General features: G+C 71.5%; 103 protein-coding genes (2 of these 103 cut by a window edge). 56 read left to right on the forward strand and 47 right to left on the reverse strand.

Annotated features, from left to right (window positions below):
• Positions 1-233: the beginning of an ABC transporter substrate-binding protein gene (locus ACFQS7_RS10860; RefSeq protein WP_380067061.1), read on the reverse strand. It extends 985 nt beyond the left edge of the window; only the first 233 of its 1218 coding nucleotides appear in the window; the start codon lies at positions 231-233; its stop codon lies beyond the left edge, outside the window.
• Between the two features lie 197 nt (positions 234-430).
• Between ACFQS7_RS10860 and ACFQS7_RS10865 the strand changes: the two genes are divergently transcribed.
• The 4 genes from ACFQS7_RS10865 (at position 431) to ACFQS7_RS10880 (ending at position 4875) form a co-directional block, all read left to right on the forward strand.
• A complete protein-coding gene (locus tag ACFQS7_RS10865) occupies positions 431-1534 on the forward strand; it encodes a mandelate racemase/muconate lactonizing enzyme family protein (RefSeq protein ID WP_380067062.1) in 1104 nt (367 codons plus the stop codon).
• A 29-nt stretch (positions 1535-1563) separates the two neighbouring features.
• Positions 1564-2724, forward strand: coding sequence for a benzoate/H(+) symporter BenE family transporter (locus ACFQS7_RS10870; RefSeq protein ID WP_380067063.1), 1161 nt, complete (start codon positions 1564-1566; stop codon positions 2722-2724).
• 33 nt (positions 2725-2757) lie between these two features.
• Entirely contained in the window at positions 2758-3756 is a 999-nt protein-coding gene (locus tag ACFQS7_RS10875) for a Bug family tripartite tricarboxylate transporter substrate binding protein (RefSeq protein WP_380067064.1), read from the forward strand.
• Positions 3757-3876: 120 nt separating this feature from the next.
• Positions 3877-4875: a hypothetical protein gene (locus ACFQS7_RS10880; RefSeq protein ID WP_380067065.1), complete on the forward strand. Its 999-nt coding sequence runs from the start codon at positions 3877-3879 to the stop codon at positions 4873-4875.
• A gap of 39 nt (positions 4876-4914) precedes the next feature.
• On the opposite strand, the gene ACFQS7_RS10885 is transcribed toward ACFQS7_RS10880, so the two are convergent.
• The 3 genes from ACFQS7_RS10885 to ACFQS7_RS10895 form a co-directional block, all read right to left on the reverse strand.
• Entirely contained in the window at positions 4915-6243 is a 1329-nt protein-coding gene (locus ACFQS7_RS10885; RefSeq protein ID WP_380067066.1) for an MFS transporter, read from the reverse strand.
• A gap of 185 nt (positions 6244-6428) precedes the next feature.
• Positions 6429-7394: a Bug family tripartite tricarboxylate transporter substrate binding protein gene (locus ACFQS7_RS10890; protein WP_380067067.1), complete on the reverse strand. Its 966-nt coding sequence runs from the start codon at positions 7392-7394 to the stop codon at positions 6429-6431.
• A gap of 13 nt (positions 7395-7407) precedes the next feature.
• Positions 7408-8346 carry a Bug family tripartite tricarboxylate transporter substrate binding protein gene (locus tag ACFQS7_RS10895; RefSeq protein WP_380067068.1) on the reverse strand — a complete coding sequence of 313 codons (939 nt, stop codon included), beginning with the start codon at positions 8344-8346 and terminating at the stop codon, positions 7408-7410.
• A gap of 127 nt (positions 8347-8473) precedes the next feature.
• On the opposite strand from ACFQS7_RS10895, the gene ACFQS7_RS10900 reads away from it, so the two are divergent.
• From ACFQS7_RS10900 to ACFQS7_RS10945, 10 genes are all read left to right on the forward strand, one after another.
• Positions 8474-9028, forward strand: coding sequence for a chromate transporter (locus tag ACFQS7_RS10900; RefSeq protein WP_380067069.1), 555 nt, complete (start codon positions 8474-8476; stop codon positions 9026-9028).
• Positions 9021-9566 carry a chromate transporter gene (locus tag ACFQS7_RS10905; protein WP_380067070.1) on the forward strand — a complete coding sequence of 182 codons (546 nt, stop codon included), beginning with the start codon at positions 9021-9023 and terminating at the stop codon, positions 9564-9566. Before ACFQS7_RS10900 ends, ACFQS7_RS10905 begins: the two co-directional genes overlap by 8 nt.
• A 75-nt stretch (positions 9567-9641) precedes the next feature.
• Entirely contained in the window at positions 9642-11729 is a 2088-nt protein-coding gene (locus tag ACFQS7_RS10910; RefSeq protein ID WP_380067071.1) for a 3-hydroxyacyl-CoA dehydrogenase NAD-binding domain-containing protein, read from the forward strand.
• The gene (locus tag ACFQS7_RS10915; protein WP_380067072.1) at positions 11729-13393 is read left to right on the forward strand and encodes an AMP-binding protein; all 1665 of its coding nucleotides are present in this window, start codon (positions 11729-11731) and stop codon (positions 13391-13393) included. The genes ACFQS7_RS10910 and ACFQS7_RS10915 overlap by 1 nt, the downstream gene beginning before the upstream one ends.
• Before the next feature lie 22 nt (positions 13394-13415).
• The gene (locus ACFQS7_RS10920) at positions 13416-14618 is read left to right on the forward strand and encodes an acyl-CoA dehydrogenase family protein (RefSeq protein WP_380067073.1); all 1203 of its coding nucleotides are present in this window, start codon (positions 13416-13418) and stop codon (positions 14616-14618) included.
• Between the two features lie 6 nt (positions 14619-14624).
• A complete protein-coding gene (locus ACFQS7_RS10925) occupies positions 14625-15770 on the forward strand; it encodes an acyl-CoA dehydrogenase family protein (protein ID WP_380067074.1) in 1146 nt (381 codons plus the stop codon).
• 191 nt (positions 15771-15961) lie between these two features.
• Positions 15962-17197: an ABC transporter substrate-binding protein gene (locus ACFQS7_RS10930; RefSeq protein WP_380067075.1), complete on the forward strand. Its 1236-nt coding sequence runs from the start codon at positions 15962-15964 to the stop codon at positions 17195-17197.
• Between the two features lie 10 nt (positions 17198-17207).
• Positions 17208-19055, forward strand: coding sequence for an ABC transporter permease (locus tag ACFQS7_RS10935; protein ID WP_380067076.1), 1848 nt, complete (start codon positions 17208-17210; stop codon positions 19053-19055).
• On the forward strand, positions 19042-19800 hold the full coding sequence (locus tag ACFQS7_RS10940) for an ABC transporter ATP-binding protein (RefSeq protein WP_380067077.1): 759 nt from the start codon (positions 19042-19044) through the stop codon (positions 19798-19800). Before ACFQS7_RS10935 ends, ACFQS7_RS10940 begins: the two co-directional genes overlap by 14 nt.
• Complete coding sequence (locus tag ACFQS7_RS10945; protein WP_380067078.1) at positions 19800-20501, forward strand: ABC transporter ATP-binding protein; 702 nt, start codon at positions 19800-19802, stop codon at positions 20499-20501. Before ACFQS7_RS10940 ends, ACFQS7_RS10945 begins: the two co-directional genes overlap by 1 nt.
• A gap of 10 nt (positions 20502-20511) precedes the next feature.
• Here ACFQS7_RS10945 and ACFQS7_RS10950 read toward each other — a convergent pair whose 3' ends face one another.
• The 4 genes from ACFQS7_RS10950 to ACFQS7_RS10965 are packed head-to-tail and all read right to left on the reverse strand — an operon-like array spanning position 20512 to position 26370.
• Positions 20512-21351 (reverse strand): UPF0280 family protein, encoded by an 840-nt coding sequence (locus ACFQS7_RS10950; RefSeq protein WP_380067079.1) that lies wholly within the window; start codon positions 21349-21351, stop codon positions 20512-20514.
• On the reverse strand, positions 21348-22832 hold the full coding sequence (locus tag ACFQS7_RS10955) for a 6-hydroxynicotinate reductase (protein ID WP_380067080.1): 1485 nt from the start codon (positions 22830-22832) through the stop codon (positions 21348-21350). Before ACFQS7_RS10955 ends, ACFQS7_RS10950 begins: the two co-directional genes overlap by 4 nt.
• Complete coding sequence (locus tag ACFQS7_RS10960) at positions 22829-25510, reverse strand: molybdopterin-dependent oxidoreductase (protein WP_380067081.1); 2682 nt, start codon at positions 25508-25510, stop codon at positions 22829-22831. The genes ACFQS7_RS10955 and ACFQS7_RS10960 overlap by 4 nt, the downstream gene beginning before the upstream one ends.
• Positions 25507-26370, reverse strand: coding sequence for an FAD binding domain-containing protein (locus ACFQS7_RS10965; RefSeq protein ID WP_380067082.1), 864 nt, complete (start codon positions 26368-26370; stop codon positions 25507-25509). Before ACFQS7_RS10965 ends, ACFQS7_RS10960 begins: the two co-directional genes overlap by 4 nt.
• 137 nt (positions 26371-26507) lie before the next feature.
• Here ACFQS7_RS10965 and ACFQS7_RS10970 point away from each other — a divergent pair, with 137 nt between their 5' ends.
• From ACFQS7_RS10970 to ACFQS7_RS11020, 11 genes are all read left to right on the forward strand, one after another.
• Positions 26508-27707 carry an amidohydrolase family protein gene (locus ACFQS7_RS10970; protein ID WP_380067083.1) on the forward strand — a complete coding sequence of 400 codons (1200 nt, stop codon included), beginning with the start codon at positions 26508-26510 and terminating at the stop codon, positions 27705-27707.
• Between the two features lie 462 nt (positions 27708-28169).
• Positions 28170-28754 carry an amino acid synthesis family protein gene (locus tag ACFQS7_RS10975; RefSeq protein WP_380067084.1) on the forward strand — a complete coding sequence of 195 codons (585 nt, stop codon included), beginning with the start codon at positions 28170-28172 and terminating at the stop codon, positions 28752-28754.
• Positions 28755-28995: 241 nt separating this feature from the next.
• A complete protein-coding gene (locus tag ACFQS7_RS10980) occupies positions 28996-29778 on the forward strand; it encodes an ABC transporter ATP-binding protein (RefSeq protein ID WP_380067246.1) in 783 nt (260 codons plus the stop codon).
• Positions 29778-30518, forward strand: a complete 741-nt coding sequence (locus ACFQS7_RS10985) for an ABC transporter ATP-binding protein (RefSeq protein WP_380067085.1) — start codon at positions 29778-29780, stop codon at positions 30516-30518. Before ACFQS7_RS10980 ends, ACFQS7_RS10985 begins: the two co-directional genes overlap by 1 nt.
• 65 nt (positions 30519-30583) lie before the next feature.
• Positions 30584-31822: an ABC transporter substrate-binding protein gene (locus tag ACFQS7_RS10990; protein WP_380067086.1), complete on the forward strand. Its 1239-nt coding sequence runs from the start codon at positions 30584-30586 to the stop codon at positions 31820-31822.
• A 19-nt stretch (positions 31823-31841) separates the two neighbouring features.
• Complete coding sequence (locus ACFQS7_RS10995) at positions 31842-33071, forward strand: ABC transporter substrate-binding protein (RefSeq protein ID WP_380067087.1); 1230 nt, start codon at positions 31842-31844, stop codon at positions 33069-33071.
• 54 nt (positions 33072-33125) lie between these two features.
• On the forward strand, positions 33126-34355 hold the full coding sequence (locus tag ACFQS7_RS11000) for an ABC transporter substrate-binding protein (RefSeq protein ID WP_380067088.1): 1230 nt from the start codon (positions 33126-33128) through the stop codon (positions 34353-34355).
• Between the two features lie 58 nt (positions 34356-34413).
• Positions 34414-35643 carry an ABC transporter substrate-binding protein gene (locus tag ACFQS7_RS11005; RefSeq protein ID WP_380067089.1) on the forward strand — a complete coding sequence of 410 codons (1230 nt, stop codon included), beginning with the start codon at positions 34414-34416 and terminating at the stop codon, positions 35641-35643.
• A 21-nt stretch (positions 35644-35664) separates the two neighbouring features.
• Positions 35665-36885 (forward strand): ABC transporter substrate-binding protein, encoded by a 1221-nt coding sequence (locus ACFQS7_RS11010; protein WP_380067090.1) that lies wholly within the window; start codon positions 35665-35667, stop codon positions 36883-36885.
• Between the two features lie 30 nt (positions 36886-36915).
• Positions 36916-37800: a branched-chain amino acid ABC transporter permease gene (locus ACFQS7_RS11015; protein WP_380067091.1), complete on the forward strand. Its 885-nt coding sequence runs from the start codon at positions 36916-36918 to the stop codon at positions 37798-37800.
• A 2-nt stretch (positions 37801-37802) separates the two neighbouring features.
• A complete protein-coding gene (locus tag ACFQS7_RS11020) occupies positions 37803-38798 on the forward strand; it encodes a branched-chain amino acid ABC transporter permease (protein WP_380067092.1) in 996 nt (331 codons plus the stop codon).
• A 76-nt stretch (positions 38799-38874) separates the two neighbouring features.
• Here the strand turns inward: ACFQS7_RS11020 and ACFQS7_RS11025 are convergent, their stop codons facing one another.
• Together ACFQS7_RS11025 and ACFQS7_RS11030 are read right to left on the reverse strand one after the other, a co-directional pair.
• Positions 38875-40002, reverse strand: a complete 1128-nt coding sequence (locus ACFQS7_RS11025) for an alpha/beta fold hydrolase (protein ID WP_380067093.1) — start codon at positions 40000-40002, stop codon at positions 38875-38877.
• A gap of 60 nt (positions 40003-40062) precedes the next feature.
• Positions 40063-40650 carry a cysteine dioxygenase gene (locus ACFQS7_RS11030; RefSeq protein ID WP_380067094.1) on the reverse strand — a complete coding sequence of 196 codons (588 nt, stop codon included), beginning with the start codon at positions 40648-40650 and terminating at the stop codon, positions 40063-40065.
• Positions 40651-40720: 70 nt separating this feature from the next.
• On the opposite strand from ACFQS7_RS11030, the gene ACFQS7_RS11035 reads away from it, so the two are divergent.
• From ACFQS7_RS11035 to ACFQS7_RS11050, 4 genes are all read left to right on the forward strand, one after another.
• The gene (locus ACFQS7_RS11035; RefSeq protein WP_380067095.1) at positions 40721-41227 is read left to right on the forward strand and encodes a cupin domain-containing protein; all 507 of its coding nucleotides are present in this window, start codon (positions 40721-40723) and stop codon (positions 41225-41227) included.
• A 113-nt stretch (positions 41228-41340) separates the two neighbouring features.
• A complete protein-coding gene (locus ACFQS7_RS11040) occupies positions 41341-42114 on the forward strand; it encodes a DUF4239 domain-containing protein (RefSeq protein WP_380067096.1) in 774 nt (257 codons plus the stop codon).
• Positions 42115-42446: 332 nt separating this feature from the next.
• Positions 42447-42695: a hypothetical protein gene (locus ACFQS7_RS11045; RefSeq protein ID WP_380067097.1), complete on the forward strand. Its 249-nt coding sequence runs from the start codon at positions 42447-42449 to the stop codon at positions 42693-42695.
• Positions 42696-42830: 135 nt separating this feature from the next.
• Positions 42831-43466 carry a nitroreductase family protein gene (locus ACFQS7_RS11050; protein ID WP_380067098.1) on the forward strand — a complete coding sequence of 212 codons (636 nt, stop codon included), beginning with the start codon at positions 42831-42833 and terminating at the stop codon, positions 43464-43466.
• Positions 43467-43532: 66 nt separating this feature from the next.
• Here ACFQS7_RS11050 and ACFQS7_RS11055 read toward each other — a convergent pair whose 3' ends face one another.
• Positions 43533-44600, reverse strand: a complete 1068-nt coding sequence (locus ACFQS7_RS11055; protein ID WP_380067099.1) for an alcohol dehydrogenase — start codon at positions 44598-44600, stop codon at positions 43533-43535.
• 194 nt (positions 44601-44794) lie between these two features.
• Between ACFQS7_RS11055 and ACFQS7_RS11060 the strand changes: the two genes are divergently transcribed.
• Entirely contained in the window at positions 44795-45394 is a 600-nt protein-coding gene (locus tag ACFQS7_RS11060) for a YidB family protein (RefSeq protein WP_380067100.1), read from the forward strand.
• On the opposite strand, the gene ACFQS7_RS11065 is transcribed toward ACFQS7_RS11060, so the two are convergent.
• From ACFQS7_RS11065 to ACFQS7_RS11085, 5 genes are all read right to left on the reverse strand, one after another.
• Positions 45391-46338 carry a tripartite tricarboxylate transporter substrate-binding protein gene (locus ACFQS7_RS11065; protein ID WP_380067101.1) on the reverse strand — a complete coding sequence of 316 codons (948 nt, stop codon included), beginning with the start codon at positions 46336-46338 and terminating at the stop codon, positions 45391-45393. The genes ACFQS7_RS11060 and ACFQS7_RS11065 overlap by 4 nt on opposite strands.
• Before the next feature lie 58 nt (positions 46339-46396).
• The gene (locus ACFQS7_RS11070; protein ID WP_380067102.1) at positions 46397-47368 is read right to left on the reverse strand and encodes a Bug family tripartite tricarboxylate transporter substrate binding protein; all 972 of its coding nucleotides are present in this window, start codon (positions 47366-47368) and stop codon (positions 46397-46399) included.
• A gap of 70 nt (positions 47369-47438) precedes the next feature.
• A complete protein-coding gene (locus ACFQS7_RS11075; protein WP_380067103.1) occupies positions 47439-48572 on the reverse strand; it encodes a toxic anion resistance protein in 1134 nt (377 codons plus the stop codon).
• A complete protein-coding gene (locus tag ACFQS7_RS11080) occupies positions 48569-49318 on the reverse strand; it encodes a hypothetical protein (RefSeq protein ID WP_380067104.1) in 750 nt (249 codons plus the stop codon). Before ACFQS7_RS11080 ends, ACFQS7_RS11075 begins: the two co-directional genes overlap by 4 nt.
• Complete coding sequence (locus ACFQS7_RS11085; protein WP_380067105.1) at positions 49318-49473, reverse strand: hypothetical protein; 156 nt, start codon at positions 49471-49473, stop codon at positions 49318-49320. The genes ACFQS7_RS11080 and ACFQS7_RS11085 overlap by 1 nt, the downstream gene beginning before the upstream one ends.
• A gap of 78 nt (positions 49474-49551) precedes the next feature.
• Here ACFQS7_RS11085 and ACFQS7_RS11090 point away from each other — a divergent pair, with 78 nt between their 5' ends.
• The 3 genes from ACFQS7_RS11090 (at position 49552) to ACFQS7_RS11100 (ending at position 54353) form a co-directional block, all read left to right on the forward strand.
• Complete coding sequence (locus ACFQS7_RS11090) at positions 49552-50481, forward strand: 3-hydroxyacyl-CoA dehydrogenase (protein ID WP_380067106.1); 930 nt, start codon at positions 49552-49554, stop codon at positions 50479-50481.
• A 62-nt stretch (positions 50482-50543) separates the two neighbouring features.
• On the forward strand, positions 50544-51719 hold the full coding sequence (locus ACFQS7_RS11095; RefSeq protein ID WP_380067107.1) for a serine hydrolase domain-containing protein: 1176 nt from the start codon (positions 50544-50546) through the stop codon (positions 51717-51719).
• 441 nt (positions 51720-52160) lie between these two features.
• The gene (locus tag ACFQS7_RS11100; RefSeq protein WP_380067108.1) at positions 52161-54353 is read left to right on the forward strand and encodes an Ig-like domain-containing protein; all 2193 of its coding nucleotides are present in this window, start codon (positions 52161-52163) and stop codon (positions 54351-54353) included.
• Between the two features lie 138 nt (positions 54354-54491).
• On the opposite strand, the gene ACFQS7_RS11105 is transcribed toward ACFQS7_RS11100, so the two are convergent.
• The 8 genes from ACFQS7_RS11105 to ACFQS7_RS11140 all read right to left on the reverse strand — a co-directional run bounded on the left by ACFQS7_RS11105 (position 54492) and on the right by ACFQS7_RS11140 (position 62109).
• Complete coding sequence (locus tag ACFQS7_RS11105) at positions 54492-55367, reverse strand: ABC transporter permease (protein WP_380067109.1); 876 nt, start codon at positions 55365-55367, stop codon at positions 54492-54494.
• Positions 55364-56311, reverse strand: coding sequence for an ABC transporter permease (locus ACFQS7_RS11110; RefSeq protein ID WP_380067110.1), 948 nt, complete (start codon positions 56309-56311; stop codon positions 55364-55366). Before ACFQS7_RS11110 ends, ACFQS7_RS11105 begins: the two co-directional genes overlap by 4 nt.
• Before the next feature lies 1 nt (position 56312).
• The gene (locus ACFQS7_RS11115) at positions 56313-57818 is read right to left on the reverse strand and encodes an ABC transporter substrate-binding protein (protein ID WP_380067111.1); all 1506 of its coding nucleotides are present in this window, start codon (positions 57816-57818) and stop codon (positions 56313-56315) included.
• A complete protein-coding gene (locus tag ACFQS7_RS11120; protein ID WP_380067112.1) occupies positions 57815-58876 on the reverse strand; it encodes an ABC transporter ATP-binding protein in 1062 nt (353 codons plus the stop codon). Before ACFQS7_RS11120 ends, ACFQS7_RS11115 begins: the two co-directional genes overlap by 4 nt.
• Entirely contained in the window at positions 58873-59853 is a 981-nt protein-coding gene (locus ACFQS7_RS11125) for an ABC transporter ATP-binding protein (RefSeq protein WP_380067113.1), read from the reverse strand. The genes ACFQS7_RS11120 and ACFQS7_RS11125 overlap by 4 nt, the downstream gene beginning before the upstream one ends.
• Positions 59850-60551: a DUF1028 domain-containing protein gene (locus tag ACFQS7_RS11130; RefSeq protein ID WP_380067114.1), complete on the reverse strand. Its 702-nt coding sequence runs from the start codon at positions 60549-60551 to the stop codon at positions 59850-59852. Before ACFQS7_RS11130 ends, ACFQS7_RS11125 begins: the two co-directional genes overlap by 4 nt.
• Positions 60552-60630: 79 nt before the next feature.
• Positions 60631-61419 (reverse strand): CHAP domain-containing protein, encoded by a 789-nt coding sequence (locus ACFQS7_RS11135; protein ID WP_380067115.1) that lies wholly within the window; start codon positions 61417-61419, stop codon positions 60631-60633.
• Between the two features lie 339 nt (positions 61420-61758).
• Positions 61759-62109: a RidA family protein gene (locus tag ACFQS7_RS11140; RefSeq protein ID WP_380067116.1), complete on the reverse strand. Its 351-nt coding sequence runs from the start codon at positions 62107-62109 to the stop codon at positions 61759-61761.
• Between the two features lie 995 nt (positions 62110-63104).
• Between ACFQS7_RS11140 and ACFQS7_RS11145 the strand changes: the two genes are divergently transcribed.
• Positions 63105-63962, forward strand: a complete 858-nt coding sequence (locus tag ACFQS7_RS11145) for an ATP-grasp fold amidoligase family protein (RefSeq protein WP_380067117.1) — start codon at positions 63105-63107, stop codon at positions 63960-63962.
• 212 nt (positions 63963-64174) lie between these two features.
• Here ACFQS7_RS11145 and ACFQS7_RS11150 read toward each other — a convergent pair whose 3' ends face one another.
• Positions 64175-65155, reverse strand: a complete 981-nt coding sequence (locus ACFQS7_RS11150) for a Gfo/Idh/MocA family protein (protein WP_380067118.1) — start codon at positions 65153-65155, stop codon at positions 64175-64177.
• A gap of 129 nt (positions 65156-65284) precedes the next feature.
• Here ACFQS7_RS11150 and ACFQS7_RS11155 point away from each other — a divergent pair, with 129 nt between their 5' ends.
• Entirely contained in the window at positions 65285-66247 is a 963-nt protein-coding gene (locus ACFQS7_RS11155) for a Bug family tripartite tricarboxylate transporter substrate binding protein (protein WP_380067119.1), read from the forward strand.
• 27 nt (positions 66248-66274) lie between these two features.
• Here the strand turns inward: ACFQS7_RS11155 and ACFQS7_RS11160 are convergent, their stop codons facing one another.
• From ACFQS7_RS11160 to ACFQS7_RS11185, 6 genes are all read right to left on the reverse strand, one after another.
• Positions 66275-67330, reverse strand: a complete 1056-nt coding sequence (locus ACFQS7_RS11160) for a methyltransferase domain-containing protein (protein WP_380067120.1) — start codon at positions 67328-67330, stop codon at positions 66275-66277.
• Positions 67331-67414: 84 nt separating this feature from the next.
• A complete protein-coding gene (locus tag ACFQS7_RS11165; RefSeq protein ID WP_380067121.1) occupies positions 67415-68848 on the reverse strand; it encodes a hypothetical protein in 1434 nt (477 codons plus the stop codon).
• Between the two features lie 148 nt (positions 68849-68996).
• Positions 68997-70250, reverse strand: coding sequence for an MFS transporter (locus ACFQS7_RS11170; RefSeq protein ID WP_380067122.1), 1254 nt, complete (start codon positions 70248-70250; stop codon positions 68997-68999).
• 33 nt (positions 70251-70283) lie between these two features.
• Entirely contained in the window at positions 70284-70742 is a 459-nt protein-coding gene (locus ACFQS7_RS11175; protein ID WP_380067123.1) for a hypothetical protein, read from the reverse strand.
• A 10-nt stretch (positions 70743-70752) separates the two neighbouring features.
• Positions 70753-71262, reverse strand: a complete 510-nt coding sequence (locus ACFQS7_RS11180) for a hypothetical protein (protein WP_380067124.1) — start codon at positions 71260-71262, stop codon at positions 70753-70755.
• 65 nt (positions 71263-71327) lie between these two features.
• Positions 71328-71591: a hypothetical protein gene (locus tag ACFQS7_RS11185; RefSeq protein ID WP_380067125.1), complete on the reverse strand. Its 264-nt coding sequence runs from the start codon at positions 71589-71591 to the stop codon at positions 71328-71330.
• Between the two features lie 308 nt (positions 71592-71899).
• On the opposite strand from ACFQS7_RS11185, the gene ACFQS7_RS11190 reads away from it, so the two are divergent.
• Positions 71900-73195, forward strand: a complete 1296-nt coding sequence (locus ACFQS7_RS11190) for an amidase (RefSeq protein WP_380067126.1) — start codon at positions 71900-71902, stop codon at positions 73193-73195.
• A gap of 24 nt (positions 73196-73219) precedes the next feature.
• Here ACFQS7_RS11190 and ACFQS7_RS11195 read toward each other — a convergent pair whose 3' ends face one another.
• From ACFQS7_RS11195 to ACFQS7_RS11220, 6 genes are all read right to left on the reverse strand, one after another.
• Positions 73220-74869 (reverse strand): NTP transferase domain-containing protein, encoded by a 1650-nt coding sequence (locus tag ACFQS7_RS11195; RefSeq protein WP_380067127.1) that lies wholly within the window; start codon positions 74867-74869, stop codon positions 73220-73222.
• The gene (locus tag ACFQS7_RS11200; RefSeq protein WP_380067128.1) at positions 74866-75582 is read right to left on the reverse strand and encodes an XdhC family protein; all 717 of its coding nucleotides are present in this window, start codon (positions 75580-75582) and stop codon (positions 74866-74868) included. Before ACFQS7_RS11200 ends, ACFQS7_RS11195 begins: the two co-directional genes overlap by 4 nt.
• Entirely contained in the window at positions 75579-75899 is a 321-nt protein-coding gene (locus tag ACFQS7_RS11205) for an XdhC family protein (RefSeq protein WP_133286894.1), read from the reverse strand. Before ACFQS7_RS11205 ends, ACFQS7_RS11200 begins: the two co-directional genes overlap by 4 nt.
• Positions 75896-77128, reverse strand: a complete 1233-nt coding sequence (locus tag ACFQS7_RS11210; RefSeq protein WP_380067129.1) for a VWA domain-containing protein — start codon at positions 77126-77128, stop codon at positions 75896-75898. The genes ACFQS7_RS11205 and ACFQS7_RS11210 overlap by 4 nt, the downstream gene beginning before the upstream one ends.
• A gap of 118 nt (positions 77129-77246) precedes the next feature.
• A complete protein-coding gene (locus ACFQS7_RS11215) occupies positions 77247-78176 on the reverse strand; it encodes an AAA family ATPase (RefSeq protein WP_380067130.1) in 930 nt (309 codons plus the stop codon).
• A gap of 32 nt (positions 78177-78208) precedes the next feature.
• Positions 78209-78934, reverse strand: coding sequence for a CoxG family protein (locus tag ACFQS7_RS11220; protein ID WP_380067131.1), 726 nt, complete (start codon positions 78932-78934; stop codon positions 78209-78211).
• Positions 78935-79090: 156 nt separating this feature from the next.
• On the opposite strand from ACFQS7_RS11220, the gene ACFQS7_RS11225 reads away from it, so the two are divergent.
• From ACFQS7_RS11225 to ACFQS7_RS11235, 3 genes are all read left to right on the forward strand, one after another.
• A complete protein-coding gene (locus ACFQS7_RS11225; protein ID WP_380067132.1) occupies positions 79091-80503 on the forward strand; it encodes a sodium:proton antiporter in 1413 nt (470 codons plus the stop codon).
• A gap of 100 nt (positions 80504-80603) precedes the next feature.
• Entirely contained in the window at positions 80604-81527 is a 924-nt protein-coding gene (gene prpB / locus ACFQS7_RS11230) for a methylisocitrate lyase (RefSeq protein ID WP_380067133.1), read from the forward strand.
• A gap of 66 nt (positions 81528-81593) precedes the next feature.
• Positions 81594-81845, forward strand: coding sequence for a CDGSH iron-sulfur domain-containing protein (locus tag ACFQS7_RS11235; protein WP_380067134.1), 252 nt, complete (start codon positions 81594-81596; stop codon positions 81843-81845).
• A gap of 33 nt (positions 81846-81878) precedes the next feature.
• On the opposite strand, the gene ACFQS7_RS11240 is transcribed toward ACFQS7_RS11235, so the two are convergent.
• Both ACFQS7_RS11240 and ACFQS7_RS11245 read right to left on the reverse strand, forming a co-directional pair.
• Complete coding sequence (locus ACFQS7_RS11240; RefSeq protein WP_380067135.1) at positions 81879-82283, reverse strand: DUF3597 domain-containing protein; 405 nt, start codon at positions 82281-82283, stop codon at positions 81879-81881.
• Between the two features lie 75 nt (positions 82284-82358).
• Positions 82359-83015 carry a DUF1028 domain-containing protein gene (locus tag ACFQS7_RS11245; RefSeq protein WP_380067136.1) on the reverse strand — a complete coding sequence of 219 codons (657 nt, stop codon included), beginning with the start codon at positions 83013-83015 and terminating at the stop codon, positions 82359-82361.
• An 81-nt stretch (positions 83016-83096) separates the two neighbouring features.
• Here ACFQS7_RS11245 and ACFQS7_RS11250 point away from each other — a divergent pair, with 81 nt between their 5' ends.
• Both ACFQS7_RS11250 and ACFQS7_RS11255 read left to right on the forward strand, forming a co-directional pair.
• The gene (locus ACFQS7_RS11250; RefSeq protein ID WP_380067137.1) at positions 83097-84053 is read left to right on the forward strand and encodes a Bug family tripartite tricarboxylate transporter substrate binding protein; all 957 of its coding nucleotides are present in this window, start codon (positions 83097-83099) and stop codon (positions 84051-84053) included.
• A gap of 101 nt (positions 84054-84154) precedes the next feature.
• Positions 84155-84742, forward strand: a complete 588-nt coding sequence (locus tag ACFQS7_RS11255; RefSeq protein WP_380067138.1) for a hypothetical protein — start codon at positions 84155-84157, stop codon at positions 84740-84742.
• Positions 84743-84751: 9 nt separating this feature from the next.
• Here the strand turns inward: ACFQS7_RS11255 and ACFQS7_RS11260 are convergent, their stop codons facing one another.
• The gene (locus ACFQS7_RS11260; protein WP_380067139.1) at positions 84752-85495 is read right to left on the reverse strand and encodes an SDR family NAD(P)-dependent oxidoreductase; all 744 of its coding nucleotides are present in this window, start codon (positions 85493-85495) and stop codon (positions 84752-84754) included.
• A gap of 53 nt (positions 85496-85548) precedes the next feature.
• A complete protein-coding gene (locus ACFQS7_RS11265; RefSeq protein ID WP_380067140.1) occupies positions 85549-86526 on the reverse strand; it encodes a TRAP transporter substrate-binding protein in 978 nt (325 codons plus the stop codon).
• Positions 86527-86623: 97 nt separating this feature from the next.
• On the opposite strand from ACFQS7_RS11265, the gene ACFQS7_RS11270 reads away from it, so the two are divergent.
• The 9 genes from ACFQS7_RS11270 to ACFQS7_RS11310 all read left to right on the forward strand — a co-directional run bounded on the left by ACFQS7_RS11270 (position 86624) and on the right by ACFQS7_RS11310 (position 99196).
• Positions 86624-87400, forward strand: a complete 777-nt coding sequence (locus ACFQS7_RS11270) for an SDR family NAD(P)-dependent oxidoreductase (RefSeq protein ID WP_380067141.1) — start codon at positions 86624-86626, stop codon at positions 87398-87400.
• A gap of 75 nt (positions 87401-87475) precedes the next feature.
• Positions 87476-88789 carry a histidinol dehydrogenase gene (hisD, locus tag ACFQS7_RS11275; RefSeq protein ID WP_380067142.1) on the forward strand — a complete coding sequence of 438 codons (1314 nt, stop codon included), beginning with the start codon at positions 87476-87478 and terminating at the stop codon, positions 88787-88789.
• Positions 88789-90021 (forward strand): amidohydrolase family protein, encoded by a 1233-nt coding sequence (locus tag ACFQS7_RS11280; RefSeq protein WP_380067143.1) that lies wholly within the window; start codon positions 88789-88791, stop codon positions 90019-90021. Before hisD ends, ACFQS7_RS11280 begins: the two co-directional genes overlap by 1 nt.
• 14 nt (positions 90022-90035) lie before the next feature.
• Entirely contained in the window at positions 90036-91187 is a 1152-nt protein-coding gene (locus tag ACFQS7_RS11285; protein WP_380067144.1) for a Gfo/Idh/MocA family protein, read from the forward strand.
• Positions 91188-91190: 3 nt separating this feature from the next.
• Positions 91191-92063 carry an oxaloacetate decarboxylase gene (locus ACFQS7_RS11290; RefSeq protein ID WP_380067145.1) on the forward strand — a complete coding sequence of 291 codons (873 nt, stop codon included), beginning with the start codon at positions 91191-91193 and terminating at the stop codon, positions 92061-92063.
• A gap of 14 nt (positions 92064-92077) precedes the next feature.
• Positions 92078-93178, forward strand: a complete 1101-nt coding sequence (locus ACFQS7_RS11295) for an alpha-hydroxy acid oxidase (RefSeq protein WP_380067146.1) — start codon at positions 92078-92080, stop codon at positions 93176-93178.
• 68 nt (positions 93179-93246) lie between these two features.
• Positions 93247-95415 (forward strand): N,N-dimethylformamidase beta subunit family domain-containing protein, encoded by a 2169-nt coding sequence (locus ACFQS7_RS11300; RefSeq protein WP_380067147.1) that lies wholly within the window; start codon positions 93247-93249, stop codon positions 95413-95415.
• 4 nt (positions 95416-95419) lie between these two features.
• Positions 95420-98053 carry an aminopeptidase N gene (pepN, locus tag ACFQS7_RS11305; protein ID WP_380067148.1) on the forward strand — a complete coding sequence of 878 codons (2634 nt, stop codon included), beginning with the start codon at positions 95420-95422 and terminating at the stop codon, positions 98051-98053.
• Between the two features lie 81 nt (positions 98054-98134).
• Positions 98135-99196, forward strand: a complete 1062-nt coding sequence (locus ACFQS7_RS11310) for a hypothetical protein (RefSeq protein ID WP_380067149.1) — start codon at positions 98135-98137, stop codon at positions 99194-99196.
• Between the two features lie 4 nt (positions 99197-99200).
• Here the strand turns inward: ACFQS7_RS11310 and ACFQS7_RS11315 are convergent, their stop codons facing one another.
• Complete coding sequence (locus ACFQS7_RS11315) at positions 99201-100142, reverse strand: tripartite tricarboxylate transporter substrate binding protein (protein WP_380067150.1); 942 nt, start codon at positions 100140-100142, stop codon at positions 99201-99203.
• Between the two features lie 84 nt (positions 100143-100226).
• On the opposite strand from ACFQS7_RS11315, the gene ACFQS7_RS11320 reads away from it, so the two are divergent.
• From ACFQS7_RS11320 to ACFQS7_RS11330, 3 genes are all read left to right on the forward strand, one after another.
• Positions 100227-101066, forward strand: a complete 840-nt coding sequence (locus tag ACFQS7_RS11320) for an amidohydrolase family protein (RefSeq protein ID WP_380067151.1) — start codon at positions 100227-100229, stop codon at positions 101064-101066.
• Between the two features lie 96 nt (positions 101067-101162).
• Positions 101163-101879: a hypothetical protein gene (locus ACFQS7_RS11325; RefSeq protein WP_380067152.1), complete on the forward strand. Its 717-nt coding sequence runs from the start codon at positions 101163-101165 to the stop codon at positions 101877-101879.
• A gap of 141 nt (positions 101880-102020) precedes the next feature.
• Positions 102021-103025: a VOC family protein gene (locus ACFQS7_RS11330; protein WP_380067153.1), complete on the forward strand. Its 1005-nt coding sequence runs from the start codon at positions 102021-102023 to the stop codon at positions 103023-103025.
• Between the two features lie 21 nt (positions 103026-103046).
• Here ACFQS7_RS11330 and ACFQS7_RS11335 read toward each other — a convergent pair whose 3' ends face one another.
• From ACFQS7_RS11335 to ACFQS7_RS11345, 3 genes are all read right to left on the reverse strand, one after another.
• On the reverse strand, positions 103047-104030 hold the full coding sequence (locus ACFQS7_RS11335) for a Bug family tripartite tricarboxylate transporter substrate binding protein (protein WP_380067154.1): 984 nt from the start codon (positions 104028-104030) through the stop codon (positions 103047-103049).
• A 100-nt stretch (positions 104031-104130) separates the two neighbouring features.
• On the reverse strand, positions 104131-105105 hold the full coding sequence (locus tag ACFQS7_RS11340) for a Bug family tripartite tricarboxylate transporter substrate binding protein (protein ID WP_380067155.1): 975 nt from the start codon (positions 105103-105105) through the stop codon (positions 104131-104133).
• A 50-nt stretch (positions 105106-105155) separates the two neighbouring features.
• Positions 105156-106118 carry a Bug family tripartite tricarboxylate transporter substrate binding protein gene (locus tag ACFQS7_RS11345; protein ID WP_380067156.1) on the reverse strand — a complete coding sequence of 321 codons (963 nt, stop codon included), beginning with the start codon at positions 106116-106118 and terminating at the stop codon, positions 105156-105158.
• A 189-nt stretch (positions 106119-106307) separates the two neighbouring features.
• On the opposite strand from ACFQS7_RS11345, the gene ACFQS7_RS11350 reads away from it, so the two are divergent.
• Positions 106308-107279: a Bug family tripartite tricarboxylate transporter substrate binding protein gene (locus tag ACFQS7_RS11350; RefSeq protein WP_380067157.1), complete on the forward strand. Its 972-nt coding sequence runs from the start codon at positions 106308-106310 to the stop codon at positions 107277-107279.
• Positions 107276-108259 (forward strand): tripartite tricarboxylate transporter substrate-binding protein, encoded by a 984-nt coding sequence (locus ACFQS7_RS11355; RefSeq protein WP_380067158.1) that lies wholly within the window; start codon positions 107276-107278, stop codon positions 108257-108259. Before ACFQS7_RS11350 ends, ACFQS7_RS11355 begins: the two co-directional genes overlap by 4 nt.
• 266 nt (positions 108260-108525) lie before the next feature.
• Here the strand turns inward: ACFQS7_RS11355 and ACFQS7_RS11360 are convergent, their stop codons facing one another.
• Positions 108526-108825, reverse strand: a complete 300-nt coding sequence (locus tag ACFQS7_RS11360) for a DUF1488 family protein (protein WP_380067159.1) — start codon at positions 108823-108825, stop codon at positions 108526-108528.
• A 139-nt stretch (positions 108826-108964) separates the two neighbouring features.
• Positions 108965-110182, reverse strand: a complete 1218-nt coding sequence (locus tag ACFQS7_RS11365; RefSeq protein ID WP_380067160.1) for an MFS transporter — start codon at positions 110180-110182, stop codon at positions 108965-108967.
• Between the two features lie 109 nt (positions 110183-110291).
• On the opposite strand from ACFQS7_RS11365, the gene ACFQS7_RS11370 reads away from it, so the two are divergent.
• Positions 110292-110747: the 5' portion of an alpha/beta fold hydrolase gene (locus ACFQS7_RS11370; RefSeq protein WP_380067161.1), read on the forward strand. 387 nt of this gene lie beyond the right edge of the window; 456 of the gene's 843 nt are visible here — the first part of the coding sequence; its start codon is at positions 110292-110294; its stop codon lies off the right edge, out of view.

A 110747-nucleotide genomic window follows, 5' to 3' on the forward strand; every position in this document is an offset into this window, starting at 1 on the left:
TCGCCGGGGACGATCTCGATCGGCGCGCCGAGGATGCGGTTGCCGAAATCCTCGGCGGCCAGGCGGGCGGCGACCACCTCGCCCATGCCCTGCTGGTCGGCGAAGACGCCGGTCATGTCGTTCAGCACGCCGATCTTCACCACGCCGTCGGAGATCGCGCCCTGGGCGCGGCCCGGCAGGATGTGGAAGAGCGGCAGCGCGGCGGCGGCGCCGAGCAGGTGTCTGCGGTGCATGGACGGTTCTCCCCTTCGGGCCGGTCGGTGCCGGCCCGTTGCGGGAAGGGTAGGCGAATCGTGTTCGGAACGGCAACCGGCCGCGGCTCTCCCGCACGCACCCCGGCGGGGCGGATCACTTCGCCTCAATCATGCGGCACGGGCTTCCGCGACGCGTGCCGGGCTGCGAGTATCGGGCCGGGGGTAGGAATCCGTCCATGCGTATCACCGCGGTCACCGGCCATGTCCTGAGCAGCGCCTTCACCTATGGCAACCCGGCGGGCCCGCATGGCGGGAACCGCGGCGGCAACCTGCATCTCCGCAACATGGACACCCTGCTGGTGCGGGTGGAGACGGATGCCGGGATCACCGGCTGGGGCGAGGGCTTCGGCTTCAACCTAGTGCGCACCACGCAGCAGGCGCTGCGCGAGCTGATCGCGCCGGTCTGCATCGGTGAGGAACTCGGCGACACGCCCGCCTTGATGCGCAAACTGGAGCGGCGCTTCCACAATTTCGGCCGCAACGGCGCCGTCACCTTCGCGCTGTCGGGGATCGACATCGCGCTCTGGGACATCGCCGCCAAGGCGGCGGGCAAGCCGCTGCATGCGCTGCTGGGCGGCGCCAGGCGGGACCGCGTGCCGGCCTATGCCAGCCTGCTGCGCTACGGCGACCCGGCGCTGGTGGCGCGCAACACCGCGGATGCCGTCGCCCGCGGCTATCGCCGTATCAAGCTGCACGAGGTCGACCTCGACTGCATCCGCGCGGCGCGCGAGGCGGCGCCGCCGGAGGTGCCGCTGATGCTCGACATCAACTGCGCCTGGGACACGGTGGAGCAGGGCATCGCCTTCTGCCATGCCGTTGCCGGCATGAATGTCCGCTGGGTGGAGGAGCCGATCTGGCCGCCCGAGGATTTCGCCGGGATCGCCGCGGTGCGCCGGGAGGCGGGCCTCGGCATCGCCGCCGGCGAATGCCTGGGCAGCCCGGAGAGCCTCGGCGCCATGCTGGCCGCCGGTGCGGTCGACGTGGTGCAGCCGAGCATCACCAAGATGGGCGGCGTCACCGGCATGCTGGCGGTTCGCGACCTCGCCGCACGGCATGGCGCCGCGCTGGTGCCGCATTGCCCCTATTACGGGCCGGGCCTGCTGGCCAGCCTGCATGTCCTGGCCGCCGCCGCGGTGGAGGAGCCGCTGGAATACTACTTCGCCGACCTCGAGGCGCCGCCCTATCCGGGCCTGATCCCGCACGGGGGCTTCATCGCGGTGCCGCAGGCGCCGGGGCTGGGGCTGGAGATCGGCCCGGCGCTGCTCGCCACGGCGGTGTAGGGCGGCCGGCGGGCTGCTACACGCCCCGGATGATCGCCTCCCTCTCGGCCCCGGCGCTCGCCGCCGGGCTGCTGGCCGGCTTCGTCGGCTTCGCCTCCTCCTTCGCCGTGGTCCTGCAGGGCCTCACCGCCATGGGCGCCAGCCCGGCCCAGGCCGCTTCCGGCCTGATGGCGCTGTCGGTCGCCATGGGGCTCTGTGGCATCGCGCTCAGCCTCTGGCGGCGGATGCCGATCAGCATCGCCTGGTCGACGCCGGGGGCGGCGCTGCTGGCCGCCTCGGCCATGCCCGAAGGCGGCTTTCCGGTGGCGGTCGGCGCCTTCCTGGTCTCCGGCGGGCTGATCGTGCTGGCCGGGCTGTGGAAGCCGCTCGGCCGCGGCGTCGCCGCCATCCCCGGCCCGCTCGCCAGCGCCATGCTGGCCGGCGTCCTGCTCGGCCTCTGCCTGGCGCCGGTGAAGGCGGTGGCGCAGGCGCCGGCTGCGGGGCTTGCCATCGTGCTGGCCTGGGCGCTGGTGGGCCGCTTCAACCGGCTGATGGCGGTGCCGGCGGCGGTCCTGGTGACCGTGCTGACCATCGCGCTGACGGTGGATCTGCCGCCCGGCCTGCTGGCCGCGGCCGGCCCGGTGCCGGTGCTGGTCGCGCCGGAATTCTCGCTGGCCGCGATCATCGGCATCGCCTTGCCGCTGTTCCTGGTGACCATGGCCTCGCAGAACATCCCCGGCATGGCGGTGCTGACCGTCAACGGCTACCGGCCGCTGCCGGGGCCGCTGTTCACCGTGACCGGGCTCTTCACCCTCGCGGCGGCGCCGCTCGGCGGGCATGCGGTCAACCTCGCCGCCATCACCGCCGCGCTCTGCGCCAGCCCGGATGCCGAGCCCGACCCCGCCCGGCGCTGGCAGGCCGCGGTCGTCGCCGGCGCGGTCTACGTGCTGTTCGGCCTGCTGGCCGCCACCGCCACCGCCTTCGTCGGTGCCGCGCCACCCATCCTGATCCAGGCGGTCGCCGGCCTCGCCCTGCTGGGCGCCTTCGCCGGCGCCTTGCAGGCGGCGCTCGCGGTGCCGGAGCTGCGCGAGGCGGCGGTGATCACCTTCCTGGTCACCGCCTCAGGCCTGACGGTTATGGGCATCAGCGGCGCTTTCTGGGGGCTGCTGGCGGGCGGCGCCATGCTGGCGTTGCACCGCCGCCGGGGCTGAGCCAGCCTGCCTCCCAACCCAGGGGAGGAAACCATGCGGAACAACCGCGACAGGGTCTTGGCCGGGCGCCGCGCCTTGCTGGCGGCGCCGCTGCTGCTGCCGGGCCTCGCCCGCGCGCAGGCCTATCCCGACCGCCCGGTGCGCATCATCGTCCCCTTCGCGCCCGGCGGCGCCACCGACCTCGCCGCCCGCATCCTGCAGCCGCACCTGCAGGAAGCGTTCGGCCAGCCGATCGTCATCGAGAACCGCGCCGGCGCCGCCGGCAATGTCGGGATGGAGGCCGCCGCCCGCGCCGCGCCGGACGGTTATACCCTCTATCTCGGCAATGTCGGCACCCTGGCGGTGAATCCGAGCGTCTTCAGCCGCACCCTGAAGGTCCGCCCGACCGAGGATTTCGCCGCGGTCTCGCTGGTCTCCGACACGCCGGACGGGCTGGTGGCGCATCCCGCGGCGCCGTTCAACACGGTGGCGGAGCTGGCGGCCTATGCGAAGGCCAATCCGGGCAAGGTGAATTACGGCTCGCCCGGTGCCGGCAGCCTCAACCGGCTGGAGATGGAGTTGCTGCGCGAGCAGGCTGGCGGGCTCGACATGGTGCATGTCCCCTATCCCGGCGGCGCCGGCCCGGCGGTGACGGCGGCGGTCGCCGGCGACGTGCACTGCCTGTTCGTCACGCTCTCCTCCGCCGTCGGGCAGGTGCAGGGCGGCCGGTTGAAGGCGCTGGCGGTGACCACCGCGACCCGTGCCGCGGTGCTGCCGGCGGTGCCGACCATGGCCGAGAGCGGCTATCCGGACTTCATCGCCAGCTCCTGGCAGGGGATGTTGCTGCCGACGGGCGCGCCGGCCGCCATCCTCGCCCGTTGGCACGCCGTGCTTGGCCAGGTGCTGCAGCTGGCCGAGGTGAAGCGCCGCTTCGCCCAGGCGGCGACCGAGCCGGTGGCCAGCGCCAGCCCGGCCGGGTTCGCCGGCTTCATCGCCGGCGAGCAGGCCCGCTGGGGCGCCCTGGTGCAGCGCGCCGGCGCCACCGCCGAATAGAGTGGGATCGTCCGAGGTGGACCCACCGGAAGACGTGCATCACACGACAGCACCTGGCCGCCGGCTTGCGGCGGCGCGGCCTTCTGCTCTACCGAGGCCGCGCCCGAGGAGCCCCCTTTCATGTCCCGCAAGACCAGGCAGCAACCGCCGCGCCGCGCGCCGGAGGGCAAACCCGGCGGCACGCCCGCCGACCGCCTCCTCCGCGCCTGGCTCGACCAGGATGACGAGGCCTTCGTCGAGCAGGCGGAGGAGCTCATCGCCCGTGGCCGCGACGGCGTGCTCTCGACCGCGCTGCGCAAGCTGACCGAGCGCTACGAGGAGGATGCGGTCGAGGACTTCATCCGGGCGCTGGGCGAGATCGCCGAGGTGGCAGAGTCCGGGCCTGACTTCGACATGGCCCAGCTGCTGCTGCTGCCGGTCCTGGCGACCGGCACGTTGCCGGACCCGGCGCCGCTGGCCACCGGCCTCGCCGCCTCGGGCGCCTTCCCGGCGGAGGCGGAGATCGCCTTCCTCGCCGGCTGGCGCTCGGCCGAGGCGATCGGCGGCCTGCCCCCGGTCGCGCTCCGCCGCGTGCTGCTGGATGTCGTCGCGGGCCGCCCGCCCGAGGACCTGCCGCCGCCGGAGGCCGCGACGCTGGAGGAGGGGAGCATCGCGGTGCTGGTCGGCGCCGTCGTCTTCCGCGCGCCGGCACCGGCCGACGCCCCCGAGGTCGATCTGGAGTCGCTGGACGCGCTGGCCGAGGCCAAGTCCGCTGCCAGCTTCGAGGCCTTCGAGGACTGGCGCGCGGCGCTGACGCCGGAGCAGACCGGCAACGCGATGATCCTGGCGCTTTGCGCGCCGTCCGAACTGGCGGACGAGATCCGCAGCCTGATCGAGGAGCCGGGCGAGGCGGCGATCGAGGAGATCCTCGATTTCGTCGAGGCGGCGCGCCAGGAATCCGGCGGCGAGCCGATCGCCGCGCGGCTGGCGGCGCAGGATGGCGGCGTCGCGGTCACCGTGCTGACCGAGGCCGGGCGCGTGCTCGACAGCCGCGTCTTCGGCGACGGGGAGGAGGCGGCGCTCGACATCGAGGCGGTGCGCGACGCGCTCGACGGCGAGGTCGCGATCATCGAGGCCTGAGCGCCGCCGCCCCGGCCCGGCGGCCGGGGCGGCGCCCGTTCAGTGGGCCAGTGCCTCCTTGGGGGTCGCTGCGGTCTCCAGATGCGTGCTGACCCGCAGCGTCATCGCCACCAGCCCGCCGACCAGGGCGCAGCCGCCCAGCAGCAGCAGCCCGGCGGTGAAATCGCCGGTCGCGTCGCGCAGGTAGCCCATCATGTAGGGCCCGGCGAACCCCGAGAGGTTGCCGAGCGCATTGATCGCGGCGATGCCGGCCGCCGCCGAGGTACCGGTGAGGAAGGCGCTCGGGATGGGCCAGAGCAGCGGCGGCGTCGCGGAGACGCCGATCTGGCTGAGGCAGAGCAGGCCGAGCACCAGGTAGGGCGAGGAGACCAGCCCGGCGCCGGCGACGCCCACCGCCGCCAGGATCATGGCGAAGCAGACATGTTCCCGCCGCTTCAAGGTGCGGTCGGAATTCCGCCCCAGCAGCACCATCCCGACCGCGCCGAAGATGAAGGGCACGGCAGCCAGCAGCCCGGTCTGGAAGTTGCTGACGCCGAAGCCCTTGACGATGGTGGGCAGGAAGAAGGCGACGCCGTAGCTGGCGGCGTTCAGGCAGAAATAGACGAAGGCGCAGGCCAGCACGCGCGGATCGCTGAGCGCCTTGCCGATGCCGAAATGCTCCGCCGCCTGCTTCTGCCGGCTCTCGGCATCCAGCCGGCCCTGCAGCCAGGTCCGTTCCGGATCGGTGAGCCAGCGCGCCTGGGCCGGCCGGTCGGTCAGGTAGAAGACCACGCCGAAGGCCATCAGGATCGAGGGGATCGCCTCGATGATGAAGAGCCACTGCCAGCCGTCCAGCCCGCCGCCCGAAAGGTTCAGCAGCGCTCCCGAGACCGGCGCGCCGACGATCGAGGAAAACGGGATGGCGAGCATGAACAACGCCACCACGCGGGCGCGGTAGACCGAGGGGAACCACAAGGTGAGATAGAAGATGATGCCGGGGAAGAAGCCAGCCTCCGCCGCGCCGAGGATGAAGCGCAGGCTGTAGAAGACCCATTCGTTCGACAGGCCGGTCATCGCCGAGATCGGCCCGATGAAGGCGAACATCCCGGAGACAAGGCCCCAGCTGAACATGATGCGGGCGATCCAGAGCCGCGCGCCGAAACGGTCGAGCGCCAGGTTCGACGGTACCTCGAGCAAGAAGTAGGAGATGAAGAACAACCCGGCGCCGAGTCCGTAGGCGGCCTCGGACAGACCCAGCGCCGCGTTCATCTGCAGCTTGGCGAAGCCGACATTCACCCGGTCCAGGTAGGCGACGAAGTAGCAGACGAAGAGGAACGGCATCAGCCGCCACATCACCTTGCTGATCGTGGTCTTCTCGACGGCTTCCATGGCGCCTTGGCCTCCCGTGCTGAAATCGCCGGAAGCAAGCGCCGCCGGCCCGCGGCGGTTGCCGCAGGCCGGGGGTGCCGATCCGGGCGGGCCTTATAGGCGCCGCCGCCGGACAGGAAACCCGGAAGAGCACTGGGCATCGATGCCGATGGCGTCATCGATGTGTCGGATTGCTGGGCGGTGGATTACTCCGCCTTCACGCCGGCAGTCTGCACCACCTGCCGCCAGGTCTCCGATTGCTCGCGCACCAGCGCGGCGAAATCCGCCTGGGAGGTCCAGCTGGCCTCGGCGCCCTGCGCCGCCAGCCCGTCCCGGACCGCGGCGGCCTCGCTCGCCGCCTTCAACGCTTCCGCCAGGCGCTGCGTGACCCCGGCGGGCAAGCCGCGTGGGGCGACGGTGCAGTACCAATTCTCCGCCAGCAGCTTCGGGAAGCCGAACTCCGCCGTGGTCCGCAATGCGGGCAGCGAGGGACTGTGCTGGCGTGCCGCCAGCGCCAGCGGCACCAGCGCGCCGGCCTTGATATGCGGCAGGATCACCGGCAGGTCGGCGAACAGCAGTTGCACTTGCCCGGCGACCAGGTCGGTCACCGCGGGCGCCGCGCCGCGATAGGGCACGACTTCGACCTGCGCGCCGGTCTGCTGGCGGAAGAGATGCGCGGTCAGGTGGCTGATGCCCGCGGCGCCGGCGGTGGCGATGTTCAGCGTGCCGGGGCGCTGCCGCGCCAGGTCCAGCAATTCCGGCAGCGTCTTCACCCCGAGCCCGGGAAACGCCACCAGCGCCTCCGGCACCCGCGCCACGACGCTCAGCAGCGTGACGTCGTCGGGCACCCGGTAGGGCATGCTGGGCTGGGTATGCGGCGCGATCACCAGCGAGCCGCCGTCGATGGTGCCGAGCGTATAGCCGTCGGCCGGCGATTTCAGCACGTAGTCGGTGCCGATGACGCCGGATCCGCCGGCCCGGTTCTCGACCAGCACGGTCTGGCCGAGCGCCGCCGACAGCGCCGGGGCGTAGAGCCGGGCAATGATGTCGTTCGGCCCGCCGGGCGGGTAGGGAACGATGGTGCGGACCGCGCGGTTCGGCCAGGCGGCCTGGGCCAGGGCGCCGGTGGCGGGCAATGCCGCCAGGGCGCCGAGGAATTCGCGTCGTTGCATCGGGGGCTCCCGCTCAATCCAGCTTGATGTCGAGCCGCCGCAGCAGCGCCGGCCACTGCGCCTGGTCGTGCTCGAGCTGCGCGCGGAAGCCGGCGGCGCCGGTGCCCGCCCGCATTCCGGCGGCAGCGAGGCGTGCCGCGACCTCGGGCGCCGCCATCGCCTGCAGGATGGCGCCCTCCAGCGCCGCGCGGCGTTCGGCTGGGACGCCGGCCGGCGCCAGCACGCCATACCAGTTCTCCATCACCAGGGATGGCTGGCCCTGTTCCGGCGCGGTGGCCACGTCGGGCAGCAGCGCGGTGCGGGTACTGCCGAAGACGCCGAGCGCCCGCATCTTGCCCGCCGTCACCTGCGGCACCAGCACCGGCGTGTCGGCGATCATCAGGTCGATGTTGCCGGCGAGGAAATCGGCCACCGCCGGGCCGGCGCCGCGATAGGGGACATGGGTCATCGGCAGGCCGGTCGCCAGCCGCACCATCTCGCCGGCGATATGCATGGTCGTCCCTGGTCCCGCCGAGCCATAGGTCAGCGGCCGGCCCAGCCGGCGCTGCGCCGCGGCCAGCTCGCCCAGCGTCTCGGCGAGGGCCGGCTGCACCACCAGCAGGCTCGGCACCCGGCCGAACAGCGCCACCGGCTCGAAGTCGCGCGCCGGGTCGTAGGGCAGCTTCGGCTGGAGACTGGCGCCGAGCACCACGACGCCGAGCGAGCCCACCAGCAGCGTCTGCCCATCCGCTGCCGCCTTGGCGACGATCTCGCTCGCCAGCACGCCGCCGGCGCCGCCACGGTTGTCGACCACGACGGGCTGGCCCAGCGCCTGCGCCATGCCGGGCGCCACCAGCCGCGCCAACTGGTCCGCCGGCCCGCCGGCGGCGAAGGGGATCACCAGCCGGACGCCTTGGGCGGCTGCGGCACCGGCCGAAAGCCACAGGGCCAGTGCCGCCAGCAGGGCGCGCATGGCATTTCCTCCATCGTTGCTTGCCCGCATGATGGCCCGCCTGCACCCGCGCCGCCAAGGGCAGTGCCCTCGACAGCCCCGCCGCGGCGCGGGACCATCGGGCCACGCAGCAGCACGAGTCCCTTCGGTGCCGAACACCCAGCGGCAACGCGCAGGCCTGGCCGAGATTCTCCGCGTCTTCGCCGCGCTCGGCATGGCAAGCTTCGGCGGCGGCCTGTCCGGCTGGATGCACCGCGAGGTGGTGCAGAAGCGCGGCTGGATGTCGGAGGAGAGCTTCCTCGCCGGCCTGGCGCTGGGCCAGGTCCTGCCGGGGCCGAACAGCGTCAACCTCGCCCTCTATATCGGCCAGCAATTGCGCGGCTGGCCGGGCGCGGCGATGGCCTTCCTCGGCATCCTCGGCCCGCCCTTCCTGTTCATCCTCGGCCTGGCGCTGCTGTACGGCTGGGGCGGCGACCTGGCCGGCCTCGGCGTGGTGCTGGGCGGGGTCGCGGCGGCGGGGCTGGCGAATTCGCTGACCGTCGGCCTGCGCAGCGCGCGGCGGATGCGCGGGCTCTGGCCCTGGGCGATCGTCGGGGCGACCTTCATCGCGGTCGGGCTGCTGCGGCTGCCGATGATCCCGGTTGTGCTGGTGCTCGGCCCCGCCAGCATCGGCCTGGCCTGGTGGGAGGCGCGGCATGCCTGACCGGCTGCTGGCCCTGTTCCTGGTCTTCGCGCCACTCTCGCTGGTCTCGCTCGGCGGCGGCCCGTCGATCTTCGCCGAGATGCAGCGCCAGGCGGTCGAGGTGCACCATTGGATGACGCCGCAGGCCTTCACCGACCTGTTTGCCATTTCCCGCGCCGCGCCCGGGCCGGGTTCACTGATAAGTGCGCTGATCGGCTGGCAGGCGGCCGGCTTCGCCGGGGCGCTGGCCGCGGCGCTCGGCCTCTATGTGCCTTCTTCGCTGGTGCTGTTGGCGGTCGGCTACTGGTGGCGGCGGCGCGGCGACAGCCCGGCGCGGAAGATGATCGAGCGCGGGCTGGCGCCGCTCGCCGTCGGGTTGATCTTCGCTGGCGTGTTCACCCTGTTGCGGGCGGATGGCGCCGGCTGGCCGGAGGTGGCGACGCTGGCGGCCTGCACCGTCGCGCTGCTACGCGGAGCCAGCCCCTATCTCGTCATGCTGGTCGTGGCGGTGCTCTTTGCCGCGCTGCAGCAGGCAGGCCTGATCGGCGGCGGCGGTTGACGCAGGGGGGCCGCCGCCCGACACTGCGGCCCGACGCCAGCCCATAAAACAAGACCTTACCGGAGAGGATATCCCATGGCCGGAGAGCAGCCATTCGTTGAGCACGCGCGGGACGGCGATGTCCATGTGCTCCGCATCGCCAATGCCCCGGTGAACACGCTGCGGACCGAGGTGCGCGCCGGCCTGCTCGACGGTATCAAGGCGGCGGCGCGCGAGGGCGCCCGCGCCATCGTGCTGATCGGCTCGGGCCGCAACTTCTCCGCGGGCGCCGAGATGACCGAATTCGGCAAGCCGCGGAAGCCGCCGTCCTTGCCCGAGGTCTTCGACGCGATCGAGCAGTCGAAGATCCCGGTGGTCGCCGCGATCCACGGCAATGCGCTGGGCGGTGGGCTCGAGCTTGCGCTCGCCTGCCATGCCCGCGTCGCGGCGCCGGGCGCGCAGGTCGGCCTGCCCGAGGTGAAGCGCGGCTTCGTGCCGGGCGCCGGCGGCACCCAGCGGCTGCCGCGGCTGATCGGGATGGAGGCGCTGCGGCTCATCGTCTCGGGCGACCCTGTGCCGTCCGAGGAGGCGGCCAAGCTTGGCTTCGTCGATGCCGTGGTGCAGGGCGACCTGGAGCATGCGGCGATCGCCTGGGCGCGCCAGCATGCCGGCGACAAATTCGTCCTGGCGAAGCACCGCACCGACAGGATCGCGGGCTACGACGCGGCGAAATTCGACGAGGCGGCGAAGAAGCTGACCGCGCGCAGCCGTGGCCAGGACAGCCCCAAGGGCTGCGTCGAATCGGTCCGCGCCGCCTTCACCCAGTCCTTCGAGGATGGGCTGAACGTCGAGCGCGAGCAATTCACCCGGCTCGTGCAGGGCGAGCAGAGCCAGGCGCTGCGGCACATCTTCTTCGGCGAGCGCGAGGCGGTGCGCATCCCCGACCTGCCCGCCGATGCCAAGTCGGCCACGGTCAACAAGCTGGTCGTCATCGGCGGCGGCACCATGGGCGGCGGCATCGCCATGTCGGCGGCGAACAACGGCCTGCCGGTCACCATCGTCGAGACCTCCGAGGAGGCGCTGCAGAAGGGCCTGGCGCGCTGCGAGGCGAACTGGCAGCGCAGCGTCGGCTCCGGCCGGCTGACCCAGGCGGAGTACGAGAAGCGCCGCGCGCTGTTGACCGGCACCACCGACTTCGACAAGGCGGTGGGCGAGGCCGACCTGGTGATCGAGGCGGTCTACGAGAACATGGCGGTGAAGAAGGAGATCTTCGCCCGGCTCGACAAGGCGGCGCGGCCCGGCGTGGTGCTCGCGTCGAACACCTCGACTCTCTCGATCGACGAGATCGCCTCCGCCACTCAGCGGCCGGAACTGGTCGTCGGCATGCACTTCTTCAGCCCGGCCAACGTCATGCGGCTGCTGGAGAACGTGAAGGGCAGCAAGTCCAACCCGACCGCCATCGCCACCGCGACCGAGGTCGGCAAGCGGATCGGCAAGCTGCCGGTTCTGGTCGGCAATTGCGACGGCTTCGTCGGCAACCGCATGACCGGCAAGCGCGGCCCGCAGATCGAGAAGCTGCTGCTGGAAGGCTGCCTGCCGCAGGACATCGACCGGGTCATGGAAGCCTACGGCATGGCCATGGGTCCGCTTGCCACCGGCGACCTCGCGGGCCTCGATATCGGCGCCGCGGTGCGCAAGGCGCGCGGCACGGTGGCGCCGGTGGCGGATGCTGTGGTCGCGGCAGGCCGGCTCGGCCAGAAGACGTCGAAGGGCTATTACGACTACGACGAGAACCGCAAGCGTATGCCGTCCAAGGAGGTCGAGGCGATCATCCTCGACCTGGCCGAGAAGATGCAGGTGCGGCGGCGGAAGATCGACGACCAGGAGATCCTCGAGCGCGTGCTGCTGCCGATGGTGAACGAGGGCGCGCGGATTCTCGAGGAAGGGATCGCCTATCGCGCCGTCGACATCGACGTGATCTTCGCCAACGGCTTCGGCTGGCCGGCCTTCCGCGGCGGGCCGATGTTCTTCGCCGACCGGCTCGGCCTCAAGGCGGTGCGCGACAAGCTGGCGCACTACGCCGAGGCGACCGGCGACCGCAACCTGCAGCCGGCGGCGCTGATCGAGACGCTGGCGAAGGAGGGCGGCAGCTTCGCCGCCATGAAGGGTCCGGGCAAGGTGTGATGCCGGGGGGGCGTCCCTTCGCCTGGGAGGCCAGCTACCCGCCCGGCCTCGATTGGGCCGCGCCGATCGAGCGCGGCACGCTCGGCGGGCTGCTGGCGCGGAGCGCGGCCGAATACGGGCCGCGCGTGGCGCTGCGCTACCGCGACGCCGCCATCACCTATGCCGAAATGCAGGCGATGGCGCGGCGCGTCGCCGGCGCGCTGCTGGCCGTGCCGGCGGCGCGGGACGGGATCGCGCTGCTGCTGGGCAATACCGCCTTCCATCCTGCCATCGTCTTCGGCGCGGCGCTGGCCGGGCTTCGGGTGACGCAGCTCTCGCCGATCGACGCGCCGCGCACCATCGTCCACAAGCTGCGGGACAGTGGCGCGCGGGTGCTGGTGACCCTGGCGCATGAGGGACTGCTCAGGCTGGCCGGTGTCTTGCAGGCGCAGGGCTTGGTCGAGGCGCTGGTTGTCGGCGACGACGCGCATTGGGGCGCCGGCCCGGCCGCGCCGCCGGTGCCGCCGGGGGCGCCGCGGATTGAGGACTGGCTGGCCGCGCCCGAGCCGGAGGCGCTGCCCACGGTCTCGCCCGACGACATCATGCTGCTGCAATACACCGGCGGCACCACCGGCCTGCCGAAGGGCGCCATGCTGACCCATGGCAACCTGACCGCCGCCTGCGCGCAGTACCGGCTCTGGAACGGCGGGCGCGGGCCGGATGCGGCGCGGCGGGAGCGGCGGGTGATCGTCGTGCTGCCGCTGTTCCACATCTTCGCCTTCACCTGCGACCTGCTGGTGTCGCTGCAGCGCGGCGACGAGATGCTGCTGCATGCCCGCTTCGATGCCGATGCCGTGCTGCGCGACATCGAGCAGCGCCGCGCCACCGACATGTGCGGCGTGCCGACCATGTGGATCGCGCTGGCCAACCATCCGCGGATCGACCAGGCCGACCTCACCTCGCTGTCTTCGGCCGCCTCGGGCGGCGCGGCCCTGCCGCCGGAGGTCGCGGCGCGGTTCGAGCGGATCACCGGCAAGCGGATTGGCGCCGGCTGGGGCATGACGGAGACCTGCCCGGCCGGGACCAGCCAGCCGAACTGGCCCGGGGCGCCGCTTCTGCCCGGCAGCGTCGGCCTGCCGCTGCCGGGGATCGAGATGCGGATCGTCTCGCTCGACGATCCGGCGCGGGCGCTGCCGCCGGGCGAGACCGGCGAGATCGCCATCCGCGGGCCGAATGTCTTCGAGGGCTACTGGCAGCGCCCGGAGGAGGGCGCGAATGCCCGCGTTGACGGCTTCTTCCTGACCGGCGATATCGGCCGGATGGCGCCGGACGGCTTTTTCTTCCTGACCGACCGGAAGAAGGACATGATCCTTTCAGGTGGCTTCAACGTCTATCCACGGGTGATCGAGGACGCGCTGCACGAGCACCCGGACGTGCTGGACTGCGCCGTAATCGGCGTGCCGGACGACTACCGCGGCCAGGCGGCCAAGGCCTTCGTCACCCTGCGGCCCGACGCCATGCCCTTCACGCTGGAGGGCTTGCGGCTTTTCCTGGCCGACCGACTTGGGAAGCACGAGATGCCGGCCGCGCTTGAATTCCGCGACGCCTTGCCGCGCACGCCGGTCGGCAAGCTTGCGAAGCTGGACTTGATCGAGGAGGAGCGGGGCCGCAGCGCCGCCGCCTGAAACGAACGACGGGGAGAGACCCATGGAACTGCGCTTCAACGAGGCCGAGATCGCCTTCCGCAAGGAAGTGCGGGAATTCATCGCCAGGGAACTGCCGAAGGAGACGCATGAGCGCATGCTCTCCGGCAAGTCGCCGACCAAGCAGATGGTCATCGACTGGCAGCGCAAGCTGAACGCCAAGGGCTGGGCCGTGCCGGAATGGCCGGAGGAATGGGGCGGCCCGGGCTGGACGCTCGGCCAGCGCTACATCTTCCGCGAGGAACTGCAGCAGGCGCCGGCGCCGCAGCCGCTGGCCTTCAATACCAACATGTGCGGCCCGGTGATCGCCGAATTCGGCACCGAGGAGCAGAAGAAGCGCTTCCTGCCGCGCATGGCCAACCTCGACGACTGGTGGTGCCAGGGCTTCTCCGAGCCCGGCGCCGGCTCCGACCTCGCCGGGCTGAAGACCCGTGCGGTGCGGGAGGGCGACCACTACGTCGTCAATGGCCAGAAGACCTGGACCACCCTGGCCCAGCATGCCGACTGGATCTTCCTGCTGGTGCGTACCGACCCGGCGGCGAAGAAGCAGGAGGGCATCTCCTTCCTGCTGTGCGACATGAAGACGCCCGGCATCACCGTCCGCCCGATCATCACCATCGAGGGCGGGCACGAGGTCAACGAGGTCTTCCTCGATGACGTGAAGGTCCCGGTGGAGAACCTGGTCGGCGAGGAGAACCGCGGCTGGGACTGCGCCAAGTTCCTGCTGGGCAACGAGCGCTTCGGCCAGGCCCGGGTCGGCGCCAGCCGCGAGCGCATCCGCCGGCTCAAGGCGATCGCCTCGACCGAGAGCATGGATGGCGGGCAGCCGCTGATGCAGGACCCCGACTTCGCCCGCAAGGTGACCGAGATCGAGGTCGAGCTGAAGGCGCTGGAGATGACGGTGATGCGCGTCATCGCCACCGAGTCGAAGCGCAAGGACAAGAAGCCCGATCCGGCGACCAGCGTGCTGAAGATCAAGGGCACCGAGATCCAGCAGATGTGCTCCGAGCTGCTGATGAAGGCGGCCGGTCCTTATGCCTGGATCGACGGCGATCCGGAGGCTGAGGGTAGCAACGACATCGACGTGGCGCCCGACTGGGCCTTCGGCCTTGCCGGCGTCTATTTCAACTGGCGCAAGCAGTCGATCTACGGTGGGTCCAACGAGATCCAGCGGAACATCATGGCCAAAGCGTTTCTGGGGCTCTGAGCGAACATGGACTTCGATCTGACGGAAGAGCAGCGCCTCCTCCAGGATAGCGTGGCGCGCCTGTTCGGCGACAAGTACGGCTTCGAGCAGCGCAAGGGCTTCATGAAGTCGCCCGATGGCTGGAGCCGCGACGTCTGGGCGCAGTATGCCGAGCTCGGCCTGCTCGGCCTGCCCTTCGCCGAGGATGAGGGCGGCTTCGGCGGCGGCCATGTGGAGACCATGCTGGTCGCCGAGCAGCTCGGCAAGGCGCTTGCGCTCGAGCCCTGGCTCCCCACCGTCGTCATCGGCGGCGGCTTCCTTCGCGCCGGCGCCAGCGCCGAGTTGCGGGCCGACCTCGTGCCGCAGATCGCCGCCGGTGAGCTGATGCTGGCCTTCGCCCAGACCGAACGGCAGTCGCGCTACGACCTGCACGACGTGGCGACCACGGCGAAGCGGGACGGCAGCAGCTGGGTGATCAGTGGCCGCAAGGGCATGGTCATCCATGGCGACAGCGCCGGCAAGCTGGTGGTCACCGCGCGCAGCGCCGGCGGCCAGCGCGACCACAAGGGCATCGGCGTCTTCCTGGTCGATGCCAAGGACCCTGGCGTTACCCGCCGCGGCTACCGCACCGTGGACGGCCAGCGCGCGGCGGAGGTCGAATTCGCCAATGCGCGGGCCGAGGCGGTGCTCGGCAATCCCGAGGACGGGCTGCCGCTGGTCGACCAGGTGGTGGACGAGACCATCGTGGCGCTGGCTGCCGAGGCGGTGGGCTGCATGCAGGTCGCGCATGACATGACCATCGACTACATGAAGACCCGCAAGCAGTTCGACCGCCCGATCGGCAGCTTCCAGGCGCTGCAGCACCGCGCCGCCGACATGCTGGTGCAGCTGGAACAGGCCCGCAGCATGTCCTACTTCGCCGCCATGGGCGCCGAGGAGCGCGACCCGGCCGAGCGGCGGAAGAACATGGCCTCGGTCAAGGCGCAGATCGGCCGGTCGGCGCGCTTCGTCGGGCAGCAGTCGATCCAGCTGCATGGCGGCATCGCCATGACGATGGAATATGCCTGCGGCCACTACTTCAAGCGGCTGACGGTGAACGACGCCATGTTCGGCGATGCCGATCACTGGGTACGGTTCCTGGCGAACACCGGCGGCCTGGTCGCCGCCGCCTGAACAGCACGTTCCCGGCCGGGCGGCAAGCCCGGCCGGGGCAGCCATGGACGCATCGCGGCTGGGCAGGCCGCGGTGCTGTTTGCCCGGCCCATGGGCCGAACAGGGCTACCCCGCTTCATGGTGAGGCATGTAGCGGCTTTCCGCCCTTGCGCCGGTCCGGGCCTTGCGGTTGCATGTCTGCATCGCAGCAAATGACGCGACCGGGGTGGACCATGACGGGTTGGGTGATCGGGCGCCGCCAGATCCTGGCAGGCGCCGGCGCAGCATTGGCGACACCCAACCTCGGGCGTGCGCAATCCACCGCCATCCGCATCGGCGAGATCAACAGCTACACCGCCCAGCCGGCCTTCCTGCAGCCCTACCGCTATGGCTGGACCATGGCGGTGGAACAGGTCAATGCCGGCGGCGGCATCAATGGCCGCAGCCTTGAGACACTGCATCGCGACGATGCCGGCAAGCCGGAGGACGCCGTCCGCCTGGCCGGCGAGCTGGTGAATTCGGAGAAGGTGGCGCTGCTCTCGGGCGGCTTCCTGTCCAATGTCGGGCTCGCCATCTCCGACTACGCCAACCAGAACCGCATGCTCTACGTGGCGTCGGAGCCGCTGACCGACGCGCTCGTCTGGTCGCGCGGCAACCGCTACACCTTTCGGCTGCGCGCCAGCACCTACATGCAGAGCGCGATGTTGGTCGAGGAGGCGGCGAAGCTGCCGGCGAAGCGCTGGGCGACCGTCGCGCCGAACTACGAATACGGCCAGTCCGCAGTGCGCTGGTTCAAGGAGCTGCTGACCCGCGCCCGGCCGGACGTCAGCTTCGTCGCCGAGCAGTTCCCCGCCCTCGGCCGCATCGATGCCGGCGCCACGGTGCAGGCCCTGGCGGCCGCGAACCCGGAGGCGATCTTCAACGTCACCTTCGGCGCGGACCTCACCAATTTCGTCCGCCAGGGCGCGACGCGTGGGCTGTTCGAACGCCGCCGCGTCGTCTCCCTGCTGACCGGGGAGCCCGAATACCTCGACCCGCTGCAGGACGAGGCGCCGGAGAATTGGATCGTCACCGGCTATCCCTGGGACCAGATCAACACCCCCGAGCACGCCACCTTCCGCGACGCCTACCGCCGCCGCTGGAACGACACCCCGCGGCTCGGCAGCGTCGTCGGTTACGACACGGTCATGGCGATCGCCGCGATGCTGAAGAGGACCACGGCGGTGGAGACCGAGGCGATGGTCGATGCTATGGCCGGGCTGAAATTCGGCTCGGTCTTCGGCCCGGTCGAGTTCCGCGCCCTCGACCACCAATCCACCATGGGCGCCTTCGTTGGCCGCACCGTGCTGAAGAACGGCCGCGGCGGCATGGCGGATTGGCGCTATGCCGATGGCAAGGATTACCTGCCGCCAGACGACGTGGTGCGCGCGCTGCGCCCGCAGAGCTGAACGGGACGCCTTGGAGAACCTGGTCCTCCAGGCCCTCAGCGGCCTGGCGAGCGCGTCGTCCCTGTTCCTGGTGGCGGCCGGGCTGACGGTGATCTTCGGCGTCAGCCGGATCGTCAACTTCGCCCATGGCTCCTTCTACATGCTGGGCGCCTACCTGGCCTGGACGTTGGTGACGAACCTTCCGCGCGGCCATCTCGGCTTCTGGGGCGGTGTCCTGGCCGCGGCGCTGGCGACCGGGCTGATCGGCTTGGTGGTCGAGGTGCTGCTGCTGCGCCGCATCTACCGGGCGCCGGAGCTCTTCCAGTTGCTGGCGACCTTCGGCGTGGTGCTGATCGTCCAGGACCTCGCCTTGCTTACCTGGGGGGCGCAGGACCTGCTCGGACCACGGGCGCCGGGGCTGCGCGGCAGCACGGAGATACTCGGCCTCCGCTTCCCGGATTACGAACTCTTCCTAATCGTGGTCGGGCCGGTCGTGCTTCTGGCCTTGCTGGCGCTGTTCCACCGCACCCGCTGGGGCACGCTGGTGCGCGCGGCGACGCTGGACCGGGAGATGGTCGGCGCGCTCGGCGTCAACCAGCGCATGTTGTTCACCTCGGTCTTCTTCCTCGGCAGCGTCCTCGCCGGCCTCGGCGGCGCGCTGCAATTGCCGCGGGAGAGCGTGAACCTGCACATGGACCTCTCGATCATCACCGAGGCCTTCGTGGTGGTGGTGGTCGGCGGCCTGGGCAGCCTGGGCGGCGCGGCGCTGGCGGCGCTGCTGATCGGCGAGCTGCACGCCTTCGGCATCCTGGTGCTGCCGAAGATCACCCTGGTGCTGGTCTTCCTGGTGATGGCCGTGGTGCTGGTGGTGCGGCCGCATGGGCTGCTGGGCAAGGCGCCGGGCCCGGCGCAGGGCGGGGCAGGGGCGGCCGAGCCGCTGATCGGCCCGGCGCCGCGGCCGCTGCTGCTGCTGGGCGGGGTGGCGCTGGCGGCGGCCGTGCTGCTGCCGCTGCTGGCCGGCGACTATGCGCTCTCGGTGCTGACCGAACTCGCCATCTTCGTGCTGTTCGCCGCCAGCCTGCACCTGATCATGGGGCCGGGCGGGATGGCGAGCTTCGGCCACGCCGCCTATTTCGGCCTTGGCGCCTATGGCGCGGCGCTGGCGGCGAAGTGGCTGGCGGCGCCGATGCTGCTGGGCCTGGCCATGGCGCCCTTCGCCGCCGGGCTGTTCGGACTGCTCTTCGGCTGGTTCTGCGTGCGGCTCTCGGGCGTCTACTCGGCGATGCTGACGCTCGCCTTCGCGCAGATCGCCTGGTCGGTCGCCTTCCAATGGGTCGAGGTGACCGGCGGCGACAACGGCATCCTCGGCGTCTGGCCGGATCCTTGGGCGGCGCCGAAGCTGGTCTACTACTACCTGACGCTGGCGCTCTGCCTCGGCGCCACGCTGCTGCTGCGCCGGGTGATCCATGCGCCCTTCGGCTATGCGCTGCGCGCCCAGCGGGACAGCGCGCTGCGGGCCGAGGCGATCGGCATCGACGCCTTCCGGACCCGCTGGCTCGCCTTCGCCCTGGCCGCGGTCATGGCCGGCATCGCCGGCGGCCTCTTTGCCTATGCCAAGGGCAGCGTCTTCCCGACCTTCCTCGGCATCCCGCGCAGCGTCGACGCGCTGCTGATGGTGCTGCTGGGCGGCGTGCAGACGCTGAGCGGCCCGATCGTCGGCGCGCTCGCCTATACCGGGCTGCAGGAACAGCTGATGCGGCTGACCGACCTGTGGCGGCTGGTGCTCGGCAGCGTCATCGTCGCGCTGGTGCTGTTCTTCCCGCAGGGCCTGGCAGGCGCCGCGCGCGCGCGGTGGGAGGCATCCCGTGGCGACGCTTGAGGTCGAGGGGCTGCAGAAGAGCTTCGGCGGTGTCCAGGCGGTCCGCGGCGTCTCCTTCGCCGTCGCGCCTGGGGAGATGCTGGCGCTGATCGGCCCGAACGGCGCCGGCAAGTCCACCTGCTTCAACATGCTGAACGGCCAGCTGCGGCCGGATGCCGGCCGCGTGCGGCTTGGGGGGATGGACATCACCGGCCTCGCGCCGCGCCGGGTCTGGCGCCTGGGTGTCGGCCGCACCTTCCAGATCACCGCCACCTTCGGCTCGATGACGGTGCTGGAGAACGTGCAGATGGCGCTGCTGTCCCACCACCGCCGGCTCGGCCAGCTCTGGACCCCAGTCTCCCGCATGGACCGTGCGCCGGCCGAGGCGCTGCTGGCCCGGCTCGGCATGGCGGAGCAGGCGGCACGGCCCTGCGGCATCCTCGCCTATGGCGACCTCAAGCGGGTCGAGCTCGCCATCGCGCTGGCCAACGACCCGAAGCTGCTGCTGATGGACGAGCCCACCGCCGGCATGGCGCCGCAGGAACGCGTCGGGCTGATGGCGCTGACCGCCGGCATCGCCCGGGAACGCGGCATCGCCGTGCTGTTCACCGAGCACGACATGGATGTCGTCTTCGGGCATGCCGATCGCATCCTGGTGCTCGACCGCGGCGCGCTGATCGCCGAGGGCGCGCCGGCCGCGGTGCGGGCCGACCCGCGGGTGCGGGAGGTCTATCTCGGCACCGGTCATGTGCAGGGTGGGCATTGATGCTGCGCGTCAGCGGGCTTTCCGCGCATTACGGCCGCGCGCATATCCTCGACGACGTGGCGCTCAAGGTCGGCGCCGGCGAGGTGGTGGTGCTGCTCGGCCGCAACGGCGCCGGCAAGTCGACGACGATGAAGGCGATCATGGGTCTGGTGCCGCCGAGCGGCGGCAGCGTCCGCTTCTTCGGCGCCGAGATCGCCGGGCGGGAGCCCTTCGAGATCGCCCGGCTGGGCCTCGGCTACGTGCCGGAGGAACGGCGCATCTTCGCCGAGCTGACGGTGATGGAGAACCTCGAGGTCGGCCGCCGCCCAGCGCCGCCGGGCGCCGTGCCGTGGACGCCTGAGCGGTTGTTCGCCCTCTTCCCCAGCCTCGGCGGCATGCGCGACCGGCCGGGCGGGCGGATGAGCGGCGGGGAGCAGCAGATGCTGACCATTGCCCGCACCCTGATGGGCAACCCGCGCCTCGTGCTGCTGGACGAACCCAGCGAGGGGCTGGCGCCGGTGGTCGTTGAACGCATGGCGGAGGCCATCCGCGCGCTGAAGGCCGAGGGGCTGTCGATCCTGCTGTCGGAGCAGAACCTGCATTTCGCCCGCGTCGTCAGCGATCGCGCCACCATCATCGAGAAGGGCCGCATTCGCTGGACCGGGACCATCCCCGCGCTGATGGCGGCCGATGCGGTGCGCGAGCAGTACCTCTCGGTCTAGCGGAGGCTGGTCAGCAGCCCGGCAGCAGCCGCGGCGCGCCCACCGCGCGCAGCCTGCCCTGCACCACCAGCAACGCGCCCTCGATCAGGCCGCGCTGCAGCAGCAGCTCCGCCTCCGCCTCGCCGGCATCGAGCGCCGCCTCGATCATATCGTCCGGCAAGGCGCCGACCGCGACGGTGACCGGCAGGCTGCCGAGGTCGCTGTCGGGGTCGAGGCTGTCGGCCGGCGCCCGTTGCACCGCCGGATGATCGGCATCGACCGCATTGGCGATGACGGTGGCCGCCGCATCCGCCTGTGCGGCCCTTGCCGCCAGCACCGTCACCGCATCGGCGATGCCGCGGGAGAAGCTGCGGCCCGGCCAGCCGGAAGTGGCGACGCCGCGCACCGCATCGGCCGCCGCGATCCGCACCAGCCCCTCGGGCGCCGCGCGTTCCAGGCTCGGCACCAGGCCGATCCGCAGCACCTGCCCGGGGGCGAGGAAGAGCGCGATGTCGCCACCGTTGTTGACATGGGCCATGAGCAGGCCGGGGATGGCGGCGATCGCCTCCAGCACCTCCTCTGCCACCGCGCCGGCGACGGCGGCCATGGGGGTGATGAAGCCGCGACGGAAGGGCCAGACCGCGGCGGCCATGCGGCGGGCGACCGGGCCGCTCAGCGCCGGTGGATCGGCGCCCAGCGGCAGGCGCAGCGACGGCAATTCGGTGGCGAGGCCGGCCAGCAACCCCTCGAAGGCGCCGGCGGCGCGGCGAGTGGCCTCGGCCACGGCGGCGCGGGTGCCGTCGAGGCCGATCACCAGGTCGATCGGCCCATCCTGCAGATGAAGGCGGCCATCGGGCAGGGAGGCGATCATGGCGCCGGCCAAGGGTTCTGTGCCGGCCAGGGGTCGTGCCGCGCCGCGTCGCCGTATTCGGCCAGCACGCGCTCCAGCGGCACCGCATGGTCCACATGGCCGCCGAGCCGGGCGTAAAGGTCGGCGCGCAGGGTAAACTCGATCGGCGCCACCAGCGCCGGCGTCGGCACGTAGCCGAAGGCGCCGTCCGGCACCCGCAGCACGTCGGCCATGATGGTGATGCCGCCGCCGGGCCAGAGCGTACAGGGCGCGCCGCCGATGGTCACGCGGACCAGCGATCGCTGCACTTCCCGCGTCAGCAGCACGGGATTCTCGGTGACGCCGGCGCGGAGCGACCCGCCGGCCCCGGCCATGAAGAGAATGGAGGTCAGCGCCGGCTCGCAATTCTCGCCGATCCGCTCAACGGTCTGCACCACGGCGGGCGGCGCCTTGGCCGGCACCGGGCGCAGTGTCTCGTCGAGCTCGGCATAGAGGAAATCCTCGCCCGTGGTGCTGGTCAGCAGCAGGCGCAGGCCGGGCCAGGCGATCTTCGGGTCGATGCTCTCGAGCACCGAGAGCGGGTCGGTGATGTCAGTGCCGCCCCAGCCGGTGCCGGGATGCGCCACCTGGAAATACCGCCCCGGCGTGGAGCGCCGGCCGCGCACCCGGATGCCGGTCGGCGGCACGTCGAGGCACTTGCCGGCCTGATGCTCCGACAGCACGCCGGTGATGTGGTCGTCGACCACGATCACCTCGTCCACATGGCCATGCCATTGCTGGGCGAAGATGCCGATCGCGGCACTCCCGCAGCCGACCCGCATGCGGCGTTCGGGCACGCCGTTAACGATCGGCGCCGCGCCGGCCTGCAGCACGAGCTTGGCGCCGCCATCGATCGTCACCTCCACCGCCTGCTTGCCGCAGAGCTTCAGCATGGCGGCGCAGGTGACGTTGCCCTCGCGCTTGCTGCCGCCGGTCAGGTGCCGCACGCCGCCGAGGCTGAGCATCTGGCTGCCGTATTCGGCGGTGGTGACATGGCCGATCTGCTCGCCATCGACCCGCACCGCGGCGGTCTCGGCGCCCAGATGCCGGTCGGTGTCGATCTTCACCTTCAGCCCGCAATAGCTGAAGATGCCCTCGGTCACGACGGTGACGGTATCGACGCCCTCATGCCGCGAGCCGACGATGAAAGGCGCCGGCTTGTAGTCGGGATAGGTGGTGCCGGCGCCGATGGCGGTGACGAAGATCTCCTCGCGCGGCGCGAGGCCGCCGGCCCAGTCCTCGGCGCCTTCCAGGAACGGCACCGTCCCGCCGCCCGCCTCCACGGTGCGGGTCATCAGCACCAGCGGGTCGGTGCGGACCAGGGCGCCGTCCTCGTTCGCGTAGCGGCTGCAGGCCCCGGCCCGACCGGGGCGGATGCGGCAGAGCACCGGGCAGGCATCGCAGCGGACGATGCCCTCGTTGCCCTCGCGCGCGCCGAAGATCGCGGTCCGGTCGGTGCTCATCGTGCCATCGCCTCCAGCAGCCGGTGCGGCAGGGCAGGGACCCGGGTCACACTCACGCCCGTGGCGTCGCGGATGGCGGAGAGGATCGCCGGCGCGGTCGGCACCAGGGCCGGCTCGCCGATCCCCTTGGCGCCGTAGGGACCGAGCGGCTCGCGGTCCTCCACCAGGATGCACTCGATCGCCGGGACGTCGCCGACGGTCGGGATCAGGTAGTCGTGCAGGTTCTCGGTCCGGCCGGGCAGGTATTCCTCCATCAAGGCGAGGCCGATCCCCTGGGCGATGCCGCCCTGGATCTGGCCCTCGACCAAGGTCGGGTTGATGGCGCGGCCGACATCATGCGCCGCGACGATGCGGGACAGGTGGACCGTGCCGAGCTCCCTGTCCACCGAAAGCGCCGCGACCTGCGCGGCGAAGCCATAGGTGGCGTAGGGGATGCCCTGGCCCTCGGCATCCAGCGGCACGGTTGGCGGGTCGAAGCGGCCGATGCCCTCCAGCGGCGCCTCAAGCGCCAGCGGGCGCCCGTCGACCAGCAGCGTGCCGCCGCGTAGCGCCAGCCGCGCCTCCGGCCCCGCATTGGCGCGCAGCAGGATCGCATCGCGCAGCGCCGCGCCCGCCGCCTGCGCCGCGCGGCCGCTGACGAAGGTCTGGCGGGAGGCGCTGGTCTTGCCGGCATCGGCGGTCAGGTCGGTATCGCCCAGCACAAGGCGGAAATCGGCCACCGGCAATCCCAGCGCATCGGCGGCGATCTGCAGCAGCACGGTGGTGCTGCCCTGGCCGATATCGACGGCGCCGTTGTGGAAGACCGGCCCCTCCGGGGCCAACGTCACCCGCATGGTCGATGGGTTGGACATGCCGGTATTGCCGATGCCGTACCACATGCAGGCGATGCCTACGCCTTGCCGCCGGGGGCCGCCGCGGGCATTCGCCGCCGTGGCCTCTTCCCGCAGCGCCCGCCAGCGCGGCCGCAGCGCCTCCAGGCAGGCGACCAGGCCGACCGAATGTTCCATCACCTGGCCGGTCGCCGTCGTGTCGCCGACGCGCAGCGCGTTCAGCACCCGGAATTCCAGCCGGTCCAGCCCAGCCGCATCGGCCAGCCGGTCCCACAGCGCTTCCTGCGCGATCGCCGCCTGCGGCACGCCGAAGCCGCGGAAGGCGCCGGAGGGCGGGTTGTTGGTGAGGATCGCGCGCGCCCGCGCCGCCACCGCCGGCACCCGGTAGGGCCCCATGCAATGCACCGGCACCCGGCCGGCAACGGTCGGGCCCCAGCTTGCATAGGCCCCGGTGTCGAAGACGCCCTCGAAGGCGAGGCCGGTCAGCCGCCCGGCCGCATCGCAGCCGGCCCGCGCGGCGATGCGGGCGGGGTGGCGCTTGGTGCTGGCGGCCATGCTCTCCGGCCGCGGCAGCACCGCCCGCACCGGCCGGCGCAGCAGCCAGGCGGCGATGGCCAGCATCGGCTGGATCGAGACGTCGAGCTTGCCGCCGAAGCCGCCGCCACAGGCGGAGGGGATGATCCGCACATCCGCCTGCGGGATGCCGAGCACGCCCGCCACCTCCTCGAGGTCCATGTACGGCGCCTGAGTGCAGGCGAAGACCTCCATCCGATCGCCGACACGCTGCGCCCAGCCGGCCTCGGGCTCGATATAGGCGTGCTCCACGAAGCCGGTCTCTATGCCGATCTCCGCGACATGCGCGCTGCCGGCCAGCGCGGCCTCCGCATTGCCGGAGACGACGCGGCCGCTGGTCAGGACGTTGTCCGGCCAGCGCGCGTGCAGCGCGTCGCCGCCCGCCAGCGTCACCGGCGCCAGTTCCTCGAAGGCGATCGGCAATTCGTCCAGGCGGATCGCCTCCAGCGTCGGCCGGTCGCCGACCAGGGCGCAGACCACGTCGCCGCGGTAGCGCAGCTCGCCGGTAGAGAAGACCGGCTGGTCCTTGATGTCCGGATAGATGCCGAAGCCGTTCCGCCCGGGCACGTCGGCCGCGGTCAGCACCCGCACCAGGCCGGGATGCCGCGCCAGGACCGGCGCCCAGTCGCCGAAGGTGAAACGGGCGCGCGCATGGGGGCTGCGCACTGCGCGCAGCCAGAGCGCATCGGCCGGCGCCGCATCGGCGCCGAACAGGTCGGCGCCGCAGAGCTTGGCCGCGCCATCCGCCCGCGGCATGCGGGCGCCGACCGCCGCGCCGGCGGCGGGCAGCGGCGCCGCAGGCGCATCGCCGAGGAAGGCATGCGCATCCAACACCGCGTCGAGGATCTTGCGGTAGCCGGTGCAGCGGCAGAGCACGCCGCCCAGCGCGGCCATCGCCTGGGCCTCGTCCGGCTGCGGCGTCGCCGCCAGCAATTCGCTCGCCGCCAGCAGCATGCCCGGCGAGCAGATGCCGCACTGCGCCGCGCCGTGGTGCAGGAAGGCGCGCTGCAACGCGGCGCCCATCGGCGTCGCCGCCAGGCCTTCGATCGTGGTCACGCTGCGGCCCGCCGCCTGCGCCAGCGGCACCAGGCAGGCGCAGGCCTGGGCGCCGTCGAGCAGCACGGTGCAGGCGCCGCAATCGCCGGCGTCGCACCCGACCTTGGTGCCGGTCAGGCCGAGCTGGTCGCGCAGCGCGCTGCTCAGCCGCGTGGCGGGCGGTGCCGCGACCGCCTGGGCGGCGCCGTTCACCGTCAGCAGGATCGCCTGGGCGGTCATGCCGCGCGCGCCTCGGCCGGGGGAGCCAGGGCGCGGCGCAGCAGCACCAGCGCCGCCTGGCGGCGATAGGCGGCCGTGGCGCGGATGTCGTCGATCGGCGTGAGCGCCGCCAAGTGCGCCGCGGCCGGGATGCTGGCGGCCGCCGCCAGCGGCAGGCCGGCCAGCGCCGCCTCCAGCCCCGGCAGCCGCTGTGCCACGGCCGAGCAGGCGCCGACGGCGATGCGGGCGCGGGCGATGCGGCCTGCCTCGACCTCGATCACCGCGACGACCATGACGATCGAGATCACCAGATAGGTCCGGGCGCCCAGCTTCTCGAACCGCGCCACCGACCCAGGCGCCGCCTTCGGCACCAGCACCGCGGTGGCGATCTCGCCCGGCGCCAGCGCGGTCTGCCGGTTGCCCCGGAGGAAGTCGCCGAGGGCCAGCCGCCGCACCCCGCCGAGGCAGGCCAGCTCGATCTCCGCATCCAGCGCCAGCAGCGGCGGCACGCCATCCGCGGCGGGGGAGGCGTTGCAGAGATTGCCGACCAGCGTCCCCCGGTTCTGCACCTGCGCCCCGCCGACCTGGCGCGCCGCCTGGCGCAGCGCGTCGAACCAGGGCGGCAGCGCGGCATCCCGCAGCGCCGCCCAGGTGACCAGGGCACCGATGCGGTGGTGGTCGCCGCGATCCTCGATCCCGGCCAGCTCCGGCAGCGCCGAGAGGTCGAGTAACGGGCGGTCCACCGGACGCATCCAGGCCTCGGCCGCCGCGCGGGCCGGGTAGATGTCGGTCCCGCCGGCCAGCAGCAGCGGTGGCTCGGGCGCCTCGGCCAGCAGGGCCAGGGCCTCGGTCAGGCGCGTCGGTCGGCGATAGGCGGTCATGTTGCTCCGGGATCGTCCAACCGGCGCCGCCGCGCGGCACCTTCGGTCCGGGTGTAGCAAACCACGGGCCGGGGCGCCGGACTATCCTCGCGCGCGGCCGCTCGCTAGGCTCCGCCCCGCGTGGCGGAGGTTCGGCGATGGCGGTGGAGCAGGCGGCGGGACCCGCGAAGGGCCGGACCCTGGTGCGGAACATCGGCCTGCTGCTCTCGGGCGACCTGGCCCTGCCGCTGCTGGAGGCCGACGGCATCCTGATCGAGGACGGGAAGATCGCCGCCATCGGCCGCGGCGCCGACCTCGCCGGCCGCGGCCCGGTCGACGGCGTCATCGACGCACATGGCTGCGCCGTCTCGCCCGGCCTGGTCGACAGCCATGTCCACCCGGTCTTCGGCGACTGGACTCCGCGGCAAAACCAGATCGGCTGGGTCGAGAGCTTCCTCAACGGTGGCGTCACCACGATGATCTCGGCCGGCGAGGTCCACCTGCCCGGCCGGCCGAAAGACATCGTCGGGCTCAAGGCTTTGGCCATCACCGCGCAGCGCGCCTTCTTCAATGCCCGTCCGGCCGGGGTGAAGGTGCTGGCCGGTGCCCCGGTGCTCGAGTTGGGCATGGAGGAGCACGACTTCGCCGAACTCGCCGCCGCCGGGGTCACCCTGCTCGGCGAGGTCGGGCTCGGCAGCGTCAAGACCGGCTACCAGGCGCGGGAGATGGTCGCCTGGGCGCGGAAATACGGTATCCAGAGCACCATCCACACTGGCGGCCCCTCGGTTCCCGGCAGCAGCATGATCGACCGCGACACGGTGCTGGAGGCGGATGCCGACATCATCGGCCATATCAACGGCGGCCATACCAGCCTGCCCGAGGCGCATGTCTGCGAGCTCTGCGAGCGCTCCTCCCGCGCCATCGAGCTGGTCCACAACGGCAACGAGCGGGTGGCGATCGCGGCGGTCCAGGCGGCGCGCGACCTCGGCCAGCTGCACCGGGTCATCCTCGGCACCGACAGCCCGGCAGGGTCGGGCGTGCAGCCGCTGGGCATCCTGCGGATGATCGCGTTGCTGTCGTCGCTCGGCGGCATCCCGGCGGCGCAGGCCTTCGCCCTGGCGACCGGCAATACCGCGCGCATCCGCGGCCTCGATGCCGGGCTGATCGAGATCGGCCGCGCCGCCGACCTGGTGTTCCTCGACCGCGCCCAGCACAGCGCAGGGCGGGACATGCTGCACAGCCTGGAGCTGGGCGACCTGCCCGGCATCGGCGGGGTGATGATCGACGGGGCGATGCGTTGCGGCCGCAGCCGCAACACCCCGCCGGCCGAGCGGGTGCCCGAGGTGCCGGGTCACTGACCCAGGCCGCCGACGCCCGGGACGACGCCCAGGCGCCCTGGTCCGGTCTGAATCCGCGAGATGCGGGCGGCGATCCTCGCCTTGGGCGGGCGCTTCCCCTGTGATGCCGGCTCGAAGTACTTCCAAAGGGGCTGGAACAACGACCTCCGGCCTTGCGGGGACCGGAACACGCCGCTGCCTTCCGTGTGGGACCTCACGCCGAAGAAGATGCTGCGGCACGCATGCCGAGCCTGCACCACTGACTGCTGGAGCGATGCCAGCATCACGCTGCATTTCCCGGTCGCCATCGGCGATGCCTTCGCCCAGGTGGCGAGGGCCAGGCCCGTGGCTGACTTCAGGGCGCCGGCCGCTCGGCGCATCCCGGGCCCGATCGGTGCCATCGCCGGGCATGGCAGCCGGCTGTCCCGTCTGGCGGGGGCGAGCCGACCGGGGCAATCTGCACCCTTCGATAGGACTGCCTCCATGCCCGCCATCATCCGCAAGCTGGTCACCATCCTCGACGAGACGCGGCGCGAGATGCGCCGCGACCTTGCCATCCCGATCCGTCGGGTTGTCTGCTGCGCGGTGATCGAGAACCCCTTCGCCAGCCGCTACACGGAGGACCTGTCGGAGCTGATCGCCCAGGGCGAGGAACTCGGTGCGTTGCTGGCGGCGCGCGCGATCGCCGTCCTGGGCATCCCCGGTGACCAGGTGCAGAGCTTCGGCAAGGCCGCGGTGGTCGGCGAGGCCGGGGAGCTGGAACATGCCGCGGCACTCTTACATCCCAGGATGGGCGCGCCGGTGCGGTCGGCGTTGGGGAAGGGGCCGGCGCTAATCCCCTCTGCCAAGAAGTCGGGCGGACCGGGGACGGGCATCGACGTGCCGCTGGGCCACAAGGATGCCGCCTTCGTGCGCAGCCATTTCGACGCGATCGAGGCGCGGGTGCCGGACGCGCCGCGGGCCAACGAGATCCTGGTCTGCCTGGCACTGACCACCGGTGGCCGTCCGTTGCCGCGCATCGGCGGGCTGACCCATGCCGAGGCCGAAGGGCGCGACGGGCTGCGCTGAGCGGCAGGTTCCGGCCCGCCCGCACCATGGTGAATCCCGCGGCCTCCCTTGCATTGCGGGCGATAGACGGCCATACCTTGCCGCAACGACGGACGGTGTTACGCACTCCTGCCGCGCCAGTATGGCGCCGGGGTAGCGGGCACGCCAGAAACCGCCCAACCGCAGTCCGGTGATCATGGCCGCCCAGGTGTCGCACCTGTGGCCTATGGCCCGGAAGGCACGAGGCTGAACGGGGAGAACGATCCGGGTGTCAGACATCATCCTGGAGACCGAGGGGCTGACCAAGGAGTTCATGGGCTTCGTCGCGGTCGGCGATGTTTCCCTGAAGGTCCGGCGTGGCAGCATCCATGGCGTGATCGGCCCGAACGGGGCCGGCAAGACCACCTGCTTCAACCTGCTGACGAAGTTCCTGCAGCCGACGCGCGGCACCATCAAGTATGACGGCCGGGACATCACCAGGCTGAAGCCGGCCGAGGTCGCGCGGCTCGGACTGGTGCGCAGCTTCCAGATCTCGGCGGTCTTCCCGCATCTGACCGTGCTGGAGAACGTGCGGGTGGCGCTGCAGCGCCAGCGCGGCGGCAGCTTCGACTTCTGGCGATCCGACTCGCTGCTGCGGCAATACGACGACCGCGCCATGGCGCTGCTCGCCGATGTCGGCCTGGGCGGATACGAGCACCTGGCAGCGGGCGAGCTGCCCTATGGCCGCAAGCGCGCGCTCGAGATCGCCACCACCCTGGCGATGGAGCCGCAGATGATGCTGCTCGACGAGCCCACGGCGGGCATGGCGCATGAGGACGTGGATCGAATCGTGGCCTTGGTGAAGCGCGTCGCGGTCGGCCGCACCGTGCTGCTGGTGGAGCACAACCTGAAGGTTGTCTCCGGCCTCTGCGACACCATCACCGTGCTGGCACGTGGTTCCGTCCTGGCGGAGGGCGACTACCAGGCCGTGGCGAAGAACCCGGATGTCGTCGCTGCCTACCTGGGCAGCGAGGCGCATACCGTGACCGACGGAGTGCCGGTTTGATGTCCGCGACCCTCGACGCGCCCCGTTCCGTCGCCGCCGGCGAGGCCATGCTCGTGGTGAAGAACCTCGAGGCCTGGTACGGCGAGAGCCACATCCTGCACGGTGTCGGCCTCGAGGTCCGGCCGGGCGAGGTGGTGACGCTGCTCGGCCGCAACGGCGCCGGCAAGACCACCACCTTGCGCGCCATCATGGGCCTGGTCGGCCGCCGCGCCGGCAGCATCCGCTTCGACGGCAAGGAGACCATCGGCACGCGGTCCGACCAGATCGCCCGCGCCGGGATCGGCTACTGCCCGGAGGAGCGCGGCATCTTCGCCAGCCTGACGGTGACCGAGAACCTGATGCTGCCGCCGGTGATCCGGGCCGGCGGACTCGACCTCGACACTATCTACAAGCTTTTCCCGAACCTGAAGGAACGGGCGAACAGCCCCGGTACCAAGCTGTCGGGCGGCGAGCAGCAGATGCTGGCGATCGCCCGCATCCTGCGGACCGGCGCAAAGCTGCTGCTGCTGGACGAGCCCTCCGAGGGCCTCGCTCCGGTCATCGTGCAGCAGATCGGCGTGACGATCCGCGAACTGAAGAGCCGCGGCTTCACCGTGGTGCTGGTCGAGCAGAATTTCCGTTTCGCTCAGACGGTGGCCGACCGCCATTACGTCATGGAACACGGCCGCGTGGTGGCGGAGGTGGCGAACGCCGACCTCGCCGCCTCGATGGACCGGCTGCACGAATATCTGGGCGTCTGAATGGGGCGTCCGCGGGCTTGAACGATGCCGCCAAAAGAAGCGGCGCGATCGGGGAGAGAGGGAAGATGACAGGGACGACGAGCCGCAGAGGGATCCTGAAGGCCGCGGCGGCGCTGCCTGCCGCAGGTGGGCTGCCATGGCGCAGCGCCCGCGCGCAGGCGGCGAACACGGTGAAGATCGCGCTGCTCTGCGATTTCTCCGGCACCTATCGCGACGTGACGGGGCCGACCGAGCTTGCCTGCATCCGCCAGGCGGCGGCCGAGTTCTCCAACCGCGGCTTCAATGTCGATGTGCTCTACGGCGACAACCAGAACAAGCCGGATGTCGGCTCCAACCTGGCGCGGCAATGGATCGATCGCGAAGGCGTCGACGTCATCGTCGATGGCGGCGCGTCGTCGGTGGCGCTGGCGGTCAACGACGTGGTGCGGGAGAGGAACAAGGTCTTCCTCAACACCTCCTCGGCCACCTCGGACCTGACCGGGTCGAAGTGTTCGCCGAATACGGTGCACTGGACCTACGACACCTGGATGCTGGCCAAGTCGACCGGCGGCGCGACGGTGCGGGCCGGTGGTGATTCCTGGTATTTCGTCACCGCCGACTATGCCTTCGGCCACGCGCTGGAACGCGACACCGCGACCTTCGTGCGCAATGCCGGCGGCAAGGTCCTCGGCAGCGTGCGGACGCCCTTTCCGGGCACGACCGATTTCTCCTCCTTCATCCTGCAGGCGCAGGCTTCGAAGGCGAAGGTGATCGGCTTGGCCAATGCCGGTTCCGACACGGTGAACTGCATCAAGCAGGCATCGGAGTTCGGCCTCTCGAAGCGCGGCATCAAGCTGGCCTCGCTGCTGATGTTCCTGCCGGACGTGCATGCGATCGGGCTGCAGACGGCGCAGGGGCTGATCTGCACCGAGACTTTCTATTGGGACATGAACGACCGCACCCGCGCTTTCACCCAGAAGATGCGGCCGAACGTCAGCGTCCCGCTCTGCATGAACCATGCCGGCGGGTATGCCGCGGTGCTGCACTACCTGAAGACCGTGGCCGACATGGGCGTGGCCCAGGCCCGGGCGAGCGGTGTCGAGGCGGTCAACCGCATGAAGGCGATGCCCTGCGACGACGACTGCTTCGGCGCCGGCCAGATCCGTCAGGACGGCCGCAAGCTGCACCCGTCCTATCTCTTCGAGGTGAAGAAGCCCGAGGAGAGCCGCGGCGAGTGGGACTACTATAAGCTGCTGCAGACCACCGCGTCGGACGAGGCCTTCCGGCCGCTGGCGGATGGCGGCTGCAGCTTCGTCAAGACCTGAGCCAGGAGAGGGTCCGCCCATGCAGCTTGATCGTCGCAGCCTGATCGCCACGGGGTCCGTGCTTGCGCTGGGCGGCCTCGCTTCACGGGCATCCCGTGCGCAGGCTGCCAACACGATCAAACTGGGCGTGCTGAACGATCAGTCGGGCGTCTACCGCGACATCTCGGGCCCGACCTCGGTCGCCTGCGTCCGCCAAGCGGTGCAGGATGCCGGCAGCCACGGCTTCAACGTGGAGGTGGTCTTCGCCGACCACCAGAACCGGCCGGATGTGGGATCCAACATCGCCCGCCAATGGATCGACCGCGACGGCGTGGATGTCATCATCGACGTGCCGAACAGCGCCGTGGCGCTGGCGGTCAACGGCGTGGTGCGGGAGAAGAACAAGGTCTACCTGAACAGCACCGCCGCGACCGCCGACCTGACCGGGGCGCAATGCAGTCCGAACACGGTGCATTGGACCTACGACACCTGGATGCTGGCGCGCAGCACCGGCGGCGCTATGGTGAAGGCGGGCGGCGACACCTGGTACTTCATCACCGCCGACTATGCCTTCGGCCATGCGCTGGAGCGCGACACGTCGAATTTCGTCAAGGCGCAGAACGGCCGCGTGATCGGCGCGGTGCGCCATCCGCTGGGCAATACCGATTTCTCCTCCTTCCTGGTGCAGGCGCAATCCTCCCGCGCCAAGGTGGTCGGCCTGGCCAATGCCGGCGCGGATACCATCAACGCGGTCAAGCAGGCGGCCGAATTCGGCCTGACCCGGCGCAGCACCAAGCTGGCCGTGCTGCTGATGTTCATCAACGACGTCCACGGGCTCGGCTTGCAGGCGGCGCAGGGGCTGGTCTGCACCGAGACCTTCTACTGGGACCTCAACGACCGAACCCGCGCCTTCACCGCCAAGGTGAAGCCGCAGCTCGCGGGCAACATGCCGGCCATGTCGCATGCCGGCTGTTATGCCTCGGTCCTGCACTACCTGAAGGCGGCGGCCGACATGGGCGTGGCACAGGCCAAGGCGGACGGTGCCGCGGCGGTGGCCCGGATGAAGGCGATGCCGACGGATGACGACTGCTTCGGCGCGGGTACCATCCGCGCCGACGGACGCAAGATCCACCCATCCTACCTGTTCGAGGTGAAGGCCCCGAACGAGAGTAAGGGGCCTTGGGACTACTACAAGCTGCTGCAGACCACGCCTGCCGAGGAAGCCTTCCGGCCACTTGCCGAGGGTGGCTGCCCGCTGGTCCGCAGCTGAGTTCACCGAAGACCGGGCCTGGATGCCTGGAGACGTACAGCAGGGCGAAATTCGATGCAGCTTTCACGCAGACATCTGTTGGCCACTGGGGCTGCCGCCGGCGCGGTCACCGCCCTGCCGCGGCTTTCCCGCGCCCAGGCGGCGAATACCATCCGCATCGGCGTGATGAACGACATGTCCGGCACCTACAAGGACAATACCGGGCCCGGCTCGGTCGCCTGCGCGCAGCAGGCGATCGCCGAATTCGGCAGCAAGGGCTTCAATGTCGAGCTGATCTTCGCCGACCACCAGAACAAGCCCGATGTCGGCGTCAACCTGGCGCGGCAGTGGTACGACCAGGGCGTCGACATGATCCTCGACGTGCCGACCTCATCGGTCGGCCTCGCGGTGCAGAATGTCTCGCGCGAGAAGAACAAGCTGGCGCTCAATGTCGGCTCGGCGACCTCCGACCTGACCGGCACGCAGTGCTCACCGGCCGGCCTGCACTGGGCCTACGACACCTACATGCTGGCGAAGTCGACCGGCGGCGCCACCGTGAAGGCAGGCGGCGACACTTGGTACTTCATCACCGCCGACTATGCTTTCGGCCATGCGCTGGAACGCGACACCTCGAACTTCGTCAAGGCGGCCGGCGGCAAGGTGCTCGGCGCGGTGCGCACGCCCTTCCCGGCGACCTCGGACTTCTCCGCCTTCCTGTTGCAAGCGACGGCGGCCAAGCCGAAGGTCATCGGCTTCGCCAACGCTGGGTCGGACACCATCAACTGCGTCAAGCAGGCCGCCGAGTTCGGCGTCACCAAGCGCGGCATCAAGCTCGCCGCGCTGCTGATGTTCATCACCGACGTGCATTCCATCGGCCTCCAGACCGGGCAGGGGCTGGTCTGCTCCGAGACCTTCTACTGGGACCTGAACGACCGCACCCGCGCCTTCACCAAGCGGGTGCTGCCGAAGATGCCCAACCTCTATCCCAACATGATCCATGCCGGCTGCTATTCGGCGACGCTGCACTACCTGAAGACGGTGGCCGAGATGGGCGTCGCCGCCGCCAAGGGCTCGGGCACCGAGGTGGTCAACCGCATGAAGGCGATGCCGACCGACGACGATGCCTTCGGCCCCGGCAGCATCCGCATTGACGGCCGCAAGATCGCGCCATCCTACCTCTTCGAGGTGAAGAAGCCCGAGGAAAGCAAGGGTCCCTGGGACTACTACAAGCCGCTGCAGGACACCCCGGCCGCCGAGGCCTGGCGTCCGCTGGCGGAGGGCAACTGCCCGCTGGTCCGTAGCTAGACATCCAGCGCCGCGGGGAAGGCCTCCGCGGCGTCGCTGTCCCACAGGAGAAGTTTGTATGTCGTTGTCGCGTCGTAGCCTGCTCGCCGCCTCCGTTGGCGCCACCATGATGCCTGCCCTGCCGCGCCTCGCCGGAGCGCAGGCGGCGAACACCATCCGCATCGGCGTGCTGAACGACCAGTCGGGCACCTATCGCGACATCTCCGGCCCCTATGGCGTCGAATGCACCCGCCAGGCCGTGGCCGAGTTCGGCAACAAGGGCTTCAACGTCGAGGTCACCTTCGCCGACCACCAGAACAAGCCCGATGTCGGCGTGAACATCGCCCGCCAGTGGTATGATCAGGGCGTCGACATGATCCTCGACGTGCCGACCAGTTCGGTCGGCCTCGCGGTCAACAACGTCGCGCGCGAGAAGAACAAGGCCTACATCAACACCGGCTCGGCGACCTCCGACCTGACCGGCGCGCAGTGCAGCCCGAACACGGTGCACTGGATGTACGACACCTACATGCTGGCCAAGTCGACCGGCGGCGCCATGGTGAAGGCCGGGGGTGATTCCTGGTTCTTCATCACCGCCGACTATGCCTTCGGCCATGCGCTGGAACGCGACACCGGCACCTTCGTGAAGGCGGCGGGCGGCAAGGTCAACGGCGCGGTGCGCTATCCCTTCCCGGCGACGTCGGACTTCAGCAGCTTCCTGTTGCAGGCGAAATCTTCGCGCGCCAAGGTCATCGGCCTGGCCAATGCCGGCGCCGACACCATCAACAGCATCAAGCAGGCCGCCGAATTCGGCATCATGAAGGGCGGCACCAAGCTGGCCGCGCTGCTGATGTTCCTGCCGGACGTGCATGCGCTCGGCCTGCAGACCGCGCAGGGCCTGGTGCTGACCGAGAGCTTCTACTGGGACCTGAACGACCGCACCCGCGCGGTGACCGAGCGCCTGAAGCCGCGGCTGAAGGACATCAAGCCGAACATGGCCTCGATCGCCAACTACTCGGCGGCGCTGCACTACCTGAAGGCGGTCGCCGACATGGGCGTCGCGGCCTCCAAGGTCTCCGGCCTCGATGTCGTCAACCGTATGAAGGCGATGCCGACCGACGACGACGCCTTCGGCCCGGGCCGCATCCGCGAGGACGGCCGCAAGCTCTGCCCATCCTACCTGTTCGAGGTGAAGACCCCGGCCGAGAGCAAGGCACCGTGGGACTACTACAAGCTGCTGCAGACCACGCCTGCCGAGGACGCCTTCCGGCCGATGAGCGAGGGTGGCTGCAGCTTCGTGAAGGCATAACAACAAAGGGGAGGAAGGGACATGTCGTTGAACAGGCGCGAAGTGCTTGCCGCGGGGGCTGCCACGGTGCTCGGTGGGCTGCCCCGGGCGCGCGCCCAGGGCGGCCAGGTGGTCCGCCTCGGCGTCCTCACCGACATGTCCGGCCCCTATCGCGACACCACCGGTCCGGGCAGCGTCGCCCTGACCCAGCAGGCGGTGCAGGATTTCGGCAGCCGCGGCTTCCAGGTGGAGGTGCTGCAGGCCGACCACCAGAACAAGCCGGATGTCGGGGCCAACATCGCCCGGCAATGGTTCGACCAGGGCGTCGATGCCGTGGTCGACCTGCCGACCTCATCCGTCGCGCTGGCGGTCAACCAGATCGCGCGGGAGAAGAACAAGGTCCATCTGAACTCGGGCGCCGCGACCTCGGACCTGACCGGCGCGCAGTGCAGCCCGAACACCGTGCACTGGACCTATGACACCTACATGCTGGCGAAGTCCACTGGCGCCGCCATCGTCAAGACCGGGGGTGATTCCTGGTTCTTCATCACCGCCGACTACGCCTTCGGCCATGCGCTGGAACGCGACACCTCCAACTTCGTCAGGGCGCAGGGCGGCCGGGTGCTGGGCAACGTGCGCTATCCCTTCCCGGCGACCACGGACTTCTCCGCCTTCCTGCTGCAGGCGCAGGCGTCGAAGGCCAAGGTGCTCGGCTTCGCCAACGCCTCGACCGACACGGTCAACTGCATCAAGGGCGCCCGCGAATTCGGGCTGCAGCGCTCGATGAAATTCGCCGCGCTGCTGATGGGCATCGTCGACGTCAAGTCGCTCGGGCTCGAGGCCGGGCAGGGGCTGAACCTGACCGAGGCCTTCTACTGGGACCTCAATGACCGCACCCGGGCGCTGACCGAGCGCGTGCGGGCGAAGAACGAGGGCCGCCCGCCGGCCATGGTGCCGGCAGGCTGCTACGGCGCGGTGCTGCACTACCTGAAGGCTGTCGCCGACATGGGCGTGCCGGCGGCCAAGGCGAGCGGCGTCGAGGCGGTGAACCGGATGAAGGCGATGCCGGCCGACGACGATGCCTTCGGTGCCAGTACGATCCGGCCCGACGGCCGCTGCATCCACCCGGCCTACCTGTTCGAGGTCAAGGCGCCGGGCGAATCCCGCAATCCCTGGGACCTGTACAAGCTGGCCGCCACCACCCCGGGCGAGGAGGCCTTCCGGCCGCTCGCCGAGGGTGGCTGCCCGCTCGTCCGCAGCTGACCCAATAAACCAAGGACCGAGACCACCCGCATGGACGACATCTTCGGCATCCCCGCGCCGCTGCTCTTCGGGCAGCTGTTGCTCGGCCTGATCAACGGCGCCTTCTATGCGATGCTCTCGCTTGGCCTGGCGGTGATCTTCGGCCTGCTCAACATCGTCAACATGGCCCATGGCGCGCAGTTCATGATGGGCGCCTTCTGCGCCTGGATGCTGCTCGCCTGGGCCGGCATCGGCTACTGGTGGGCGCTGATCCTGTCGCCGATCATCATCGGCTTCACCGGGATCGTGCTGGAAAAGCTGTTCATCAGTAAGCTCTACAAGCTCGACCACCTCTACGGGCTGCTGCTGACCTTCGGCCTCGCCTTGATCATCGAGGGCGTGTTCCGCAACGAGTTCGGCTCCTCGGGCCTGCCCTACCGCATCCCGCCGGAGCTCTCGGGCGCCTGGGACCTCGGCTTCATGTTCATGCCGATCTACCGCGGCTGGGTGGTGGTCGCGGCGCTGATCCTCTGCCTGGCCACCTGGCTGATCATCGAGCGGACCCGGCTTGGCGCCTATCTCCGCGCCGCAACGGAAAACGCCGCACTGGTCCAGGCCTTCGGCGTCAACGTGCCGCGCATGGTGACGCTGACCTACGGCTTCGGCGTGGCGCTGGCCGCGATCGGCGGCGTGCTGGCGGCGCCGATCTACTCGGTGAACCCGCAGATGGGCTCCAACCTCATCATCGTGGTCTTCGCCGTCGTCGTCATCGGCGGCATGGGTTCGATCCTGGGCTCGATCCTCACCGGCTTCGCGCTCGGCATCGTCGAAGGCCTGACCAAGGTCTTCTGGCCGGAAGCCTCCGCCACCGTTATCTTCGTCATCATGGCGATCGTGCTGGTCGCACGTCCCGCCGGCCTCTTCGGGAGGGCCTGAGCATGGCCGACACCACGTCCATCACCGTCGGCGCGATCCCCGATGCCGCCAAGGAATCCGACGGCGTCTGGGGCTTTACCAGGGCGCAGCTTGTGGCGCTCGGGGTCCTGGTCACCTTCCTGGTGGTCTCGCCCTTCGTGCTCTACCCCGTCTTCCTGATGAAGCTGCTCTGCTTCGCGCTGTTCGCCTGCGCCTTCAACCTGCTGATCGGCTATGTCGGGCTGCTCAGCTTCGGCCATGCCGCCTATTTCGGCATGGGCGGGTATCTCGCCGGCCATGCCGCCAAGGCCTGGGGGCTGACGCCGGAAGTCTCGATCATCATCGGCGGCGTCACCGCCGGGCTGCTCGGCGTCGTCGCTGGCTGGATCGCCATCCGCCGCCAGGGCATCTACTTCGCCATGATCACCCTGGCGCTGGCCCAGATGGTCTACTTCTTCTGCGTCCAGGCGCCCTTCACCGGCGGCGAGGACGGCATCCAGGCCATCCCGCGCGGCAGCTTCCTCGGCATCTTCCCGCTCGACCGCGACATGTCGATGTACTGGCTGGTCGCCGGCGTCTTCCTGGGCGGCTTCCTGCTGATCCACCGCATCATCCATTCGCCGTATGGCCAGGTGCTGAAGTCGATCCGCGAGAACGAGCCGCGCGCGACCTCGCTCGGCTACCGGACGGACGACTACAAGCTGATGGCCTTCATCCTGTCGGCGACGCTGGCAGGGGTCGCGGGTGCCACCAAGTCTATCGTCTTCGGCATCGCCACGCTGACCGACGTGCACTGGTCGATGTCGGGCGAGGTCGTGCTGATGACCCTGGTCGGCGGGCTCGGCACCGTCTTCGGCCCGGTGGTCGGCGCGGCGGTGATCGTGACCATGCAGAACTACCTGGCGGAGATGGGCGCCTGGGTCACCGTCATCCAGGGCGTGATCTTCGTGCTCTGCGTGCTGGCCTTCCGCCGCGGTCTCGTTGGCGAGCTTGGGGCGCTGCTCAAGGTCAAGCTGTAGCATCAACCACCCAGGGAGGGCTTTGCCCTCCCTGGACCCACCCACCGAAGGCCGAAGGGCCTTGGGAGCCCTCTGGTCAGCCCAGCCAGCTCAGGAGCAGGTCGATGACCTGCTCTGGCTGCTCCTGCTGCACCCAGTGGCCGGCGCCTTCGACCAGGTGCACCCCTTCCATCTTCGTGCAGGCCAGCTCGCGCATGCGGCGCAGCGCGCCCGGCGTCTGCTCCACGCCCCAGTCGCTGCCGCCGGCGATGAAGATCGACGGTACGTCGATGGTGCGGCCGGCGAAGACCTGCGCCTCGGACTCGAACAGTCCCGTGGTGCGGCAGCGATACCATTGCAGCCCGCCCTGAAAGCCGGTGCGGCCATACTCCTCGGCATAGACGGCAAGGTCGCTCTCCGGGAGCCATTGGCAGGCGGCGATCGCGGCCGCATCCGGCAGTTCCGGCGCCACCGTCTCCGCCATCCCGCGGCCCAGGTCCATGACGTAGTAGGTCGGCAGCTTCGCCAGGGCTTCCGCAGTCCAGCCGGCGAGCGGGAAGGGCCTGTTGCCGGGCCAGTCGGCGCTCTTCATGTGGTAGTAGGCGCGCAGGAAAGCGTGCACGCCCTGCGGGCAGCGCCACATCTCCGCGTTGGCGCCGCGCTCCGAATAGTACCACTGGTAGTGCCTGCGCGGCCGCGCCAGGGCCGCCAGGGCGGCATGCACGTCCGGCGCGGGCAGCCGGGCCGGGTCCTCCTCGGGTAGCGCGGGCGGCCCGGCGAAGGGGGCGCTCATCAGCGCCACGCGGCGGAACACGTCCGGGCGCACCAGCGCGCACCAGGCCGCGACGGGCGAGCCGAAATCATGCCCGATCACCGCCTCCACATGGCCGAGCCCGAGCGAGGCGACCAGCCCGAGCTGGTCGCGTATCAGGTTGAGCATGCGGAAGGGCGCCAGGTCGGCGTCGTAGTCGGCATCCCAGCCGGTGGTCCGGCCATAGCCGCGCTGGTCCGGCGCCACCACGTGGTAGCCGGCCTCGGCCAGGGCCGGCATCACCTTGCGCCAGGACCATGCCAGCTCCGGGAAGCCATGCAGCAGCAGCAGGCAGGGATCGCCCGGATCGCCGGCTTCCAGCACGTGCATCGTCAATCCGTTGATGCCGGGGATCATCCGGGCGCGGATGCCGTCCGGCAGCAGGCCTTCATCGAGCGGCGGCAGTTCGGGCATCGTTCCCTCCGGTTGCTGTTCCGTGGCGGAGCCTAGCAGCCGGGCGCTCGCCGCGCGCCGCTACCCGGCGCTGCGATCCCACAAATTCGGCACCGTGTCGGCGGAATAGCCGGAGACGAATTCCTGCGCCTCGCCGGTCACCGGGTCGAAGGCATGCCGCCGCACCGCGCCGATATTCCCGCCGTAGCAATGGATGCTGATACTCGGCGCATCCGCCAGGGCATTCTCCACCAGATGGATGTCGTGGCTGCCTGGCGTCACCATCGCCACCTCGCCGCGCCGCAGCCGGTCGCAACGGCCCGGCTGCGGGGGCGTGCCGGGCGGGCCGAGCCTGTATTCGGTGGCACATTCCTCGCCGCGCAATTGCCCGACCAGGCCCCAGACCAGATGGTCGTGGATCGGCGTCCGCTGCCCCGGACCCCAGACAAAGCTGACCAGGCTGAACCGCTCCGCCGGGTCGCAATGCAGCAGGTATTGCCGATACCGCGGCCCGACCACCGCGCAGGCGTCCGGCAGCCAGTCATCCACCGCCACCAGGTCACGCAGCAGCGCGGCGCCCGCGGCCTGGAACGCCGCCTCGCCGACCCCGGCATCCGCCAACCTGGTCATGGCCTGCACGAAGTCGCGCAGGCGATCGATCCTTGCCATGGTCTTTCTCCCCCCATCCCACCCCGAACCATGGCACGCTCGGCATGCTGGCCCGCTTGCGGAGGCGCAAATGACCGCAGGACCCGAGCTCTTCCGCTTTGCCGATGACGGCAGCATCCCGAACAACCCTCGGCTGCCGGTGCTGCTGTTCCGCGCCGCGCTGCCGCCGGGCGATCCCACGGCGGCGGAGGCGCTGTTCGCGGCGCATGGCTGGCCGCCGGCGTGGCGCAACGGCATCTACCCCTACCACCACTATCATCCGGATGCGCATGAGGCCCTGGCGATCGCCCGCGGCACGGTTCGGGTGATGCTGGGCGGGGAGGGCGGCAAGGCGCTGGACCTTGCCGCTGGCGACGTCGTGGTGCTGCCGGCCGGGGTCGGCCATCGCAACCTTGGCGCCAGCGCCGACCTGCTGGTGGTCGGTGCCTATCCGGCCGGCCAGTTGCCGACCGAGCATCGCGGCCGCCCGGGCGAGCATGCCCGCGCCGTGCGCCGGATCGCCCAGGTGCCGGACCCGGCGCGGGACCCGGTCCTGGGGCGCGCCTGGCCGCGGGAAGGCCCGCGCGCCGGAATGTGACGGCGCCGTTCCCACGGCCGACGGCCAAAGGCAGGCCCGGTGCGCTTGGGCCTCTGCTAGCCTGACTGGACAGAAGCAAGCGCTGCGGGATCGAGGAAGCGGGGGATGGGACGGTGAATCCGCTGGTCGTCGCGCTCGGCGCCTTGATCGGGACCTTCGCCGCTGCGCTTGCCGGCCTCCGGCTGCGTCACCGCTTGCCGGACCACCACCTGGACAGCGAATCGCGTGACGCGGTCAAGCTCGTCATGGGGCTGGTCGCCACCATGTCGGCCCTGGTGCTCGGCCTGCTGGTCAGCACCACCCAGGCTGCCTACCGCGCGCAGAGCGACGACCTGGCCTTGCTCGCCGCCAATATCGTCGTGCTCGACCGCATGCTGCTGCACTACGGTCCCGACCTGCCGGAGTCGCAGGAAGCCAGGCGCCTGCTACGCCAGGGCATCACCGCCGAATTCCATCGCATCCTGTCGGACGACGGCATCCGTCCGGAGGGCCTGGCACCGATGCGCCTGCAGAACCCGCTGGAGCCCTTCTACGCACAGTTGCAGCAACTTCGCCCTGCCACCGACGCGCAACGCCAGTGGCTGGCGCGGGCCGTCGAGATCGGTGCGGCCATCTCGCGCACCCGGATGCTGATGGTGGAGCAACTTTCCAGTTCCCTGCCGGGGCCCTTCCTGGCGGTGCTGCTGTTCTGGCTGGCGATGCTGTTCCTCGGCTTCGGGCTGATGACACGGCTCAACCCCACCGTGGTGGTGGCGCTGCTGATCGGTGCGATCTCGGTCGCCGGGGCGCTGTTCCTGATCCTCGAGCTCGACCGGCCCTTCGACGGGCTGATGCGCCTTTCGAACGCGCCGCTGCGCCGGGCGCTGGCCGAACTGGGCGATCCCTAGGCTGCCCGGTTTGTCATGGCGAAGTGGCATTGGCATGGGCCGGTGGTGGCGCCCAGGCCGGAGGATCTCGTGTCGGATCGCGCAGGCAGCGGCACGGCGGACGCCCCGGCGGATCTCGCCGCCATGCGGCGCGAGATCGAGCGGCTTGCCGCCATGATCGCCGCGCTTGAGCCGCTGGACGCCCAGGCGACGGCCGCCAGGACGCCGGCCGGGCTAAGTGACCTGACGGCGGCGATCGAGGCGCAGGCCGCGCGCAATCCGCTGCCCGCCACCGTGCTCGGCTTCGGTGCCGGGCTGCTGACCCGGCCGGGCCGCTGGTCGCCTGCCTGGCGATGGCCGGGGCCTATGCGTTCGCTGCGCTCGCCGCGGCCTTCGCCCTGCACCGCCGTCGGCGGTCGCGCCGGCCTGCCGCGTCGCCGGCCGGCAACGCGCAGGTCGAGGCCATCCTGGCATCCCTCGGCGCTGGGCAGGATACGACGGCCTTCGCCACCGCCTTCGGCGGCCGTGAGATGCCGCCGTTGGAACGCCTCGCGGTCGCGCTGGTGAGCGGCTTCCTCGCCGGACGCAACCTGGGGCGATAGCGCGGCGGCGATGGACCCAGCCTGGGCCCGCAGCTAGCCTTCGCGCCGGACCGGGCGGCGCCGCGGCGCGCGATATACGCCGTCTGGAGTGGCCGCGTCGTCCGTCGCGCCGTGATCCGCAGGGGAGCAGCCGCCATGTCCGATGTCTTCGAGATCATGCAGACCACCCGCGCCATGCGGCGGCTGAAGCCGGACCCGGTGCCGGACGAGCTCATCGTCAGGATCCTGCGCGCCGGCGCGGCGGCGGCGAATGGCGGCAACACGCAGAAGTGGCGCTTCCTGGTGGTCAAGGACCTGGCCACCAAGCAGGCCGTGCAGGTCTGGTACAAGAAGGCCTTCGACGAGGTCATCGGCCCGCGCTACGCCAGCAGTCCCCCGCCGCCGGGCATCACCGCCGAGAAATACCACCGCCAGCACGGCGCCGTGGAATACTTGACCGAGCATTTCCACGAGGCGCCGGTCTGGATCGTCGCCTGCCTGGCCGACCCCAGGCCGACCCGGGTGAGCGGCGCCTCGGTCTATCCGGCGGTGCAGAACATGCTGCTGGCGGCGCGCGCGCTGGGCCTCGGCGCCACCCTGACCACCCGGCACCTGCTCTACGAGCGGGAGGCCGAGGCGGCGCTCGGCCTGCCGGAAGGCGTGCATAGCTACGCCATCCTGCCGATCGGCTGGCCGATGGGGAAATTCGGCCCGGTCGGCCGCGGCCCGCTGGAGGAGATCACCTATCTCGACCGCTGGGGCGCGACCTGGGACGCGGCGAAGGGCGGCTGACGGTGCCTTGCCGGCCGCGCAAGGATGGCGGCGGATGCGGGAGGGCGTTGCCGCCCCCCCGGCCACTCAGGCCGCTTCGCCGACCAGTACGACGCGGCCGGTGATCTGGCCGTTCTTCAGCCGGTTGAGCACGGCGTCCGCGTTCTTCTGCGGCGTCAGCTCCACCGGGATGGCCGGGATCTGGCCCTGCTTGGCGATGCCGATGAGCGCGCGCAGTTCCTTCACGTCGCCCACATAGCTGCCCTGGATGGTGATCGCGCGGATCGGCATCAGCGGCAGCGGGATGTTCATCTCGCCGCCGAACAGCCCGACCTGCACCAGCTTGCCGCCCTTGCGCAGCGCGTCGAAGGCGAAGCGGCTGGTCTGGGTGCCGTTCACCAGGTCGATGATGCCGGCGACCGGCCCGCCGCAGGCCTCGACGATTCGCTTGGCGGTGTCCTCGCCGGCGGCCAGCACCGCGTCGGTCGCGCCCTGCTGCTTCGCCGCGTCCAGCTTCTTCTGGTCGATGTCGACGATGCAGATGCGCTTGTGGCCGAGCGCCTTGAGGATGGCCACCGCGTTCAGCCCGAGCCCGCCGGCGCCGACCAGCACGATCGCCTCGTTCGGGTCCATCGGCAGCAGCTTGTTGATCGCCGAGTAGACGGTGACGCCGGAACAGGCATAGGTCGCCGCCAGTGCCGGGTCGACGCCCTCGATGTCGATCAGGTGCTTCACATGCGTCGCCAGCACATGCGTCGCGTAGCCGCCGTTCTGGTAGACGCCGAGGCTGCGCGGCGAGAGACACATGTTCTCCTCGTCGCGCTGGCAGACCGCGCACTTGCCGCAGCCGACCCAGGGATAGACCACGCGCAGGTCGCCGACCTTGCTGCCCTGGTTCGCCGCGTCGGGGCCGAGCTTGACCACGCGGCCGACGATCTCGTGCCCCATCGCCAGCGGCAGCTTCACGCCGCGGTCGGTCAGCCGCATCTTGCCGCGGCTGCCGAGGTCATACTCGCCTTCCCAGATATGCAGGTCGGAATGGCAGACGCCGGCATGGGTGACTTCCAGCAGCACCTCGGCGCCTTTCGGCTCCGGCGTCGGCATCTCGATTTCCTGAAGCGGCTTTCCGGTCTCGACGACGGCCCAGGCGCGCATGATGTTCTCTCCCGCTCAGTAAGGTCGCGCATGGGACATCCGGCCGGCCGCCGGGTCAAGGCATGGGGTGGCAAGGCCTCGCCGCGTGCGGCGGCAAGGTGCTGGCGCGTGCGGCGGCAAGGCGCTGTCGCGTGCGCCGGCAACGTACCGCCGCGCCGCGCTTTATCGCCGCATCGCATGGAGGAGATGCCGCAATGAGCGAATTCCTGTCCCGCCTGGGGGGCGCCGCGTTGAACGACATGAAGGGCACGCCGCTGGATCGGATTCTCAACCACCTGCTGGGCGGGGAAACGGGTGCCTCCGGCCTGCAGGCGCTGGTGGACCGGCTGCGTGGCGCGGGACTCGGCGAGAAGGTCGAAAGCTGGATCGGCAGCGGCGAGAACCGCCCGGTGCAGCCGCAGGAGCTCGACCGCGCCTTCCAGGGCCCGGAGGCCGACAGCATGGCGCGGGAGGCCGGAATGGAACGGCCCGGCCTGCTCGCCCTGCTCAGCCAAGTGCTGCCCAAGCTGGTCGACGCAATGACGCCGGACGGGCAGCTGCCGCAGCCGGGCCATGCCGCGCCGACCGGCGCAGTGCCGGGCCAGCCGGACGGTCCCGTCAGCGCCAGCGGCATGGGCGCCGCCGGCGGGATGCCGCTCGGCGGAGCGGGCGGCGGCGGGTCGCACCATGCCGGCCAGGGCGCGGGCGCAGAATCGGGGATGCCGCGCTTCGGCACCGCGCCGAGCTCCGACGCGGCGGCACCGGCTTCGGGCGTGCTCGGCCCGAAATCCGGCGGGCCCGACCGGGACGCCTAGTCGGGCTTGATGCCGCGCTCCCGCACCACCTTGCCCCATTCCGCCATCTGCGCGTCCAGGAATCCGGCAAAGGCCTCGGGCGACGTGGCGGCGATGTCGACGCCCTGGCCTTCCTCCAGCCGTTGCCGCGTCGCCGGCTCGGCTAGGGCCGCGGCCAGCGCGGCATGGAAGCGCACCAGCACCGGGCCCGGCACGCCGACCGGGCCGAGGATGCCCCAGAAGGCCTCCGCCGCCACGCCGGGGAAGCCGGCCTCGGCAAAGGTCGGCAGGTCGGGCAAGGCCGGGGAGCGCTTCGCCCCGGTCTGCGCCAGGGCCCGCAGCCGCGTGCCGACTTGGCCGCCCAGCCCGACGCGGGAGGCGATGGCGAGATCGATCTCGCCTGCCGCCGCCGCCGTCGCCAGCGGACCGCCGCCGCGATAGGGCACGTGGATCAGCTTCAGGCCGGCGGCCTGCTGCCAGACTTCCATGGTCAAGTGCGCCAGGCTGCCCGCGCCGACCGTGCCGTAGCTCAACGTGTCGGGCCTGGCGCGCGCCGCCGCGGCGACCTCGGCCAGGCTGCGCCAGGGCCGGCCGAGCGGCGTGGTCAGCAGCATCGGCGCGGTCGCCACCAGCATCACCGGGGCGAAGTCGCGCCGGGCATCGAAGCCGGCCTGCGGGTTCAGCGCATTGGTGGTGGCGAAGCTGTCGAAGACCAGGATCCAGGTCTGCCCATCCGGCAGGGCCCGCGCGGCGCTCGCGGTGCCCAGGGCACCGGCGGCGCCCGAGCGGTTCTCGATCACCACCGGCACGCCGAGGCTGGCCTGCAGCGAGGGCACCAGCAGCCGGGCGATGGTGTCGACGCTGCCGCCGGGCGGGAAGGGGGCGATGATCCGGACCGGGCCGGTCGGCCAGGACTGCGCGAAGGCCGGGGTGGAAAAGACGGCCAGCAACGAGCGACGGTACATGCACGGGATCCTGCGGCCGGGCTGACGGCATTCGCCCCAAGCCGTTCATTTCATGAGGTTAGTCTGGCTTGATGGCGTTGTCGCGGACGACCTTGCCCCAGGTCTCGATCTGCCGGGCGAGGAAGTCCTGGAAATGGGCGCCGTCGCGCGGCGCGAGGTCGATCCCCATGACGTTGACCAGCCGCTCCTGCACCGCGGGCACCGCCATCGCCTTGCGCAGCGCCTCCGCATAGCGGGCCTGGATCGCTGCCGGGGTGCCGGCCGGGGCCAGCGCGCCCCAGAAGGCCTCCGCCTCCACCGGGACGCCCAACTCCCGCAGGGTCGGCGCCTCCGGCCCGCCGGACCAGCGCTTCGGCCCGGTGCTGGCCAGCACCCGCAGGCCGCCGGCCTGGATCTGCTGCGCGAAGATGGTGCCGGTGGCGGTGGGCAGGTCGACCTCGCCGGCCGCGGCGGCGATCGCCAGCGGCCCGCCGCCGCGATAGGGCACGTGCACCAGGCCGGTCCCGGTGGCCTTCTGCAGCAGCATCATGGTCAGGTGCGCCAGCGAGCCGTTGCCGATGGTGCCGAAGGTCACCGTGTCCGGCTTCGCCCTGGCCGCCGCCAGCATCGCCGGGAAATCCGCCCAGGGACGGCCCTTGGGCGTGGTGATCACCATGGGCGAGGTGCCGAACAGCAGCACCGGCGAGAGGTCCTTCTGGGTGTCGTAGCCGAGATTGGCGATCAGCGCGGGGTTCACCGCATGGGTGTCGAAGACATGCAGGAAGGTCTGCCCATCGGGCGCCGCCCGCGCCACCTGCGCCGCGCCCAGCGCGCCCGAGGCGCCGGCGCGGTTCTCGACCAACACGGAGGTCCCGAGCTCGGCCTGCAGGTGCGGCTGCACCAGCCGCGCCACGGTGTCGACGCTGCCGCCGGGCGGGAAGGGCACGACGATGCGGATCGGGCCGTTCGGCCAGGCCTGCGCGTGCGCCAGGCCAGGCGCCGCGAGCAGCGTCCCGGCGGCGAGGAAGGCACGGCGGCTGGTCACGGGCATGTGGCGTCTCCTGCGTTGCGGCTGCACCTAGGGCGCAACCACTGCGCGGACAAGCCGTATCCTTGTCCTATCAGCTGGCGCGGGCGCCCTGGCCTGCCCCACCCGAGGCCTTGGCCGCCAGCAGTGCCCGGCGGATTTCGCCCTCGGCCTTTTCCAGCTCCTTCGTAGCGCTCGCCCGCTGCGCCTGGGCGTCGTTGGCGATGCGCAGGCTGTCCTCGATGGTGGCGACGAGGGAGGCATTGGCCCGCTTCACCGCCTCGATGTCGAAGACCCCGCGTTCGAGCTGCGTCCGCGCCTCCAGGTTGCCCTGGCGCAGCCGCTCGGCATTGCCGACCAGCAACTCGTTGGTCAGGTCGGTCGCTTCCTTCAGCGTCCGCCCGGCCTCCCGCATGGTCTGGATCGCCAGGGCCTGGGCCAGCTGCTGCCGCCAGAGCGGCACGGTATTGGCGATGACGCTTTGGATCTTCGCGGCCAGCGCCTTGTCGTTCTCCTGGATCAGCCGGATCGAGGGCAGCGCCTGCATCGCCACCTGCCGGGTCAGCCGCAGGTCGTGCACCCGGCGTTCCAGCTCGTCGCGCGCCGAGCGCAGGTCGCGCAGGCGCTGCGCCGCAACGCTGTCGCCGCCCTCGACCTCCCGCGCCATGGCGGGCACGGCGTCGTGGTCGACGCGCTTCAGCACCGTGTCGCCGGCGGCGATGTGGTCGCCCAGCGCGTGGAACCAGTCGAGCGTGGCGCGGTACAGGCGCTCCAGCTTCTCCACGTCCTCCAGCAGCTTGGTGCGATGGCCGTCGAGCCGGTCGCCGACCTCCTCGACCTGGCCCTTGATGGTCTCGTAGCGCTGCACGACCTTGGCGGTCTCGACGCCGGCCTTGTTGAAGAGGCGGGCGAAGAAGCCGGGCTTCTCCGCCAGGCCGCGCATGTCGAAGCCGCGCAGGGTGCCGAGCAGCGTGGAGAGGGTGACGCCGGCATCCCCGGCCTCCCGGTTGCGGGCGCCTTCCAGCATGGCGTCGGCGGCCAGCGTCGCGCGGTTCTGCGCCTCCTGGCCGAAGCGCAGGATGCTGCCGGGATCGGCGATGTCGATCCGCGCGGCGAGCTCCCGCACCGCCGCCTCGCGACCCTCGGGCACCTGTTCCAGCGCCGCCTGCAGCGCCTCGGGGTTGATGACGGGCAGGCGGGTGCCGGTCGAGGTTTCGGTGCCGCTCATCGATAGCCCTCCTCGCGCAGGCGGTCCGACAGGACCTTCACCTGGATCTCCAATGCCTCGGTCTCTTCGTGCTGCAGCCGGCCGCGCAATTCGCCGGCGGTGCGGGTCAGCTCATCGAGCAGGGAGGGCAGGTTGGCGGGCGGCGCCGCGCCGGCCTCCAGCCGCTGGACGATGCGTTCCACCCCGTCCAGGTGGACGGTCAGGAAGCGGCGCGCCATCGGCAGCCGGTCCGGCCGCGCCGTCAGGTCGTCCAGCACGCCCTCCATCGCCATGGCCACGCCCTGCAGCCGCGGGTCGGCCAGGCGGGCGGCGACGGATTCGATCCGGGCAAGGCGGATCCGGCTTTCCTCGATCGGGCCGGGCGCTGGTGGTGGTGGCGCGGGTGGTGGCGGGGGCGCCGTCTCGGGCAGCGCGGTATACATCAGCCGGGTGCCGAGCAGCGCGCCGCCGGCCATGACGAAGGGGAAGATGGTGCCGAGGTCGGCGGCGAAATGCGCCGCCAGCCCGGTGCCGACCGCCATGATCCAGGAAGCCCGCTTGGCATCGCCGCGCCGGCCGCGCCGCAGCACGCGGGCGCCCAGCAGGCTTGCGCCGAAGCCGAGCGCCGAGCCGAGCACGATCTTTTCGTCCCCGCCGACGGCGGCGACCAACGCGGCGGGCAGCAAAGGGGAGGCGAAGATCGGCAGGCCGTAGCCGCGCCAGCGGGCGCGCAGCCCTATCCAGCCATCCAGCAGGTCGCGCAGCATCAGTCGAACAGGCTGCCGAAGCTGCGGACCAGGGCGATGATCCCCGTGAGCCAGAGCGAGGCGGTCAGCAACGCGCCGCCCCAGGCCCAGACCAGGGGGGTGTGCAGCGGCGGTGCCGCTGCGGGCAGGGAGGGGGTCGCGTTGCGCGTGTCCATGGCGGGGCGTTACATCGCGACGATGGCGGCCCGGATCAATGGGCGCGCGTGCAATAGTCGATGATCGGGAGAGGGCACATGGACAAGGTAGCCGTGGTGGGAGCGGGGCTGATCGGCCGCGCCTGGTCGATGGTCTTCGCCCGGGCAGGGCTTTCGGTCTCGCTCTGGGACAAGATGGACGGCGTGGCCGAGGGCGCCATGGCGCGGATCGCCGGCAGCCTGGCCGACCTGCACGCCGCCGGGCTGGTCAAGGAAACGCCCGAGGTGATCCTCGCCCGCATCACGCCGGCCGCGACCCTGGCGGAATGCGTCGCCGGCGCCATCCACGTGCAGGAGAACGGGCCGGAGCGGCTTTCGCCCAAGCAGGAATTGTTCGCCGAGCTCGACCGGCTCTGCCCGCCCGAGGTGGTGCTCGCCTCCTCCACCTCCGGCATCCCGGCCAGCGAATTCACCGGCAACCTGCCCGGACGCGGCCGCTGCCTGGTCGCCCACCCGGTGAACCCACCCTACCTGGTGCCGCTGGTGGAGCTGGTCGGGGCGCCCTGGACCGATCCGGCGGTGGTCACCCGCACCCGCGCGCTGATGGACCGGGTCGGTCAGGTGCCGGTGGTGGCCTTCAAGGAGACCACGGGATTCGTGCTCAACCGGCTGCAGGCGGCGCTGGTGGCGGAGGCCTTCCGGATGGTGCGGGACGGCGTGATGTCGCCCGCCGATGTCGACGCCTGCGTCAAGGACGGGCTCGGCCTGCGCTGGTCCTTCATGGGCCCCTTCGAGACCATCGACCTGAACGCCCCCGGCGGGGTCGAGGACTATGTCGGCCGCTTCGGCCCGCTGATGGGCGGCATCACCCATGAGCAGACGCCCTACGACTACGACGCGCCGACGGTAGAGGACGTGACCGCCGAGCGCCGCGCGGCGCTGCCGCTGGAGCGCATCCAGGACCGCAGTGCCTGGCGCGACCGCCGGCTGATGGCATTGGTGGCGCACAAGCGGGGGCAGCCCGGCTGAGGCGCTGGCGGCGGCGGGCTGGGCGAGTCTAGCATCCTCCCAAAGCAAACGGAGGGGATGCCATGAAGGTCGAGATCGACGCCGTCCTGCGCGGTGCGGTGGAGCGCGGCGAGGTGCCGGGCATCGCCTTTGTCGCCGGCGATGCCGCGGGCATGCTCTACGAGGGCGCCTTCGGCCGCCGCGGCCTGGACCAGCCGGCGGCGATGACGCCGGATACCGTGGTCTGGATCGCCTCGATGACCAAGGCGGTCACCACGACGGCCGTGCTGCGGCAGGTCGAGGCCGGCAGGCTTTCGCTCGACGCGCCGATCGGCGCGGTGCTGCCGGAATTGGCGCAGCCGCAGGTATTGATGGGCTTCGCGCCCGAGGGCGGCGAGGCGATGCTGCGCCCGGCCCGCAAGACGCTGACCCTGCGGCACCTGCTGACCCACACCAGCGGCTTCAGCTACGACATGTGGAACCCTGAGATCGGCGCCTACATGGCAGCCCGCCAGGTCCCCGGCATCATCGGCTGCCAACGCGCGGCGCTGGGCACGCCGCTGGTCGCCGAGCCGGGCGAGCGGTGGGAGTACGGCATCGGCATCGACTGGGCCGGGCTGGCGGTGGAACAGGTGACCGGCAAGCGCCTGGCCGAGGTGCTGGCCGAGGAGGTGCTGGGCCCGCTCGGCATGCGGGACACCGCTTTCCGCATCGGTGCCGACCAGCGCGGCCGGCTCGCCTCGATGCATGCGAAGGCGCCGGACGGCACGCTGGCGGCGATCCCCTTCGAGGTGCCGCAGGACCCGGAATTCCACATGGGCGGCGGCGGGCTGTACGGCACCGTGACCGACTACCTGCGCTTCTGCCGGATGTGGCTGAACGCCGGCACGCTGGATGGTGCCCGCGTCCTGGCGCCCGAGACGGTGCGGGAGGCGATGCGCGACCAGATCGCGCCCCTCGAGGTTACGCCGATGAAATCCGCCATGCCGGCCTCGACCCATGATGTCGAGCTCTTCCCAGGCATACAGAAGGGCTGGGGCCTGTCCTTCCTGATCAACGCGGCGGAGGTGCCGGGTGGGCGCGCGGCCGGGAGTCTCGCCTGGGCCGGGCTGGCGAACACCTATTACTGGATCGACCCGGCGCGGGACCGGGCCGGGGTCCTTGCCACGCAGATCCTGCCCTTCGCCGACCGCCATGTCCTCGCCACGCTGGAAGCGGCGGAGCGCGCCGTCTACGCGGGATGGCAGCGGCGGGCGTAGCGACCGCGGCCGGCGATGGGGTAACCATTGCTGCTGGCCGGTCCTGGTCGGGCCAGCGGCCCGGCGGAAGGATCGCCCAGCGTTCGGTGCGCTGTCACTTAAATCATTATCGAATATACAATATATCTATTATCGGAACGATGAAGTGGTGTTGACTATCGCAACCTTTGATAGAATGCTGCATTGCGCTTATGAACCATGCGTTGTGGGCCCTGGTCGATAATACGAACCGCGAAGGAAGTTCCGGATGCAGGAGAACGCCTGAAGGCGCAGCGCGACAGCACGCGGTTGCTGTCATGAGCGGGGCGGGCTGGCTCCCGGGCTGCTTGCCGAGCTGACCTGCCCGGTCCGGGCCAGGCGATACTTCAAAATCACCAGTACATACTGAAAATCCTCTGTTGTGGGCCAAAGCGAAAGCTCTTGGCCTGCGAAAGGAAAGCCATGACCTCGTTGAACCTTGTCATTCGTGGGCAGAGCAACGCCATCGTTCTTGCCCAGACCAGTGGCGGAGCTCATGCGAACCAGCTGCGCAGCACGGTGGAACAACTGCTCGGCTTCGACGGGGTCACGAATTCGATCAGGATCGTTTTCGAGACCGGAACTGCCACCTCCACCGCGGTCAACGGCGCCGCCTTCCTGACCCAATGGATCGCCCCGATCGGCGGCGACTGGCACAATGGATGGGGCCTGTCGCCCTATGGCTACGGGGCCGGCTTCTACGCGAAGCTGGCCGGCCTGCCGCAGGCGCAGCGCAGCGCGCCCACCGCGATCCTCTGGCTGCACAACGAGGCGGATGCCAAGCGCGTCGTCGGCCTGACCGCGGAGGAGTGGGCGTCTGGGGTCCGCTACGATGCCCAGAACGTGGCGATTGCGCTCGGCCAGGATGCCAGCGCCATCCCCTATCTGTTCGTCGACGCCATCCCCTTCACCACCGCCCCGCCAAAGGGGTTGCAGGCGATCCGGGAGGGCATGCAGCTGCTCGCCGACGCGAACGACTTCAATGCCCTGATTGCGGCGCGCGAGATCGACGTCAACATGGACGCCGACAACACCGACGGCAACGCGCTCACGCGGGAATATGGCGGCTCCCACTTGTTCGGTCCCGACCTGACCCAGCTGGCCCATCGCGCTGCGCTCTCGGCCGCGGAAGCCTTCGCGGCCTATGCCCTGCCCGGGTCGCCAATGGCCTTGGCGGGCGGCGACATCGCCAATGTCGGGCCGCAGGTCATCGAAGCGGTCCTCGCCGATGCCCGGCACCTGGTGCTCGACATCGCCCTCGACCACGGCGCGACGCTGGCTGCGCTGGATGGCGTCGCCGCCTCCGGCGTCGGCTGGACCGTGGTGCAGGGGAGCAGCCTCATCGAGGCAACCGCCGCCGTCCTGTCCGGTGGCAAGCTCTATCTGACCTTCGGTGCGGACGTCGTTGCCGGTGCGCAGCTCTATTACGGCTACGGCAATGGCCGGCTGGCCGCGCCCGACGGGTCCGGCGTCGGCCATGCCGTCTATGACAGCAACGGGCTGCCGATCTGGGCGTCCGCCTACGGCGTCGCGGTCAACGGCGGCGTGACCGCCCCGGCCGGGCCCGGATACGCGGCACCGGTCGGCGTCGGCGACGCCTATACCATCGGGCAGGGCCACACCCTGGCCGTCGCCGCGGGCAGCGGGCTGCTGGCCAACGACACCTATGCCGGCACGGCGACGCTTTCGGCGCTGCTGGTGTCCGGGCCGGCCCATGGCTCGCTGGCGCTGGGTGCCGACGGTGCCTTCACCTATGTGCCGGCCCCGGGCTTCGCCGGGACCGATGGCTTCACCTATCAGGACTCCGACGGGTTGCTCACCTCCGCGACGACCCAGGTGACGCTCACCGTGACGCCGGCAAACCGCGCGCCGATGGCCGCCGCCGACTCGTTCAGCGGGACCGCCGGCGTCGCGCTCAGCCTGCCCGCCTCGACCCTGCTGGCGAACGACACCGATGCCGACGGCAATGCGCTGGCCCTGACGGCGGTCGGCGGCGCCACCAACGGCACCGTCGGCCTGGCGACCGTGAACGGGGCATTGAGCGTCACCTTCACCGGCGCGGCGGTGGGGACCGGAAGCTTCACCTATACGGTCAGCGACGGGCAGGGCGGCACCGCCACGGGGCAGGTGAGCGTGAGCCTCGCCGCGCCGAGCACGGCCAGCGTCTACACCTCCGGCACCGCCGGCGCAGACCTTTACGATTTCGCGCTGCGTCTCAACCCGCAGCAGGTGAGCGGCAATGCGGGCAACGACACCGTCATCGGCGGCATCGCCAACGACACGATCAATGGCGGCGACGGCAGCGACGTGCTGAACGGCGGGGCGGGCACCGACTATCTCACCGGCGGCGCGGGCGCCGACACGTTCATCCTGCGCAAGGGGGAGATCGCCGGCGACCGGCTCTCCGACTTCCAGGGGGCGGGCAACGGCGCGGTGGCCGGCGACGACGTGATCGAGTTGCAGGCCTTCGGCGCCGGCGCCACCTTCGATTTCGTCTCGAACGTCAACACCACGACGAAGCTCTACCGCGTCACCGACGGCGCCTATACGGCCGATGTCTTGATTGCCCATGGCGGCACGGTAGGCCTGGTGCTGGGCGATTACGTGTTCGCCTGACTCCCTTCGCGCGGACGCCGGGATCGCTGGCGCCATCCCGATGCCGCCGCGCCGTGGTGGTGCCGCGTCCAGGCCCGATGCACGCCGGTGTTTTCCCCGGCGGCCGGCAGGTCTGGCCGCCGCCGGGCCGGGCCCGCGCTATGTTCGGTCGCTGCGCGGGTCGAGCGCATCCCGCAGCCCGTCGCCCACCAGGTTGAAGGCCAGCACCACCAGGAAGATCGCCAAGCCGGGGAAGATCGCCAGCCACGGGGCCTGGGTCAGGAAGCGCTGCGCCGCGTTCAGCATGCTGCCCCAGGACGGCGCCGGCGGCTGCTGGCCGAGGCCGAGGAAGGACAGCGACGCCTCGGCGATGATCGCTTCCGCGATCGCCAGCGTCGCCTGCACCAGCAGCGGCGGGATGATGTTCGGCAGGACGTGCACCAGGCCGAGCCGCCAGGGCGGATTGCCCAGCGCCCGCGCCGCCTCGACCCAGTCCGTCGCCCGCGCCTCCATCGCCATGCCGCGGGCCAGCCGCACGAAGACCGGGGCGGCGGTGATGGCGATCGCCAGCATGGCGTTCTCCAGCGCCGGGCCGAGGAAGGCGGCGAGCGCGATCGCCAGGATCAGGAAGGGCACCGACAGCATCGCATCGGCGATGCGGGAGATGACCGTGTCGGTCCAGCCGCCGGCCAGCCCGGCCAGCAGCCCGACCGGCACGCCGATCACCAGCGCCACCAGCACGGAGACCACGCCCGCAAGCATCGAGGCCCGGGCGCCGTAGAGCACGCGCGACAGCACGTCGCGGCCGTTCTCGTCGGTGCCGAACCAGTGCGCCGCCGAGGGCGCCTTGCGGATCGCGGTCCAGGAGGTCGCCAGCGGGTCGAAGGGCGCCAACAGCGGTGCTGCGACCGCGGCGGCGACGAACAGGACAATCACGGCCAGCCCGAAGACCGCCAGCCGGTGCCGCAGGAAGCGGGCGACGGCCCGGCGCAGCGGCGATTCGCCGCGCAGCGCGGGCGATGCGGTCGCGCTCATGCCGTCCGCAGCCGCGGGTTGATCGCCATGTAGAGCATATCGGCGACCAGGCTGAGGGAGACGAAGATCAGCGCGGTGGCCAGCACGACGCCCTGCACCACCGGGTAGTCGCGGTTGAAGACCGCATCGACGATCAGCTTGCCGAAGCCGGGGATGGTGAAGATCTGCTCGGTCAGCACGGCGCCGGCCAGCAGCCGGCCGAACTCGATGGTGCCCAGCGTGACCACCGGGATCAGTGCGTTGCGCAGCGCGTGCTTGGCGACGACCACGCGCTCCGCCAGTCCCTTGGCCCGGGCGGTGCGGACATAGTCCTGGGACAGCGCCGTCAGCATCGCCGCCCGCGTGTGCCGCATCAGCACGCCGGCGATGCCGTTGCCCAGCACGAAGGCCGGCATGATGGTGGTGGCGAGCGACTGCCAGGGGTCCTCGGTCAGCGGCACGTAGCCGGACGGCGGCAGCCAGCCGAGCTGCACGCTGAACAGCAGGATCAGCATGATGCCGAGCCAGAAATTCGGCGTCGAGATCCCCGCCAGCGCGATGCCGTTCGCCACCCAGTCCACCGCCGTGTCGCGCCTTACGGCGGAGATTACGCCGGCCGGCACGCCGATCAGCACGGCGATCAGGAAGGCCATGCTCGCCAGCTGGAAGGTGACCGGCAGCTTGGTGAGGATCAGCGCGCCGACCGGTTCGCGGATGCGCCAGGAATAGCCGAAATCGCCGACCAGCACCCGGCCCAGCCAGGCCAGGTATTGCTGCGGCAGCGGCTGGTCGAGCCGCAGTTCGGCGCGGATCTGCGCCAGCACCTGCGGATCGCCGCGTTCCTCGCCCGCCAGGATCAGCGCCGGGTCGCCCGGCATCAGCTGCTGCAGCCCGAAGATCAGGATCGACAGGATCAGCAGCGTCGGCAGCACCTGGCCGAGCCGCTTGAGCAGCCAGAGGCCCATCCTATTGCAGCCGCAGCCCCTGCGGCCGGATCAGCCCGTCCGGCACCGGGACGAAGCCGCTCAGCCTCGTCGTGTGGGCGACGATGTTCTTGGCGTGCCACAGGTAGATCCGGCTGCGGTCCTGTCGCAGCGCGATCTGCCAGACCTCGGCATAGAGCGCGCGGCGCTTGGCCATGTCCTGCTCGATGCGCGCCGCATCCAGCAGCTTGTCGACCTCGGGGCTGGCATACTTGCCGTCGTTCTGCGCGCCGCCCGAATGCATGAAGGTCCAGGTGTTGCCGTCGGGATCGACCCGGCCGGACCAGCCGATCAGGTAGGTCTCGAACTCGCCGCGGTTGGCGGCCTGGAGGGAGGAGGCGAATTCCATCGCGCTCAGCTTCAGCTCGAAGCCGGCCTCCTTGACCATCGCCTGGATCACCTCGCCCACCTGGCGCAAATCGGGGCTGTTCGGGATGGTCAGCTCCAGCTGCACCGGCAGGGTGACGCCGGCCTGCTTCAGCAGCGCGCGGGCGGTGTCGAGGTCGCGCGGCTGCGGCTGGAATTCCTTGACGTGGTAGGGGGAGGAGGGCGGCACCGGCTGCGCCGTCACCGTCCAGGCGCCCTCGTAGACCACCTGGTTGATGGCGTTGCGGTCGATCGCCAGCTCGAAGGCGGCGCGGACGCGCGGATCCTTGGCAAAGGGGCCGCCGGCCCGGGCGCCGTTGGCCAGGTTCAGCGTGATGCTCTGGTAGCCCAGGCCATCATAGGCGACGACCTTCAGCCTGGGGTTCTTCTGCACCGTTTTGATGTCGTCCGGCTCGATGGTCTGCACCATCTCCAGCGACCCGGATTGCAGGTTGGCGAGGCGGACGGTGTTGTCCGGGATCGGCTGGTAGGTGATGCGCGGGATGGTGACGACCGGGGCGTTCCAGTAGCCGGGGAAGCGCTCGACCACGATGCGGTCCTGGGCGACGCGCTCGACGAAGCGGTAGGGCCCGGCGCAGACCGGCTTCGTGCCGAAATTGCGCCCCGCGGCTTCGGCCGCCTTGGGGGAGACGATCATCCCGGCCCGGTCGGTCAGCTGCGACAGGAAGGGGGCGGAGGGCGCCTTCAGCCGGATGCGGACCGTCTTCGGGTCCACCACCTCGACCGCCTCCATGGTGTTGATCTCGCCGCGGCGGAAGCTGCCCTGCAGGGTCAGGTGCCGGTTCAGCGAATAGCGCACGGCTTCGGCGTCCATCGGTTCGCCGTCGTGGAACCTTACCTCGTCCCGCAGCGTGATCAGCAGCGTCTTCGGGTCTTCCCAGCGGTAGCCGGTGGCCAGCTGCGGGACGATCTCCAGCTTCTCGTTGATGTCGAAGAGCTTGTCGCAGAGCGCGGCGAAGACGATGCGGCCGACGAAGGTGCGGGCCAGCGTCGGGTCGAGGATGTCGGGGTCCTCGCGCAGGCCGATGCGCAGGGTCTGGGCCTGTGCCGCGGCGGTCAGCGACAGCGCGGCGAGGGCGACGAGGGCGGTCTGGCGGATCATGCAATCACCCCGGTGTCTTCTGGTTGCGGCGCGGGCGCGCCGAAATAGGCCTGCAGCCGGCGCAGCCGGTCGCCGCCGGCATTGCGTTCGTGCAGCGCCGCGGCGGGCGGCAGGCGGTCCTGCAGGTGGCAGGCGGCGGAATGGTGGCTGCCGGCAAGCGCCGGCACATCCGTGCGGCACACCGCCTCGGCGAACGGACACCGGGTGTGGAAGCGGCAGCCCGCGGGCGGCGCGATCGGGCTCGGCGGGTCGCCCTCGATGGGCGCCGCACGGGCGCCATGGCCCGGCACCGCGGCCAGCAAGGCGCGGGTATAGGGATGCCGCGGCGCGCCGAAGACCTGCGCCGCCGGGCCCGCCTCGACGATGGTGCCGAGATACATCACCGCCACCCGGTCGGCGATGTGCCGCACCACGCCGAGGTCGTGGCTGATCAGCACGAAGGTCAGGCCGAGGTCGCGGATCAGGTCCTGCAGCAGGTTCACCACCTGCGCCTGGACCGAGACGTCGAGCGCCGAGACCGGCTCGTCGCCGATGATCAGCTTCGGGCCGCTGGCGAGCGCCCGGGCGATGGCGATGCGTTGCCGCTGGCCGCCGCTGAACTCGTGCGGCCAGCGCCGCGCCGCCTCCGGCCGCAGCCCGACCCGTTCCAGCAGCTGCGCCACCTGGGCGCGTTCCGTCCCGCGCGGCACGACAGGGTGCAGCTTCAGCGGCTCGGCGATCGCGTCCTCCACCGTCATGCGCGGGTCGAGGCTGGCGAAGGGGTCCTGGAAGATCAGCTGCATGTCGCGCCGCCGCGCCCGCAGCGCCCGGGCCGAGAGCGCCCGCAGGTCCTCCCCCATGAAGCGCACCGCGCCGCGGTCGGGCTCGATCAGCCGCAGCGCCAGCCGGCCGAGGGTGGACTTGCCGCAGCCGCTCTCGCCGACGATCGCCAACACGCTGCCCTGCGGCACGGACAGCGAGACGCCATCCACCGCGCGCACCGCGCCGCGCGCCCGGCCGAGCGCGTCGCGCACCGGGAAATGCTTGGCCAGGTCGTCGAGCTCGAGGATCGCGCTCATGCCGCCAGCACCTGGTCGAGCGGCGCCCGCCAGCAGGCCGCGGCATGGCCCGCGGCGACCTCGGCCAGCGGCGGCTGCGCCTCGCAATCCGCCGCGGCGAAGGGGCAGCGCGGGGCGAAGCGGCAGCCCGGCGGCGGGACGCGCAGGTCGGGCACCGTGCCCTCGATGCTGGCCAGCCGGCCGGCGCCGCCCTCGATTGAGGGCACCGCGCCGAGCAGGCCGACCGTGTAGGGATGCTCCGGCCGGGCGAAGATGGCAGCGGCCGGCGCGGCCTCGGCGATGCGGCCGGCATACATCACCGCGACCTGGTCGGCATGGTCGGCGACGACGCCGAGGTCATGGGTGATCAGCACCACCGCCGTCCCGGTCTCGCGCTTCAGCTCGTCGAGCAGCGACAGGATCTGCGCCTGCACGGTCACGTCCAATGCCGTGGTCGGCTCGTCGCAGATCAGCAGCCGCGGCCGGCACGCCAGCGCCATGGCGATCATCACCCGCTGCCGCATGCCGCCCGAGAGCTGGTGCGGATACTGCGCCGCGCGCCGCGCCGCCTCGGGGATGCGCACGCGGGCCAGCATCTCCACCGCCCGGTCCATCGCGGCGCGGGGCGACAGGCGCTCGTGCAGCCGCAGGGCTTCCGCCACCTGCTCGCCGGCGGTGAAGGCGGGGTTGAGGCTGGTCATCGGCTCCTGGAACACCATCGCCAGGTCGCGCCCGCGGCGGCCGGCCCAGGGGTCGCCGGGGTGGCCGAGCAATTCCTCCCCCAGCAAGCGGATGGCGCCGCCGAGCCGCACGTCGCGCGGCAGCAGCCCCATGATGGCGAGCGCCGTCACCGACTTGCCGCAGCCGCTCTCGCCGACGATGGCCAGCGTCTGCCCTGCGGCGACGCCGAAGGAGACCCCGTCCACCGCCCGCAACGGGCCGCGGTCGGTTGCGAACTCGATGCTGAGGCCGAGGACCTCGAGGACCGGCGGGGTCATGCGCGGGTCGCGGCCGCGATGGCGGCATCGATCACCGCGCGGTCGAAGACGCCGGGATGGTCGCGGCCGGGCAGGAAGCGGCGGAGGTGCACGTAGCGCCGCTGTGCCACCGCATGCAGCCGGCGCAATTCGGCCAGCGGGTCGGGGTGGTCGTCGGTGCGGATGTCGAGGTCGGGCCAGGGGTCGCGGCTGGCCACCTGCAGCGCCGCAGACTGCTTGCCGCGCCTGTCGCCGCCGGCGGCCTCGCCGGCCTCCAGCGCGCTGATCAGCCGCAGCGCCATGGGCTGGCCGGCATGGGCGAGGAAGGCCTCCAGCGTCGCCTCGACCACGCACGGCCCGGCCAGCATGTTGCCGGCGACCGAGACGTCCGCCGCCGCCACGCCGCCACACCAGGGCAGGCAGGCGGCGCCGGTATGCCGCGCCATGCGGCCGTCTGCGGCCAGGATATGCAGTTGCCGGTGGTCGCGCCCGGCATCGGCCGCAATGAGGGCTTGCAGCGCCTGCTCCGGCGCTTCGCCGGCACGCAGCCGGGCCAGCCCGTCCGGGGCGTAGAGCGGATTGACCAGGGCCTGGGTGGCGACGGCGCCGACCCCGCCCTCGACCCGCGGGCAGACCGCGCCGACCGCGAAGAAGCGGGTGGCGACGGCGACGCCGAGCTCACCCGTCTGCGGGTCGCGTGCCAGGAGGGACCAGGTCATGGACGGAGCCTGCCATGCCGGCCCCGTGGCGCAAGGGGAGGCAAGCCGGCAAATCGGCCCGCGGCGCGGGCCGCTGCCTTCAGCGGTGGCGGCGTGGCGCGGCCTTGCGCAGCGGGGCCAAGCCCTGCGGCTCGAAGGCGACCGGTTGGGCGGCGAAGCCGGTGCCGACCGGCATCTCGGCCAGTTGCTCGAAGCGCAGGCTGCGCTCCAGCGGCTTGGCGGCGGCATAGACCGGGGCGTCGTCGCCGGCCGGGCGGTTGTAGATGAAGCCGTAGGTCGGATAGGTCCGGCCATAGGCCTGGTCGCTATGGCCGACCTGCACCTTCACCGCGGTCCAGTCGTTGTTGTCGGAGACATCGACGACGCTGACGTTGTGCATGACCGAGCCCTTGCGGATGCCCGGGCCGCCCCAGTTGGCGTGGTCGATCAGCACCTGCCGGTCGTTCAGCACGCGGCCGACCACCGCGACATGGCCGCGGGCCATGCCGCCGCTGCTGCGGAAGGCCATGACCGAGCCCGGTTCCGGCTGGTTGCCGCGGCGATAGCTGCCGGCGGCATTGTGCCACCAGTCGCCGCCATTGCCGGAGATCGCCATGCCGGTGACGCTGCGGGCATAAGGGACGCAAGAGATGCCGCCACCCCAGCCGGAGACGGTCGCATGGCTCCGGGTGCGACGGGGACCCTTGGCATGGCGGCGGCCGCTGCGCACGGCGGCCTGCCTGAGTCCGGCCTTGTGCGACTGGGCGGAATGCGGGGCCTTCGTGGTGTAACCGGGGTCCTGCTTGGTCCGGGCGGCCTCGGCGTCGGTCGCAGTCGCGACGCCGCCCAGCAAGGCACAGACGGCCAAAGTCGTCCCAGTGACGCGCATGAAAAACCAGCCCCCTTGCAGCCCCCGTCATCCCCCCCGGCCGAAGCCGCACACCGTGTCTGTGCGCTGGCTCACGTCGTCGGGAGGCACGCTCTGAAATCTGGGGTAACAAGGCAGGGGTAAATGGAACAACCCGCTGCGGCGCAACAAGGGGAAACAAGCGGTGATTCGTCAGATCACGCGCCGCTTACCGGTCCGTGAACGGACCATCGTCCTAGCTTTTAAGGCCATCAGACGTCATGCAACAGTGTGGTGGCAGAAATGCAACGCATGCATGCTGGCGACCGCCATGGCGGATTCGGCTGGGGCCGACGAGATGTCACGCCGGCCCCGTCCGGCTCAGCGGCAGGCGGTGATCATGATCTCGACCAGGTGGCGCGGGTCGGCCATTTCGGCCTGCACGCAGGCGCGTGCCGGGCGGCCGTCCTCGCCAAGCCACTTCACCCAGACCTTGTTCATGGTGTCGCGGTCGGTGATCCGCTTCAGCCAGATCTGGGCGGTCAGCAGCCGGGTCTTGTCGGTGCCGTTGTTCTCCAGCGCCGCGTCGATCTTGGCGATGACTTCCTCGGTCTGGCCGGTGATGTCCTTGCTGAGGTCATCGGCGGTGATGCCGGCCAGATAGACGAAGTTGTGGTACTCGACCGAGGTCGAGAGGATGGGGTTGCTGCCCTGGCGGGTGATCTTGGACATGGCGGGACCTCTCCGTTGCGGATCGGGCGGTTCTAGACCGAAAGGGTGGAGGCGTCATCCTGGGGGGGCGGCGATCGGTCCGGTGTTCCCCTTGGGGAGTTCCCCGATGCCTCCTGGAGTCTGCGCGAGGTCGCGGCGCGACGGGCCGTGCACCCCCGTCTTGCCGGTGCTTTCCGCGGATCCGTTATTCGCCGGACGGTCCCTGGCGCTGTGCTTGACACGGTGGCGCAGCCCGGATCGCCTGACGATCCTGGTGCCGGCCTGGCTTCAGGTCGCCGGCTGTCCGGCGGGCCGGTCGGGGCCGTAAATGGTGGCCCGCGACGGCAGGCCTTCGATGCCGCGCGGGATCTGGCGCCTGCCGCCGCCGATCCCCTTGGTGCGGAGTAGCCGGGTGCGGCCGGTGCGGCCCCTCGCTTGCCACGTTCGTCGCCGTTCTCGGCAGCCGATGGCTGCCGTCGTCGGGCCGGCATTGCGCCCGTTCCGTTCGCGGCACGGCACGTGCTCGACGCGATCGAGCGTCCGGTGCTCCTCCCGGCCGGCCTGCGCCCGGTGGGGAGGGGGTCCGTCGTCCCTTCGGCACCGCGCCCTCATCCACCGACCGCATGCCCCCGCCATCCTGCGCCGGCGCGATCGAGGGACAAAAATCGGCCAACCATCGGCAACAAGATCGCAATTATAACGATAAATGAAATCAGCGCTTCCCGTTTTGGGATGCCGCTTCATCGCATGGGCGCGTTTATTTCGGCAATCAACGAGATATACTAATCGCGACTGCTTCAGATATTGCGGTCTTCTTCCAGGACGACCCTTAGGCTATCATTTTGGTCGGTGGCTGCCGGGTCCATGCAGTTCAAGAACAAGGTCCTGTTTCCTGCATGGATATTTCCGCTGATGATGGCAGTGACTCCCCCAGACTGACGTCGCTGCGGCCATCGCTTGTGCCCGGGGCCGTGGCTCTGCCGTCATTCGGTCTCAGGACCCTTTTTTCGAGGGTCGTGCAGGCGGTCCCACCGTTGCAGCGGCTGCGGGAGGCGCGTCGCCTGCGGCGACGGATGCGCGCCGCACTCGGCTACGAGCCGAATTTCAATCGTCCGCGAACCTTCAACGAGAAGGTCGCCTGGCGGATCCTGCACGACCGCAACCCGCTGATCGCGCTGACCACCGACAAGCTGGCGGTGCGTCGGTATGTCGCGGCGAAGGCGTCCCCCGACATCCTGGTGCCGCTGCTCGGCACCTGGGACCGTGCCGAGGCGATCGACTGGGCCGCGCTGCCGCCCCGCTTCGTGTTGAAGGCGAGCCACGGCTGGAACATGAACCTGCTGGTCCATGACAAGGCCGCGGTCGACCGCGACGCCGCGCTCGCCACCGCGGCGGGGTGGCTCCGGCACAACCATGCCGCGGCGACGGGCGAGTGGGGCTACCGGGACATCCAGCCCCGGCTGCTGGCCGAGACCATGCTGCTGGACGAGGCCGGCGAGATCCCGGCCGACCTGAAATTCTACGTCTTCAACGGCCGGATGCGCCTGCTGCGCGTGCATACCGGCCGCTTCGGCGACCATCGGATCACCTTCTTCGACCGGGCCATGCACCCCCTGCCGGTCAACCAGATCCATCCCGCCGACCCAGACTGGTCACCGCCGCCCGGGATCACCGAGGCGATGCGGCTGGCGGAACGGCTGGGCGCCGACTTCGACTTCGCCCGCGTCGATCTCTATCTCGCACTCGGCCGGTTCTGGTTCGGCGAGATCACCCATTATGACGGCAACGCCACCGTCGCCTATGAGCCGTGCAGCTACGACCGGATCATCGGCGACATGTGGCAATTGCCCGGATCGGCCGCCCGCGAGGCCTGATCACCCTGCCGATCGGGTGGGGCAGGGAGGCAGCCGATGCGGCATTGAATGCTTGCCGTGCGGCCGAACCGCATGGCCGGCCAGGGCGGGAATGCCGGAGCGGGCGGTCGGTGGCGGCATCGGCCGTGGTTCCGCGGGACGCAGGCCGACCCATCCGGCAGCCACCGCGGGACGGTCCTCCGCCGATCGCCCCTTGTCGTCGCGGCGGATCCTCACGCCACCGCGTAGCTGCTGCCCGACGCCGCGGCGCCGATCATCGTCTCGAACACCGAGACGCCATGGATGGCATCGGCCAGCGGCAGCGGATAGGCCGGGCCGCCGGCCGCCGCCGCGGCGAAGGCGGCGAGCTCCGCCGCCTCGATGTCCAGCCTGGGATAATCCTTCGTCCAGGCCTCCCCCGCGCCGGGGACGGGAACGAAAACCAGCTGCTGCTGGCCGCGCATCTCGAGCGAGCCGCGGGTGCCAAAGAGCGCGACGCGCCAGGCCTGCGGCGCCAGCGACAGGGTGGCGAAGGTGCAGGTAGCCCCCGATTCGAAGCGTGCCAGCATCGCCGTGGTGTCGTCCACATGCGGCGAGACCCGGCGCAGCGACTGCACCGTCACCTCGGCGAAGCGGCCCATCAGGCAGATCAGCATGTCCACCATGTGGATTCCCATGCCGCCCATGCCGCCGAGCGGGCTCTCCGCGCGGTCGGCGCGCCACATGCCTTCCGTCCAGGCCGCGGCGGCGGGGCCGCTGATATGCCCCTCGGCATGCAGCACCGTCCCCAGCGCGCCTTCGGCCAGCAGCCGCTGCATCTCGGCGGTCGCCGGCAGGAAGCGGCGGTTGTGGCCGAGCGCCAGGACGACGCCGGCCGCCTGGCAGGCGGCGACCGCTGCCTCGGCGCTGGCCTTGCTCAGGGTGAAGGGCTTCTCGACGAAGACATGTTTCCCAAGCTTCGCCGCGGCGACGACCTGCTCGGCATGCTGCTTGTGCGGGGTGGCGAGGACGATCGCCTCGACCTCGGGGTCGGCCAGCACCGCCGCGAACCCGTCATGCAGGCGGATGCCCTGCTCGGCCGCCCAGTCGCGCGCCTTGGACGGCGTGCCGGTGCAGCCGGCGACGAAGCGGATGCCCGCATCGTTATTCCGCTGCACGCTGTCCACCAGCACGCGGCCCCAGCGGCCCATGCCCACGATCCCGGCCTTCAGCATGATCCCCGCTTCCCTCGACGCCCAGGCGTCAGGGTAGCCGCCGCGGTGCCGGCTGGGCAGCCCCGCCGCGGGCGGTTCCCCTCGGGCGGCTTTCCTGCTTCGATCCCGGAAAACGGGGGAGGAAGACCGATGCACCTGCCACGCCGCACGGCGCTCGGGCTGCTGGCCGCCCTGCCGGCCGCCGCCCAGCCGCGCCCCTGGCCCAGCCGCCCGCTCCGCTGCATCGTCCCCAGCGCCGCCGGCGGCTACGAGGTCTATGCCCGCCTGCTGGCGCCGCGCCTGTCCGAACTGCTGGGCCAGCCGGTGGTGGTCGACAACAAGCCCGGCGCCAACGGCACGATCGGCATGCAGGAGCTGCAGCGCAGCCCGGCCGATGGCTACACCTTCATGTTCGCCCATGTCGGCGCGATCTCGATCGGCACCAGCGTCTATCCCAACATGCCGCTCGACCCGGTGGAGGACCTGGCCGCCATCGCGGTCGCCGTCACCTCGCCGCTGGTCTGGATGGTCAACCCGGCCACGCCCTTCCGCAGCCTGGGCGAGATGGTCGCGCGGGTGCAGGCGGAACCCGGGGCGTGGCGCTACGGGCTGCCGGCCTCGGGCAGCATCCCGCATCTGGTGATGGAGGACTTCAAGCGGCGCCACCGGCTGGACCTGCCGGCGGTGCCCTATCGCAGCACGCCGCAATCCCTGCTGGCGACCATCGCCGGCGAGGTGCCGATCGTGCTCGACAGCCTGGGCGCCAGTTCCGGCCATGTCCTCGGCGGCCGGCTGCGGGCCCTGGCGGTCACCGCGCGCGCGCGGACGGAGCGCCTGCCGGCGGTGCCGACCGTGCTGGAGACCGGGCTCGACGAACGAGAATGGGTCGCCTGGTACGCCTTCATGGCGCCGAAAGCCACCCCGCCCGAGGCGATCGGGCGGCTCAACGCGGCGATCAACCAGGCTTTGCAGGAGGAGCCCTTGGTCGCCCGGTTCCGCGAATTGGGCGGGACGCCCCGCCTCTCCACCCCAGCCGAGACGCTGGACTTCATCCGCGCGGAGCGGGAGGAATTCGGCGCCATCGTCCGCGCCGGGCAGATCCGGGTCGAGTAGCGCCGGCGCCGCGGCCGTGCCGCCCGGTCAGTGCCGGTGCAGCAGCGTCAGCACCGCACGCAGCGGCGCGGTAAGCTGCCAGGACCGGCTGCCCAGCACCCGCCGCAGATGCCCTTCCGCCTGCGCCAAAGCGGCGGCACCCGCCGCCGCTTCGGCCCGCATCGCGCCGAGTGCCGCCTCGGCCCCGGCCAGCCGGTCAGCCAGCGCCGTACCCGCGGCCTCGCTTTCGGCCAGGCGGCCGGCGCAGGCAGCGAGGTCCCCTTCGCGCGCGGCCAGACGTCCCGCGAGGTCGTCATGCGCCGCCGCGCGCGCCGTGCCCTCCGCCCGCAGCGCGGCAAGCTCGGCCTCGCGGGCCGCCAGCGCCGCCTCCTGCCGGCCGAGGTCCACGGCCTGCCGCGCCAGCGCCGCGTCCCGCTCGGCGAGGGTGGCGCGCAGCCCGTCGATCGCCAGCATCTCGTCGGTCTGGCCGCGCTCGGCCTCCCGCACCGGCTCGCCGCCAGCGCCGCCATCGAGGATGTTGGACCCCGGCGCATGGCCGGCGATCCGGCCGCGGCGGCGCAGGGCGCCGGGGCCGGCCTTGCGGAAGACCGCGACGAAGTCGCACCAGCCCTCGCCGCCCTGCTGGCCGATGAAGCTTTCCGCCAGCTCCACCGCCACGCCGCGCTGCCCGGCCCATTGGCAGAGCGCCAGCCCGGCATCCGGGTAGAAGCGCCAGCAATCCAAGGGGTAGCGGTGCACGGCGTAATTGCTCGGCGCGTTCAGGTAGAGCAGCCCGCCGGGCCGGAGGATGCGGATGAGCTCCAGGAAGCTGTCCCAGAAGGCGATGTCGTGCTCGAAGCAGGAGGAGGTGACGGCGACGTCGACGCTGGCATCGGCCAGCGGCAGCGGCGCGCCAGGGGCCACCACCACGTCGACGCCGGGGCCGGGGGCCATGTCCATGCCGACATAGCGGACCCCGGGCGGCGCATGGTCGCGCAGCCGGCCGTTGACGTCGTAGCTGCCGAGCTCGGCCACCGTGGCGAATTCCGGCTGCCAGTAGTTCTCGAAGAACAGCCTGGCATGGGTATGGGCGGTGTCGTGCATCGGGTCGTGCTTGTGGCGGCAGCCCCTGCCGGCCGCAACCGGCCGGCGGGTCAAGAGACGCGGAAGCCGGCCGGCGGCCCCGCCTCAGGCGATGACCAGCCACGCCGCCTGGGCGGGCGCGGCGCCGCTGCCGGCATGGTCGAGCTCGATCGCCGCCACGTAGTCGCCGTCGACCACGCGATAGAGGTGCCGGCCGGAGTCGAGGTCGCGATCGAAGACCAGCCGCGCCTCGGCGCTGAAGCCGCGCAGCACGACCTGGTCGCTCCGGTCCGCCGTGCCGGCGCCGGCGAGATGGAAGTCGGTCACCCGGTCGACCTGGCCACCGACCGCCGCGGCGATGCTGCCCTTGACGAAGATGAAGCTGTTGCCGCCGCCTTCGCCGCCGGTGACCGTGGCCAGGCCGGCGCCGAAGGTGACGGCATCCGGGCCGCTGCCACCGAGCACGGTCGCCGCCGCGCCGCCGAGGGCGATGCTGCCGCCGGCCTCTGGCAGCAGAATGGCCGCGGCCGCCGGCGCCCGGGCGAACCAGGCATCGACCATCTCCCGGACCGTCCCGTCGGCCAGGGTGAAGCTGCCGATCCGCGTCACCGTGTTGCCGTCGCGCATCTCGCTCGCCGTCTCGGCGGCGAGGTCGAGGCCGGCGATGCCGCGTTCGTCGAGGCTGCGGATCTCTCCCGGATCCACCGCGCCGTCGCCGTCGCCGTCCTGCCAGACCCGCAGCACGGCGAAGCCCGCGTCGGCGGCGTCGATCCGGCCGTCGCGGTTCGCATCGAGGCTGGCCAGCCGGTCGAGCCCGTCGCCGAAGGCCGCGCTCTCGGTGAAGGGCAGCGGCCGGCCGTCGGCGGCCAGGGTCACCAGCATGCCGGTGCCTTCGCCCATCCAGCCGGTGCGCGTCGCCGGCGCATCGGCATGCCAGGCGAACTCGGCCGTGCTGTCCTCGAGGCCGACCAGTGCCACGCCGCCGCCATCGAGGTCGAGCAGCAGCGGGTCGGCCGACTTGGCATAGGCCAGGGTGTCGGCATCGGCCGCAAGCCGCGCCTCGCGGAATTCCCTGGCGATGATCGGCTTCCACGTGGCGACCAAGTCGGCCTTGTCCTGCTGCAGCTGATGGTACTCGTCGATCCATCCGGACAGCTTGTCCTTGGCCGCCTGGTAGGCGGTATCGGCCGCGTCCTCGACCGCCTTGAGCCCGGTATAGGTGGCGATGGTGGTGGCCACCACTTGCGCGCGCGAATCCGCCAGGTAGGGCGCGAAGCGCAGGGCCATCTTCCAGGCCCATTCCGCCGCGACCATGGCGGCCCTCGCCGTCGCCGCCTCGGCGACGGCGAGGCTCAGGGCGAGCCCGGCGGCGGCGATGCCGGTGACCAGCAGCGTCTTGCTGGCGATATGTTCGGCAATGGCAAGGTTGTGGGTCGATATGGCGTCGTCGAGGAACGTCTGGTCGTCGACCGCCGGCTTGCTGTGCAGCGCATACCGCTCGTACCAGAAGTCGGTCGTCGTCTTGGTCTTGCTGGGCATGGTCTCTCCCCGTGCGGGAGTTGATCGCCGATGGTTCCCGCAATCGTGGAGGTTGCGTGGACCGTCCGCCCCCGCCCTTGCGCTGGATCAAGACCACCACGCCGGCAGACCGGCCGCAGCCCGGCCGGCGGCGGCGGCTTGCCGTGGTTCAGGAACGCGTTCCGTCGGGGTCGCGCGCCTCCAGCACCCGCGTCATGACCGGCAGCCGCCGCACCCCCCAGGCCAGCACGCCGAGCGCGAGCAGCATCGCCAGGAAGGTCGGCAGCCGCAGCCCCAGCACCTCCCCCAACCCGCCCAGCACCAGCGCGCCGAGCGCCGGACAGGCCCGGGTGATCATCCCCCAGAGGCTGAGCACCCGGCCGCGCATCGCCGGATCCGCGGCATTCTGCACCAGGGTCTGGGTCGAGATCCCGTGCACCGACCCGGCCGCGCCCATGATCGCGGCGCAAAGCAGGGCGAAGGGGAAGACGCCGGTGGCGACGAAACCGATGGTCGCCAGCGCCTGCACGCCGACCGCGCCCACCGCCAGCGCGGTGGTGCCCTCCACCCGGCCCCGGTTCGCGACCCAGAGGCCGGAGAACAGTGCGCCGATGCCGATGCAGGCGGTCAGCATCGCCAGCCCGTCCGGGCCGCGCAGGAACAGCCGCTCGACGAAGGGCGGCAGGATCTCCTGCACCCCGCGCATCAGGATCGAGGCGACGGCGGCGAAGCCGAGCAGCGGGCCGATCCCCGGATGCCCCCCGGCATAGCGGAACCCGGCGATCGCCTCGGCCCAGACGCTGGCCTCGGGCGCATGGCCGCGGCGCTCGGCGCGGTCGATCCGCAGCAAGGGCATGGTGAAGGTGGCGATCAGGTAGGCGGCGCAGTTCAGCAGCACCGCCGGCAGCACGCCGCCGACCGCGATCAGCGGGCCGGCGATGGCCGGGCCGATGAAGCGGGCGACGTTGAAGCAGAGCGAATTGCAGGCGACCGCGGCCGGCAGGTCGGCCCGCGGCACCAGGCTCGGCATCAGGGATTGCCGCGCCGGCTGGGAGAAGCTGGCGGCGATGCCGCTGAAGACCTCCAGCACCAGCAGCAGGCCGATGGTCAGGTGGCCGCTCCAGATCAGCGCGGCGACCATGGCGGCCTGCAGGGCGATGGCCGATTGCGCCAGCATGGTCAGCCGAACCCGGTCCATGCGGTCGGCGACCGCACCGGCGATCGGGCTGAACACCACCGCCGGCGCCAGGTCGCAGAAGGCGACCATGCCGACCCAGAAGGCGCTGCCGGTCATCTGCCAGGCCAGCCAGGAGATCGCGATCCGGTGCACCCAGAGCCCGGTCCAGGAGATCAGCGACGCCGCGAAGAAAAGCCTGGCATCGTGGTGCGACAGCGCCCGGCCCAGCGCCCCGAGATTGGCCACGCGGTCAGTCCAAGCCCGGCGGGGAGGGCATGCTCAGCGCTGCGGCGCGGCGCGGGTGTTCTCCTGGACGCACTGGTCGGCCAGCCGGTCGCGCTCGAACAGCCGGCCGAGCCGGTCGGTCTCCGCCCGCTGCGAATAGATGCTGGCCTGCGACCCGACCCGGCTGTCGCGCTCGTCCTCCCGCATCAGCTGGCCGCGGTCGCGGGTGACGATGATGCGGTCGGCGTCGCGCCGGCAGGCCGAGGCGACGGCGGCCTGGTCGCGCACCGCCTGGCCCGGCGCCGGGGCGGTGAGGGCCTGGCCCGGCGCGCTGCGGACCGCGGCGCCGCCGCCGCCCGCCGCCGGCGGGGCGAGGCTGACCGGGGAGATCGCCGGGTCGCGCCCGCCGCCGGCGCAGGCGGACAGCACCAGGCCGGCGAGCAGCAGCCCCGGCAGCGCCCCGCGCGCGGAGCGGCTGAAAAGGCGGGGCAGGCGGGGCAGCGGACGGGTCATGCAGGTCTTCTCATGCGATGCGGCGCCGGTCGGCGGCGCCTGGCGGCAGGCGACGGGACAATAGACGCCTTATCGCGGATTCGTCGAACCGGGCGCCGGCGTCGAGCGGCAATGTCGCCGCTGCCTCCAGCAGCGCCGGGTGCAGCTCGATCCCGTCCGGGGTGACCTCGAACAGCGGGGCGAGCGCCGGGACCCGCGCCAGGACCTCGACCAGCGCCAGCAGCCGCAGGCACAGCGCCAGGCCGGGCAGGGACTGCAGGTCGTAGCCCTCGTCGATCGCCTCCGCCCAGCAACCGGCATCGGCATCGGCGATGGCGATCTCGGTGGCCTCGCCATCCGGCCGGTCGAAGCGCAGCAGCCGGGGCGGGCCCCACAACTCGAGCGCTGCGGCGCGGCGGGCCAGCGACCAGGCGGCGAGCAGGTCGCCGGGAGCGACCGGCGGCAGGTGCTCGGGCGGGACGGGGACGACATAGGTGAGGGCGCCGGCTTGGGTGCGGGCGACGCGGATGGGGCCGGACATCCCCCGAGTGTGGCGGCGCGGCGCCGGCCCGGGAAGGGCATGCGCATCGCCGCAACGGCGGCGGCTCAGCGCCGGCCCAGCAGCCGCTTGTCGCCGGAGGGCGTGTAGTAGAACGGCTCGCCCAGCGCGGTGCGGCAGGGCAGGGCCTCGGTGCAGAGGCCGCGGCCGGGCGGTGGCGGGGCATTCGGGGTCGGCCGCAGCGACGGCCCGGCGTAGGGCGACACGGCATTGGGTGGCAGCACCGGCGGCGGCAGGGCCTGGGCCGCGGCCGCCGCGGCGATGCCGATGGACAGCAGGCCGGCGGCCAGCAGGGTGGATGATGCGCGCATGCCCGGCTCTCCCATCCGGGCGCAGAAAGATCAACGCGGTTTTTCCGAGGCGACAGGTCGCGCGGCTAGGAAACGGTTGCCTCGGCGTCTTTGTTCTTGTTATGTTCAAATCCTTGGTGATGGAGGCGACCGATGCAGTATGCACCTGTCCCCTTGCCGCCAGGCGCCGCCGGCGCCGGCGCCGGTCCCGGCCTCACCGTCCCGCCCGGCTTTGTCCGAAAACCGCGGCCTCGCACCCCGGCCGGGGGATTTGTCCGAAAGCCGCATCCGCGCTCAACTGGCCGCGGAAAGCCGCCAGGGGCCCTGCCATGACCGATCTCGCCGACCTTCCCGCCACTGAGGCCGCCCGCCGGCTCCGGGCCGGCAGCCTGAGCGCCGCCGCCTTGACGGAGGCGCTGCTCGACCGGGTCGCGGCGCGGGAGCCGGTGCTGCGCGCCTTCGCCTGGCTCGACCCGGCTTCGGCGATGCGCCAGGCGGTGGCGCTCGATGCCGCCCGCGCCGCGGGCCGCGCCGCGGGGCCGCTGCATGGGCTGGCACTCGGGGTGAAGGACGTGCTGGACACCGCCGACCAGCCCTCGCAGTACGGCTCGCCGATCTGGGCCGGGCACCGGCCGCGGTCGGATGCCGCCTGCGTCGCCGCGGGCCGCCGGGCCGGGGCGGTGATCCTGGGCAAGACGGTGACCACCGAATTCGCCACCCGCCAGCCGGGGCCGACCAGCAACCCGGCCAATCCGGCGCATACCCCGGGCGGCAGTTCCTCCGGCTCGGCCGCAGGCGCCGCGGCGGCGTACTTCCATGCCGGCTTCGGCACCCAGACCGCGGGCAGCATCATCCGGCCGGCGGCCTATTGCGGCGCGGTCGGCTTCAAGCCGTCCTACGGCACGCTGCACCGCGCCGGGATGAAGGTGATGAGCGAATCGCTCGACACCATCGGCGTCATCACCCGGACGGTGGGCGACGCGGCGCTGGTCATGGCCGGGCTGACCGGGCGGGACTACGGCGCGCCGGAAATCAGGCCCGGCCGCGCCCCGCGCCTCGCGCTCTGCTGGGGCCCGACCGCGGCCGAGGCGAAGCCTGAGACTCGGGCGCTGCTGGAGCGCGTGGCGAGCGCCGCGGCAAAAGCCGGCGCCACGATCGTGCCGATCGAGCTGCCGCCCGCGGTGGTTGCCGGCCTCGACGCGCATGCCCTGGTGATGAACGGCGAATCGGCCGAGGCGCTGGGCTGGGAGCGGGCCATGATGGCATCCCTGCTCTCGCCCGGGCTGCGCGAGCGGCTGGACTGGGGCCATGCCCAGGGCGGGCCGGCGCTGGCGGCGGGGCAGGCGGCCTTCGCCGCGGCGCAGGCGGCCTTCGCCGATATCGTCTCGGGCTGCGACGCCGTCCTGACGCCGAGCGCCCCGGGCGAGGCGCCGGAGGGCCTGGGCTGGACCGGCGACCCGGCCTTCAACTCGCTCTGGACCCTGCTGCACGTACCCTGCGTGACGGTGCCGGCCGGCACCGGGCCAAAGGGCCTGCCGCTCGGCGTGCAGGTGGTGGCCGGGTTCGGCCAGGATGCGACGGCGCTGGCCTGGGCGGAATGGGTGCGGCAGGCGGCGGCGGGATGAGCCGGCCGGCGCGCCGGGGAGAGGCTACCTGACCCCGGCGAAGCCCGGCGCCTTGCGCAGCGCGTCGGTGGTGTCGAAGTCGCGCAGGACGGCGTCGTCGGCCATCTCGACCTCGGCCACCCGGTCGGCATGCTTGCCGGCTAGGTGCCGGGCGCCGACATCGCCCGTGATGGTCATCATCTCCGGCAGGAATTCCACCGCCCAGAGCATCGGGTTGCCCTGCTTGCCGCGGAAGGTCGGCATGACGATGGCGCGGCCTTCCTCCGGGTCGAAGGCGGCCATCAGCCGGTCGATCATCGGCCCGGCCACCAGCGGCATGTCGCCGAGGCAGATGACCACGCCCTCGATCCCCGGCGGCAGCGCGGCGAGGCCGGCCTTCAGGCTGGCCGACAGCCCCTCGGCATAGTCCTCGGCATGGGCGAAGATCACCCCCTTGCCGCCGACCGCCGCCTCGACGCGCTCCCGCTCATACCCGGTGACCACAACGACAGGCCGGGCGCGGGAGGCCAGGGCATTGTCGACCACGCGGGCGACCATCGAGACGCCCTGGTCGTCGGCCACCAGCAGCTTGTTCAGCGGCGCCATGCGGCGGCTGCGGCCGGCGGCCAGCACCAGGGCGGCGACCTGCCGGCCGCGGCGGGGCGTGAGCGTCTGGGCCGGGGTATTGGCCGCCTCGGCGCGCGGCAGGGGGCGGGTCTCGATCTCCTTCAGCAGGCCGCCGACGCCCATGCCCATGACGTCGCGCGGCGTCACCTTCAGCCCGGCGAACAGGCGCTGCAGCACCCAGTCGATGCCGTTCAGCTTCGGCGACTTGGCGCAGCCGGGCAGGACCAGGGCCGGGATGCCGTCGATGTGCCCGAGGCAGATCAGGTTGCCGGGGTCCACCGGCATGCCGAAATGGTCGATCGTCCCGCCGGCCCGCACGATCGCCGCCGGCCCGACATCCCGCCGGTCCACCACGGCGGAGGCGCCGGCGACCAGCAGCACCTGCGCGCCCTGGCGGCGCAGCCGGGTCAGCGCGTCGGAGATCGGCGCGGTCTCGTGCCGGGTGCGCTCGGGCGGCAGCAGGGTGCCGTGCAGCGCCTCGATCCGGTCCCGGGTCGCCTCGACGGCGCCCTCCATCACGCTTTCCTTCTGGCCGGGCAGCTCGCTGAGCACGAGCCCGACCTTCAGCGGCCGGAAGGGATGCAGCGACAGCGGCGGCGGGCCCTGCTTCGCCATGGCCTCGGCCACCTGCAGCACGGCGCCGGGGACGGCAAAGGGGATGACCTTGATGGTCGCCAGCATCTCCTTGGCCGAAACCGGGATGTGCGAGGCGAGGGTCGCCACGGTCAGCGATTCATCCAGCGCGTTCAACCGGTTGATGACGCCCGCCTCGACCACCAGCAGGCCGGCGGTCTCGGCGACCAGGTTGACCCGCCCGGTCGAGGCCCGGGTGCGCGCCAGCAGCGGGCCCATCAGCGCATTGGCCAGGCGGTCGGCCGCCTCGTCCTCCGGCACGTCGCCGGGTTCGAGCCTCGCGGCGATGACGCTGCCATGGCCGCCCTGCTGCAGCGCGGCGATCGCCGCCTGGTCCAGCACGGTGCCCTTCTTCAGCACCCGGCCCTGCAGCCGGACGGTATGCGCGAGGACGGCGCCACGCGCCTCATCCAGCGGGGTGGGTCCGAAGATCATGCGGCGGCGGCCACGGCCGGCGCGGCGCGGGTGCCGAGCGCGGCGCCGCGCCTTGCCGCGACCACCTCGGCCAGGATCGACAGGGCGATCTCGGGTGCGGTGACGGCCTCGATGTTCAGCCCGACGGGGGCGCGGATGCGGCCCATGGCGGCCTCGGCGTGACCGAGCTCGGCCAGCCGCGCGACGCGCTTGGCGTGTGTCCGGCGGGAGCCGAGCGCGCCGATGTAGAAGGCATCCGACCTCAGCGCGACATCCAGCGCCGGGTCGTCCAGCTTGGGGTCGTGCGTCAGCGTGACCACGGCGGTGCGGCCGTCGGGCGCCAGGGCGACCATGGCGTCGTCGGTCCATTCATGGATCAGAGTGATGCCCGGGAAGCGGTCCGCGGTCGCCCAGGCGCGGCGGGGGTCGACCACGGTCACCGCGAAACCCACGGTCTGCGCCATCGGCACCAGGGCTTGGGCGATGTGCACCGCGCCGACCACGATCAGGCGCAGGGCCGGGTTGTGCGGGTGGACGAACCAGGCCTCGCCATCCAGCGTCACGTTCTGCGCCGCGTCGTCGCGTAGCGCCGTCTGCGCGGCCTCGGCCAGCGCGCCGGGCACCGCCGTGTCGGGCCAGAGGCATTGCTCGCCGTCGCTAAGGCGCGTCAGCAGGGCGGCCGGGCGCTTGGCGGCCTGCGCCGCCTGCAGCGCGGCCAGGACATCCGGCGTCACGACAGCTTCTCCACGAAGACCTTCAGCTTGCCGCCGCAGGCCAGGCCGACTTCCCAGGCGCGTTCGTCGGAGATGCCGAAATCCAGCAGCTGCGGCGTGCCGGTCTGCATGGTCTGCTTCGCCACATCGGCCACCGCGCCCTCGATGCAGCCGCCGGAGACGCTGCCGGCCAGCTTGCCGGAGGCACTGACCGCCAGCCGCGAGCCGGCCGGGCGGGGCGAGGAGCCCCAGGTCTCGACCACGGTGGCGAGCGCCACGGTCTCGCCGGCCGCGCGCCAGCCGGCTGCGGTCGCCAGCACGTCCTCGGAATCGCTCATGCCGCCATCCTCCGTTGCGTCCGGTCCCCGGGCTGCGGGCCGCTCAGCGTCTCCACCAGCGACCGCAGGCTCTGCAGATTATGCACCGGACGGAATTCGTCCACATGCGGAAGCATCGCCCGGATGCCCTGTGATCTGGGCTGGAAGCCCTCGTACCGCAACAGGGGATTCAGCCAGATGAGCCGGCGGCAGGAATTCCGCAGCCGGTCGGTCGCCTCGGCCAGGCCGCGGGCACCCTCGCGGTCGAGCCCGTCGGTGATCAGCAGCACCACCGCGCCCTGGCCGAGCACGCGGCGGGACCATTGCCGGTTGAACAGCTCGAGCGACTCGCCGATCCGCGTGCCGCCCGACCAGTCGGGCACGATATGCGAGACCAGCTCGAAGGCCACCTCGGCATCGCGCGACTTGAGCTGGCGGGTGACGTTGGTCAGCCGCGTGCCGAAGAGGAAGCTGTGCACCCGGTCGCGGTCGTTGGTGACCGCGTGCAGGAAATGCAGCAGGATCTGCGCATACCGCGCCATGCTGCCGCTGATGTCGCACAGCGCCACCAGCGGCGGCGGCCGGGTGACTCGGCGCTTGCGGGCGAGGGTGAGGATCTCGCCGCCCTCGTGCAGGCTGGCGCGGATGGTGGCGCGCAGGTCGACCACCGGGCCCATCGGGTCGGGCCGGAAGCGCCGGGTTGGCCTGGCGTCCAGCGGCAGGACCAGCTTGCGGATCTCCTTCTTGGCGTCGTTGATCTCGGCCGCCGACATGGCCTCGAAATCCATCGCCTGCAGGCGCTCGCGCTCGCTGACCGTCATCGCCACGGCGATGGGCGGCTTCTCCTCGGGCTCGCGCGGCGGCTGCTGCGGCGCCTGCTTCGGCGGGGCGAGCGCCTCGGAGACGCGGCGGGAGGAGGGGGGTGGCTTCTGGCGCTCCTTGAAGCCGTCCAGCATGGCCATGGCGGCGGCGTTGCGGCCGGCCTCCGGGTCGCGCCAGAACAGCAGGAAGGCCTGGTCGAAGACGTCGAAATCGGCGTGCCGGCGGACCATCACCCCGCGCAGCGCGGCATGCACCTGGCGGCGGTCGCCAATGTCGACGAGCTGCAGCGCCTCGGCCGCGGCCAGGGTCTCGGCCGGGCCGACCGGCAGCCCGGCGCGGCGCAGCAGCCGGCCGAAGGCGAGAAGGTTGGCGGCGAGCGCCGCGCCGGGCGGCGTGGTGAGGGCGGCGAGGGTGGTGAATTCGCTCATCGGCCAGCACCCGAGCCAAGGGGCGCCCGATCCCGGACGAAAAACCCCGGTCGGGGTCCGGGGGCCGACCCGGTCCCCGGCGGGGGTGCAGGGGGCAGCGCCCCCTGCATGGGCCGCGTCACGCCGCCGCCTGCTTCGCCTCGGCGACCAGCCTGGCCGCCTCGGCGCCGCGCAGCTTGGCGATGTCGTCCTGGTACTTCAGCAGCACGCCGAGCGTCTCGTCGACCGCCGCCGGCTCGAGCTCCGCCGCGTCGAGCGCGGTCAGCGCCGCGGCCCAGTCGATCGTCTCGGCGACGCCCGGCAGCTTGAAGTAGTCGCCGCCGCGCAGCTTCTGCACGAAGGCGACGACCTGGGCCGAGAGCTTCTCCGGCACGCCGGGCGCGCGGATCGCCAGGATGGCGCGTTCCCGCGCCGCATCGGGGTAGTCCACCCAATGGTACAGGCACCGCCGGCGGATGGCGTCGTGCACTTCGCGGGTGCGGTTGGAGGTGATGATCACCACCGGCGCGACATCCGCCTTGATGGTGCCGAGTTCCGGGACGCTGAGCTGGAAGTCGGCGAGGATCTCCAGGAGGAAGGCCTCGAAGGGCTCGTCGGCGCGGTCCAGCTCGTCGATCAGCAGCACCGCCGGGCCGCCCTCCGGCGACAGCGCCTGCAGCAGCGGGCGTTCCTGCAGGAAGCGGCGGTCATAGATGCCGCGTTCCAGCGCCTCGCGGTCCTGCGAGGCGCCGGTCGCCTCGGCCAGCCGGATGCTCATCAGCTGGCGGGCGTGGTTCCATTCATAGGCCGCGGCCGAGAGGTCGAGGCCGTCGTAGCATTGCAGCCGCACCAGCCGGCGCGGCAGCTCCTTGGCCAGCACCTTGGCGATCTCGGTCTTGCCGGTGCCGGGCTCGCCCTCGAGGAAGAGCGGCCGGCCCATCCTGAGCGCAAGGTGCACGGTGGTCGCCAGCGCCCGGTCGGCGACATAGCCGCCGGCCGCCAGGAGACGCTGGGTGGCCTCGACGGTTTCCGGCAGGTCCGGCGCGGCTGCCGGGCGCGGCCGATTCACGTCCTCGCCCGCGCTCGGTCGACCGGACCCGCTCACAGGAACATCAGCGCCAGGATCGCGACCATCAGCACGCAGCCGGCCCAGAATTGCAGCGGCAGGCCGAAGGGCTCGATCTGCAGCATCAGGCGCAGCGGCTTGATGGCGTTGTCGTCCACCGGGCGCGGGTTCGGCCGGTGGACCGGCTTGCCGCCGCCCGCGCTCGGGCCCTCGGCGCCGTGCTGGGTCAGCGGGCCGGGACCGCTTGCATCGGCCAGGTATTCGGTGTCGGTCCCGGCGACCGGGGCGGCGGCATCCGCCACGGCCGGCTCGGGCTCCGCCGGCGTCAGGCGGGCGGCGAAGCGGTCGAAGAACTGGTCTGCCATCTGCTTGGCGGTGCTGTCGATCAGCCGGGCGCCGAGCTGCGCCATCTTGCCGCCGACCTGCGCCTTCACATGGTACTTCAGCAGCGTCTCGGCGGGGCCGAGTTCCTCCAGCGCGACGTCGGCGCCGCCCTTGGCGAAGCCCATGGCGCCGCCATTGCCCTCGCCGCTGATGGTGTAGCTCGCTGGCGGGTTGATGTTTTCCAGCTTCACCTTGCCTCCGAACTTGGCCGACATCGGGCCGAGCTTGACCCCGACCTTGGCGGTGAAGGCATCCTCGGCGGTCCGCTCGACGGTTTCGCAGCCGGGGATCGAGGCGCGCAGGGCCTCCGGATCGTTCAGTGCTTCCCAGACTTGCTGGCGCGGCGCGGGAATGCGCCGCTCGCCGGTCATCTCCATGGTCTGCTCCCGAATTCGCGTCGGACCTTAGGGGCGGGTGGGGGCCAAGGAAACCCCCGGCGGGGTGCCGTTCAGGTCATGCTCCAGGCCAACCCGGGCAATGCTGCCCGTCCCGCCGGGGTTGCGGGGGCGCGATAATTGCGGTGTTTGGCCGGCATGGTCCGAAGCCCGATCCGCCGTGCCACCTGGTCGATACCGATGATGCTGGTCGCCGCCCCGGCGCTGGCGGCGCCGGCGGGGCCGCCGCTCGGCCTCGCCTGGGGGCTGCCTTTCGCCGGGCTGCTGTTGTCCATCGCCCTGCTGCCGCTGGTGGCCGGGCGCATCTGGCACCTGCATTACGGCAAGATCGCCGCCGGCTGGGCGGCGGCGCTGCTGCTGCCCTTAGCCTGGGTCTTCGGCATCGGCGCGACGCTGGCGGAGATCCGCCACATCCTGCTGCAGGACTGGCTGCCCTTCATCGCGCTGCTCCTGGCGCTGTTCACCACCGGCGGCGGGGTGGTGCTGCGCGGCCGGCTGGTCGGGACTCCGGCGGTCAACACCGCGCTGCTGGCCGCCGGGACGCTCGCCGCCAGCGTGATGGGCACCACCGGTGCCTCGATCGTCTTCCTGCCGCCGCTGCTGCGGGCCAATGCCTTCCGCGTGCGGAAGGTGCACAGCTTCGTCTTCTTCATCTTCCTGGTCAGCAATATCGGCGGCGTGCTGACGCCGCTGGGCGACCCGCCGCTCTATCTCGGCTTCCTCAAGGGGGTCGGCTTCTTCTGGACGGCGCAGCATCTGGCGGCCGAGTTCCTGGTCTGCGCCGGGCTGCTGCTGGGCCTCTACTGGCTGCTGGACCGCCGCGCCTGGGCGCTGGAACGGCCGGTGCCGCCGCCGGCACTGCGGGAAGAGGCAACGGGGCTGCATGTGCGCGGCCGGCGCAACCTGGCGCTGCTGGGCGCGGTGCTCGGCGTGGTGGTGCTGCAGGGCATCTGGCAGCCGGGCGCGGTCGCGGTCCTCGGGGAGCCCGTGGGACTCGAACGGCTGCTGGCAGTGGCGGCATTCCTGGGCATTGCGGTGGTCTCCTTTCGCGTCACGCCGATCGCGCTGCGGGAGGAGAACGGCTTCGGCTGGGGGGCGATGGTGGAGGTGGCCAAGCTGTTCGCCGCCATCTTCGTCTGCATGGCGCCGCTGCTGGCGATCCTGCGGGCGGGGCCGGACGGAGCCGCGGCCGGGCTGGTCGCGCTGGGCGCCGATGCCGGCGGCTCGCCCGACCCGGCGGCCTATTTCTGGTTGACCGGGGTGCTGTCCAGCCTGCTCGACAATGCGCCGACCTACCTGGTCTTCTTCAACCTGGCCGGCGGCGACGCGGTGCGGCTGATGGGGCCGGATGCCGCGGTGCTGGCGGCGATTTCCTGCGGCGCGGTCTTCATGGGGGCCAACAGCTATATCGGCAACGCGCCCAATTTCATGGTCCGGGCCATGGCGGAACGCGGCGGGGTGCGGATGCCGGGCTTCTTCGGGTACGTATTCTGGGCCGCGGTGGTGCTCTGGCCGCTGTTCGGCCTGGTGACGTTGATATTCTTCCGGTGATACGGTTTGGCTATCGTCGCCCCGACAGGATCGAAATTGACAGATCGCCGGGCCAGGCGCTCTCTCCCGCCGCATACCTTGACGTGATGAGAGAGACGCCATGCCCTACGTGATCGGTGCCGATGTCCCGGACGAGCCGGCCGGCCTCCGCTTCCGCCGCCTGCTGGAACGCCCGGGCATCCTGCAGATGCCGGGGGCGCATTTCGGCATGGCCGCGCTGCTGGCGCAGAAGGCCGGATTCGAGGCGGTGTATCTCTCGGGCGCGGCGATGACCGCGACCATGGGCCTGCCCGACCTCGGCATGATCACGGTGGACGAGGTCTGCTTCTGGATCCGCCAGGTCAACCGCTCCACCGGCCTGCCGATGCTGGTCGATGGCGATACCGGCTATGGCGAGGCGCTGAACGTCATGCACATGGTGCGCGCCTTCGAGGAGGCCGGGGCCGGCGCGGTGCACCTGGAAGACCAGTTGCTGCCGAAGAAATGCGGCCACCTGAACGACAAGAAGCTGGCCGATGCCTACGACATGGCGGCGAAATGCGCCGCGGCGCGCAAGGCGCGGAAGCACCTGTATGTCATCGCGCGCACCGATGCCGCCGCCAGCGAGGGCATGGACGGCGCCGTGGCGCGCGCCAAGCTGTACCTGGAGAGCGGCGCTGACGCGATCTTCCCGGAAGCCCTGACGACGCGCGACATGTTCATCGAGTTCGCCAGGCGCATGCCCGGCGTGAAGCTGCTGGCCAACATGACCGAGTTCGGCCGCACGCCCTTCTTCACCGCGGCCGAGTTCGAGGGGATGGGCTATTCGATGGTGATCTGGCCGGTCTCCCACCTGCGGGTCGCGGCCAAGGCGGTGGAGGAACTCTACGCCTCGATCAAGGCCAATGGCGGCACCCACAAGATGGTCGACCGGATGCAGACCCGGGCCGAGCTCTATGCCACCATCGGCTACCACGACTACGAGGCGCTGGATGCCTCGCTGGTGAAGACCATCATCCCGACCGCCATGCCGCAGCAGGGCTGAGGCCGCCTAGCTGGACAAGGCTTCGGTCGTGGTCCGATCCTTGGCCTGCAACCAGGGGAGGCAACCATGACCGACGCCACGCCGCAGCCGACCTGCGCCCAGAAGGCGCCCTACCCGGTCCAGGTCGAAGCCGGGAAGAGCTACTTCTGGTGCAGCTGCGGCAACTCCGCCAAGCAGCCCTTCTGCGACGGTACCCACAAGGGCAGCGGCTTCGCCCCGCTGAAATACACCGCGGAAAAGGACGGCCAGGCCTGGTTCTGCGGCTGCAAGGCCACGGGCAAGGCCCCGCTCTGCGACGGCAGGCACAAGGTGCTGTAGCCGGGGCGCCGTTGCGGCACCCCGGCCATCACCTCAGCGGCGCAGCTCTTCCGGCACCTTGCCGCCGTTCTGCGCCAGCTTCTGCATCACCTGGCGGTGCAGCCAGATGTTCATCGCCGCCGAATCCGCGGTGCTGCCGTCGTAGTGCAGCTCCTGCGCCAGGCTCTTGCGCGCGTCGAGGCTGCTGTCGAGGCCGAGCAGCTTCATCAGGTCGACGATCGAATGCTGCCAGTCGAGCCGCTGCGAGGACTTGGACGCCAGCCCGTCGAGGATGCCGGCGACGTCGACATCCTGCATCGATGCAGTCTGCCCGGCATTGGCCGCGTCGTCCGGCGCGCCAGTGGCGGCCGGGCTGCCGGCCGCGGCCGTGCCGGCTTCAGGCTGGGCTGCCTTGCTATGGCCGAAGATCTTGGAAACGATGCTGCCGAAAATGCTCATGGCGGGGGCTCCCGGAAAGCCAAGGGTTGGACAGTCGTTCCAACACCGCTGGCCTAGCGCGGTTCGCTGCCGATCTCAGATCACAGGCGCATCATCCGGCGCCAGCGCCCGTTGCACGAATCCCTCCGCCAGCGGCGCATAGCCTGCCCACAATGCCCGCAACGCCGGCAGCGGCGCGGGCGAGAGGTCGATCCGCAGGTCGACATAGGGGAAGGCCTCCCGCCAGACGACCATCAGGCTGGCCGAGGTGACGGCGCCATGCTCGCCGCCCGCCGCCTCGCCGGCCTCGAGCCCCAGCAGGAGCCGCTCGGCCAGGGGCGCGTCGGGCGCGGCCAGGAACCCGGCCAGCATCGCCGCCGGCACCTGATCCGAGGCCAGGATGTTGCCGATCGCCACCACCCCCGGCCCATGCGCCTCGCCGCGTTCCGGCTTCACCCGGGCGCCGTGGTGGTGCGCGGTGCGGCCGGCGGCGTCGAGGACAGCGAGTTGCCGCCAGCCCGCATGCGGGGTCGAGGCGACCAGCGCCGCGACCGTCTCCGCCGCGGTGCAGCCGCCGCGCAGCAGGTCGAGCCCGCGCGGTCCGAGCCGCGGATCGGTCCGGTGCTGCGTCAGCACCGCGCCGACCCCGGCGGCGCAGAACGGCACCCGCGTCGCCACCGCGATCGAGGAGGTGGTGACGGCCGCGCCGATCTGGCCGGTGCGCGGGCAGCGCGCGATCAGGGAGAAGGTCATGCCCGGATCGAAGCCCGTCGCCGCGCTTGCGTCCAGGGTCGGGTAGCGGGAGGATCGCTGCAAGAACGACCGGGGAGTGGGATGATGCGGCGCATCGTGCTGGGAATGCTGCTGGGCGCGGCTTTGGCGGCACCCGCCATGGCGCAGGAGCGGACCATCCGGCTGGTCAGCGGCTTCGCCGCCGGCGGCGCCTCCGACCTCGTCTCCCGCCTCGCCGCCGAGGCGATCGGGCCGATCCTCGGCGCCCGGGTGGTGGTCGAGAACCGCACCGGGGTGAACGGCGTGATCGGCGCCGCCGAGGTGGCGCGCAGCGCGCCCGACGGCAACACGCTGTTCCAATGCCCGATGAGCACCCTGGCGATCGTCCCGCAGCTGGTCGGCGCCAACCTGCCGCTCGACCCGGGCGAGGCGCTGGCGCCGGTCGGCAACCTCGCTCTCTCCTCCTACGGCTTCATGGTCTCGGCCAAGGGCCCCTACCGCAGCGTGCGGGACGTGCTGGCGGCGGCCCGCGCCAGGCCCGGCCAGGTCAGCTTCGGCAGCGCCGGGGTGGGCTCGGCGCAGCACCTCTCGGGCGAGCTGCTGAAGCAGAAGACCGGCACTGAGATGGTGCATGTCCCCTATCGCGGGGCGACGCCGGCGATCCTCGACATCCTCGGCGGGCGGACCGACTTCATGATCACCAACCTGGCCGACGTGCCGGGCCAGCTACGCGAGGGCAGCATCCTGTTGCTGGCGCTGGGCGACACCGGCGGCTCGGCGCTGTACCCCGAGGTGCGGCCGCTGGCCGAGACGGTGCCCGGTTTCGACGTCACCGGCTGGTTCGGCATCTGCGCCCCGCGCGGCATGCCGGCGGAGGTCGCCGGCCGGCTGGAAGCCGCCCTGCGCCAGGCCATGGCCGGCGAGGCGCTGCCGAAACGGCTGGCCGAAAGCGGCCTCTCGCCCCGCTTCGAGGACGCCGCGACGCTCGCGGCGCGCATCGCCACCGACCGCAAGACCTGGCGGGAGGTGATCCGTACGGTCGGCGTCAAGGCGGAGTAGCCCAGGCTTCACACGCATCCGTGTTGAGGCGTCCCCCAATGATCCGGTAGCGTCCTGCGCTTGGGGCCGGCTGCCATGGCCGGACGCAGGGGAGGGCGGGCATGACGATCTCGGATCGCATTTACCTGTACAATCAGTGGTTCGACCGGTTGCCGCAGCAACAGCAATTCCTGGCGGCCTTCTGGTCGGCGCTGGGCACACTCGGCGTGATGCTGATGCTCACCTGGTTCGCCGGCATTCCCTTCACCTTGATGGTCCTGCTGTTTCTGCTGGTGGTGATGGGGCCGCGGGTCATGTTCAAATTCGACATGATCGGCCACGCCCCCGAACTGCCGGCGCGCGACGTGGGTGGGGAGACGCATATCGCCGTCGAAGCGCCGGCCTGGGTGTACCGCCTGAACCACTGGTTCGATGCCCAGCCCGACCACATGCGCATCCTGGCGGTGGCGGCGGCGACGGTCGGAATCTTCGTGGCCAACCTCATTCTCTACGCGCTGATCGGCTTCCCCGTCGGGCTGCTGGTGGTGCTGGCGGTGCTGGTGCTGGGATGGGCCCGGGTGGTGCATGTGCAGGGTTGGCTGGCGCCGGAAGGTGCCTCGGACCTTTCGCTGCACCCCGGCCGGCCGATCCTGACGGACACGGCCGGGCCGCGGATCGAGACCGCGACGCCGGCGGAGATGTCCCGTTAGGATCCGCGCTCAGGGCATGTAGCCGCCGCCGTTGATGTGCCAGACCTGCCCGGTCACCCAGGCCGACTTGTCGGAGGCCAGGTGCACCGCCAGGTCGGCGATCTCCTCGGGCCGGCCGAGCCGGCCGAGCGGCAGGGCGCGGCCGAAGGCCTGCAACTCCTCCTCGGTATTGCCGTAACGCGGCTGCGCCGTGTCGGTGGTGCCGGGGGCGATGGCATTCACCCGGATGCCGTGCGGCGCCAGCGCAAGGGCCATCGACCGGGTGATGCCGATGACGCCGTTCTTCGTCGCGCTGTAGTGCACCCCGACCGGCGTGCCGCGGATGGCGGAGGAGGACAGGTTGACGATGGCGCCCCGGGTGCCGGCGGCGACCATGGCGCGCGCCGCGGCCTGGGCGGCGAAGGCGCTGCCCTTCAGGTTCACGCCGAGCACGCGGTCCCACTCCGCCTCGGTCATCGCCAGGAAATCGACCCGCGGGAAGATGCCCGCGTTGTTCACCAGCACGTCGATCCGGCCGAGGGCATCGATGGCGCCCTGCACGATCGCCTGGCAGCCGGAGACGCTGCCGACATCGCCCTGGACCAGCGCGGCGCGGCGGCCGGCGGCGCGGACGCCGGCGGCGACCGACTCGGCATCCGCCTGGTTGTCCAGCCAGTTGACCACGACATCATAGCCTGCTGCCGCGAAGGCCAGGGCGCAGGCGGCCCCGATGCCCTGCTGCGCGCCGGTGACCAGCACCACCTTCTCCGCCATCGCCGCCTCCATCCCTTGCTGCGGCGCAGTATGGCGGGCTCAGGCGAAGCCTGTCACTTGGCCAGGGCGGCGCGGTAGCGGTCGAGCATCTGCTGGCCGTCCGGGCCGGCCTTGGCGAGCCAGTCCTGCACCTGCTTGGCGCCCACCTCGCGCAGCTGTCCCATCAGCGCCGGGGAGGGCGCGGCGACCACCATGCCCTTCTCCGCCAGCCGGGCCGATGTCGCCTTTTCCGCCTCCTGCGCCATCGCCAGGCCACGCGTGGCGGCGCGGCCGGCGGCGGCGCGCAGCGCCTCGCGGCTCGGCGCGTCGAGCGCCGCCATGGCGCGGCTGTTGACGATGATCACGTTGCGCGCCCGCATGCCGCCGACATCGGTGAAGACCCGGGCATAGTCCCAGGCGCTGCTGTCGACGCCGGTCTGGGCCGAGGTGAACATGGCGCCGATGATGTTGGTGGCGAAAGCCTGGGCGAGCTCCGCCACCTGCACCGTCACCGGCACCGCGCCCATCAGCTCCGCCATCCGCACGGTGACGGCGTTGTAGGTGCGCAGCCGCGCGCCGCGCAGCTCCTCGACCGAGGTCAGCGGCGTGCGGGTGTAGAAGCCCTGGCTCGGCCAGTTGACCCAGTACAGCGGCTCCAGGCCCTGGCGCTGCATGCGGGCGCGGATCGGCTCCTCCGAGGCCTGCATCAGCGCGGCGGAGGCAGCCCAGGTCTCGGCGAGGAAGGGCACGCTGTCGACCTCGAAGAACGGGTCCTCGGCGCCGAAGACCGAGAGCAGGATCTCGCCGATCTGCACCTGGCCGCTCTGCACGCCACGCTTGATCTGCGGCATGGGCAGGAGCGAGGCATTGGTGTGGAGCTGGATCTGCAGCTTGCCGCCGGCGCCGGCTTCGGCGTCGGCGATGAATTCGCGCAGGTTCCGGGTGTGGAAATTGGCATCCGCATAGGCCGAGGCCATGACCCATTTGGTCTGGGCCGCGGCGGGCAGGGCGATGCAGGCGGCGAGCACGGCGGCCGCGGCGGTGCGGAACATGGAAGACCTCCCGGGAATTCGTTGCGCGCAGTGTCGGGGAGGAGCGGCAGGGCCGCAAGCCCTGGACCGCGCCGATGGGGCGTGTAGCCTGCTGCGCATGACGCAGATGACGGCATTGCCCGAGACCCCGAGCTTCCGCCTGGATGGGCGCCGCGCGCTGGTGACCGGGGCAGGGCGGGGCATCGGCCTGGCGGCCGCGGCCGCGCTGGCCGGGGCCGGAGCGGCGGTGACCCTGGTCGCCCGCAGCGGCGGGGAGATCGAATCGGCCGCGGCGGCGATCCGAGAGGCCGGCGGCGCGGCCGATACGCTGGTGGCGGACGTGGCCGACGTGCCGGCGCTGCAGGCGGCGATCGCCGCCCGGCCGGCCTACCACGCCTTCGTCAACAATGCCGGCACCAACCGGCCGGCCCGGTTCGACCAGGTGACGCCCGAGGATTTCGACGCGGTGATGGGGCTGAACACCCGCGGCTGCTTCTTCGCGGCGCAGGCGGTGGCGCGGCGGATGATGGCAGAGGGGGTGCGGGGGTCGATCATCAACATCTCCTCCCAGATGGGGCATGTCGGCGGGCCGAACCGCGGGGTCTACTGCGCGTCCAAATGGGCGATGGAGGGCTGGACCAAGGCGATGGCGATCGACCTTGCCCCCTTCGGCATCCGGGCCAACACCATTGGCCCGACCTTCATCGAGACGCCGCTGACCAGGCCGTTCTTCGAGAATGCCGCCTTCAAGGACTGGGTCCTGTCGAAGATCAAGCTGGGGCGGCTGGGGCAGGTCGGCGACCTGATGGGGGCGGTGGTCTTCCTCGCCTCCGACGCCTCGGCGCTGATGACCGGCTCCGCGATGCTGGTGGATGGCGGCTGGACCGCCGAGTAGCCGGCCCGACCGGCGGAGGGTGCCGCGGCGCCCGGAGCCGTCAATCGGTCCGGCAGAAACTTGAGGATTATCGTGATGGCACACTGGTTGAAGACGAGCATCTCCGCCGCCGACAAGGCCGATGCGGACACCAAGGTGCGTGGCATCGTCGAGGGGCTGCTGGCGGATATCGCCCGGCGCGGCGATGCGGCGGTGCGCGAGATGTCGGTGAAGTTCGACACGTGGGACCGCGCCGACTACCGGCTGACCGATGCCGAGATCCAGGCCTGCCTGGACCAGCTCACCGGCCAGGACCTGGCGGATATCCGCTTCGCCCAGGCCCAGGTGCGCAACTTCGCCGAGCACCAGCGCGCGGCGCTGAAAGATATCGAGGTCGAGACGCTGCCGGGCGTGGTGCTCGGGCACAAGAACCTGCCGGTCAATTCGGTCGGCTGCTACGTCCCCGGCGGCAAGTATCCGCTGCTGGCCTCCGCCCACATGTCGGTGGTCACCGCCAAGGTCGCCGGCGTGCCGCGCATCGTCACCTGCGCCCCGCCCTTCGAGGGCAGGCCCGCGCCGGCGATCGTCGCGGCGCAGCACCTGGCCGGGGCCGACGTGATCTACTGCCTCGGCGGCGTGCAGGCGGTGGGCGCCATGGCGCTCGGCACCGAGAGCATCGCCGCGGTCGACATGCTGGTCGGTCCCGGCAACGCCTATGTCGCCGAGGCCAAGCGGCAGTTATACGGCCGGGTCGGCATCGACCTCTTCGCCGGGCCGACCGAGACGCTGATCATCGCCGACGAGACGGTGGACGCCGAGATCTGTGCCACCGACCTGCTCGGCCAGGCCGAGCACGGCCCGACCACGCCGGCGATCCTGCTGACGACCTCCGAGAAGCTGGCGCGGGAGACCATGGCGGAGGTCCAGCGGCTGCTGGGCATCCTGCCGACCGCCGGCGTCGCCCGGCAGTCCTGGGCCGACTACGGCGAGGTGATCGTCTGCGACAGCCTGGAGGAGATGGTGGCCGAGGCCGACCGCATCGCCTCCGAGCATGTGCAGGTGATGACGCGCGACGACGACTACTTCCTGAAGAACATGACCAATTACGGTGCGCTGTTCCTCGGCCCGCGCACCAATGTCTCCTACGGCGACAAGGTCATTGGCACCAACCACACGCTGCCGACGCAGAAGGCGGCGCGCTATACCGGCGGGCTCTGGGTCGGCAAGTTCCTCAAGACGGTCACCTACCAGCGGGTGCTGACCGACGAAGCCAGCGCGATGATCGGCGAGGTCTGTTCCCGCCTGTGTATGCTGGAAGGCTTCGCCGGCCATGCCGAGCAGGCCAATGTGCGCGTCCGCCGCTACGGCGGCCGCAACATCCCCTATGCGACGGCGGCGGAGAAGCGCTGATGGGCTTCGACCTCCTCCTCCGCGACGCCCGACTGCCGGATGGCAGTGCCGCCGATATCGGCGTCCAGGGCGGCCGGATCGCGGCTCTCGGCGCCGGGCTGCCGGGCGAGGCGGGTGAGGTGGTCGATTGCGGCGGGCGGCTGGTCTCGCCGGGCTTCGTCGAGACGCATATCCACCTCGACAAGACCTGCACCATCGACCGCTGCCCCTGCGAGACCCAGCGCTTCCCGCATGGCGCCATGCAGCGCGTCAGCGACATCAAGCATACCTTCACGGTCGAGGACGTGACGTCCCGCGCCCAGCGGACGCTGGAGAGATGCATCGGCCATGGCGCGATGGTCATGCGCACCCATGCCGAGGTCGATCCCAAGGTCGGGCTGCGCGGCTTCGAGGGCGTCAAGGCGCTGGTCGAGCAGTACCGATGGGCGATCGACATCGAGATCTGCGTCATGCCGCAGGAGGGGCTGCTCAACAATCCCGGCACGGACGCGCTGATGGTGGCCGCGCTGCGCAACGGCGCCCGCGTCGTCGGCGCCGCGCCGACCTATGACGACGACCCGGCGGCGCAGATCCACCGGATCTTCGAGCTGGCGCGGGAATACGATGCCGACATCGACATGCATGTCGACAGCGGGTCCTCGGCCGCGCATCTGGACACGCGCCTGGTCTGCGAGCTGACGGAGAAGTACCGCTGGGGCGGCCGCGTCGCCTGCGGCCACCTGACCAAGCTGTCCGTCATGCCGCTGCCCGAGCTGGACGCGATGGCGAAGCGCATGGCCGATGCCGGCGTCGCGCTGACCGTGCTGCCGGCGACCGACCTCTACCTCGGCGGGCGGGACAGGGACCACCGGGTGGAGCGCAGCGTGGCGGATGCCAACCGGCTGCACCGGCTGGGCGTCACCTGCTCGATCTCCTCGAACAACATCCTCAACGCCTTCACCCCGATGGGCGACGGGCAATTGATCCGCATGGCCAATCTCTATGCCAACGTCATCCAGCATGCCATGCCGGACGACCTGCGGGACACCTGGGGCATGTTCACCGCGCACTCGGCGAAGCTGATGCGACGGCAGGACTATGGCATCGCGGTGGGCAACCCGGCCGACCTGGTGCTGGTCGATGCGCCCGACCCGGTGGCGGCGATCCGCGAGGTGGCCCCCGTGCTGGCCGGCTGGAAGCGCGGCCGGCGCAGCTTCACGCGGACGCCGGTGGTGCTACACAGGCCGCAATAGTCGGGGGGAGGTCCATGGCCACGCGCCGCATCGGCATCATCATGCATGGTGCCACCAGCCGCATCGGCACCACGCAGCATCTCATGAACAGCCTGCTGCCGATCCGCGCCGAAGGCGGCCTGCCGCTGGCCAATGGCGACCGGCTGCTGCCCGACCCGGTCCTGGTCGGCCGCAGCGCCGACAAGCTGGCGGCGTTGGCCGGGCGGCTCGGGGTGGAGCGCTGGACCACCGACCTCGACGCCGCCCTGGCCGACCCGCAGGACGAGCTGTTCTTCGAATGCGCCTTCGGCGGCGGCCGTGTCGACCTGGCGAAGCGGGCGCTGGCGGCCGGCAAGCACATCTACCTGGAGAAGCCGGTCGCCGACTCGCTGGCCGAGGTGCTGGCGCTGCGCGAGGCCGCCGAGGCCGCCGGCGCCAAGCATGCGGTCATGCAGGACAAGATCCATCTGCCCGGGCTGGTGAAGCTGAAGACCGTGCTCGGTCTCGGCACGCTGGGCAGGCTCCTGTCGATGAAGCTGGAATTCGGCTGGTGGGTCTTCGACGGGGAGCACATCCCGGCGCAGCGCACGTCGTGGAACTACAGGAAGGCCACCGGCGGCGGCCTGGTGCTGGATATGTTCCCGCACTGGCGCTACGTCATCGACCATCTCTTCGGCGCGCCGACCGCGCTGACCTGCCACATGCGCACCGCCCAGCCGAAGCGCTGGGATGAACGCCACATCCCCTACGACGTCGATGTCGAGGACGAGGCGCGCGCGATCCTGGAATTTCCCGGCGGGCTGGTGGGGGAGGTCTTCTCCTCCTGGGCAACGCGTATCCGGCGTGACGACATGCTGGTGGTGACCGCCGAGGGTACCATGGGCAGTGCGGTGGCGACGCTGCACCAATGCTGGACGCAATCCCTGGCCAATACCCCGAAGCCGGTCTTCCCGGTGCAGGCGCCGCAGACGATCGACTTCCGCGACACCTGGGCCGAGGTGCCGGAGCTGGTCCCCTTCAGGAACAGCTACCGCCAGGCCTGGGAGGCCACGCTGCGCCACATCGCCGAGGATGCGCCGAACCCCGCCTCCCTGCTGCAGGCGGCGCGCGGGCTGCAACTGATCGAGGCCTGCCACGCGAGCCACGCCCAGCGCCGCTGGGTCGACCTGCCGAAGCTGGAGGACTGAGCGATGAGCAGCGTCACCGATCGCCGCCGCAGCCTGCGCGCCATCCTCGATGGCCCGGCCTGCATCCATCCCGGCTCGGTCTACGACCCGATGTCGGCCCGCATCGCCGAGGATCTCGGCTTCGAGCTTGGCATGTTTGCCGGCTCCACCGCCTCGCTCACCATCCTCGGCGCGCCGGACAATATCAGCATCACGCTCAGCGAATTCGCCGAGCAGTGTCGCCGCATCTGCCGCGCCGTCCGCCGCCTGCCGGTGCTGGTCGACGCCGACCACGGCTATGGCAACGCGCTGAACGGCATGCGCACGGTCGAGGAGGTGGAGACCGCAGGCATCGCCGGGATGACGCTGGAGGACACGGTCCTGCCGCGCACCTACGGCGACGGCGCCGTGGCGCTGCTGAGCCTTGAGGAGGGGCTGGGCAAGGTCCGCGCCGCGCTCGCGGCGCGGGACGATCCGGCCTTCTGCATCGTCGCCCGCACCAGCGCGGTCGGCGTCACCGGTCTGGCCGATGCGGTGGAGCGGACCCGCGCCTATACCGCCAGCGGCGCCGATGCGCTGTTCTATACCGGCATCACCAGGCCGGCCGAGCTCGACGCGATCTTCGCCGTGGCGACGAAGCCGATCATCCTCGGCGGCGCCGAGGGGCCGGAGCTGAGCGACCGCGGCTTCCTCGCCGCCCGCGGCGTGCGCATCGCGCTGCAGGGTCACCAGCCGATCATGGCGGCGCAGCGCGCGGTCTTCGAGACGCTGAGGGCGCTGCGCGAGGGCACGCCGCCGAAGCAGCTGCAGGGCCTGCCCGACAAGGAATTGATGCCGCGCATCACCCGCGACGGCGACTACCGGCGCTGGACGAAAGACTTCCTGGGCGGCGCGTGACGGAGGAAACGAGAATGAGCAATGAACCCGAAAGCCCCTTCCTCACGCTGCACGAATTCGTCAAGGAGGCGAAGTCGCGGCTGAGCCCGGGCAACTGGGACTACCTGGTCGGCGCGACCGAGACCGAGACGACCATGCTGCGCAACCGCGCCGCGATCGATGCCTGGGCCTTCCGCCCGCGGGTGCTGCGCGACGTCTCCTCGATCGACGTCTCCGGCCGCTTCCTCGGCCGCCCGATCGCCCTGCCGGTCATGCTGGCGCCGGTCGGCGGGCTGGAGAATTTCGACCCGGAAGGCGGTGCCCCGGCCGGCCGCGCGACGACCGCCTTCGGCGTGCCGATCATGGTCTCCTCCGTCTCCATGCCCGGGCTGCAGCCGATGGCGGAGGCGACGGCGGGCGGCATCAAGGTCTTCCAGCTCTATGTCCGCGGCGATTTCGACTGGATCTGCGGCATCACCCAGCAGGCGATCGACGCCGGCTACGACGCCTTCTGCATGACGGTCGACACCGCCATCTACAGCCGGCGCGAGCGCGACATCGCCAAGCGCTTCGTCAAGCCCTGGCGGGCGCGGGCGACCGGCCAGCACTTCCAGGCCGCGCTGAACTGGGACGACGTCAGGCGCTGGAAGGAACGCTTCCCCAAGACGCCGCTGGCGCTGAAGGGCATCGCCACCGCGGAAGACGCGGCGATCGCCTGCGAGCATGGCGTCGAGGTGGTCTACGTCTCGAACCATGGCGGTCGGCAGCTCGACCACGGCCGCGGGGCCCTGGCGGTGCTGCCCGAGGTGGTGAAGGCGGTCGATGGCCGCGCCAAGGTCTGGGTCGATGGCGGCTTCAGCCGCGGCACCGACATCGTCAAGGCGATCGCGCTGGGCGCCGAGCTGGTCGGCATCGGCCGGCTCTATTGCTATGCCCTGGCCGCGGCGGGCGAGGCCGGCGTCGCGCAGATGCTGCGCCTGCTGGAGACCGAGGTGCATGAGGTGCTCGGCCTGCTCGGCGTCACCGCCTTCGGCCAGCTCGACGGCAGCTACCTGCATCCAGTGGCGCCGGTGGTGCAGCCGCATGTCCACAGCGCCTTCCCGCTGACCAACCTGACGGATCCCGGCTACCGCTAGCCGGCTTGCGCCATCGCCCCCGGCTGTCCACCCTGTCGCCCGGACAGCGCGGGGGATGGGCGATGGTGGTGCCGCTGATCGGATATCTGGACCGCTTCTCGGCCCGACCGGGGGAGCGGCTGGAGGTCAAGGTCTCCTCCCAGCTCGCCACGCCCTACCGGGCGGAGCTGGTCCGGGTGCGGCATGCCGATCCAAACCCGGCCGGGCCGGGGATGAAGCTGATCCCGGTGCCGGCCGACTGGGCGGGCGAATACCCCTCCGTCGCCAAGCCGGTGCCGAATGGGTCGCTGGGGCGCGCCGCGGGCCGGCTGGCACTCGGCGAGGGCTTTTCCCTGCTGCTCCGCGTCTCGCCCTGGCTGTTGCGGGAAGCGCCGCAGGTGGTGCTGGCGCTGGCAGGTGAAGGTCGGGCGCTGACGCTGTCGGTCACCACCGCCGGCTTCGCGGTCGATGTCGTGCAGGGCGGCGAGACCATTCGCTGCGCCACCGCCGCCGCGCCGCAACGGCGCGCCTGGTACGAGATCGCCGTCACGCTCGGCGCCGGCCGCCTGACCCTGACGCAGCGGCCGCTGCAGCGCGTCTGGGGCGCGACCGATAACGGCGCGGCGGAGGCGGCGCTGCCGGTCGCCGACTGGTCCGGCGAGACGTCGATCACCTTCGCCGCCGCATCCGATGCCACGGCGCATTTCAACGGCCGCATCGAGGACCCGCTGCTGCTGCGCGGCACCCCGCGCGTCACGCTGGACGATCCCGAGGCGCTGCTCGCCTCCGGCCGGGTCGCCACCTGGTGGGATTTCGCCCAGGCGATGGAAGGCGAAGCGATCCTCGACCGTGGCCCGGCGGCGCTGCATGGCACCCTGGTGAACCTGCCGGCGCGGGCGGTGAAGGGCAGCCGCTGGACCGGCGCCGAGCATGCCTGGCCGCATGCGCCGCGGCACTATGCGGCGATCCATTTCCACGAGGACGACCTCGAGGATTGCCGTTGGGCGACCGACTTCATCGTGCCCATCCCGGCCGGGATGCCGAGCGGCGTCTATGCGGTGCGGCTGACGGCCGGCACGGACTGGGACATGATCCCCTTCTTCGTGCTGCCGCCGAAGGGCGTGGCGCGCGCCGCCGTCGCCTACCTGGCCAATACCTTCACCTGCCAGGTCTATGCGAATTACCGCCGGCCCGAATTCCCCGACGACCACCGCGCCAAGCGGCAGGCCTGGGGCGCCTTCGACTGGTGCGGCAACCTGGTCACCGACTACGGGCTCTCGACTTACAACACCCATGTCGACGGCAGCGGCATCCATCTGTCGTCGCGGCTGCGGCCGATCATGAACATGCGGCCGGGCTTCCTCGCGGTGCCCGACCCGAAAGGGTCCGGCCTACGGCACCTGCCGGCCGACAGCCACCTGACCGACTGGCTGGAGGAGAAGGGCATCGCCTTCGACATCATCACCGACGAGGACCTGGACGACGAGGGCGTCGAACTCCTGGCGCGCTACAGATGCGTCGTCACCGGCTCCCACCCGGAATACCACACGCCGGGCACGCTCGACGCGCTGCAGGCCTATGTGAACGATGGCGGGCGGCTCGCCTATCTCGGCGGCAACGGCTTCTACTGGAAAGTGGCGCGCCGCCCGGACCGGCCGCATGTGCTGGAGATCCGCCGCGCCGAGGGCGGCATCCGCGCCTGGGCGGCCGAGACCGGCGAATACTGCAACCAGCTCGACGGCACGCTGGGCGGGCTGTGGCGGCGCAACGGGCGGCCGCCGCAATTGCTCTGCGGCGTCGGCTTCAGCGGCCAGGGAAAGTTCGAAGGCAGCCACTACCGCGCCATGCCCGGCGCCGCCGATCCCCGCGCCGCCTGGATCCTCGACGGCACCGGCATCGCGCCGGGCGAGACCTTCGGCGGCTTCGGCCTGTCCGGCGGCGGTGCCGCGGGGTTCGAGCTGGACCGCGCCGACCCGATGCTGGGCACCCCGCCCAATGCGGTCATCGTCGCGCGGTCCGAGGGCCACCAGGACCATTTCGTCACGGTGCCCGAGGAATTGCTGACCCATATCACCACCGTCACCGGCGAGAAGCCGGAGGCCCTGATCCGCGCCGAGATCGTCTATTTCGAGACGCGCAACGGCGGAGCGGTCTTCTCCACCGGGTCCATCACCTTCTGCGGCAGCCTGTCGTATGCCGATTACGTGAACCCGATCTCGCGTATGCTGGAAAATGTCCTCACCCGGTTCCAGGCCTGATTGCATGACAGCCGCCACCCCCGTCACCATCCGCCGCTCCGACTACGCGCCGCCGGCCTTCCTGGTGGACACGGTGGACCTGGACTTCGACCTCGATGCGGCCTCCACCACGGTGCGGGCGCGGCTGGCGCTGCGGCGCAACCCGGCTGCCGCGGCGGATGCGCCGCTGCACCTGGACGGCGACGGGCTCACCCTGGTGGAAGCGAAGCTGGACGGGGCAGCGCTGCCGCCGGAACGGCTGGCCTTCGCCGCCGACGGGTCGCTGACGATCGCCGGGCTGCCGGAGCGGGCGGTGCTGGAAACGGTGGTGCGCATCGCGCCGGAGGCGAATACCTCGCTCTCGGGCCTCTATACCTCGGGCGGCAATTTCTACACGCAATGCGAGGCGGAAGGCTTCCGCCGCATCACCTTCTTCCCCGACCGCCCCGACGTGATGGCGCGCTACACGGTGACCGTCACCGCCGACAAGGCACGGGTGCCGGTGCTGCTGTCGAACGGCAACCCGGAGGGTGCCGGCGATGCGGGCGAGGGACGCCACTGGGCCCGCTGGGTCGATCCGCACCCGAAGCCGAGCTACCTGTTTGCCCTGGTCGCGGGCGATCTCGTCGCGGTTTCCGACCGCTTCACCACGAAGTCCGGCCGCGAGGTCGCGCTGAACATCTATGTCCGCCGCGGCGACGAGGATCGCTGCGGCCATGCCATGGACAGCCTGAAGCGCTCCATGGCCTGGGACGAGGAGGTCTACGGCCTCGAATACGACCTCGACGTCTTCAACATCGCCGCCGTGTCGGATTTCAACATGGGGGCGATGGAGAACAAGGGTCTCAACGTCTTCAACACCAAATACGTGTTGGCGAGCCAGGAAAGTGCCACCGACGGCGACTGGCAGGGGATCGAGACGGTCATCGCGCATGAGTACTTCCACAACTGGACCGGCAACAGGGTCACCTGCCGCGACTGGTTCCAGCTGTCGCTGAAGGAAGGCCTGACCGTCTTCCGCGACCAGGAATTCTCCGCCGACATGGGCAGCCGCGCGGTCAAGCGCATCCGCGACGTGCGCGGCCTGCGGGCGGCGCAGTTCCCCGAGGATGCCGGGCCGATGGCGCATCCGGTGCGGCCGGACAGCTACATCGAGATCGACAATTTCTACACGCCCACGGTCTACCAGAAGGGCGCCGAGGTGGTGCGGCTGCTGCATACCCGCATCGGCGCCGCAGCCTTCCGGCGCGGGATGGACCTCTACATCGCCCGCAACGATAACCAGGCGGTGACGATCGAGGATTTCGTCGGCGCGATGCAGGATGCCTCCGGCATCAACCTCTCCGCCTTCTATGGCTGGTACGACCAGGCGGGCACGCCGGACCTCACGACGAGCGACAGCTACGACCCGGCGACGCGCCGCTTCACCCTGACCCTGACGCAGCAGATCCCGCCGACGCCCGGCCAGGCCGAGAAGCGCCCGGTGCCGATTCCGGTCGCCATGGGCCTGCTCGGTCCGGATGGCGCGCCGCTGCCGACGCGGCTGGCGGGCGAGAACGCCGCGCAGCCCGGCACCCGCATGCTGCTGCTGGAAGGCGCCGAGCAGTCCTTCGTCTTCGAGGACGTGCCCGCGCCACCCGTGCCCTCCCTGCTGCGCGGCTTCTCCGCCCCGGTGCGGCTGCGCGGGGTCGCGCGCGACCGGCTGCGCTTCCTCGCGGTGCACGACACCGACCCCTTCGTGCGCTGGGAAAGCGGGCTGCAATATGCGGCCTCCGTCATGCTGGAGATGGTCGCGGCGCGGCAGCGTGGCGAAGCGCCCGGCTTCGACGACGCGCTGGCCGAGGCCGTCGCCAATACCCTGGCCGGCGCCGGGGCCGATCCCGCCTTCGCTGCCGAGGCGCTGGCGCTGCCGGGCGAAGGCTTCCTCGCCGACCAGATGGAGATCGCCGACCCCGTCGCCATCCACGCCGTCCGCCAGCACCTGCGCGCCGAGATCGGCCGCCGCTGCGGCCCGGCGCTGCGCGCCACCTACGACGCGCTGGCCGACAGCGGCCCCTATCGCATCGACGGCACCGCCATCGGCCGCCGCGCGCTGCGCAACACCTGCCTTGCCTACCTGAGCGCTGCCGGCGACGCCGCACTGGCCAAGGCGCAATTCGATGCCGCGACCAACATGACCGACAGCCTGGCCGCGCTGTCGCTGCTGGCGGACACCGCAGGCGAGCCGCGCGAGGCGGCGCTGGCCACCTTCCATGCGCGCTGGCGCGGCGACGACCTGGTGCTGGACAAGTGGTTCTCGATCCAGGCGATGGCGGCGCGGCCGGATGCGATCGCCGCGGTGAGGGCGCTCTACGCGCATCCGGATTTCGACCTGCGGAACCCCAACCGCGCCCGCTCCCTGATCGGCGCCTTCGCCAGCGGCAATCCGGCGCAATTCCACGACCTGTCGGGGGAGGGCTATCGCTTCCTCGCCGATGCGGTGATCGCGCTCGACCCCATCAACGGCTCCATCGCCGCGCGGCTGGTCGGGCCACTCGGCCAGTGGCGGCGGCAATCCGCCGCACGCGGCACGCTGATGCGGCGCGAATTGCAGCGGGTGCTGGACGCGCCGAACCTGTCGAAGGGCACCTTCGAGAAGGCCTCGAAGGCGCTGCTCTAGTCGCGCCGCCTACGCAAAGGTGTCCTGACGCCGGCGCCACGATGGCTACTCTCCGCCGCGGGAGGGCGCGGCGTGGACCGGTTGCGGCGAAGAACCCTGCTGGGCAGCGGCCTCGTGGCCGGCCTGCCCGGCTGCACCTCGATCGGCCCGACCCGGCTCGACCGGGACCAGCTCGACTATGCGCGGGTCATGGCGGAAGCGGGCAAGCGCCAGACGCTCTTCAGCCTGGTGCGCATGCGCTATGGCGAGCCGCCATCCTTCCTCGCCATCCGCCAGGTCGTCTCGGGCTATACCATGCAGGGCACCGTGCAGGCGGGCGTCAACGCCTACCCTTCCGCGAGCACCAGCACCTTCGGCATCGCGCTCGGTACCGCGCAGTATACCGACCGGCCGACCTTCACCCTCAATCCCGTCAGCGGCGAGCAATTCGTCGAGGCCTATCTGCGGCCCTTCGCCCCGGCCGACGTGCTGCCGCTCATCCAGGGCGGCATTCCGGTGGATCTGCTGTTCCGCCTGATCGCGCAATCCATCGGGCCGATCCAGAACACCCATCCGTTGGGCGGGCCGAACCGCAGCGGCTCGCCGGAATTCCTGCGGCTGCTCGCCCGGCTGGCGAAGCTGCAGGAAGGCGGCGCGCTGCGCGTGCGGCTGCATCGGCACAAGGCGCAGACGCGGGTCTACATCGCGCTCGACACCCGAAGGACGCCCGGGCTGCGCAGCCTTGCCGCCGATGTCTTCGGCCTGCTCAGCCTCGACCCGGCCCTGCAGGAGATCGAGGTCATCTACGGCGTCGCCCAGGACCAGCCGCGCGCCCGGGAGATCCCGGTGCTGACCCGGTCGCTGCTCAACGTGCTCTATGCCATCGCGGCGGAAATCGAACTGCCGGACGAGGATGTCGCGGCGCGGCGCGCGCCGGCGACGCTGCGCGAGCCCGGCAATCCGCGGCCCAGCATCGTGATCCGCTCCGGTCCGTCGCAGCCGTCCCGCAGCTATGCCGCGGTGGTGGTCGGCGGCACCTGGTACTGGGTGGAGGACACCGACTTCCCGTCGAAGCTGGCCTTCACCATCCTCGAATTGCTGAAGTCGATCGCCGAGGGCACGCGCGGCTCGGCGCCCCCGGTGCTCACCATCCCGGCCGGGTGAGCCGTCAGGCCTTCACCGCGCCGCCGATCGCATCCAGCACCGCCGCCATCGCGGCCTGGAAGGCCGGGCCGTCGAGATAGCCATCCGTCTCGCCGGCGCGCTCGACGAAGGCCTGCCAGCCGGGCCGGGCCATCGCCGCGCGAAAGCGGTCGTGCAGCCAGGCCACCGCCGCGTCGGGCGTGTTCGCCGGCACCACCCAGCCCTTCATGTTCTCCAGCGCCATGTCCCAGCCGAGCTCCTTCAGGGTCGGCACATCCGGATAGCCGGCCGCCCGTTCGGCCGAGCAGCAGGCCAGCACCCGCAGCAGCCCGCCATCGGTCAGGCCGCGGAATTCCTCCGGGCTCGCCACCATCAGGTCCACCTGCCCGGCGGCGACCGCCTGCAGCCCCGGCGCGCCGCCGGTGAACGGCACGTGCAGGAACTCGACGCCCGCGCGCTTCTCCAGCACCACGAAGGCGGCGTGGTAGATCGACCCGTTGCCGGAGGAGCCATGGCTGACCGCCTGCGGCTTCACCCGCGCCGCGGCCATCGCTTCCGGCATCGTGCGGTAGGGCCCGTCCGTCCTGGCCAGGATGAACATCTGCTGCCGCATCAGGCGGATCACCGCGCGGAAGCCGTTGCGGGCATCGTAGGGCAGGGTGCGGAAGGCGGGGATGCTGGTGCTCTCGGACCCGCCGCCCATCAGCAGCACATGGCCGTCGCCCGGCATCCCGGCGACCTGCTGCGCCGCGATCGTGCCGCCGGCGCCGGGCTTGTTCACGACGACCAGGGGCTGCGGGAACAGCGGCTGCGCGGCTTCGATGATGGCGCGGGCGATCAGGTCGGCGCCGCCGCCCGGGGCGAAGCCGATGATGCACTGGATCGGCCTCGTCGGTGCCCAGCCCTGCGCCCGCGCCGCCAGGGGCGCGGCCGCGATCCCCGCGATCAGGTGCCGTCGGTGCAGCATGGAGTCCTCCCGGCTTGCTTGGGCCTAGCCTAGCCTGGACAGCGACGCCGCGCGCGCCTTCACTCGGCATCGGAGGGATTACCCATGCCCGATACGCCGCGCCTGCCCGTGCCGCCGGGCGCCTGCGACACGCATATGCACATCTATGGGCCGGTCGCGCGCTACCCGCTCGCCGCCACCGCCGCCAAGCCGCCGCCCTGCCACGCCGACTTGGCCGCCTGGCGCGCGGTGCTGGCGCGGCTGGGCCTCTCGCGCACCGTCGTCGTGCAGCCCTCCGCCTATGGCGCCGACAATCGCTGCACGCTGGATGCGGTCGCGGCGCTGGGCGAGGCGGCGCGCGCCGTCGTCGTCGTCACGCCGGAGACGCCGGAGGCCGAGCTGCACCGCCTGCATGCCGCCGGTGCCCGTGGCGCCCGCTTCTTCATGCTGCAGGGCGCGCCGCAGGGCTGGGACGCGCTGGCCCCCGTCGCCGACCGCATCGCCCCGCTGGGGTGGCACGTGCAGCTGCAATTCGACGGCAGCGGGATGCCGCAGCGCGAGGCCGCGATCCGCGCGCTGCCCTGCCCGGTGGTCATCGACCATGTCGGCCGCTTCCACCCGCCGGTGCCGCCCGACCGGCCGCAGGTCCGCGCCCTGCTGCGCCTGCTGGAGACCGGCCGGGTCTGGATGAAGGCCAGCGCGCCCTACAACACCTCGCTGACGGGCCCGCCGCACTACGACGACGTCAGCGCCATCGCGCGTGCCGCGATCGGCGTGGCGCCGGACCGCATCCTCTGGGCCAGCAACTGGCCGCATCCGAACCCGCCGGACTATCTGATCGACGAGGCCGGCCTGCTCGACCTGCTCGGCCATTGGGTGCCGGACGATGCGACGCGGCGGCGCATCCTGGTGGACAACCCGGCCGCGCTCTACGGTTGGGCCTGAGGGAGGAACCTGGATGCTCACGCCCCCGCTGCCGCCGTTCCCCGGGCCAGGCCCAATCCCCTGTGCTGCCGGCATCGCGACCGCGGCCGTGGTGGCATGACCACGGCACTGATCGAGGCCCGTTTCCGCGGCCCGGACGGGATCGGCAATGGCGGCTATGTCGCCGGCCGGATGGCGGCGCTGCTCGGCACGCAGCCGGCCGAGGTGACGCTGCGCCGCGGCTGGCCGGTCGAGGTGCCGCTCGGCATCGCCCGTGACGGCGCCGCGGTGCAGGCCCGCGACGCCGAGGGCAACCTGGTCGCCGAGGCACGCGCGGCAGCGCTCGACCTCGATGCGCCCGCACCGCCGACGCGGAACCAGGCCGCGGCGGCGACCCGCTGGTTCCTGGCCAGCCCCTTCACCCATTCCACCGGCCTCTGCTTCGTCTGCGGCTCGGCGGCGCCCGGCGGCCTCGGCGTCTATACCGGCAAGGTCGAAGGCCGCCCCGGCATCGCCGCCGCGCTCTGGCGGCCGGATGCCCGCTTCGCCGGTGCGGATGGCCGCATCGCCGCCGAATACCTCTGGTCCGCGCTCGACTGCGCCGGCGCCTTCGCCTTCACGGTGGACACCCTGCCGCAGCGCATGCTGCTCGGCCGCATCACCGGCCGGCTGTCGGGCGGCATCGCGCCGGGCGAGGCGGTGACCGTGCTCGGCTGGCAGATCGGCCGGGAGGGGCGGAAGCTGCAGGCGGGCACCGCGCTGTTCGGCGAGGATGGCGCGCTCCGCGGCATCGCCCGGGCGCTATGGGTCCTGCCCGCCCCCGTCGCGGCGTGACCGCAGCCTGGGCGGGGAAAGCTTCTCCCGGCTCCGGGGCCGGACTTCCACCGGGGGCGGGACATTGCCGCATCCCCGGCTTTTGCCCGGCTTCGCATCGGGTCTAGCATGCGCCCCGGAACACGCGGCGGGGACGGAAGCATGCCCATCCAGGCGCTCGGCTATGTCGGGATCGAGGCGACCTCGCCCGCGGACTGGGCCGGCTTCGGCACCCGGTTCCTTGGCCTGCAACTCGCCGAGCGCAGCGCCGCGCAGCTGGTCTTCCGCATGGATGATCGCCGGCAACGGATCGTCGTCACCCCCGGCACCCGCGACGGCGCCCGCTTCTTCGGCTGGGAGGTGGCGGATGCCGCGGCGCTGGCGGCGCTGGCGGCGCGGCTGGAAGCGGCCGGCCTGCCCGTCGCCCAGGGCGACCGGGCGCTGGCCGGGCAGCGCCGGGTGGCCGGGCTGATCCTGACCCAGGACCCGCTCGGCAACCGGGTCGAGATCGTCCACGGTGCCGAGCACACCGCCGAGCCCTTCCGCCCGGGCCGCTGCATCAGCGGCTTCCGCACCGGCGCGCTGGGCCTCGGCCATGCGGTGCTGACCGTGCCGCGGATGGCCGATGTGCTGCCCTTCTACCGCGACCTGCTGGGCTTCCGGGTCTCCGACTACGTGACCAAGCCGTTCCACGCCACTTTCCTGCACGTGAACCCGCGGCACCATTCGCTGGCGCTGATCGAGACCGGCCAGGCGGGGCTGCACCACCTGATGCTGGAGCTGTTCAACCTGGACGACGTCGGCCAGGGCTACGACCTGGCGATACTGGAGGAGGGGCGGGTCGCCACCAGCCTCGGCCGCCACACCAACGACTTCATGACCAGCTTCTACGCCCGCACCCCGGGCGGCTTCATGGTCGAGTACGGCTGGGGCGGCCGGCAGGTGGACCCGGCGACCTGGCAGGCGGTGGAGATGACCTCCGGCCCCAGCCTCTGGGGCCATGAGCGCCGCTGGGGCAGCCCGGAGATGCGGGCCGAGGCGCAGCGGCTCAAACTCCAGGCCGCGGCGGATGGCGAGCGCGCGCCGGTGCAGGTGCTGCCCGGCAACCACGCCGTCATGCAGGGCGAGTGCCTGTGGTGGGACGCCGCGAAGGCGGCGGCGGAATAGCCCGCCGCCTGGCGTCCCGGCTCAGTCGACCTGGAGCTTGTTCTCCAGGATCACCTTGCGGAACTCTTCCCGGTGGATCTTCAGGAAGGCGGTGAAATCGGCGGTGTCGCGGTGCTGCGGCTGGAAGCCGATGCTGGCCAGGCGCTGCCGGACCTCGGGCGTCGCCAGGGCCCTCCCGGTCTCCTCGGCCAGCCGGGCAACGATCGCCGGCGGGGTACCGGCGGGCATCATGTAGCCGCCGAAGGCGCCGACATCGAAGCCCGGCAGGTTGGCCGCCTTCTCCAGCGGCGGGATCTCCGGCGCCAGTTCGCTGCCCGCCGCCAGCGAGATGCCGAGCGCCCGCAGCCCGCCCTGCCGCACCAGCGGCCCGGTCGCCGCCAGGGTGTCGATGGCGAAGTCCACCTGGCCGGCCATCACCGCGGTCAGCGCCGGGCCGCTGCCCTGGAAGGGCACATGCACCGTGTCGAGCTTCGCCGCCGAGAGGAACATCAGGGTGATCAGATGCGCCGCCGCCCCGGTGCCGGAGGAGGCATAGGTGTATTTCCCTGGCTCCGCCCGCACCTTGGCGATGAACTCCGCCGCGGTCGTGGCGGGGAATTTCGGGTTCACCGTCAGCAGATAGGGCGAGATGCCGATCATCGCGACCGGCGCGAAGTCCTTCTCCGGGTCGTAGGGCGTGCGCTGCACCAGCGGCGCGGTGGTGATCGGCCCGGTCGAGGCGGCGAGGATGGTGTACCCGTCAGGCGCCGCCTTCGCCACGTTGTCGGTGCCGATCATGCCGCCGGCCCCGGCGCGGTTTTCCGGAATGATGGGCTGGCCCCAGAGCTCCGAGATCCGCTGCCCGGCGACGCGCGCCATCAGGTCCGTCGCCTGGCCGGGCGGCCAGGGCACCACCATCCGCACGGCGCGGCCGGGATAGCCGCCCTGCGCGCGGGCGAGGCTGCTGGGAAGGATCGCTGGCGTGGCGAGGCCGGCGGCGGCGAGCATCAGGTGACGGCGTTGCATCTGCGGCGCTTCCTAAGTGTTTTCGCGCATGTGGCGCGGGACGCGTCCCGTGCCAAGCGATTTCGTCACGGAATGGAACCCGGTCCGCGTTCATGCATGCCTATTCCGCCCGGATGCCGAGCTGGCGGATCACCGGGCCGAACAGCGCCGCCTCGGCCCGCAGCAGGCGGCGGAAGCCGTCCGGGCCGATCGGCGCCAGCTCGACCCCGATGCCGGCGAAGCGTTCCTTCATCTCCGGCGTGGCGAAGCCGGCCTCGACCTCGGCCAGCAGCCGGTCGAGGATCGGCTGCGGGGTGCCCGCCGGCAGCAGGAGCCCGTTCCAGCCGCCTATGTCGTACTCCGGCAGCCCGGCGACCTCGGCCAGCGGCGGCGCCCCGGGCAGCATGGCGCTCGGCTTCCTGGTGGTGATGCCGAGCAACCGCAGCTTGCCCTGCTTCACCAGCGCCCCGGCTGCGGCGATGGTCTCGATCGCATAGTCGATCTGCCCGCCGAGGAAGGCCGCCATCGCAGGGCCGCTGCCCTGGAAGGGGATGTGCAGCGCATCGAGCCCGGCCTGCGCGTTGAACACCGCGGTCAGCAGGTGCTGCGCCCCGCCGATGCCGGAGGAGGCATAGGTGTACCTGCCCGGTGCCGCCTTGACCGCGGCGACGAAGCCGCGCGCATCGCTCGCCGGGAAGTCCGGCCGCACCAGCAGCATGTAGGGCGAGATGCCGTAGCAGGCGACCGGGGCGAAGTCGCGCTCCACCACATAGGGCGTGCGCTGCACCAGCGGGCTGAAGGTGATCGGCCCGATCGAGGCGGCCAGCATGGTGTAGCCATCGGGCGGCGACTTGGCGACGAAGTCGGTGCCGATCTGCCCGCCGGCACCGGCCTTGTTCTCCGGCACCACGTTCTGGCCCAGCCGCTGGGTCAGCATCTGCGCCACCAGCCGGCCCTGCAGGTCGGTGGACTGGCCGGGTGGCCAGGGGATGATCATGCGCGCGCCGCGGCTGGGCCAGGCTGCCTGCTGCTGGGCAAGGGCGGGTGCGGCCGCCAAGCCGGCGGCGCCGAGCAGCACGGTCCTGCGATGCGTCATGATTTTCCTCCCGGATATTCCGGGAGCGCAGCACGGCCCGCGGGGCGAGTCTACTCCACCCTCATGCCGGCGCGCTGCACGACCGGCGCCCAGCGGGCGCGGTCCTCGGCGAAGAAGCGGGCGAAGGCCGCCGGGCTCTCGCTCGGCGCGACCTCGACGCCGCCATCCGTCAGGCGGTGGCGCAGCTCGGGCTCGGCCAGCACCGCATTCAGCGCGGCATGCAGCCTGGCGATGCGGTCGGGCGGGGTGCCGCCGGTGGCCAGCAGGCCGAACCAGGTCGCCGCCTCGATCTGCGGGAAACCCTGTTCGCCGGTGGTCGGCAGGTCGGGCATGGCGGCGCTGCGCGTGCCCCCGGCGATGGCGATGGCGCGCAGCGCACCGGACTGGATATGCGGCTGCATCGGCGCGAGCGCATTGGTGAAGACCTGCACCCTGCCGGCGACCATGTCGTTCAGCGCCGGGCCGGTGCCGCGATAGGGAATGTGCTCCATCTCCACGCCGAGCGCCTGCAGCAGCATCGCACCCGCGGCATGGCCGGTGCTGCCGACGCCGGGCGAGGCATAGGCCAGCGGCGGGCCGCGCCGCGCCACGGCCTGCAATTCCTTCAGGCTGGTCACCGGCAGCGACGGATGCACGACGATGACGTTCGGCCCGAGCGCCATCAGCCCGATCGGCGCGAAGGCGGTGGCGACGTCGTAGGGCACCTTGGCCTGCACGAGCGAGGTGATGGTCAGGCTGCCGCTGCCGCCGAGCAGGATGGTATGGCCGTCGGGCGCCGCCCGGGCGACCACCTCCGCTCCCAGCATGCCGCCGGCGCCGCCGCGGTTCTCGATGACGAAGGGCTGGCCAAGCCGGGCCGCCATGCCCTCCGTCACCAGCCGGCCGATGATGTCGTTGGTGCCGCCGGGCGGCCAGGGGATGACCAGGCGGAGCGGCCGGTCGGGGAAGGGGGCCTGGGCCTGCGCCGCGGCGGGCAGCAGCAGGGCCAGGATGAGCATGAGGCGCGGCAGCATGGTGGTCCTTCCCGGTGCCGCGGTCGCCGCCGCGGTCGGGTGGCAGTGTCCACCGGCTGCCGCAGCGGGGAAAGACCCGCCGCCGCAGCTTTGCCGTGACAGCGGCGCCGCTGCGCCAGCAGAATGGCCGCAAGCGCCCGGCGCCGCGTCCCTGCGCGGCGACATGGGCGCAACGGGAGGCCATGATCCATGCACCGCCGCACCATGCTCGGCGCCGCCGCGACGCTGCCCCTGCTGGCGACGCCGAGCCTCGCCCAGGCGCCCTGGCCGGCACGCTCGCTGCGCCTGGTCATCCCCTGGCCGCCGGGCCAGTCCACCGATATCCAGGGGCGCCTGATGGCCGCCTGGCTCTCCGAGCGGCTGGGCCAGACCGTGGTGCCGGAGAACCGGCCCGGCGCCGGCGGGCAGATCGGCACGAGTGCCGCCGCCAAGGCGGCGCCCGATGGCTACACGCTCCTCTCGGCCTCGATCGGTCCCATCACCTTCAGCCCGCTGGTGCAGCGCACGCCCTACGACGTGGAGCGCGAGCTGGCGCCGGTCGCCACCTTCGGCCTGGCGCCGTTCATGCTGCTGGTGAAGCCGGACTTCCCGGCGCAGGACCTGCGGAGCTTCCTCGCGCTGGTGCGGGCCAATCCGGGCAGGTTCAGCCACAACTCCTCCGGCGTCGGCGGGGCGCAGCACCTGCTGACCGCGCTGTTCAACGCCAAGGCCGGGCTGAATGCCCTGCACGTGCCCTTCCAGGGCAGCGCGCCGGCGCTGGCGGCGCTGCTCGGCGGCCAGGTGGATTACGGCATCGACACCCCGGCCGCGGCCTGGCGGCTGGTGCAGGAAGGCCAGCTCCGGGCGTTGGGCCTCAGCACCGCCAAGCCCTCGCCGCTGGTGCCGGGGGTGGTGCCGATCGCCAGCGCGGGCGGGCCGCCGGACTACGACATCGGCGGCTGGAACGGCATGATGGTGCCGGCCGGCACCCCGCCGGCGATCATCGCCCGGCTGGTCGCCGAGATCCGTGCCGGGCTGGCGACGCCGGCGCTGCGTCGCCAGTTCGAATCGGTGGGCGTCGAGGTGGAGCCGCTGGGGCCGGAGGAGTTCATGACCATGCTGCGCGGCCTCTGGGGGAGCTTCGGGCCGCTGATCCAGCAGCTCGGCATCCGGGCGGAATGACGCTGGCCGGCCGCCGGGTCGCACTCGCCACGCTGCTGGCCCTGCCGGGGCCGGCGCGGGCGCAGCTTGGCACGCAGGCTGGGGCGCCGATCCGCCTGCTGGTGAACGGCACGCCGGGCAGCCTCTCCGACATCCTCTGCCGCACCCTGGCGGAGGGGCTGCGGGACAGGCTCGGGCGGCCGATCGTGCCGGACAACCGCTCGGGCGCCGGCGGCTTCGCCTCGGTGCTCGGCGCGCGCGGGATGCCTGCCGATGGCAGCGTGCTGGTGCAGGCGAATATCGGCGTCACCGCGTTGGCGCCGCTGGTCTTCCGCCGCCCGCCGATCGACCCGGATGCCGAGCTGGCGCCGATCTGCCACCTGACGGACAGCCCCTTCGGCCTGGCGGTGCGCGCCGATGCGGCGGGTGGGGGGACGCTGGCCGGCTGGCTGGCGGCGATGCGGGCGCGCGGCGGGGGCGAGGTGGCGGTGAACAGCGCCACCGGCCTGCCGCGCTTCATGGTGCACCGGCTGTCGGCGGTGTCGGGCGTGCCGCTGACCCCGGTGATCTACCGCAGCAGCGGCGCCATGCTGCCTGACCTGGAGGCCGGGCATGTGCCGGCCGGGCTGACCATCGGCGGCGAGTTCATCGAGCAGCACCGCGCCGGCCGGCTGCGGCTGCTGGCGCAGAGCCTGGGCGAGGGGCGCTGGTCCCTGGCACCGGAGGTGCCGCGGTTCAACGAGCAGGGCCTCGGCGATTTCGTCGCCAGCGCCTGGAACGGGCTGTTCGCCCCGGCCGGCCTGCCGGAGTTGCGCGCGCTGGCGATCGCCACGGCGGTAACCGCGGCGTTGCACGCGCCCGAAGCCCTGATGCGGCTGCAGCCGATGGGGCTGGAGCCGACCGGCGGCACGCCCGCGCAACTCCGCGCCCGCATCGCCGTCGACCGGGCGCGTTGGGCGCCGGTGATCGCGGCGTCTGGCTTCAAGGCGGATGACCCCTAGCCCGGGCCGGGAGAGAATGCGCCACGCGCCTGGTGCCGGGCCTGGTCAGGTTCGGCACGCAGGATCGCTCGCAGGCCACGTGTGGCAGACGGGTCTTCGGCCCGGGCCAGGCCGCGCTGACGCCATCGAAGCGGTTCAGCGTGCGGAGTGATCGAGGACCAGCCGCGCGCCCTGCCAAGCGCCCAGACCCCCGTTCCGTTGCCGCCGCCCGGGTCGCCGGTCCGCGGCAATCTCGGGTGGGCTGGCGGCCCGGCGGCAGGCGCCCGCTATTCGGCCGGCGCGTCCTCTTCCTCGAAGTCGTCGGAGAACAGGTTCATCAACCCGCCGGTCGCAGCCGAGCGACCGGCCAGCTTGCGCCGCGCCACCTCCTCGATCTTCTCCTGTGCCGCGGCGAAGCAGGGCAGCACGTCCGGTGGACGGAGCCAGCGGCGGTTGCTGATGTCCTGCAGCGCGCCCAGCGAGATGGCACAGGCAAATGCTGTACCGTTCTCCTCGACCTCGAAGAGGACGCGGCGGCCATCGACCCGCGCGCGCAGCGCCGGCTTCGCCTGGGGAGCCTTGGACATGAGGTGATCCTCCAGCCGAGGCAGGCTCGGACAGTGACGTTGCCACGCTCTGACGAGGGTGGGGTATATCATCCAATTGGGGCTTGCCGACCCGCAGCACAACCGGCGGCACATCACAGGGGGCGGCCTCGCGAGCGGTTCAGCGCCGCAGGGTATGCGCGGCGGTCGCCACCACCATGGCCAGCCCGGCCGCCGCCATCACCGGAATTGCCGCCGCCGGGCCCCAGGAATCCGCCAGGACGCCGATCGTCAACTGCCCCACCGGTCCCATGCCGATGCAGGTGGTGACCAGGCCGAGCACGCGGGACCGCGCCTCGGGCGGCGCCTGGGTGACCGGCAGCGCGGTCTGCAGCGCGGCGAAGAGCGCGGTGCCGATGCCGCCCAGCATCAGGATCGCCACTGCCCATGGCAGGCTGGGGGCGAGCGCCACGAGCAGCAGGCAGAGCAGGAAGAACCCGCCTCCCGCCAGCATCAGCGCCGGCGAGAGCGGCACCCCTCGGCGGGAGGCCATGACGAGGCCGGTCAGCAGCGCGCCGGCCGGCTCGGCGGCCGAGAGCAGGCCGATCTGCACCGGGCTGGCGGCGAAGGCCAGCGTGCCGAAGGCGGGCAGCACGGCCATGAAGCAGAAGCCGAAGACGTTCATCGCTATGGTGATCAGCACCACCGCCTGCAGCACCCGCATCCGCCGCACCACGCCGACCGCATCCGCCATCTCGGCCAGCAGCAGGCGCGGCACGAAGCGCCGGGTCGCCTGGGTGTAGCGGACGCCGGCCAGCAGCAGGAAGGTCAGCGCGTAGCAGCCGGCGGCGACCAGATAGGCCGCGGCCAGGCCGAGGTATTCGTACAGCGCGCCGCCCAGCAGTGGCCCGGCCATGCGTGTGGTGTTCGCCGTCAGGCTGTCGAAGGCGACGGCGGTGACCACGTCGCGCTCGCCCGCGACCTCGGTCAGCATCCGCCGGCGCGACGCCATCTCCCCGGTCCAGACCAGGCCGCCGAGAAAGCCCTGGCATCCCAGGTGCCAGACCTGCAGCGCACCGGACAGCGCGAGCGCCAGGATCACCAGCGCGCCGAGGCAGGTCGCGGCCTGGCCGGCCATCAGCAGGCGGCGGCGGTCGAGCACCTCGGCCAGCGCGCCGGCGGCCGCGCCCAGCAGCAGCATGGGCAGCGCCCGCATCAGCGCGACCATCGAGACCGCGAGGGCGGACTGCGTCGTCTCGAAGGTCCAGATGGCGGCGACCAGGATCTCCACCCAGCGCATGGCATTGGCGATGCCACCCACCGCCCAGAGGCGGCGGAAGGCGGGCAGGGCGAGCAGCCGCCGGAGCGGATGCGAGGAGTCGGTGATGTCCTGGGGCATGGCTGGCGTTGCGGCCAGCCTTGCCCGGTGCGGCGGGACTGCCAAGGGGCTGGCGCGCACGCCGTTCCGGTGCAGGATGCGCCCCAAGCAATCCCGGAGGAGACATGCCATGCCCTATGCCCCGTCCGAAGGCGCGCGCATCTGGTACGAGGAGGCCGGCACCGGCCTGCCGATCCTGTTCATCCACGAGTTCGGCGCCGACCACCGGGAATGGGAGGACCAGGTCCGGTTCTTCTCCCGCGAGTACCGCTGCATCACCTATGCGGCGCGTGGCTACACGCCCTCCGACGTCCCCACCGACCCCAAGCTCTACGGCCAGGATTTCGCGGTGAAGGACGCGGTCGCGGTGCTGCGGCATCTCGGCATCGACCGGGCACATGTCGTCGGGCTTTCCATGGGTGGCTTCGCCGCGATCCTGTTCGGCCTGCGCCATCCGGAGATGGCGATCTCGCTGGTCCCGGCCGGCGCCGGCTCGGGCTCCCCGCGGGAGGAGCAGGCGGCCTTCCGCGCCGCCTGCGTGGCGCGCGGCGAGACGCTGGTCTCCCAGGGCTGGGCCGGCGAGCTG

This window comes from Dankookia sp. GCM10030260 (genome assembly GCF_042666655.1).
Lineage (GTDB): Bacteria > Pseudomonadota > Alphaproteobacteria > Acetobacterales > Acetobacteraceae > Paracraurococcus.

What these genes read in the sequence shown, in the direction of transcription:
- ACFQS7_RS11000 (WP_380067088.1), top strand. Translation starts at nt 33,126, where the DNA reads ATGCAGCTTTCACGCAGACATCTGTTGGCCACTGGGGCTGCCGCCGGC.
- ACFQS7_RS11150 (WP_380067118.1), bottom strand. Translation starts at nt 65,155, where the DNA reads ATGCTGAAGGCCGGGATCGTGGGCATGGGCCGCTGGGGCCGCGTGCTG.
- ACFQS7_RS11245 (WP_380067136.1), bottom strand. Translation starts at nt 83,015, where the DNA reads ATGACCTTCTCCCTGATCGCGCGCTGCCCGCGCACCGGCCAGATCGGC.
- ACFQS7_RS11060 (WP_380067100.1), top strand. Translation starts at nt 44,795, where the DNA reads ATGAGCGAATTCCTGTCCCGCCTGGGGGGCGCCGCGTTGAACGACATG.
- ACFQS7_RS11185 (WP_380067125.1), bottom strand. Translation starts at nt 71,591, where the DNA reads ATGCGCGCATCATCCACCCTGCTGGCCGCCGGCCTGCTGTCCATCGGC.
- ACFQS7_RS10875 (WP_380067064.1), top strand. Translation starts at nt 2,758, where the DNA reads ATGCGGAACAACCGCGACAGGGTCTTGGCCGGGCGCCGCGCCTTGCTG.
- ACFQS7_RS11340 (WP_380067155.1), bottom strand. Translation starts at nt 105,105, where the DNA reads ATGACGCATCGCAGGACCGTGCTGCTCGGCGCCGCCGGCTTGGCGGCC.
- ACFQS7_RS10890 (WP_380067067.1), bottom strand. Translation starts at nt 7,394, where the DNA reads ATGCAACGACGCGAATTCCTCGGCGCCCTGGCGGCATTGCCCGCCACC.
- ACFQS7_RS11070 (WP_380067102.1), bottom strand. Translation starts at nt 47,368, where the DNA reads ATGCCCGTGACCAGCCGCCGTGCCTTCCTCGCCGCCGGGACGCTGCTC.
- ACFQS7_RS11355 (WP_380067158.1), top strand. Translation starts at nt 107,276, where the DNA reads ATGACGCTGGCCGGCCGCCGGGTCGCACTCGCCACGCTGCTGGCCCTG.
- ACFQS7_RS11085 (WP_380067105.1), bottom strand. Translation starts at nt 49,473, where the DNA reads ATGGACACGCGCAACGCGACCCCCTCCCTGCCCGCAGCGGCACCGCCG.
- ACFQS7_RS11135 (WP_380067115.1), bottom strand. Translation starts at nt 61,419, where the DNA reads ATGCGCGTCACTGGGACGACTTTGGCCGTCTGTGCCTTGCTGGGCGGC.
- ACFQS7_RS10915 (WP_380067072.1), top strand. Translation starts at nt 11,729, where the DNA reads ATGCCGGGGGGGCGTCCCTTCGCCTGGGAGGCCAGCTACCCGCCCGGC.
- ACFQS7_RS10960 (WP_380067081.1), bottom strand. Translation starts at nt 25,510, where the DNA reads ATGACCGCCCAGGCGATCCTGCTGACGGTGAACGGCGCCGCCCAGGCG.
- ACFQS7_RS11290 (WP_380067145.1), top strand. Translation starts at nt 91,191, where the DNA reads ATGAGCAGCGTCACCGATCGCCGCCGCAGCCTGCGCGCCATCCTCGAT.
- ACFQS7_RS10955 (WP_380067080.1), bottom strand. Translation starts at nt 22,832, where the DNA reads ATGAGCACCGACCGGACCGCGATCTTCGGCGCGCGCGAGGGCAACGAG.
- ACFQS7_RS11130 (WP_380067114.1), bottom strand. Translation starts at nt 60,551, where the DNA reads ATGACCTGGTCCCTCCTGGCACGCGACCCGCAGACGGGTGAGCTCGGC.
- ACFQS7_RS11205 (WP_133286894.1), bottom strand. Translation starts at nt 75,899, where the DNA reads ATGAGCGATTCCGAGGACGTGCTGGCGACCGCAGCCGGCTGGCGCGCG.
- ACFQS7_RS11075 (WP_380067103.1), bottom strand. Translation starts at nt 48,572, where the DNA reads ATGAGCGGCACCGAAACCTCGACCGGCACCCGCCTGCCCGTCATCAAC.
- prpB (WP_380067133.1), top strand. Translation starts at nt 80,604, where the DNA reads ATGCCCTACGTGATCGGTGCCGATGTCCCGGACGAGCCGGCCGGCCTC.
- ACFQS7_RS10925 (WP_380067074.1), top strand. Translation starts at nt 14,625, where the DNA reads ATGGACTTCGATCTGACGGAAGAGCAGCGCCTCCTCCAGGATAGCGTG.
- ACFQS7_RS10990 (WP_380067086.1), top strand. Translation starts at nt 30,584, where the DNA reads ATGACAGGGACGACGAGCCGCAGAGGGATCCTGAAGGCCGCGGCGGCG.
- ACFQS7_RS11250 (WP_380067137.1), top strand. Translation starts at nt 83,097, where the DNA reads ATGATGCGGCGCATCGTGCTGGGAATGCTGCTGGGCGCGGCTTTGGCG.
- ACFQS7_RS11020 (WP_380067092.1), top strand. Translation starts at nt 37,803, where the DNA reads ATGGCCGACACCACGTCCATCACCGTCGGCGCGATCCCCGATGCCGCC.
- ACFQS7_RS11330 (WP_380067153.1), top strand. Translation starts at nt 102,021, where the DNA reads ATGCCCATCCAGGCGCTCGGCTATGTCGGGATCGAGGCGACCTCGCCC.
- ACFQS7_RS10885 (WP_380067066.1), bottom strand. Translation starts at nt 6,243, where the DNA reads ATGGAAGCCGTCGAGAAGACCACGATCAGCAAGGTGATGTGGCGGCTG.
- ACFQS7_RS11175 (WP_380067123.1), bottom strand. Translation starts at nt 70,742, where the DNA reads ATGACCCGTCCGCTGCCCCGCCTGCCCCGCCTTTTCAGCCGCTCCGCG.
- ACFQS7_RS11155 (WP_380067119.1), top strand. Translation starts at nt 65,285, where the DNA reads ATGCACCTGCCACGCCGCACGGCGCTCGGGCTGCTGGCCGCCCTGCCG.
- ACFQS7_RS11015 (WP_380067091.1), top strand. Translation starts at nt 36,916, where the DNA reads ATGGACGACATCTTCGGCATCCCCGCGCCGCTGCTCTTCGGGCAGCTG.
- ACFQS7_RS10930 (WP_380067075.1), top strand. Translation starts at nt 15,962, where the DNA reads ATGACGCGACCGGGGTGGACCATGACGGGTTGGGTGATCGGGCGCCGC.
- ACFQS7_RS11235 (WP_380067134.1), top strand. Translation starts at nt 81,594, where the DNA reads ATGACCGACGCCACGCCGCAGCCGACCTGCGCCCAGAAGGCGCCCTAC.
- ACFQS7_RS10950 (WP_380067079.1), bottom strand. Translation starts at nt 21,351, where the DNA reads ATGATCGCCTCCCTGCCCGATGGCCGCCTTCATCTGCAGGATGGGCCG.
- ACFQS7_RS11180 (WP_380067124.1), bottom strand. Translation starts at nt 71,262, where the DNA reads ATGTCCGGCCCCATCCGCGTCGCCCGCACCCAAGCCGGCGCCCTCACC.
- ACFQS7_RS11285 (WP_380067144.1), top strand. Translation starts at nt 90,036, where the DNA reads ATGGCCACGCGCCGCATCGGCATCATCATGCATGGTGCCACCAGCCGC.
- ACFQS7_RS10870 (WP_380067063.1), top strand. Translation starts at nt 1,564, where the DNA reads ATGATCGCCTCCCTCTCGGCCCCGGCGCTCGCCGCCGGGCTGCTGGCC.
- ACFQS7_RS11210 (WP_380067129.1), bottom strand. Translation starts at nt 77,128, where the DNA reads ATGAGCGAATTCACCACCCTCGCCGCCCTCACCACGCCGCCCGGCGCG.
- ACFQS7_RS11255 (WP_380067138.1), top strand. Translation starts at nt 84,155, where the DNA reads ATGACGATCTCGGATCGCATTTACCTGTACAATCAGTGGTTCGACCGG.
- ACFQS7_RS11335 (WP_380067154.1), bottom strand. Translation starts at nt 104,030, where the DNA reads ATGCAACGCCGTCACCTGATGCTCGCCGCCGCCGGCCTCGCCACGCCA.
- ACFQS7_RS11010 (WP_380067090.1), top strand. Translation starts at nt 35,665, where the DNA reads ATGTCGTTGAACAGGCGCGAAGTGCTTGCCGCGGGGGCTGCCACGGTG.
- ACFQS7_RS11315 (WP_380067150.1), bottom strand. Translation starts at nt 100,142, where the DNA reads ATGCTGCACCGACGGCACCTGATCGCGGGGATCGCGGCCGCGCCCCTG.
- ACFQS7_RS11270 (WP_380067141.1), top strand. Translation starts at nt 86,624, where the DNA reads ATGACGCAGATGACGGCATTGCCCGAGACCCCGAGCTTCCGCCTGGAT.
- ACFQS7_RS11350 (WP_380067157.1), top strand. Translation starts at nt 106,308, where the DNA reads ATGCACCGCCGCACCATGCTCGGCGCCGCCGCGACGCTGCCCCTGCTG.
- ACFQS7_RS11190 (WP_380067126.1), top strand. Translation starts at nt 71,900, where the DNA reads ATGACCGATCTCGCCGACCTTCCCGCCACTGAGGCCGCCCGCCGGCTC.
- ACFQS7_RS10985 (WP_380067085.1), top strand. Translation starts at nt 29,778, where the DNA reads ATGTCCGCGACCCTCGACGCGCCCCGTTCCGTCGCCGCCGGCGAGGCC.
- ACFQS7_RS11050 (WP_380067098.1), top strand. Translation starts at nt 42,831, where the DNA reads ATGTCCGATGTCTTCGAGATCATGCAGACCACCCGCGCCATGCGGCGG.
- ACFQS7_RS10945 (WP_380067078.1), top strand. Translation starts at nt 19,800, where the DNA reads ATGCTGCGCGTCAGCGGGCTTTCCGCGCATTACGGCCGCGCGCATATC.
- ACFQS7_RS11030 (WP_380067094.1), bottom strand. Translation starts at nt 40,650, where the DNA reads ATGGCAAGGATCGATCGCCTGCGCGACTTCGTGCAGGCCATGACCAGG.
- ACFQS7_RS10975 (WP_380067084.1), top strand. Translation starts at nt 28,170, where the DNA reads ATGCCCGCCATCATCCGCAAGCTGGTCACCATCCTCGACGAGACGCGG.
- ACFQS7_RS11320 (WP_380067151.1), top strand. Translation starts at nt 100,227, where the DNA reads ATGCCCGATACGCCGCGCCTGCCCGTGCCGCCGGGCGCCTGCGACACG.
- ACFQS7_RS11325 (WP_380067152.1), top strand. Translation starts at nt 101,163, where the DNA reads ATGACCACGGCACTGATCGAGGCCCGTTTCCGCGGCCCGGACGGGATC.
- ACFQS7_RS11360 (WP_380067159.1), bottom strand. Translation starts at nt 108,825, where the DNA reads ATGTCCAAGGCTCCCCAGGCGAAGCCGGCGCTGCGCGCGCGGGTCGAT.
- ACFQS7_RS11295 (WP_380067146.1), top strand. Translation starts at nt 92,078, where the DNA reads ATGAGCAATGAACCCGAAAGCCCCTTCCTCACGCTGCACGAATTCGTC.
- ACFQS7_RS10995 (WP_380067087.1), top strand. Translation starts at nt 31,842, where the DNA reads ATGCAGCTTGATCGTCGCAGCCTGATCGCCACGGGGTCCGTGCTTGCG.
- ACFQS7_RS11080 (WP_380067104.1), bottom strand. Translation starts at nt 49,318, where the DNA reads ATGCTGCGCGACCTGCTGGATGGCTGGATAGGGCTGCGCGCCCGCTGG.
- ACFQS7_RS11100 (WP_380067108.1), top strand. Translation starts at nt 52,161, where the DNA reads ATGACCTCGTTGAACCTTGTCATTCGTGGGCAGAGCAACGCCATCGTT.
- ACFQS7_RS11025 (WP_380067093.1), bottom strand. Translation starts at nt 40,002, where the DNA reads ATGCCCGAACTGCCGCCGCTCGATGAAGGCCTGCTGCCGGACGGCATC.
- ACFQS7_RS11195 (WP_380067127.1), bottom strand. Translation starts at nt 74,869, where the DNA reads ATGATCTTCGGACCCACCCCGCTGGATGAGGCGCGTGGCGCCGTCCTC.
- ACFQS7_RS11035 (WP_380067095.1), top strand. Translation starts at nt 40,721, where the DNA reads ATGACCGCAGGACCCGAGCTCTTCCGCTTTGCCGATGACGGCAGCATC.
- pepN (WP_380067148.1), top strand. Translation starts at nt 95,420, where the DNA reads ATGACAGCCGCCACCCCCGTCACCATCCGCCGCTCCGACTACGCGCCG.
- hisD (WP_380067142.1), top strand. Translation starts at nt 87,476, where the DNA reads ATGGCACACTGGTTGAAGACGAGCATCTCCGCCGCCGACAAGGCCGAT.
- ACFQS7_RS11120 (WP_380067112.1), bottom strand. Translation starts at nt 58,876, where the DNA reads ATGAGCGCGATCCTCGAGCTCGACGACCTGGCCAAGCATTTCCCGGTG.
- ACFQS7_RS11165 (WP_380067121.1), bottom strand. Translation starts at nt 68,848, where the DNA reads ATGCCCAGCAAGACCAAGACGACGACCGACTTCTGGTACGAGCGGTAT.
- ACFQS7_RS11055 (WP_380067099.1), bottom strand. Translation starts at nt 44,600, where the DNA reads ATGCGCGCCTGGGCCGTCGTCGAGACCGGAAAGCCGCTTCAGGAAATC.
- ACFQS7_RS10970 (WP_380067083.1), top strand. Translation starts at nt 26,508, where the DNA reads ATGGCGGTGGAGCAGGCGGCGGGACCCGCGAAGGGCCGGACCCTGGTG.
- ACFQS7_RS11280 (WP_380067143.1), top strand. Translation starts at nt 88,789, where the DNA reads ATGGGCTTCGACCTCCTCCTCCGCGACGCCCGACTGCCGGATGGCAGT.
- ACFQS7_RS11160 (WP_380067120.1), bottom strand. Translation starts at nt 67,330, where the DNA reads ATGCACGACACCGCCCATACCCATGCCAGGCTGTTCTTCGAGAACTAC.
- ACFQS7_RS10865 (WP_380067062.1), top strand. Translation starts at nt 431, where the DNA reads ATGCGTATCACCGCGGTCACCGGCCATGTCCTGAGCAGCGCCTTCACC.
- ACFQS7_RS10880 (WP_380067065.1), top strand. Translation starts at nt 3,877, where the DNA reads ATGTCCCGCAAGACCAGGCAGCAACCGCCGCGCCGCGCGCCGGAGGGC.
- ACFQS7_RS11345 (WP_380067156.1), bottom strand. Translation starts at nt 106,118, where the DNA reads ATGCTGCCGCGCCTCATGCTCATCCTGGCCCTGCTGCTGCCCGCCGCG.
- ACFQS7_RS11365 (WP_380067160.1), bottom strand. Translation starts at nt 110,182, where the DNA reads ATGCCCCAGGACATCACCGACTCCTCGCATCCGCTCCGGCGGCTGCTC.
- ACFQS7_RS11065 (WP_380067101.1), bottom strand. Translation starts at nt 46,338, where the DNA reads ATGTACCGTCGCTCGTTGCTGGCCGTCTTTTCCACCCCGGCCTTCGCG.
- ACFQS7_RS11125 (WP_380067113.1), bottom strand. Translation starts at nt 59,853, where the DNA reads ATGACCCCGCCGGTCCTCGAGGTCCTCGGCCTCAGCATCGAGTTCGCA.
- ACFQS7_RS11260 (WP_380067139.1), bottom strand. Translation starts at nt 85,495, where the DNA reads ATGGCGGAGAAGGTGGTGCTGGTCACCGGCGCGCAGCAGGGCATCGGG.
- ACFQS7_RS10910 (WP_380067071.1), top strand. Translation starts at nt 9,642, where the DNA reads ATGGCCGGAGAGCAGCCATTCGTTGAGCACGCGCGGGACGGCGATGTC.
- ACFQS7_RS11240 (WP_380067135.1), bottom strand. Translation starts at nt 82,283, where the DNA reads ATGAGCATTTTCGGCAGCATCGTTTCCAAGATCTTCGGCCATAGCAAG.
- ACFQS7_RS10965 (WP_380067082.1), bottom strand. Translation starts at nt 26,370, where the DNA reads ATGACCGCCTATCGCCGACCGACGCGCCTGACCGAGGCCCTGGCCCTG.
- ACFQS7_RS10895 (WP_380067068.1), bottom strand. Translation starts at nt 8,346, where the DNA reads ATGCGCGCCCTGCTGGCGGCACTGGCCCTGTGGCTTTCGGCCGGTGCC.
- ACFQS7_RS11225 (WP_380067132.1), top strand. Translation starts at nt 79,091, where the DNA reads ATGGTCCGAAGCCCGATCCGCCGTGCCACCTGGTCGATACCGATGATG.
- ACFQS7_RS11115 (WP_380067111.1), bottom strand. Translation starts at nt 57,818, where the DNA reads ATGATCCGCCAGACCGCCCTCGTCGCCCTCGCCGCGCTGTCGCTGACC.
- ACFQS7_RS11045 (WP_380067097.1), top strand. Translation starts at nt 42,447, where the DNA reads ATGGCCGGGGCCTATGCGTTCGCTGCGCTCGCCGCGGCCTTCGCCCTG.
- ACFQS7_RS11005 (WP_380067089.1), top strand. Translation starts at nt 34,414, where the DNA reads ATGTCGTTGTCGCGTCGTAGCCTGCTCGCCGCCTCCGTTGGCGCCACC.
- ACFQS7_RS11265 (WP_380067140.1), bottom strand. Translation starts at nt 86,526, where the DNA reads ATGTTCCGCACCGCCGCGGCCGCCGTGCTCGCCGCCTGCATCGCCCTG.
- ACFQS7_RS11095 (WP_380067107.1), top strand. Translation starts at nt 50,544, where the DNA reads ATGAAGGTCGAGATCGACGCCGTCCTGCGCGGTGCGGTGGAGCGCGGC.
- ACFQS7_RS11140 (WP_380067116.1), bottom strand. Translation starts at nt 62,109, where the DNA reads ATGTCCAAGATCACCCGCCAGGGCAGCAACCCCATCCTCTCGACCTCG.
- ACFQS7_RS11105 (WP_380067109.1), bottom strand. Translation starts at nt 55,367, where the DNA reads ATGAGCGCGACCGCATCGCCCGCGCTGCGCGGCGAATCGCCGCTGCGC.
- ACFQS7_RS11110 (WP_380067110.1), bottom strand. Translation starts at nt 56,311, where the DNA reads ATGGGCCTCTGGCTGCTCAAGCGGCTCGGCCAGGTGCTGCCGACGCTG.
- ACFQS7_RS11090 (WP_380067106.1), top strand. Translation starts at nt 49,552, where the DNA reads ATGGACAAGGTAGCCGTGGTGGGAGCGGGGCTGATCGGCCGCGCCTGG.
- ACFQS7_RS10920 (WP_380067073.1), top strand. Translation starts at nt 13,416, where the DNA reads ATGGAACTGCGCTTCAACGAGGCCGAGATCGCCTTCCGCAAGGAAGTG.
- ACFQS7_RS11220 (WP_380067131.1), bottom strand. Translation starts at nt 78,934, where the DNA reads ATGGAGATGACCGGCGAGCGGCGCATTCCCGCGCCGCGCCAGCAAGTC.
- ACFQS7_RS10905 (WP_380067070.1), top strand. Translation starts at nt 9,021, where the DNA reads ATGCCTGACCGGCTGCTGGCCCTGTTCCTGGTCTTCGCGCCACTCTCG.